92 protein-coding genes, 1 tRNA gene and 1 riboswitch (1 of these 94 cut by a window edge) are annotated in these 112,786 nt (G+C 60.3%); of the genes, 48 read left to right on the top strand and 45 right to left on the bottom strand.

Going from position 1 to position 112,786, the window contains the following annotated elements; genetic code table 11:
- Positions 1-515: 515 nt before the first annotated feature.
- From lepB to pyrE, 5 genes are read right to left on the bottom strand one after another with little or no spacing between them, the layout of a single operon-like run.
- The gene (gene lepB / locus QMG56_RS03685; RefSeq protein ID WP_281821216.1) at positions 516-1,442 is read right to left on the bottom strand and encodes a signal peptidase I; all 927 of its coding nucleotides are present in this window, start codon (positions 1,440-1,442) and stop codon (positions 516-518) included.
- Between the two features lie 45 nt (positions 1,443-1,487).
- Positions 1,488-1,889, bottom strand: coding sequence for a holo-ACP synthase (gene acpS, locus QMG56_RS03680; protein WP_281821215.1), 402 nt, complete (start codon positions 1,887-1,889; stop codon positions 1,488-1,490).
- On the bottom strand, positions 1,886-2,614 hold the full coding sequence (locus QMG56_RS03675) for a pyridoxine 5'-phosphate synthase (RefSeq protein WP_281821214.1): 729 nt from the start codon (positions 2,612-2,614) through the stop codon (positions 1,886-1,888). Before QMG56_RS03675 ends, acpS begins: the two co-directional genes overlap by 4 nt.
- Positions 2,615-2,616: 2 nt before the next feature.
- Positions 2,617-3,663: a serine hydrolase gene (locus QMG56_RS03670; RefSeq protein WP_281821213.1), complete on the bottom strand. Its 1,047-nt coding sequence runs from the start codon at positions 3,661-3,663 to the stop codon at positions 2,617-2,619.
- A 26-nt stretch (positions 3,664-3,689) separates the two neighbouring features.
- A complete protein-coding gene (gene pyrE / locus QMG56_RS03665; RefSeq protein ID WP_230187640.1) occupies positions 3,690-4,268 on the bottom strand; it encodes an orotate phosphoribosyltransferase in 579 nt (192 codons plus the stop codon).
- Between the two features lie 240 nt (positions 4,269-4,508).
- Between pyrE and coxB the strand changes: the two genes are divergently transcribed.
- The 10 genes from coxB to QMG56_RS03615 all read left to right on the top strand — a co-directional run bounded on the left by coxB (position 4,509) and on the right by QMG56_RS03615 (position 13,318).
- Complete coding sequence (gene coxB, locus QMG56_RS03660; RefSeq protein ID WP_281821246.1) at positions 4,509-5,576, top strand: cytochrome c oxidase subunit II; 1,068 nt, start codon at positions 4,509-4,511, stop codon at positions 5,574-5,576.
- 19 nt (positions 5,577-5,595) lie between these two features.
- A complete protein-coding gene (ctaD, locus tag QMG56_RS03655; protein ID WP_281821211.1) occupies positions 5,596-7,272 on the top strand; it encodes a cytochrome c oxidase subunit I in 1,677 nt (558 codons plus the stop codon).
- Between the two features lie 114 nt (positions 7,273-7,386).
- Positions 7,387-8,331, top strand: coding sequence for a protoheme IX farnesyltransferase (locus QMG56_RS03650; protein WP_375713631.1), 945 nt, complete (start codon positions 7,387-7,389; stop codon positions 8,329-8,331).
- On the top strand, positions 8,328-8,456 hold the full coding sequence (locus QMG56_RS03645) for a hypothetical protein (protein WP_281821210.1): 129 nt from the start codon (positions 8,328-8,330) through the stop codon (positions 8,454-8,456). Before QMG56_RS03650 ends, QMG56_RS03645 begins: the two co-directional genes overlap by 4 nt.
- A complete protein-coding gene (locus QMG56_RS03640) occupies positions 8,456-9,025 on the top strand; it encodes a cytochrome c oxidase assembly protein (protein WP_281821208.1) in 570 nt (189 codons plus the stop codon). Before QMG56_RS03645 ends, QMG56_RS03640 begins: the two co-directional genes overlap by 1 nt.
- A 57-nt stretch (positions 9,026-9,082) precedes the next feature.
- Positions 9,083-9,913: a cytochrome c oxidase subunit 3 gene (locus QMG56_RS03635; protein ID WP_281821207.1), complete on the top strand. Its 831-nt coding sequence runs from the start codon at positions 9,083-9,085 to the stop codon at positions 9,911-9,913.
- Between the two features lie 75 nt (positions 9,914-9,988).
- Positions 9,989-10,369 (top strand): DUF983 domain-containing protein, encoded by a 381-nt coding sequence (locus tag QMG56_RS03630; RefSeq protein WP_281821206.1) that lies wholly within the window; start codon positions 9,989-9,991, stop codon positions 10,367-10,369.
- Entirely contained in the window at positions 10,366-10,998 is a 633-nt protein-coding gene (locus QMG56_RS03625) for an SURF1 family protein (RefSeq protein ID WP_281821205.1), read from the top strand. Before QMG56_RS03630 ends, QMG56_RS03625 begins: the two co-directional genes overlap by 4 nt.
- Positions 10,999-11,051: 53 nt before the next feature.
- Positions 11,052-12,452 carry a threonine synthase gene (gene thrC / locus QMG56_RS03620; protein ID WP_281821204.1) on the top strand — a complete coding sequence of 467 codons (1,401 nt, stop codon included), beginning with the start codon at positions 11,052-11,054 and terminating at the stop codon, positions 12,450-12,452.
- Complete coding sequence (locus QMG56_RS03615) at positions 12,449-13,318, top strand: class I SAM-dependent methyltransferase (protein WP_281821203.1); 870 nt, start codon at positions 12,449-12,451, stop codon at positions 13,316-13,318. Before thrC ends, QMG56_RS03615 begins: the two co-directional genes overlap by 4 nt.
- Positions 13,319-13,325: 7 nt before the next feature.
- Here the strand turns inward: QMG56_RS03615 and QMG56_RS03610 are convergent, their stop codons facing one another.
- The 3 genes from QMG56_RS03610 to QMG56_RS03600 are packed head-to-tail and all read right to left on the bottom strand — an operon-like array spanning position 13,326 to position 14,979.
- The gene (locus QMG56_RS03610; protein WP_281821201.1) at positions 13,326-13,973 is read right to left on the bottom strand and encodes a heme exporter protein CcmB; all 648 of its coding nucleotides are present in this window, start codon (positions 13,971-13,973) and stop codon (positions 13,326-13,328) included.
- Positions 13,970-14,575, bottom strand: a complete 606-nt coding sequence (gene ccmA / locus QMG56_RS03605; RefSeq protein ID WP_281821200.1) for a heme ABC exporter ATP-binding protein CcmA — start codon at positions 14,573-14,575, stop codon at positions 13,970-13,972. The genes QMG56_RS03610 and ccmA overlap by 4 nt, the downstream gene beginning before the upstream one ends.
- Entirely contained in the window at positions 14,572-14,979 is a 408-nt protein-coding gene (locus QMG56_RS03600; protein WP_281821198.1) for a metallopeptidase family protein, read from the bottom strand. Before QMG56_RS03600 ends, ccmA begins: the two co-directional genes overlap by 4 nt.
- Before the next feature lie 87 nt (positions 14,980-15,066).
- Between QMG56_RS03600 and QMG56_RS03595 the strand changes: the two genes are divergently transcribed.
- The gene (locus QMG56_RS03595; RefSeq protein ID WP_281821197.1) at positions 15,067-15,357 is read left to right on the top strand and encodes a 4a-hydroxytetrahydrobiopterin dehydratase; all 291 of its coding nucleotides are present in this window, start codon (positions 15,067-15,069) and stop codon (positions 15,355-15,357) included.
- 1 nt (position 15,358) lies between these two features.
- Here the strand turns inward: QMG56_RS03595 and QMG56_RS03590 are convergent, their stop codons facing one another.
- Positions 15,359-15,601 carry a DUF2188 domain-containing protein gene (locus QMG56_RS03590; protein ID WP_309298536.1) on the bottom strand — a complete coding sequence of 81 codons (243 nt, stop codon included), beginning with the start codon at positions 15,599-15,601 and terminating at the stop codon, positions 15,359-15,361.
- 69 nt (positions 15,602-15,670) lie between these two features.
- The gene (locus QMG56_RS03585) at positions 15,671-16,297 is read right to left on the bottom strand and encodes a DNA-3-methyladenine glycosylase (protein WP_281821196.1); all 627 of its coding nucleotides are present in this window, start codon (positions 16,295-16,297) and stop codon (positions 15,671-15,673) included.
- A gap of 108 nt (positions 16,298-16,405) precedes the next feature.
- Between QMG56_RS03585 and QMG56_RS03580 the strand changes: the two genes are divergently transcribed.
- Positions 16,406-16,723 (top strand): 2Fe-2S iron-sulfur cluster-binding protein, encoded by a 318-nt coding sequence (locus QMG56_RS03580; protein ID WP_281821195.1) that lies wholly within the window; start codon positions 16,406-16,408, stop codon positions 16,721-16,723.
- Positions 16,724-16,833: 110 nt separating this feature from the next.
- On the opposite strand, the gene rpoZ is transcribed toward QMG56_RS03580, so the two are convergent.
- Positions 16,834-17,178 (bottom strand): DNA-directed RNA polymerase subunit omega, encoded by a 345-nt coding sequence (rpoZ, locus tag QMG56_RS03575; protein WP_230187652.1) that lies wholly within the window; start codon positions 17,176-17,178, stop codon positions 16,834-16,836.
- Between the two features lie 105 nt (positions 17,179-17,283).
- Here rpoZ and QMG56_RS03570 point away from each other — a divergent pair, with 105 nt between their 5' ends.
- Positions 17,284-18,519: a phosphatidylserine/phosphatidylglycerophosphate/cardiolipin synthase family protein gene (locus QMG56_RS03570; protein ID WP_375713630.1), complete on the top strand. Its 1,236-nt coding sequence runs from the start codon at positions 17,284-17,286 to the stop codon at positions 18,517-18,519.
- Positions 18,520-18,575: 56 nt separating this feature from the next.
- Here the strand turns inward: QMG56_RS03570 and gltB are convergent, their stop codons facing one another.
- The 5 genes from gltB to QMG56_RS03545 all read right to left on the bottom strand — a co-directional run bounded on the left by gltB (position 18,576) and on the right by QMG56_RS03545 (position 27,234).
- Positions 18,576-23,096 (bottom strand): glutamate synthase large subunit, encoded by a 4,521-nt coding sequence (gene gltB, locus QMG56_RS03565; RefSeq protein ID WP_281821242.1) that lies wholly within the window; start codon positions 23,094-23,096, stop codon positions 18,576-18,578.
- Entirely contained in the window at positions 23,096-23,641 is a 546-nt protein-coding gene (locus QMG56_RS03560; RefSeq protein ID WP_281821193.1) for a DUF2059 domain-containing protein, read from the bottom strand. Before QMG56_RS03560 ends, gltB begins: the two co-directional genes overlap by 1 nt.
- A 206-nt stretch (positions 23,642-23,847) precedes the next feature.
- Positions 23,848-25,299: an NAD(P)-dependent oxidoreductase gene (locus tag QMG56_RS03555; protein WP_281821192.1), complete on the bottom strand. Its 1,452-nt coding sequence runs from the start codon at positions 25,297-25,299 to the stop codon at positions 23,848-23,850.
- A gap of 171 nt (positions 25,300-25,470) precedes the next feature.
- Positions 25,471-26,280: an undecaprenyl-diphosphate phosphatase gene (locus QMG56_RS03550; protein WP_281821191.1), complete on the bottom strand. Its 810-nt coding sequence runs from the start codon at positions 26,278-26,280 to the stop codon at positions 25,471-25,473.
- Positions 26,281-26,307: 27 nt separating this feature from the next.
- Entirely contained in the window at positions 26,308-27,234 is a 927-nt protein-coding gene (locus QMG56_RS03545; RefSeq protein WP_281821241.1) for a complex I NDUFA9 subunit family protein, read from the bottom strand.
- Between the two features lie 160 nt (positions 27,235-27,394).
- Here QMG56_RS03545 and QMG56_RS03540 point away from each other — a divergent pair.
- From QMG56_RS03540 to QMG56_RS03530, 3 genes are all read left to right on the top strand, one after another.
- Positions 27,395-27,481 (top strand) — tRNA-Leu (locus tag QMG56_RS03540).
- A gap of 161 nt (positions 27,482-27,642) precedes the next feature.
- Positions 27,643-28,848, top strand: coding sequence for an integrase arm-type DNA-binding domain-containing protein (locus tag QMG56_RS03535; protein ID WP_281821189.1), 1,206 nt, complete (start codon positions 27,643-27,645; stop codon positions 28,846-28,848).
- Positions 28,849-29,483: 635 nt separating this feature from the next.
- Positions 29,484-29,948 carry a cache domain-containing protein gene (locus QMG56_RS03530; protein ID WP_281821188.1) on the top strand — a complete coding sequence of 155 codons (465 nt, stop codon included), beginning with the start codon at positions 29,484-29,486 and terminating at the stop codon, positions 29,946-29,948.
- Between the two features lie 1,262 nt (positions 29,949-31,210).
- Here QMG56_RS03530 and QMG56_RS03525 read toward each other — a convergent pair.
- The 5 genes from QMG56_RS03525 to QMG56_RS03505 all read right to left on the bottom strand — a co-directional run bounded on the left by QMG56_RS03525 (position 31,211) and on the right by QMG56_RS03505 (position 41,957).
- Entirely contained in the window at positions 31,211-31,924 is a 714-nt protein-coding gene (locus tag QMG56_RS03525) for a glutathione S-transferase family protein (RefSeq protein ID WP_281821187.1), read from the bottom strand.
- Between the two features lie 702 nt (positions 31,925-32,626).
- Complete coding sequence (locus tag QMG56_RS03520) at positions 32,627-33,154, bottom strand: zinc-binding dehydrogenase (RefSeq protein WP_281821185.1); 528 nt, start codon at positions 33,152-33,154, stop codon at positions 32,627-32,629.
- A gap of 970 nt (positions 33,155-34,124) precedes the next feature.
- On the bottom strand, positions 34,125-36,083 hold the full coding sequence (locus QMG56_RS03515) for a glycoside hydrolase family 127 protein (protein WP_281821184.1): 1,959 nt from the start codon (positions 36,081-36,083) through the stop codon (positions 34,125-34,127).
- A gap of 75 nt (positions 36,084-36,158) precedes the next feature.
- Positions 36,159-39,371 carry a glycoside hydrolase family 2 TIM barrel-domain containing protein gene (locus QMG56_RS03510; protein WP_281821183.1) on the bottom strand — a complete coding sequence of 1,071 codons (3,213 nt, stop codon included), beginning with the start codon at positions 39,369-39,371 and terminating at the stop codon, positions 36,159-36,161.
- Positions 39,372-41,957 (bottom strand): glycoside hydrolase family 3 C-terminal domain-containing protein, encoded by a 2,586-nt coding sequence (locus tag QMG56_RS03505; protein ID WP_281821240.1) that lies wholly within the window; start codon positions 41,955-41,957, stop codon positions 39,372-39,374.
- Between the two features lie 387 nt (positions 41,958-42,344).
- Here QMG56_RS03505 and QMG56_RS03500 point away from each other — a divergent pair, with 387 nt between their 5' ends.
- The 4 genes from QMG56_RS03500 to QMG56_RS03485 are packed head-to-tail and all read left to right on the top strand — an operon-like array spanning position 42,345 to position 46,550.
- Positions 42,345-43,478 carry a fumarylacetoacetate hydrolase family protein gene (locus QMG56_RS03500; RefSeq protein ID WP_281821182.1) on the top strand — a complete coding sequence of 378 codons (1,134 nt, stop codon included), beginning with the start codon at positions 42,345-42,347 and terminating at the stop codon, positions 43,476-43,478.
- A complete protein-coding gene (locus QMG56_RS03495) occupies positions 43,478-44,239 on the top strand; it encodes an SDR family NAD(P)-dependent oxidoreductase (protein WP_230188210.1) in 762 nt (253 codons plus the stop codon). The genes QMG56_RS03500 and QMG56_RS03495 overlap by 1 nt, the downstream gene beginning before the upstream one ends.
- 4 nt (positions 44,240-44,243) lie before the next feature.
- A complete protein-coding gene (locus QMG56_RS03490; protein WP_375713636.1) occupies positions 44,244-45,113 on the top strand; it encodes an SMP-30/gluconolactonase/LRE family protein in 870 nt (289 codons plus the stop codon).
- A 21-nt stretch (positions 45,114-45,134) separates the two neighbouring features.
- Entirely contained in the window at positions 45,135-46,550 is a 1,416-nt protein-coding gene (locus tag QMG56_RS03485; protein ID WP_281821237.1) for a sugar porter family MFS transporter, read from the top strand.
- 54 nt (positions 46,551-46,604) lie between these two features.
- Here QMG56_RS03485 and QMG56_RS03480 read toward each other — a convergent pair whose 3' ends face one another.
- Together QMG56_RS03480 and QMG56_RS03475 are read right to left on the bottom strand one after the other, a co-directional pair.
- Positions 46,605-47,672 carry a LacI family DNA-binding transcriptional regulator gene (locus QMG56_RS03480; protein WP_281821180.1) on the bottom strand — a complete coding sequence of 356 codons (1,068 nt, stop codon included), beginning with the start codon at positions 47,670-47,672 and terminating at the stop codon, positions 46,605-46,607.
- 171 nt (positions 47,673-47,843) lie between these two features.
- Entirely contained in the window at positions 47,844-48,935 is a 1,092-nt protein-coding gene (locus QMG56_RS03475; RefSeq protein WP_375713635.1) for a glycoside hydrolase family 43 protein, read from the bottom strand.
- Between the two features lie 138 nt (positions 48,936-49,073).
- Between QMG56_RS03475 and QMG56_RS03470 the strand changes: the two genes are divergently transcribed.
- Complete coding sequence (locus tag QMG56_RS03470) at positions 49,074-51,581, top strand: glycoside hydrolase family 9 protein (RefSeq protein WP_281821178.1); 2,508 nt, start codon at positions 49,074-49,076, stop codon at positions 51,579-51,581.
- Positions 51,582-51,604: 23 nt separating this feature from the next.
- Here the strand turns inward: QMG56_RS03470 and QMG56_RS03465 are convergent, their stop codons facing one another.
- Entirely contained in the window at positions 51,605-53,149 is a 1,545-nt protein-coding gene (locus QMG56_RS03465; protein ID WP_281821177.1) for a tryptophan halogenase family protein, read from the bottom strand.
- Positions 53,150-53,218: 69 nt separating this feature from the next.
- Positions 53,219-56,122, bottom strand: a complete 2,904-nt coding sequence (locus QMG56_RS03460) for a TonB-dependent receptor (protein WP_281821176.1) — start codon at positions 56,120-56,122, stop codon at positions 53,219-53,221.
- Positions 56,123-56,463: 341 nt separating this feature from the next.
- Between QMG56_RS03460 and QMG56_RS03455 the strand changes: the two genes are divergently transcribed.
- The 10 genes from QMG56_RS03455 (at position 56,464) to QMG56_RS03410 (ending at position 73,511) form a co-directional block, all read left to right on the top strand.
- Positions 56,464-57,147 carry a SapC family protein gene (locus tag QMG56_RS03455; RefSeq protein ID WP_281821175.1) on the top strand — a complete coding sequence of 228 codons (684 nt, stop codon included), beginning with the start codon at positions 56,464-56,466 and terminating at the stop codon, positions 57,145-57,147.
- Between the two features lie 5 nt (positions 57,148-57,152).
- Positions 57,153-58,175: a cupin-like domain-containing protein gene (locus tag QMG56_RS03450; RefSeq protein WP_375713629.1), complete on the top strand. Its 1,023-nt coding sequence runs from the start codon at positions 57,153-57,155 to the stop codon at positions 58,173-58,175.
- Between the two features lie 104 nt (positions 58,176-58,279).
- Complete coding sequence (locus QMG56_RS03445; RefSeq protein ID WP_281821174.1) at positions 58,280-59,353, top strand: alpha/beta hydrolase family protein; 1,074 nt, start codon at positions 58,280-58,282, stop codon at positions 59,351-59,353.
- Positions 59,350-61,695 carry a glycoside hydrolase family 95 protein gene (locus QMG56_RS03440; protein WP_281821173.1) on the top strand — a complete coding sequence of 782 codons (2,346 nt, stop codon included), beginning with the start codon at positions 59,350-59,352 and terminating at the stop codon, positions 61,693-61,695. The genes QMG56_RS03445 and QMG56_RS03440 overlap by 4 nt, the downstream gene beginning before the upstream one ends.
- Positions 61,696-61,711: 16 nt before the next feature.
- Positions 61,712-63,673 (top strand): sialate O-acetylesterase, encoded by a 1,962-nt coding sequence (locus QMG56_RS03435; protein WP_281821172.1) that lies wholly within the window; start codon positions 61,712-61,714, stop codon positions 63,671-63,673.
- A gap of 32 nt (positions 63,674-63,705) precedes the next feature.
- Complete coding sequence (locus QMG56_RS03430; RefSeq protein ID WP_281821171.1) at positions 63,706-64,917, top strand: cation:proton antiporter; 1,212 nt, start codon at positions 63,706-63,708, stop codon at positions 64,915-64,917.
- 94 nt (positions 64,918-65,011) lie between these two features.
- Positions 65,012-66,655, top strand: a complete 1,644-nt coding sequence (locus QMG56_RS03425; protein WP_375713628.1) for a glycoside hydrolase family 43 protein — start codon at positions 65,012-65,014, stop codon at positions 66,653-66,655.
- The gene (locus QMG56_RS03420) at positions 66,643-68,205 is read left to right on the top strand and encodes a glycoside hydrolase 43 family protein (RefSeq protein ID WP_281821169.1); all 1,563 of its coding nucleotides are present in this window, start codon (positions 66,643-66,645) and stop codon (positions 68,203-68,205) included. Before QMG56_RS03425 ends, QMG56_RS03420 begins: the two co-directional genes overlap by 13 nt.
- Before the next feature lie 62 nt (positions 68,206-68,267).
- A complete protein-coding gene (locus tag QMG56_RS03415; protein ID WP_281821233.1) occupies positions 68,268-70,154 on the top strand; it encodes an NPCBM/NEW2 domain-containing protein in 1,887 nt (628 codons plus the stop codon).
- 384 nt (positions 70,155-70,538) lie between these two features.
- Positions 70,539-73,511, top strand: coding sequence for a TonB-dependent siderophore receptor (locus QMG56_RS03410; protein WP_281821232.1), 2,973 nt, complete (start codon positions 70,539-70,541; stop codon positions 73,509-73,511).
- 67 nt (positions 73,512-73,578) lie between these two features.
- Here QMG56_RS03410 and QMG56_RS03405 read toward each other — a convergent pair whose 3' ends face one another.
- Positions 73,579-74,604 carry a LacI family DNA-binding transcriptional regulator gene (locus QMG56_RS03405; protein ID WP_309298535.1) on the bottom strand — a complete coding sequence of 342 codons (1,026 nt, stop codon included), beginning with the start codon at positions 74,602-74,604 and terminating at the stop codon, positions 73,579-73,581.
- Between the two features lie 170 nt (positions 74,605-74,774).
- Between QMG56_RS03405 and QMG56_RS03400 the strand changes: the two genes are divergently transcribed.
- Positions 74,775-76,016: an MFS transporter gene (locus QMG56_RS03400; protein WP_281821168.1), complete on the top strand. Its 1,242-nt coding sequence runs from the start codon at positions 74,775-74,777 to the stop codon at positions 76,014-76,016.
- On the top strand, positions 76,013-77,632 hold the full coding sequence (locus QMG56_RS03395; RefSeq protein ID WP_281821167.1) for a glycoside hydrolase family 43 protein: 1,620 nt from the start codon (positions 76,013-76,015) through the stop codon (positions 77,630-77,632). The genes QMG56_RS03400 and QMG56_RS03395 overlap by 4 nt, the downstream gene beginning before the upstream one ends.
- Before the next feature lie 12 nt (positions 77,633-77,644).
- Here the strand turns inward: QMG56_RS03395 and QMG56_RS03390 are convergent, their stop codons facing one another.
- Genes QMG56_RS03390 through QMG56_RS03380 form a run of 3 tightly spaced genes read right to left on the bottom strand, consistent with a single transcriptional unit; the run spans position 77,645 to position 81,853 of the window.
- Positions 77,645-78,934 (bottom strand): DUF3422 domain-containing protein, encoded by a 1,290-nt coding sequence (locus QMG56_RS03390; RefSeq protein ID WP_281821166.1) that lies wholly within the window; start codon positions 78,932-78,934, stop codon positions 77,645-77,647.
- Positions 78,935-78,956: 22 nt separating this feature from the next.
- Positions 78,957-80,765, bottom strand: coding sequence for an IlvD/Edd family dehydratase (locus QMG56_RS03385; protein ID WP_281821165.1), 1,809 nt, complete (start codon positions 80,763-80,765; stop codon positions 78,957-78,959).
- An 11-nt stretch (positions 80,766-80,776) separates the two neighbouring features.
- On the bottom strand, positions 80,777-81,853 hold the full coding sequence (locus QMG56_RS03380; protein ID WP_281821164.1) for an aldose epimerase family protein: 1,077 nt from the start codon (positions 81,851-81,853) through the stop codon (positions 80,777-80,779).
- 230 nt (positions 81,854-82,083) lie between these two features.
- On the opposite strand from QMG56_RS03380, the gene QMG56_RS03375 reads away from it, so the two are divergent.
- On the top strand, positions 82,084-83,391 hold the full coding sequence (locus QMG56_RS03375) for a sugar MFS transporter (protein WP_375713627.1): 1,308 nt from the start codon (positions 82,084-82,086) through the stop codon (positions 83,389-83,391).
- A 4-nt stretch (positions 83,392-83,395) separates the two neighbouring features.
- On the opposite strand, the gene QMG56_RS03370 is transcribed toward QMG56_RS03375, so the two are convergent.
- Positions 83,396-84,157, bottom strand: a complete 762-nt coding sequence (locus tag QMG56_RS03370; RefSeq protein WP_281821162.1) for a FadR/GntR family transcriptional regulator — start codon at positions 84,155-84,157, stop codon at positions 83,396-83,398.
- A 108-nt stretch (positions 84,158-84,265) separates the two neighbouring features.
- Between QMG56_RS03370 and QMG56_RS03365 the strand changes: the two genes are divergently transcribed.
- From QMG56_RS03365 to QMG56_RS03335, 7 genes are read left to right on the top strand one after another with little or no spacing between them, the layout of a single operon-like run.
- Positions 84,266-85,834, top strand: a complete 1,569-nt coding sequence (locus QMG56_RS03365) for an aldehyde dehydrogenase (NADP(+)) (protein ID WP_281821161.1) — start codon at positions 84,266-84,268, stop codon at positions 85,832-85,834.
- Between the two features lie 47 nt (positions 85,835-85,881).
- Positions 85,882-86,874 carry an AraD1 family protein gene (araD1, locus tag QMG56_RS03360; protein WP_281821160.1) on the top strand — a complete coding sequence of 331 codons (993 nt, stop codon included), beginning with the start codon at positions 85,882-85,884 and terminating at the stop codon, positions 86,872-86,874.
- Between the two features lie 3 nt (positions 86,875-86,877).
- Positions 86,878-87,804, top strand: a complete 927-nt coding sequence (locus QMG56_RS03355) for a Gfo/Idh/MocA family protein (protein WP_281821159.1) — start codon at positions 86,878-86,880, stop codon at positions 87,802-87,804.
- A 14-nt stretch (positions 87,805-87,818) separates the two neighbouring features.
- Complete coding sequence (locus QMG56_RS03350) at positions 87,819-89,378, top strand: alpha-N-arabinofuranosidase (RefSeq protein ID WP_281821230.1); 1,560 nt, start codon at positions 87,819-87,821, stop codon at positions 89,376-89,378.
- Complete coding sequence (locus QMG56_RS03345; protein WP_281821158.1) at positions 89,375-90,280, top strand: 2-dehydro-3-deoxygalactonokinase; 906 nt, start codon at positions 89,375-89,377, stop codon at positions 90,278-90,280. The genes QMG56_RS03350 and QMG56_RS03345 overlap by 4 nt, the downstream gene beginning before the upstream one ends.
- Positions 90,277-90,900, top strand: a complete 624-nt coding sequence (locus QMG56_RS03340; RefSeq protein ID WP_281821157.1) for a 2-dehydro-3-deoxy-6-phosphogalactonate aldolase — start codon at positions 90,277-90,279, stop codon at positions 90,898-90,900. The genes QMG56_RS03345 and QMG56_RS03340 overlap by 4 nt, the downstream gene beginning before the upstream one ends.
- 37 nt (positions 90,901-90,937) lie before the next feature.
- Positions 90,938-91,894, top strand: coding sequence for an alpha/beta hydrolase (locus tag QMG56_RS03335; RefSeq protein WP_281821229.1), 957 nt, complete (start codon positions 90,938-90,940; stop codon positions 91,892-91,894).
- A 169-nt stretch (positions 91,895-92,063) separates the two neighbouring features.
- On the opposite strand, the gene QMG56_RS03330 is transcribed toward QMG56_RS03335, so the two are convergent.
- From QMG56_RS03330 to QMG56_RS03295, 8 genes are read right to left on the bottom strand one after another with little or no spacing between them, the layout of a single operon-like run.
- The gene (locus tag QMG56_RS03330) at positions 92,064-92,168 is read right to left on the bottom strand and encodes a DUF2474 family protein (RefSeq protein ID WP_281821156.1); all 105 of its coding nucleotides are present in this window, start codon (positions 92,166-92,168) and stop codon (positions 92,064-92,066) included.
- Positions 92,168-93,166 (bottom strand): cytochrome d ubiquinol oxidase subunit II, encoded by a 999-nt coding sequence (gene cydB / locus QMG56_RS03325; RefSeq protein WP_281821155.1) that lies wholly within the window; start codon positions 93,164-93,166, stop codon positions 92,168-92,170. The genes QMG56_RS03330 and cydB overlap by 1 nt, the downstream gene beginning before the upstream one ends.
- A complete protein-coding gene (locus QMG56_RS03320; protein ID WP_281821153.1) occupies positions 93,163-94,566 on the bottom strand; it encodes a cytochrome ubiquinol oxidase subunit I in 1,404 nt (467 codons plus the stop codon). Before QMG56_RS03320 ends, cydB begins: the two co-directional genes overlap by 4 nt.
- A gap of 54 nt (positions 94,567-94,620) precedes the next feature.
- Entirely contained in the window at positions 94,621-95,418 is a 798-nt protein-coding gene (locus tag QMG56_RS03315; protein WP_281821228.1) for a sulfite exporter TauE/SafE family protein, read from the bottom strand.
- A 2-nt stretch (positions 95,419-95,420) separates the two neighbouring features.
- On the bottom strand, positions 95,421-96,992 hold the full coding sequence (locus QMG56_RS03310; protein WP_281821152.1) for a bifunctional protein tyrosine phosphatase family protein/NAD(P)/FAD-dependent oxidoreductase: 1,572 nt from the start codon (positions 96,990-96,992) through the stop codon (positions 95,421-95,423).
- Between the two features lie 30 nt (positions 96,993-97,022).
- Positions 97,023-97,433: a DUF6691 family protein gene (locus QMG56_RS03305; RefSeq protein ID WP_230188065.1), complete on the bottom strand. Its 411-nt coding sequence runs from the start codon at positions 97,431-97,433 to the stop codon at positions 97,023-97,025.
- On the bottom strand, positions 97,433-97,870 hold the full coding sequence (locus QMG56_RS03300) for a YeeE/YedE family protein (protein WP_230188066.1): 438 nt from the start codon (positions 97,868-97,870) through the stop codon (positions 97,433-97,435). Before QMG56_RS03300 ends, QMG56_RS03305 begins: the two co-directional genes overlap by 1 nt.
- Positions 97,867-98,784: an MBL fold metallo-hydrolase gene (locus tag QMG56_RS03295; RefSeq protein WP_281821151.1), complete on the bottom strand. Its 918-nt coding sequence runs from the start codon at positions 98,782-98,784 to the stop codon at positions 97,867-97,869. Before QMG56_RS03295 ends, QMG56_RS03300 begins: the two co-directional genes overlap by 4 nt.
- 101 nt (positions 98,785-98,885) lie before the next feature.
- Here QMG56_RS03295 and QMG56_RS03290 point away from each other — a divergent pair, with 101 nt between their 5' ends.
- The 3 genes from QMG56_RS03290 to QMG56_RS03280 all read left to right on the top strand — a co-directional run bounded on the left by QMG56_RS03290 (position 98,886) and on the right by QMG56_RS03280 (position 100,804).
- Positions 98,886-99,509: a peroxiredoxin gene (locus QMG56_RS03290; protein WP_281821149.1), complete on the top strand. Its 624-nt coding sequence runs from the start codon at positions 98,886-98,888 to the stop codon at positions 99,507-99,509.
- Positions 99,506-99,889 carry a metalloregulator ArsR/SmtB family transcription factor gene (locus QMG56_RS03285; RefSeq protein ID WP_230188069.1) on the top strand — a complete coding sequence of 128 codons (384 nt, stop codon included), beginning with the start codon at positions 99,506-99,508 and terminating at the stop codon, positions 99,887-99,889. Before QMG56_RS03290 ends, QMG56_RS03285 begins: the two co-directional genes overlap by 4 nt.
- A 234-nt stretch (positions 99,890-100,123) precedes the next feature.
- Complete coding sequence (locus tag QMG56_RS03280) at positions 100,124-100,804, top strand: DsbA family oxidoreductase (protein WP_281821147.1); 681 nt, start codon at positions 100,124-100,126, stop codon at positions 100,802-100,804.
- A gap of 189 nt (positions 100,805-100,993) precedes the next feature.
- Here QMG56_RS03280 and QMG56_RS03275 read toward each other — a convergent pair whose 3' ends face one another.
- Entirely contained in the window at positions 100,994-101,887 is an 894-nt protein-coding gene (locus QMG56_RS03275) for an SDR family oxidoreductase (protein ID WP_281821145.1), read from the bottom strand.
- 98 nt (positions 101,888-101,985) lie between these two features.
- Between QMG56_RS03275 and QMG56_RS03270 the strand changes: the two genes are divergently transcribed.
- The 3 genes from QMG56_RS03270 (at position 101,986) to QMG56_RS03260 (ending at position 104,745) form a co-directional block, all read left to right on the top strand.
- A complete protein-coding gene (locus QMG56_RS03270; protein WP_281821144.1) occupies positions 101,986-102,810 on the top strand; it encodes a helix-turn-helix transcriptional regulator in 825 nt (274 codons plus the stop codon).
- A gap of 505 nt (positions 102,811-103,315) precedes the next feature.
- The gene (locus QMG56_RS03265; RefSeq protein WP_281821142.1) at positions 103,316-103,546 is read left to right on the top strand and encodes a hypothetical protein; all 231 of its coding nucleotides are present in this window, start codon (positions 103,316-103,318) and stop codon (positions 103,544-103,546) included.
- 182 nt (positions 103,547-103,728) lie between these two features.
- Positions 103,729-104,745 carry an IS110 family transposase gene (locus QMG56_RS03260; RefSeq protein ID WP_281821141.1) on the top strand — a complete coding sequence of 339 codons (1,017 nt, stop codon included), beginning with the start codon at positions 103,729-103,731 and terminating at the stop codon, positions 104,743-104,745.
- A 421-nt stretch (positions 104,746-105,166) separates the two neighbouring features.
- Here QMG56_RS03260 and QMG56_RS03255 read toward each other — a convergent pair whose 3' ends face one another.
- From QMG56_RS03255 to QMG56_RS03230, 6 genes are all read right to left on the bottom strand, one after another.
- Positions 105,167-106,195, bottom strand: coding sequence for a methionine synthase (locus QMG56_RS03255; protein WP_281821140.1), 1,029 nt, complete (start codon positions 106,193-106,195; stop codon positions 105,167-105,169).
- A gap of 26 nt (positions 106,196-106,221) precedes the next feature.
- Entirely contained in the window at positions 106,222-107,211 is a 990-nt protein-coding gene (locus QMG56_RS03250; protein WP_281821139.1) for a DUF1852 domain-containing protein, read from the bottom strand.
- A gap of 124 nt (positions 107,212-107,335) precedes the next feature.
- Positions 107,336-107,559: riboswitch (cobalamin riboswitch) on the bottom strand.
- A 122-nt stretch (positions 107,560-107,681) separates the two neighbouring features.
- Positions 107,682-108,602, bottom strand: coding sequence for a methylisocitrate lyase (prpB, locus tag QMG56_RS03245; RefSeq protein ID WP_281821138.1), 921 nt, complete (start codon positions 108,600-108,602; stop codon positions 107,682-107,684).
- 11 nt (positions 108,603-108,613) lie between these two features.
- Complete coding sequence (gene prpC / locus QMG56_RS03240; RefSeq protein WP_309298537.1) at positions 108,614-109,771, bottom strand: 2-methylcitrate synthase; 1,158 nt, start codon at positions 109,769-109,771, stop codon at positions 108,614-108,616.
- A gap of 14 nt (positions 109,772-109,785) precedes the next feature.
- The gene (locus QMG56_RS03235; protein WP_281821135.1) at positions 109,786-111,285 is read right to left on the bottom strand and encodes an MmgE/PrpD family protein; all 1,500 of its coding nucleotides are present in this window, start codon (positions 111,283-111,285) and stop codon (positions 109,786-109,788) included.
- Positions 111,282-111,590: a hypothetical protein gene (locus QMG56_RS03230; RefSeq protein ID WP_281821134.1), complete on the bottom strand. Its 309-nt coding sequence runs from the start codon at positions 111,588-111,590 to the stop codon at positions 111,282-111,284. Before QMG56_RS03230 ends, QMG56_RS03235 begins: the two co-directional genes overlap by 4 nt.
- Positions 111,591-111,696: 106 nt before the next feature.
- On the opposite strand from QMG56_RS03230, the gene QMG56_RS03225 reads away from it, so the two are divergent.
- Positions 111,697-112,786, top strand: partial view of a short-chain fatty acyl-CoA regulator family protein gene (locus QMG56_RS03225; protein ID WP_281821133.1) — the 5' portion only. It continues 314 nt past the right edge of the window; the window shows 1,090 of its 1,404 coding nt (coding positions 1-1,090); the start codon lies at positions 111,697-111,699; its stop codon lies off the right edge, out of view.

The following is a 112,786-nucleotide window of genomic DNA, read 5'->3' as shown; positions in this document are numbered from 1 at the left end:
CATGGGTAGTAAGGCAATCCTCAAAGCCATCGCGACCTAAAGGCAAGGCTGCGCCCAACTCGCGGCAATGCGGTTTTGTGAAATGAACTCCCTTCTCAAAAACACCGTTCCAGCGTTTTCACACGGCCTGGGTCGCTTCTCGCCTCTCCTCATCACCATCCCCACCAATTTTCCCTGTCCTACACACGCCCGCTTCCGCTACACCCCACCCATACTCCAGGCCAACGCCCTGCAAGCACGTCCATGCCTTGAAACCCCTCGGCCCTTCGGGTCGACCAGCCGGGTGGCATAGGGCGGCATTGATGCTGAGGTTATTACGCAGCGGGTATGAGAGCGCGGGGATGGCAGCGCCCCAAAGCTGCACGCGACCACGGGGGACCGGCTGGCCCGTATGTTCTGGTTACTCTGCGCGCACTTTCCTCACCCCATTGCAGCATCCATCGACCGAGCCAAAGGATGCAACTGGGGGGCGACGTAGTGAGGCCTTTGAGGCTTTCCGCGAAAAACGCGGCGGCTTATTCGGGGGTCGCGGTCGCCGGACGCAGGCTGTTGCCGGCACGCCCGCTGCGCAGGGCGGTGATCCAGCTCAGGGGATTGAGACTGGCCGTGCCGTCCAGCGAGAAGGTGATGAACTCCGCGCGCCCGCCAATGGCTTCCCAAGGCACCGGACCGCCCAGACCCTTTTCCTCCAGAGTCGCACGGCTGTCCGCGCTGTTGTCGCGATTGTCGCCCATCAGGAACACATGGTCGGCGGGAATACGCACCGGCCCATACCAGTCGAGCGAACGCGATCCGACGTCGATGATCTTGTACGTCTTGCCATTGGGCAGTGTCTCTTGCTTCACCGGCAACTCGCACCAGCTTTTGCCGTCACGATCCTGCACCAGTGCGCCGGGGAATTGGTCGGGCGGGCAGGGGGCATTGGCATCGACGGGGATGCGCAACGGCGGGATCCATTTCTGCGGGACGGGCGTGCCGTTCAGGATGACGATGCCGTCGCGCACTTCAAGGATGTCGCCGGGCAAGCCGATGACGCGCTTGATATAGTCCTCTTTGCGCGCCTGCGGCGTGACGATCACGATGTCGCCGCGTTCGGGTAACCGACCGAAAATGCGACCCTTGATGAAAGGCAACGGATGAAAGCTGGGCGATACATAGGACCAGCCAAAGGGATATTTGCTCACCACCAGCCGGTCGCCGGTCAGCAGCACCGGCATCATCGACTCAGAAGGGATATAGAAAGGCTTGGCAACGAAACTGTGGAACGCCAGCACCGCGGCGATCAGCACGAAGATGCTCTTGAACTCCTGCCACCAGTCCACCCGATGGTGCGCTGGTGTGCCGTCTTCGGGGCCGGAACCCTGTCCTTCGTGGCTGGGTGCCGGATCGAAGTCCAGTGTCTGACCGGAGTCGTTCCCCGCATCCATATGCGCTGCCGTCATCTGCGTCCCTTGAGCTATGTGTCGCGCGGGTCTTGTCTGTTGCCCTTATTGGGGCAAGGCTTCGATAATTACAAACGCCTGCGCCCATGGATGATCGTCCGTGAGCGTCAGATGAATGACGGGCCGGTGGCCTTCGGGAATAAGCGAAAGGAGCCGCGTCTGCGCGCCGCCCGTCAGGTGGAGGGTAGGTGCGCCGGACGGTCCGTTGACCACCCCGATATCGCGCATGAACACGCCAGCCTTGAACCCGGTTCCAACGGCTTTGGAGAAGGCTTCCTTCGCCGCAAACCGCTTCGCCAGCGTGCCTGCCTTGGTGAACGGACGCCGCGCGGCCTTGGCCCGTTCTATGTCGGTGAAGACGCGCTGTTCGAACCGTTCACCGAACCGGTCGATAGACTGCTGTATCCGCTCGATATTGCAGAGATCGGAGCCGAGACCGATGATCATCTTGCGGCGTCCATATGCCGCCGCATTTCGCGGATGCTGGCGGCCAGCCCATCGAAGATCGCTTCGCCGATCAGGAAATGGCCGATGTTGAGTTCGGCGATCTGGGGGATGGCGGCTATCGGCCCGACATTGTCATATGTCAGGCCATGCCCCGCATGGGGTTCGATCCCGTTCTTCATCGCCAGCGCCGCCGCTTCGGCGATCCGGCGCAATTCGTCGGCGCGCTCCTGCTCCTCGACATGCGCGTACCGCCCGGTGTGGAACTCGACGACCGGCGCTTTCAACCGGATGGCGGCGTCGATCTGCGCAGCGTCCGCCTCAATAAACAGGCTGACGCGGATGCCTGCTGCGTTCAGCGCATTTATGACCGGCGCGAGCGTGTCGAATTGCCCCGCAGCGTCCAGCCCGCCTTCGGTGGTCCGTTCCTCGCGCTTTTCCGGCACGATGCAGGCAGCATGGGGTTTGTGGCGCAAGGCTATGTCGAGCATTTCCTGCGTCGCTGCCATTTCAAGATTGAGCGGCACGGTCAGCGCCGCCATTAGCGCGCTGATATCCTCATCGCGGATATGGCGCCGGTCTTCGCGCAGATGTGCGGTAATGCCGTCCGCGCCAGCCTCGACGGCCATCAATGCAGCCTTCACCGGATCGGGATGGGCGCCGCCGCGGGCATTCCGGATGGTCGCCACATGATCGATATTGACGCCCAGGCGCAGATAATCACTCATTTTCATGTCTCCGTGCAGGCGACCTGTTGCAGCAGGTCGTGCGAAAAGCCTTTGCCTGTCCATATCTCGCCGAAATCGAACGTCTCGCGATTCGTGAAGGCGATCACGAACAGTCCCAGATCCGGCAGAATCAGATTGCGCACCTGGAAGTCGCCGATCCCGCCGCGCCGCTCGACGATCCGCACCGGCGCCTTGCACCCTTTGACGGGAACGGAGAAGACCCATTGCCCCAGCGCCATATAGCCCAAGGCCGGATCGCCCGCCCACAGCGTATCGCGCGCCTTGGCAGGCAGGAGCTTGCCGTTCAGAAGCGCTCGGTCGAACGCCAGCATGTCGCGTGCCGTTCCCGCCAATGCACCGGCGCTGCCATAGCGGGGGAGGGCCGTGACATAAGCGGGCGCTGCCGGGACCATGTCCGCCACGGCCTTGCCCTCCAGCATGGCTGCGCTGCGCAGTTTTACAGGCCGCGCGATCTTTTGCCGGAAAAGCGTATCGAACGGCGTGCCCGCCACCTTTTCCAGCAAAGCGCCCAGCACGATGTAATCGCAATTATTATAGCGCCAATCGCCACCCGCCGCAGCGCGTCCGCCAAGGCACCAGTCCAGCCCCGTGGGCCCACCCCAGTAAAAGGACGGCGTCCCCCGCGCATCCTTCGGCGAGTCATCGGGATTGCGCAGCCCTGCGCGATGCTGGAGCAATTGTCGCACGGTCGGCGGCGCTATGGGGCCAGCGAGGGCGGGCAGATAGTCGGCAGCGTTCCGATCCAGGTCGATCCTGCCCTCAGCCACTTGCTGCATGACCATCGTGGCCACGACTTGCTTTGTGACGGACGCCCACGGCCATATCTGCGTGGCGGTAAAACGCTCATCCGGTGCGAGGGAGCCAATCGTCCCTGCGCCCTGTTCGCTCAGTATGCGGTTGCGATCCGCGACCAGCACCCAGCCATCGAATTGGGCGTCGGCAGCAATGCGGCTGATCGCTTTGTCGATCGGTACATCCGCTGACGCGGCTCTCGGAAGCGCGAGGCCTAAGCCAAGGGGCAGGAGCAAGAAACGCCCGCGCCGCACTTCTATCGCTACTTCCGACTGCCGGGCTTGGTGGTGGGGATTGCTGCCAGTTCGGGCGGCAGCGTGTCGGCATCATATACCGGGAAGTTGATGCTGACCAAGGGATAGAAGGGAACGCCCAGATCGGCTGCGCCCGCCGAACGGTCGACCAGTGCAGCTTCAGCGATCACGACTCCGCCATCGGCCGTCACGGCTTCCATCGCCTGACGCGAGGAAAGGCCAGTCGTCACGACATCCTCGACCATCAGCACCTTCTGCCCCGGTTTTAGTGCGAAACCGCGCCGGAATTCGAAAGTGCCAGTCGGGCGTTCAAGGAACATAGCATCCACCGCCAGCGCGCGACCGACTTCATGCCCGATGATCACGCCACCCATTGCAGGCGACACCACCACGTCGATCTCGTTGCGAAGCTCGCGGGGCAATGTCTGTACCAGCGCTCGCGCCAGCATGCCGGCGCGTTCCGGGTTCATCAGAACCCGTGCGCACTGAAGGTAATTGCCGCTGTGCTTGCCGGAGGACAAAACGAAATGCCCTTCCAGCAACGCTCCTGCCGCCCTGAATTCGGCCAGCACTTCTTCGTCGGTCATCTGCGCTTTGTCCCTTTGGCGCGGGCTATCGCTGCGACCTTTTCCGGTCTGCTGTGCCCCCTCAGTCTCGCGCTGGCAGATAGGGGGCGAAAGGCCGCGTTGCAACAGCGAAGAAAATCAGCTTATAGGTGCTTGAGGCGTGGAATAACCATGCCTATAAGCCGCCCCGAGCAAGACCTTCCCGGACCCTATGTCTGGAGGGTGGTCGGCTGTCAGGGGTTACAGGGTGTCGAGACGCTTATGAAGATGGTGAAATCGGTCGTACTTGCAGGATTGCTGGCGTTTGCGCCGGTTTTGGGGCATTCGGCATTGGCTCAGGATAATGCAGTTGCCGCGCCTGCAGCAACTGCTGCAGCGACGCCCGCTGATTCGGCGGCTGCCGGAAACTCAGCCGAAGCTGCGAACGCAACGGACGCTGCGCCTGCCGCAGCAACCGTTGCCGCTCCGCCGCGCATGAAGCCGACCTTGGGCATCGGTATGCCGAAGCCGGGCGAATACACGCTGCAAGAGCAGTTCACTTCGACAGGTCGTCAGGCGCGCTGGCTCCACGACATCATGCTGCTTCCGATCATCGTGATCATCTCGGTGTTCGTGTTGTTGCTGATGCTCTGGGTCATGTTCCGCTATCGCCAGTCGGCAAACCCCGTTCCTTCGAAAACGGCCCACAACACCACGATCGAAGTGCTGTGGACAGTCCTTCCGGTCGTCATCCTGCTGGCAATTGCGGTGCCCTCGATCGGCCTGCTTGCCGACCAGTATAAGCCAGCGCCCAAGGATGCGTTGACCGTGAAGGTGACGGGATATCAGTGGTATTGGGGTTACGAATATCCCGATGCCGGTATTCCTGAATTCGTTTCGAATATCCTGTCGCCTGAAAAGGCGCTGGCAAATGGTGAGCCCAATTTGCTTGCGGTAGATAATCGCCTCGTTCTCCCCGCCGGTCGCCCGATCAAGCTGATCATCACCGGTTCGGATGTGATCCACAGCTTCGCAGTTCCTTCGCTTTGGGTGAAGATGGATGCGGTGCCGGGTCGTTTGAATGAGAAGAGCTTCACCATCGATAAGCCAGGTGTTTACTACGGGCAGTGCTCGGAGCTTTGCGGTGCACGCCACGGTTTCATGCCGATCGCTATAGAAGCGCTGCCACCTGCAGAGTTCGACCAATGGGTTCTGTCGCAGGGCGGCAAACTGGCCGGTGCTACCGCCGCACCGGCAGGAGCGTCGGGTCCGCAGCAGGGCAGCGTTCTACCGGGGCCGCCGGAAGGTGCGCCTGCCGCTGCGCCCGCAGCCGCGCCTGCCAAGATTTGATGCAAGGGGTCCGCACGTCATGACAACCGTTACCGCAACCCCGGATGATTTTTCCGGATCTCACGCACACCACGACGATCATGCCGATCACAAGCCGGCATTTTTCGCGCGCTGGTTCATGTCTACCAACCACAAGGATATCGGTACCCTCTACCTGATCTTCGCGATTATCGCGGGGATCATCGGCGGTGCCATTTCAGGCCTGATGCGCGCAGAACTGGCGCAGCCGGGCGTTCAGTATCTTCAGGGCTGGGCATCGATGATGTCAGGTGATCAGACGACGCTGGATCAGGCCTACCATCTTTGGAACGTGCTGATCACAGCGCACGGCCTTATCATGGTGTTCTTCATGGTCATGCCTGCGATGATTGGTGGCTTCGGCAACTGGTTCGTCCCCATCATGATCGGCGCGCCCGACATGGCGTTCCCGCGCATGAACAACATTTCGTTCTGGCTGCTGGTGCCTGCATTCCTGCTGCTTCTGGGTTCGACCTTCGTTCCGGGTGGCACGGGTAATGGCGCTGGCACGGGCTGGACGGTTTATGCGCCGCTCTCCACGAGCGGTTCTGCTGGTCCGGCCGTCGATCTTGCGATCCTGTCGCTGCACATCGCTGGCGCCAGTTCGATCCTGGGTGCGATCAACTTCATCACAACCATCTTCAACATGCGCGCGCCGGGGATGACCCTGCACAAGATGCCGCTGTTCGTATGGTCGGTGCTGGTTACCGCATTCCTGTTACTTCTCGCACTTCCGGTTCTGGCTGCTGCAATCACCATGCTGCTGACCGATCGTAACTTCGGTACGACGTTCTACGACGCAGCCGGTGGTGGTGATCCGGAACTGTATCAGCATCTCTTCTGGTTCTTCGGCCATCCCGAAGTGTACATCATGATCTTGCCCGGCTTCGGCATCGTCAGCCAGATCGTCTCGACCTTCAGCCGTAAGCCAGTCTTCGGGTATCTCGGCATGGCTTATGCCATGGTCGCGATCGGTGCTGTCGGATTCGTTGTGTGGGCGCACCACATGTTCACGACCGGCATGTCGGTCAACGTCAAGATGTATTTCACGGCCGCAACGATGGTGATTGCGGTGCCGACCGGCATCAAGATCTTCTCGTGGATCGCGACGATGTGGGGTGGCTCGATGAGCTTCAAGACCCCGATGGTCTGGTCGCTCGGCTTCATCTTCATGTTCACCGTCGGCGGTGTGACCGGTGTGGTCCTTGCCAATGGCGGCGTCGATGACGTGATGCACGACACCTACTACGTCGTGGCCCACTTCCATTATGTGCTGTCGCTGGGCGCCGTGTTCGGCCTCTTCGCTGGCTTCTATTACTGGTTCCCGAAAATGTCGGGGAAGATGTACAACGAAGTCCTGGGTCAGCTTCACTTCTGGGTCTTCTTCATCGGCGTGAACGTCCTGTTCTTCCCGATGCACTTCCTGGGCCTGTCGGGTATGCCGCGTCGCTACCCCGATTATCCCGAAGCCTTTGCTTATTGGAACAAGATCGCCAGCCATGGCTATGAAATCATGGTCGTCGGCATGGGCTTCTTCTTCGTCAACCTGATCTGGTCGCTCGCTGCGGGCAAGAAGGCTGGGGACAATCCTTGGGGCGAAGGCGCAACGACGCTGGAATGGACTTTGTCCAGCCCGCCGCCCTTCCATCAGTTCGAAACCGTACCGACGATCGACTGACGGCTTTGATGATCGAATGAACGGTGTCCCGGCAAATGTTGGGGCACCGTCAGTCTGGGCAAATGCCTGGACTTTGGACCCCGGCCATGTGTCGGGGTGACGTATGAGGAACAGATGGCCAGTTCGCCGATAGACCTGACGGGTAGCAATGCAGTGCCGATGATCGGTTCGAGCGTTGCCGTGCCTGCGCACTGGCGCGATTTTCTGGCACTCACCAAGCCGCGCGTGATGACCTTGGTCGTATTCACTGCACTATGTGGTTTGCTGGCAGCGCCCGGCAATATTCATCCGGTTATCGCGTTCACGGCGATCCTGTGCATCGCCGTAGGAGCGGGGGCAGCAGGCGCGCTCAACCAGTGGTATGAAGCCGACATCGACGGCATGATGAAGCGCACCGCCAAGCGCCCGCTTCCGGCCGGACGCATGGACCGCCAATCGGCCTTGCATTTCGGCGTTGGCTTGTCGGTGTTCTCCGTCGTGCTGATGGGGCTTGCGATCAACTGGCTCGCTGCTGGCATTCTTGCCGGATCGATCCTGTTCTATGTCGTCGTCTACACCGCTTGGCTAAAGCCGCGCACCGTGCAGAATATTGTGATCGGTGGTGCCGCAGGTGCTTTCCCGCCGGTTATCGGCTGGGCCGCTGTGACGGGTGATGTTACCGCTTTGCCGATTGCGCTGTTTGCCCTCATCTTCTTCTGGACGCCGCCACATTTCTGGGCGCTCGCGCTGTTCGTAAAGATGGATTACCAGAATGCGGGAATCCCCATGCTGCCTGTGGTGGAAGGCGAAGTCTCAACGCGGCGGCAAATCTGGTTTTACACTGCGATCATGGCTGCGGCAGCGATGGCTCCCGTGCTGTTGCGCCTCACCGGACCGATCTACGGCACGGTCGCATTCCTTTGCACCGCGATTTTTGCCGTCATGGCGTTTCAGGTCGGGCATCGCCGCGAAAGCGATCCAGCCAAGATGCTGCCTGAAAAGCGGTTGTTCAAATTCTCGATCCTGTATCTGTTCCTCTTATTCGGCTCGCTGGTCGTCGATCGTTGGGTATTCGCATGACGCCTGAAGAACAGAAGGAAATACGCGCCCGACAGAAGTCGCGTGCTATCGTGACGGGCCTGATTTTGGGTGGGCTGGTCCTGCTGTTCTACGCGATTACCATCGTGAAACTGGGCGCGCAGTAATGGCGACGGCCCCGCATCACACTCTTGCCGATCGCAACCGTCGCACGATGATAGTGATGGCTATCATCGCAGCCGGAATGTTGACGCTGGGTTTCGCGTCCGTGCCTCTGTATCGGATGTTCTGCGAACGGACGGGCTTTGGCGGCACCACGCAGCGCGCGTCGGCTGACGTTGCGGTTACCAAGGCCGTGGGCCACACGATGTCGATTCGCTTCGATTCCAATGTTTCACCCAGTCTGCCGTGGAAATTCTATCCGGAGCAGAAGACCGACACGGTCACGGTCGGCGCACGCGACATGCAGATATTCATTGCGAAGAATCTGTCGGACAAGCCGATAACCGGCACAGCGACCTTCAACGTGACGCCGACGCAGGCGGGTGCGTATTTCACGAAAATTCAGTGCTTCTGTTTCACGCAGCAAACGCTGCAGCCGGGGCAGGAAGTCCGAATGCCGGTCCTCTATTATGTGGACCCGAAGATCCTGAACGATCCCGATAACAAGGACGTGCAGGAAATAACCTTAAGCTACACCTTCTACCCGGTTGAGAACGGGAAAAAGCCGAGCTAAGGGATTTTTAAGCAGCCCATCGCCGACATGGCCGCAAGCAACAGGGAAGATGATACGATGGCAGGCGCCAAGAACCACGATTACCATATTCTCCCGCCGGACATCGTGCCGTTCCTCGGGTCGATGTCGGCACTCGTCATGGCATTCGGTGCCGTGTCGTGGATGCACCCCGATTCGATGCCTGCACATGGTGGCTGGATTTTCCTGATGGGTTTGGCCGGTGTGCTGTACACGATGTATAGCTGGTGGTCGAAAGTGATCGCTGAGGCGCATGCTGGCGATCATACGCCGGTCGTTCAGCTTCATCTGCGTTACGGCATGATCCTGTTCATCGCCTCGGAAGTCATGTTCTTTGTGGGCTGGTTCTGGGCTTTCTTCGACTTTTCGCTGTTCCCCTCGGCTCTTGCGCCGATCGACGGACTGTTCCCGTCGAAGGGCATCGAAGTCATGAATGCCTTCGAATTGCCGCTACTCAACACGCTGATCCTGCTGTGCTCGGGTACGACCGTAACCTGGGCGCACCATTCGCTGATCCATGGTGATCGCGATGGCCTGAAAAAAGGTCTGTGGGCAACGATCATCCTGGGCCTGCTGTTTTCCAGCATCCAGGCTTATGAATATGCGCACGCGCCTTTTGCCTTCGGTGGGACGCCCTATAGCTCGGGCTTCTACATGGCGACCGGTTTCCACGGTTTCCACGTTCTGGTTGGCACGATCTTCCTGATCGTGTGCCAGATCCGCGCCTATAAGGGCGATTTCACGCCGCGTCAGCACTTCGGTTTTGAAGCGGCTGCATGGTACTGGCACTTCGTCGACGTCGTGTGGCTGTTCCTCTTCGTCGCCGTATATGTCTGGGGTGGCTGGGGCGCTCCCATCCACGCAGGATAAGCTGGCTTAACATGATACAGATGCTCTCCCGGTGATCGGGAGAGCCGGAAACCAGAGAAGCGGAGACACCGGGCCATGCCCAAATCGGACCCGCATCTGTTGATCCAATCGGCAAAGGGTCTGTGTCCGCAATGCGGGGCGCAGACCCTTTTTGCTGGCCCCATCCGCTTTGCACCGAATTGCCCAGCGTGCGGTCTGGATTACGCGCAATTCAACGTGGGCGACGGTCCGGCCGCCTTCCTGACCATGATTGTCGGCGGCGTCATCCTGGCGCTGGCGCTTGTGCTGGAGTTCAGGGTGCATCCGCCGCTCTGGTTGCACCTCGTCTTGTGGACACCCTTGATAATCGCATTGGTGATGGGATCGCTCCGCGTTGCGAAGGGCGCTCTGCTGATCCTCGAATATCGTAACAAGGCACGCGACGGTAAAATCGTCCCGGCGGAAACCAAGCCATGATCCGTCGCCTGCCTATGATCCCCACGATTATCGTGCTCCTTGCGGTTGTCACGATGATCGGCCTGGGTGTCTGGCAATTGCAACGCAGAGGAGAGAAGGAAGCGGCGATTGCGGTCCTTCGCGCCAACCCTGCAAAGCCTTCCGTCGCTTTTCCCAAGCTGCCGCCGGTCGATCCGGAACTGATGTTCCGCAAATCTTCGGTCCAGTGCCTGCGCGTTGTCGGCTGGCGTCGGGAAGCGGGGCGTGCGGCAGACGGCACTACCGGCTATCGCCTCATTGCAGAGTGCGCGACGGGTGCCGAAGGGCCGGGGGCTTTGATCAATGTCGGGGTGTCGCCGAAGATCGATGCCAAGCCGCAATGGTCGGGAGGGCGAGTCGAAGGCTGGATATCGCAAGAGCCTGACCATCGTTCGCTGCTTTCGCGCGCCTTTGGTCACTCGATGCCACTACGCCCGATGCTGATCGCACGAGCGCCGGCACCGGATCTTAAGCCAGCAGTGCCGCCGCATGTAGAGGATATTCCCAACAATCATCTTGCCTATGCGGTGCAATGGTTCCTGTTCGCGGGTGTCGCGCTGATCATCTATGGCATTGCAGTTCGTAAGCGATTGGCGCCTGCAACGCTCTGACGACGGCTAAAGCCTTGCCCTCAAGGGCTGTGGCCGCTACCGCGCCAACCACTATGCAATATGTCAGCACCAGGGGGCGCGCGAAAGCGCTGGGTTTTGAAGATGTGACGCTGGCGGGCCTTGCGTCCGATGGCGGTCTCTATGTGCCGGAGGTGTGGCCGCAATTCTCGCAAGCCGAAATCGCGGCGCTCGCGGGGCTGTCCTACGTTGAAACTGCGGTGAAGGTGATGGCGCCGTTCGTCGCGGGTTCGCTGACGGAAGACGAACTGCGTGACCTTTGTACAAAGGCATATGGTCGTTTCAGCCATCAGGCGATCACGCCGCTGGTACAACTGGATCATCGCCACTGGCTGCTGGAGCTGTTCCACGGCCCCACGCTGGCTTTCAAGGACGTGGCGCTACAATTGCTTGGGCAACTGTTCGAGCGTTTCCTGTCCCGTCGCGACGATCATTTGACCATCGTCGGCGCGACATCCGGCGATACCGGATCCGCGGCGATCGATGCCGTGGCAGGGCGTGATAAGATCGACATCTTCATGCTCCATCCCGAAGGCCGCGTGTCCGACGTGCAACGCCGCCAGATGACGACCGTGCGAGCACCCAACGTCCACAATATCGCCATTTCCGGCAGCTTCGACGATGCGCAGGCGCTGGTGAAGCGGATGTTCAACGACACGGAGTTTTCCACCCGCTTCAATTTGTCGGCGGTGAACAGCATCAACTGGGCACGGCTGATGGCGCAGATCGTGTATTATTTCTATTCCGCCGTTCGTCTGGGTGCGCCCGAGCGTCCGGTTGCCTTTGCGGTGCCTACTGGCAATTTCGGCGACGTGTTCGCAGGCTATGCCGCCGCGAAGATGGGCTTGCCCGTCGCGCGCCTCATCGTCGCCACCAATGTCAACGACATTCTCCATCGCGCTCTTGCCGATGGCGACTACAGCCAAGGCACCGTCGTACCCACCGCAACGCCGAGCATGGACATTCAGGTCAGTTCCAATTTCGAGCGGTTGCTGTTCGATGCAGGCGGCCGCAACGGCGTCGCGCTGGCCGAGCAAATGGCGGGTTTCGAAGCGAGTCGCGCCATGCGCCTCACCAATGCGCAGCGCGAAGGTGCATCGGCGTTGTTCCGGTCCGCACGTGTCGACGCCGAAGGCATGGGGCTAGCGATGCGCTGGGCCTATGAAGGGGCGGCGCAGATCATCGATCCGCACACGGCGGTCGGTCTGGCGGCTGCACGCGCTGACGATCTCGATCCGACGATCCCCGTCGTGACATTGGCGACCGCGCATCCGGCCAAGTTCAGCGATGCGGTCGAGCGTGCCACCGGAACACGTCCGCCGCTGCCTGCGCGTGTAGGCAGCCTGTTCGACCGGGAAGAAGCCTATAGCAAGCTGCCCGGAACGTTCGAGGCGATCACGGCCTATGTCGCGGACCACGCGACCCCACGGACATGACGCTCGATACGCTGATCGGTGAGCCATGGGCCGACTACGGCCTGCTGGACTCGGGTTATGGGCGTAAACTTGAGCGTTACGGTAGCTATCGCTTCATCCGTCCGGAGCCGCAGGCAATGTGGGCGCCCGCCACTGCGGATTGGACAGCCGATGGCGAATTCATCCCCGGCTCGGATGATGAAGGCGGCGGTCGCTGGTACTATGAAAAGCCGGTGCCGAAGGATGGCTGGCCGCTAAGCTGGGACGACGTGACGTTTCAGGCAAGCTGCACCCCGTTTCGGCATCTAGGCTTCTTCCCCGACATGGCGCCAGTCTGGACGTGGATGCGCGAACGGGTCGCCGACAAAGCGGAGCCACAGGTGATGAACCTGTTCGGCTATACCGGGGTAGGTACGCTCGCCATGGCCTCAGCCGGTGCGCAGATGGTGCATGTCGATGCCTCCAAGAAGTCCGTGTCGGCGGGTCGCGCCAATGCCGAATTGTCGGGCATGGCGGACAAGCCGATCCGCTGGATCGTGGACGACGCCGCCAAATTTACGGCGCGCGAAGTCCGTCGCGGGCGACGCTATGACGGTATCCTGCTCGATCCGCCCAAATATGGACGCGGCCCTGATGGCGAAGTCTGGCGTCTGGAAGAGGACTTGCCAAAGCTCATCGCCGATTGTCGTCAGTTGCTGGATGCCGACAGCCGTTTTCTGTTCCTGACGGTATATGCTGTTCGGATGTCCGCATTGGCGCTGAAGGAATTGCTCAATCAGGCGTTCTCGGATTTGCCGGGGAAGGTGGAGGCAGGAGAGCTGGCCGTTCGAGAAGAAGCGCGCGGACTGGCACTTCCTACGGCGATTTGGGCGCGCTGGTCGCTCTAGGCGGCCGTCACTCTCGCCCCGCGCGCATCGCGGCCCCGGCGGCAAAGGGTGTGATACCCACGAGCAGAAGTGAGCAGGCCGCGAGTAGCTTAAGCGCGCTGCTGCTTTGATCCCCTAACGATCCCGCGCCGAAGATAAGCAAGGGTACAGCGAGCGGCAGGGCCAGCAATCCGGCAAGGGCACCGCTCGATCGTAGACCCGACGTCAGTGCGCTTACTAGCAAGCCCAACGCGGCCAAGGCAGGTGTGCCGAGAAGTAATCCGACCTCCAGCGTCAGTATCGTCGCGCCATCCAGCTTGAGCAGAGCAGCGGCAGGAAGGACGGCGACCATGAGCGGGGGACCGAAGCCTATCCAGTGGGCAATGAGCTTTGCGATCGCGATGCTTTCATCCCCTATGCCGCGTAAGACGAATTGATCGAGAACGCCGCTATCACGATCCGGCGCGACGAGCCTGTCCACGGGAAGCAGGCTCGCCAAGAGGGCGGCTATCCACAACATGCCGCCGCCGGTTCTGGCCAGCACCGCCGCGTCCGGTCCTACGGCAAAGGGAAAGAGCGCAGCGACGAGCAGCAGAAACGCAACGGGCAACCATAGCCCGCCGGATTTCCACGCCAGCGCGGTATCGCGTGCAATCAGGCGGGGCAGGGCGCTCATGCCTCCGTCTCGATTGGCCGATAGGCGGCAATGTCGATGTCTTGCGCACTTGGCAAAGGCAGCGCCTGATGTGAGGCCGCCAGGATGATCCCGCCTGCAGCCAGATGTGCCGCCATCACTCCGCCCAACATTTCGACAGAGGCGGTGTCCAGCCCATTGGTCGGTTCGTCCAGCAGCCAAATGGGGGCGCCGCTGATCACGACGCGCGCGAGTACTGCCCGCTTGCGCTGGCCCGTGGAGAGCATACGCACTGGGACGTCGGTAAGCCGTGTCATGTCGAGCGCGGCCAGTGCGTCGTGTACCGCTCGCTCGTCTACGCCGTCTATCTTCGCCCAGAAGGCCAAGGCACGCGCCAAGGTTGCTTGCGTATCGAGCGAGAGCGATTCGTCGCTGAGCGCCATCGTTCCCTCATGGCTGATGGTACCCGAAAAAACGGGCAGCAAGCCCGCTACGGCGCGGATGAGGCTCGACTTGCCGGTGCCGTTGGGGCCACGCAACACGGCGCTGTCCCCCGGGCCGAGTGCCACAGTAACGCCGGTCAGCAGCATTCTCCCGCCGCGCAGGCAAGCAACGTTCGACAGGCTAAGTGCCGCGATGCTCATGCCGTGACCATCTCTTCCAGGCTGTGCATATCCTCGTCCGACAATCCGAAATGATGTCCGACTTCGTGCACAACGACGTGCGCAATGAGTGCTTCGAGCGACACGCCAGTCTCCACCCACTCATCGAGCAATGGGCGGCGATACAGGTGAATGGTCGGTGGAAGATCGCCGGTCTGTTCGGTGTCGCCGATCGGTCGGCCGGAATATAGACCGGTCAATGCGAAAGGATCGTCTATCTCCATTTCCATCAATATCTGTTCGTCAGCAAAATCTTCGACAAACAGAACAACGTTCGAGAGATGTTCGGTAAAGGGTGAGGGCAGGCGCGATAGGGCCGCAAGGGCAAGCGTCTCTATATGCGCAGCATCGGGCGCAAAGCTAGCCTGTTGACCTTGATCGTTCATCGCTGCGACATAGGACAGTATATCCCTTCGCGCCATATCCCTCGATACAGGGGGCGGGCGTGTTCCCGAAACAGGATACTTTACGATATGGTCGGAAAACTGGACGATACCCTGCGCGCCATTGCACTCAACGACTTGCCGGAATGGACCACAGTTGTGGAACCTGATGGCATATCGCGCAGCCTTTCCTTTGGCAGCTTTGTAGACGCCTTCGGTTTCATGACGCGAGTCGCGATCCTTGCCGAGAAAGCGGACCATCACCCAGAATGGTCGAATGTCTATAACCGGGTCGATATCTTGCTGACGACCCATGATGCGGGCGGGCTGTCCCAAAGAGATATCGATCTGGCCAAGCAGATCAACGCGCTACTGGCTTAAGCTAATCGGTCTTCTGCTCATCGGCTTTGGGGGCGCTGGCCCACAGCGGTTCGAACGACGCGCCCGCCATCAAAAGAGCAGAAGCAGGATAACCGGCGGCATCGGCTTTTTTGGCCGTCTCGATCGCCATCTCCACTGCGATCTCTTTCGTCCTGAACGGCCCATAATAGCGATTGTCGAGATTGATCTTCCATTCGCCGTCATGATTCATAACGATGTATCGGGCGGGGGGCAAAGTCATCATGGCACCTTTTGTTTCTAGCTTGTTCTTAAAGGTGGTGCGTCCCGCTGGAACGGCAAGGGGGGCGGTGTGTCAGCCCAGCACGTCCATTCTCGTGTTATAGTGGTGCCACGCCATGATGGCTGCCGCACCGCGATGCGGGCGCCAGCGCTCTGCAACCTCCCGAACCATTTTTTCGCTCGGGCGTTCGGGCCAGCCCAATATACGCCCGATCTCAATCTGTACGGCCAGGTCGCCTGCGGGCCAAATGTCGGGCCGCCCCTCTGCAAACAACAGGTAAATCTCGGCCGACCATCGCCCGATACCCTTCACCAAAATCAGGCGGGCAATGGCCTCCTCGTCATCCTCAGGCAATGCATTCAAGTCCAGCGTGCCGGATAGGACCAGTTCGGCCAAGCTGCGGGCATAGCTTTGCTTTTGGCGAGACATTCCGCAGGCGCGTAAGGCGTCATAGTCGCGCGACAACAATATTTCGGGTGCGCAGCCCACGCCCAGTTCCGACTCCAGCTTGTTCCAGACCGACGCGGCAGCCGCGACGCTTACCTGCTGGCCGACGATGGTCCGCAGCAAGGTTTCATAGCCCGGCTCGCGGCCCCGTGGCGGCGGATAGCCGACCCTGCCCAGAGCGGCGGCGAAGCCCGGTTCTATGGTTGCCAGCGCATCTATACTTTCGCGAATTTGCTCGGGGCTGGATACCACGGATTAACTTTCCCAATCTGCGCCCGGTGCGCATCAAAAATGCGTGTGAGCCTTGATTTCCTTGCTGCCAACCGCAATAGGCGCTGCAAGACTTTAGGGAGTGCGTATATGCCGAAGCTGATTGTGGTCAACCGTGCGGGCGAAGAGAAGTCCGTTGAAGGCGATACGGGCCTGTCCGTGATGGAAGTCATCCGCGACAACGGGTTTGACGAGCTGCTGGCGCTCTGCGGTGGATGCTGCTCCTGTGCGACATGCCATGTATATGTCGATCCGGCATTTGAGGCAGCGTTGCCTGCGCTGAGCGAAGACGAAGACGATCTGCTCGACAGTTCCGATCATCGTAACGAAACCAGTCGCTTGTCCTGCCAGCTTGTCCTGACAGATGCGCTGGAAGGCCTGAAGGTAACGATTGCGCCTGAAGATTGATTTTCGAAGTTTGTTGCTAAGCGAAGCGACAGATCAATAAAAAACCCGCCTGCGACACTATCGCAGGCGGGTTTTTTGCATCCTCTCCGATGCAGTTATACGCGACTGGTTCAGCCGTCGTAATCGCCGCCGATATTCTGGTTGCGCGGCGGTGCAGCGGCGGTGAGACGCAAGGCCTCAGCCGATTGCGACAGCGAACCGATTTCGTCTGGCGTATCGTCGTCGTCGATCTGAACCTTCTGCAGGCTGCCGATCAGCGAATCATGCAATTCATGCGGCAAGACGGTCTCGTCCGCGATTTCGCGCAAGGCTACGACCGGGTTCTTGTCTCGGTCGCGGTCGACGGTCAATTCGGCACCGCCGGAAATTTCCCGCGCGCGCTGAGCGGCGAGCAGGACGAGGTCGAAACGGTTGGTAACCTTGTCGACGCAATCTTCGACAGTAACGCGGGCCATCGGGCCTCCTGAATCTGTTGATCTTATTGGAAGGCGGAACCGCTAGCAGCGACCGGCAAACAAGTCAATGAAACTACGCTCTGGGGTCAAAAGTTCGGCAAGCCTATGGCAACGGCCCTGAAAACAGCGCATGAAATGCCGATGGACGCCACAAGCGCAAGGATCAATCCCCAAGCCGACCATCAGGCGGCATGTACGCTGGAAGGCAATCATGTTGCGGTTATAGAAGACGGGCCGGATTTGCAGGCGGCTCTGCTCGATTTGATCGAGAGCGCGCATACCAGCCTGAAGCTATGTTATTATATTTTTGAAAGCGATGCGAGCGGCCAACTGGTGCTTGGGCGGCTCATCGCGGCTCTGGAGCGCGGCGTGAAAGTGACGCTGATGGTCGATGCGTTTGGGGGAGCGAGTGCGCGACCCGGCTTCTTCGATGCGCTGGTAGCAGCAGGCGGACATTTCGGCTGGTTCGGTGCGCGCCGTTCCACCCGCTACCTCATCCGCAATCATCAAAAACTGGCCATAGCCGACGATACCCGTGTGCTTATCGGCGGGTTTAATGTCGGTGACGCCTATTTTTGTAGCGGGAAAGACTGCTGGCGCGATCTGGGATTGTCGCTGGAAGGCCCGCAGGTTGTACACATGGTGCGATGGTACAGTGAACTGTGGCGGTGGACCGCCAGCCGAAAGCAGAGTTTTCGTATGTTGCGGGCGCTTGTGCGGCGTCGGAGATTACGCGCCGGGGCATCGCCTGACGTGCCGTTCCAATGGCTGATCGGTGGCCCGACGCGGCGTTTGTCGCCATGGGCGCAAGTCGTGAAGCGCGATCTTGACCTTGGTCGTCGCCTTGACATGATCGAAGCCTATTTTTCGCCGGGGCAGGGTATGTTGCGGCGGATCAAACGGTTTGCGCGCCGCGATGGCGCACGGATCATTTTGCCCGCAAAGTCCGACAATGGCGCGACTATTGCAGCGTCTCGGCTTCTATACGGGCCGCTGCTCAAACGAGGCATCGGCATTTACGAATATCTGCCCTGCAAGCTTCATATGAAACTCGTTGTCATCGACAACACCGTCTATATCGGCTCCGCCAATTTCGACATGCGCAGCCTGTTCCTCAACCTGGAACTTATGCTGCGCATCGAAGACGCCGGTTTTGCAGCGCAGGTGCGCGATATGATTGACCGGCGGCAGGCGGAAAGCGAGCATATCACGCCGGAAGTGCATAGAGCGCGACGAGGGCCGCTGACATTGCTTAAAGGCTGGATCAGCTATCTGCTCGTCGGGGTGATGGATTATACCGTGACGCGCGGCCTCAATTTCCGCGATCCGAACGCGGACTAAGATTGCCCGGTAAGTCGTTCGCCCTGAGATACCTCAGAACGAACGACTTTCAGATTTCATTCTGCCGCTACGGCGGCTTCCGCATCGCTCAAAGGGTGCTGCAGGCGACTGAGCATTTCCTTCGGACACACCTGCCAGAAGTGTCCGCGCCAGCGATCCCAGTCATCGAGGATGGTATGCGACCAGCGACTGTCGGTGCGTACGGCATGTTCTGCGATGAGAGCCTTGAGCACCGCTTCCCAATGCGCACTGTCCAGCCGTTGCCAAACGATGCCTTCGGGATTGGCGCGCGCCGGGAAGCTGCCGTCTTCGTCGAGGATAAAGGCCATGCCGCCGGTCATGCCTGCACCGAAGTTGGCGCCCGTCGCCCCCAGGATTACGGCCGTTCCGCCTGTCATGTATTCACAGCCATTGGCGCCGCATCCTTCGACAACGACCTGCGCGCCGGAGTTGCGGACAGCAAAGCGCTCGCCAGCCTGCCCTGCGGCGAACAACTTGCCTGCTGTTGCGCCGTACAGCACCGTGTTGCCAAGGATCGTGTTATCCTTGGTCACCAGCGGAGAACTCACCATCGGGCGTACAGAGATGATGCCGCCTGACAGGCCCTTGCCGACATAATCGTTGGCGTCCCCGAAGACTTCCAGCGTTATGCCCTTGCACAAGAATGCGCCGAGCGACTGCCCCGCCGATCCGCGCAGGCGAACAGTCAGATGGCCGTCGTTCAATGCGGTCATGCCGAACTTGCTTGTGACTTCCGAAGACAGCCGCGTGCCGACCGCACGGTGCGTATTCCGTACGGTATAGGTGAGCTGCATCTTCTCGCCACGCTCGAACACGGCCTTAGCATCGTTGAGCATTTGCGCGTCGAGGCTGTCGGGGACGGCGTTGCGATAGGTCGATAGACTGAACCGGCGTTCCTCATCGCTGGCGTCGACCTTTGCAAGGATCGGGTTGAGATCGAGATCGTCGAGATGCTCTGCGCCGCGACTGACTTGCTTGAGCAATTCGGTGCGACCGATGACCTCGTCCAGACTGCGGAAGCCAAGCCGCGCGAGGATTTCGCGCACTTCCTCGGCGATGAAGGTCATCAGGTTGATGACCTTTTCCGGGGTGCCGGTAAACTTGTCGCGCAGGCGCTGATCCTGTACGCACACGCCCACGGGGCAGGTGTTGCTGTGGCACTGGCGCACCATGATGCAGCCCATTGCGACGAGGCTGAGCGTTCCGATTCCGAACTCTTCCGCGCCCAATATCGCCGCGATCACGATGTCGCGCCCGGTCTTGAGGCCGCCATCGGTACGCAGCCGCACCCGGTGGCGCAGGCCGTTGAGGGTCAGCACCTGATTGGCTTCCGACAGGCCCATTTCCCAAGGCGTTCCAGCATATTTGATGCTGGTCTGGGGGGATGCACCGGTGCCGCCGACATGGCCCGCGATTAGGATGACGTCGGCATGTGCTTTTGCCACGCCCGCCGCGACTGTGCCAATCCCGGCCTGGCTTACCAGCTTGACGCAGACGCGCGCGCGCGGGTTGATCTGCTTGAGGTCATAGATAAGCTGAGCCAAATCCTCGATCGAATAGATGTCGTGATGCGGCGGTGGGGAGATCAGCGTCACGCCGGGCGTCGAATGGCGCAGCTTGGCGATGAACTCGGTGACTTTGAAACCCGGCAACTGGCCGCCTTCGCCGGGCTTCGCACCTTGCGCGACCTTGATCTCCAGCTCTTCGGCTGCGCCCAGATATTCGGCATGAACGCCAAAGCGGCCCGACGCGATTTGTTTGATGACCGAGTTGGCGTTGTCGCCATTCTGATAGGGCTTGAAGCGGTTAGCGTCCTCGCCGCCTTCGCCGCTGACGGCTTTCGCGCCGATCCGGTTCATGGCTATGGCCAGTGTTTCATGCGCTTCGGGTGAAAGCGCCCCAAGCGACATGCCCGGCGTTACGAAACGCTTGCGGATTTCCGTGGTGGCTTCGACTTCGTCGATGGCCACCGCTTCGCGGGCGAAGTTGAATTCCAGCAAGTCGCGCAGATAGACGGGCGGCAAGTCGCGCACGCCGCGCGAGAATTGCAGGTAACTGGAATAGCTGTCGGTCGCGACGGCGGTTTGCAACAGATGCATGAGTTGCGCGGAGTAAGCATGGCTTTCGCCGCCGTTCCGCTGGCGGTAGAAGCCGCCGATGGGCAATTTCACGATCGCGGCATCATAGGCCGCTTCGTGGCGTAGGATCGCATTATAGTGAAGCGAGGCGTAGCCTTCGCCCGATATCTTGGTAGGCATGCCGGGGAACAGATCGTTGACCAGCGCGCGCGATAGGCCGACGGCTTCAAAATTATAGCCGCCCCGATAGGAGCTGATGACCGCAATGCCCATCTTGGACATGATTTTGAGCAGCCCTTCGCAGATCGCAGAGCGATAGCGTTCGATTGCGTCGTCCTGTGTGATCTCTCCAAACAGACCGCGCGCGTGGCGGTCTGCAATACAGGCTTCTGCCAGATAGGCGTTCACTGTCGTCGCGCCGACACCGATCAACACCGCGAAATAATGCGTATCCAAACATTCGGCTGAGCGGACGTTAATGGATGCGTAAGAGCGCAGCCCCTTGCGGACTAGATGCGTATGGACTGCGGCTGCTGCCAGCACCATCGCAATGCCCACCCGATCCGCACTGACGGACTCGTCGGTCAGGAACAGTTCGGTGTGCCCTTCGCGCACGGCCTGCTCGGCTTCTTCACGGATACGAGCGATGGCAGCGCGCAACTGCTCCTGTCCGCCGGCCGCAGGGAAAGTGCAGTCGATTTCGGCAACTGCGGCGCCGAAATGCGCCTTCAATTGCGTCCATGCCTTGCACGTCAAGACCGGCGCATCCAGTACCAGCACATGGCCCTGCTGCGCGTCGTCCTCCAGGATGTTGGCGAGGTTGGAGAAGCGTGTCTTCAGGCTCATCACATGCCGTTCGCGCAACGGATCGATGGGCGGATTGGTAACCTGACTGAAGTTCTGGCGGAAGAAATGGCTGATGGTACGCGGTTTGTCCGAAATGACGGCAAGCGGCGTATCGTCGCCCATCGATCCGATGGCTTCCTTCGCATCCTCGACCATGGGGGCCAGGATCAGTTCAAGATCTTCCAGCGTCATGTTCGCGGCGACTTGACGCCGGGTCAGTTCCGCCTTGTCCCATGACGGCAAGGCGTCAGGGGCAGGGGTGGGCAAGTCTTTCGCGAAAAGGAAATCCTTCACATAGTCGGCATAAGGCCGCTCGGAAGCGATCCGGTCCTTGATCTGACGGTCGTAATAGAGTTCACCTTCGGCCAGATCGATAGCGATCATTTCGCCCGGACCCATGCGGCCCTTGCGCAGCACCGTGGTTTCCGGAACCACGACCATTCCGGTTTCGGACCCCACGATCAGCAGATTGTCGGACGTAAGCGTATAGCGCAGCGGGCGCAGCGCGTTGCGGTCTACCCCGGCCACGACCCAGCGGCCATCGGTCATCGCCAGCGCAGCGGGGCCATCCCACGGTTCCATGACCGACGCGAGATAGTTGTACATGTTGAGATGCGATTCGGGCGTGTCGGCACCGCCTTGCCATGCTTCGGGAACGAGCATGATCTTGGCCGTGGGCGCGTCGCGGCCTGCGCGGCAGATTGCCTCGAACACGGCATCGAGCGCGGCTGTATCGGATGCACCCGCCGGGATGACCGGTTTGATGTCTTCGGACTGCTCGCCGAAGGCCAGCGAGGCCATCTTGATCTCGTGGCTCTTCATCCAGTTCTTATTGCCGCGGATCGTGTTGATCTCGCCATTGTGGGCAAGCGTGCGGAACGGCTGGGCCAACCACCATTGCGGGAAGGTGTTGGTCGAATAGCGCTGATGGAAGATCGCGACACGGCTTTCGAACCGCTCATCCTGCAAGTCGGGGTAGAAGACCGAAAGCGATTCCGCGAGGAACAATCCTTTGTAGATGATCGAGCGGCAGGACAGTGAGCAAACATAGAAATCGTTGATCTGCGCAGCAACGACCTTCTTCTCCACCCGGCGGCGGATAAGGTAGAGATCCTTTTCGAACTCGGCCATGTCGCGCTCTTCGGGCATCGGCCCGGCGATCATGATCTGCTCGATTTCCGGGCGCGTGCGTTGCGCCTTGTCGCCGATGACGGACACGTCAACCGGCACCTGGCGCCAGCCGTAGATCTTGTAGCCGGCGTCGATCAGTTCACTTTCGACGATAGTGCGGCAGGTTTCCTGCGCCGAGAGGTCCGTGCGCGGGAGGAAGACCATGCCGACCGCGAGGCGGTTGGGCAGGGGCTTATGCCCGCTGTCGGCAATCGCATCGTCGAAGAAGCGGACGGGCAGATCGACATGGATGCCCGCGCCATCGCCAGTCTTGCCATCGGCATCCACGGCACCGCGATGCCACACGGCCTTGAGCGCATCGATGGCGGATGCCACTACGCGACGCGAAGGCTTGCCATCGGTCGCAGCGACAAGGCCAACGCCACAAGCGTCGCCCTCAAAATCGGGGCGATACATGCCGGTTTCGGCAAGGCGGAGGCGTTCGGATTCCATGTGGTCCATCATTGCGTGACCTTCTTCGAGTCTAAGCCGATGAGCGCTTCCAAGCGCTGCCGTTCGGCTGGGGTGAGATCCTTGTAGGTCCGCGGCTTAGGCAACGTTCCCATTTCGGTTACGGACTTCTGCAAGATCTCGGGCATGGCTCGCATCATCTCGGGTATCATCGCCTGTACCTTGCCGAGGTAATGAGGGTCGGCGGCTAATTCCATGAAGCCGCTGCCGAACTTGGCGCCGGTGGACGTTTTCATGAAAGCACTAATCTCGCCCAGCTCTGCTGCATTGTAACGGCTGGCGAAGGCCTCAGCCATGCCTTCCCGCATGTCAGGCTCAAAGCGGCCCATGAACTGGCCGAGGGCAGGCATCATGGTATTGAGCATGACATCCATACGCTTGCGGAAATTCGGATCCAAGATCGCCATGATCTCCTCAATCGTAGCAGGATTGAGTGCATCAGCCTTGTCCGCTTCCATACCGCCCGCTTGGAGCAGGTCGCGGATGGGCATTTTTGTGAAGCTGTCCATCATCGGTGCCATGATCTTCTGCATCATCGGACCCATCATCCTTGCCATCGTCCCGTCAGGAAGGATGATCGAAGCGATAGGTCGTGCCTTTGCCAGCAGTGCGGGATCGACAGGGGGAAGGGTGGATGCTCCCAGACCCGATGTTTCTGCAGCCGGTGCGGACGGGGCCACCTGCGCCATTGCAGTGGCTGGCATCGTCGTCGCCAGTGCTAAAGCTATCCAAGTCATGCGCATCACGCTGCCACCCTTTCACCCGCCTCCGCGCGGGCCTTGGTCTTCAAGTATTTATGCATGTGATCGGTCACATCGCGGCCGTCGCGGATCGCCCATACGACCAGCGATGCACCGCGCACGATGTCGCCCGCCGCGAAGACGCCATCCATCGACGTCATCATCGTCTTGTGGTCGACCCGGAGCGTGCCCCAACGGGTGACCGAAAGGTCTTCCGCGCCGAACATTTTTGGCAGGTCTTCGGGGTCGAACCCCAGCGCCTTGATGACCAGATCGGCCTCTATGCTATATTCGCTGCCCGGATCGGGTTCCGGCGCGCGGCGGCCCGAAGCGTCGGGCTGGCCCAGGCGCATGCCGGTGACTTTTACGCCGGTGACATGCTCCGTCCCTTCAAATGCAATGGGGGCGGAGAGCCAGACAAACTCGACGCCTTCTTCCTCGGCATTGGCGACCTCTCGCTGCGATCCCGGCATATTCTCCCGGTCGCGACGATAGAGGCACTTTACCGATTTCGCGCCTTGCCGGATCGCGGTGCGGACGCAATCCATAGCCGTGTCGCCGCCGCCGATGACGACGACATTCTTGCCCTTGGCATAGAGCGTCCCGTCCTCATGCTCGGGCACCGCATCGCCGAAGCTGGCGCGGTTAGAGGCCGTCAGGAAATCGAGCGCTTTCACGACGCCCTGCGCACCGATGCCGGGCGCGCGGATGTCGCGAGCCTTATAGACGCCTGTCGCGATCAGGATCGCGTCGTGGCGCTGCCTTAACTCCTCCATCGTGGCGTCGCGACCGACTTCGAAGCCTTCGTGAAAGACGATGCCACCGTCCTTCAGGCGATTGACCCGACGCATGACAACGTCTTTTTCAAGCTTGAATCCCGGGATTCCGTAGGTCAGCAAGCCGCCCGCACGGTCGTGCCGGTCATAGACATGCACCTCATAACCCGATGCGCGCAAATACTCTGCGGTTGTCAAACCGGCCGGTCCTGCGCCGATGACGCCGACCGACTGGCCGCGCGCCGCGCCGGGTATCAGCGGCTCGACCCAGCCTTCTTTCCAGGCGGTGTCGGTAATGAACTTTTCCACACTGCCGATGGTGACGGCACCGTGACCGGAAAACTCGATAACGCAATTGCCTTCGCAAAGCCGATCCTGCGGACAGATGCGGCCGCAGATTTCAGGCATGGTCGATGTGGCGTTGGACAATTCATAGGCTTCGCGCAGACGCCCCTCGGCAGTCAGGCGCAACCAGTCGGGAATGTGGTTGTGCAGCGGACAATGCGTCGAACAATATGGGACACCGCATTGCGAACAGCGGGATGCTTGCTCCTCGGCATCGGGCATCGGAAAGCTGGTACTGATTTCGTTGAAATTCGTAGCGCGCGCATCGGGGGCGCGCTTTTCAGGGTAATGCTGCCCCTTGGTGACGAATTTCAGCATTGGCGTGTCGGCCATAGTCTCTGCTCCCCGCCCTAATGGCGCTGGACGCGGCCATATCGCCGGAAAGCCGCAGAGTCACGGACTTTTTGCGATATAGGTCAGCAACACTGACTTATATTTGAGGGAAAGGGACAGATAAGGACGCCACTCCGTAACAATATTTCAAATATAACGGCCGTTCCGGATCTACCTTATGAGAAGCCAGACGATTGCGGCGCTTCCGGCAATGATTCGATACCAAGCGAAGGGCGCAAACCCATGCTTCGATACGATTCCGACGAACCATTTGATGACCAGCACCGCGACGATAAATGCTACGATGAAGCCAACGCCAATCTCCACCCAGTCGATCCCGCCAGACATCAAGGCTTCGCGGTTCTTAAACAGCTCCAGCGTCGTGGCTCCTAGCATGGTGGGGATAGCAAGGAAGAAGCTGAATTCCGCGGCGGTCCGTCGCTCCACACCCAGCGCCAACGCACCCATGATCGTTGCACCGGACCGGCTGACGCCCGGTATCATCGATATGCACTGGATAAAGCCGATGCCGATCACCCGCACGATGGGTATTTCCGCGATCCCCACGATATGCGCCTCGCGAATCAGGCGCTCGATCACCAGGATGGCCACGCCCCCTACGACCAGTGCGACCGCCACCGTCATCGGCGAACCGAGCATCGCATCGATTTGCTTATGCAGTGCCAGCCCGATTACGGCAGCCGGGATGAAGGCGATCACCAGGTTGCGCAGGAAACGCCATGATACCGGGTTTTTCTGAAGCAGACCGACAGCGACGGCCCAGAATGTCCGCCAGTACAACACCACGACAGCCAGGATGGCGCCAAGTTGAATGACGACGTTGAACATCGACCATTGCTCGGCATCATAGCCCAGCAATTCGCTGGCGAGGATCAGATGGCCCGTCGAGGACACCGGCAGAAACTCGGTCAGCCCCTCGACAATGCCGAGCAGGGTGGCCGTCAGAAAGTCGGTTGTCACAGGGCTGACAGTCCTTCGGTTTGGAGGTTATGCTTCCGCGCGACCGGCAAAACGGCCATGTCTGCGATACTGCACCAGCCAAGTGTCGGCGACGGCGGCCATGGGGGTAGGGGCGATGCCGAGTGTCTGGAATCCCAACGCGCCGGGTGCGACTACATTATCGTGCGCCAGCATCTTGAGCTGATCGCGGGTGATTGGGCCGCCGGGTAGCATAGCGATCATCGAGGCGGCTGCCGCCGGGACGGGCACGAACAGCTTGTCACGGCCAATCGCGCGGGCGATCCAGCGGTTGATGGCTTCCATGCTCAGTACTTCGGGGCCGCCTAGCTCGTAGGTCTTGCCGCCATGTGTCATCGGATCCAGTGCTGCGATGGCAATCGCTTTCGCTACGTCGACCACATAGACGGGCTGGAATTTCGTGCCGCCGCTGATGAGGGGGACCACCGGTGCCATGCGGATCAATTGTGCAAAGCGGTTGAGGAACTGGTCCTCCCGCCCAAAGATGATGGACGGACGAACGATCGTGGCGGTTGGGAAGGCAGCCCGGACGGCGGCTTCGCCTTGTCCCTTGCTGCGCCCGTAAGCCGATGCGCTTTCCGGATTGGCACCGATGGCGGAAACCTGAACCATGGCTTGTACGCCAGCCTCTGTTGCGGCTTCCGCCACGGTCTGTGCGCCTTGACGTTGCACCGCGTCGAACGCACCGTTCAATATCCCGACCAGATTGATGACTACGTCCGCACCCACCACGGCACGTGCGACGCTCATCGACTTATTAATGTCGGCGGACATAAGCTGGATCTGGCCAAGCCCGCCCAAAGGCTTCAGCCGCACAGCATTGCCCGGATTGCGCTCGGTAATGCGCACGCGCACACCACGCGAAAGAAGTTCCTGCGCTACATAGCGACCAAGAAAGCCGCCACCGCCGAAAATCGTAACCAGCCTGTCCTGCATCATGGACCCCGTGACCAAAGCAAAAAGGGAATGTCTCGCGCTCCCTTGCCCCAGCACGCCGCGCGAAACAACCGGGGGAGGGGCATCGTGCCGTAAAAATATCGCATACAGGCGATTGACAGCATCCAGCCCGCCGACTATCCGCCGCTGCCTACCCCGTGCCCAGATGGCGGAATTGGTAGACGCACCAGCTTCAGGTGCTGGCGCTCGCAAGGGCGTGGAGGTTCGAGTCCTCTTCTGGGCACCATTTGTTCTTCCGGCTACGTCCGCACAGATCGAAAAAACCGCTGAATACAGCGGTTTTTTTGTGTCTGGCGTCCGCCGGTTTCCACTCGTGGATTTGGGTTTCCGAGGTACTTGAGGGTATATTCGCGGGTATCAGCCAACCTGGCTACAGGAGATACCCTCATGGCACTTTCATTCGTTGCGGTGACCAAGGCAAAGCCCCGCGAGAAACCGTATAAACTCGCTGATGGTCATGGTCTCTATCTGTTAGTGACCCCGCAGGGTGGCCGGTATTGGCGCATGAACTATCGCTTCGAAGGCAAGGCCAAGACGGTGGCGATGGGCGTTTTTCCGCTGATCACCCTGGCAGAGGCCCGTGAGAAACGAGAGGAAGCCCGCAAGCTCTTGGCAGCAGGATCAGATCCGAGCGCGACGCGGAAGGAGATGGAAGCTCAAGAGGCGTTGGAAGCCACCACCGGTTTTCGAACGGTCGCCGAGGAGTGGCTTGCAAAGCGAGAACGGGAAGGGCTGGGCGCTGTCACAATCGGCAAAGTAAAATGGTTGCTCGAGTTTGCCTATCCCGCTCTTGGTAGTCGCAAGATTGGCGAGATCACCAGCATGGAACTGCTGGCGGTCCTTCGGCAAGTAGAAGGTCGCGGCCGCCATGAAACTGCCAGACGACTAAGAAGTGTGTGCGGCAGGGTGTTCCGATACGCGATCGCTACTGGCCGGGCAGAGCACGACCTTTCGGCCAACCTTCGTGATGCGCTGACAACACCCAAAGTGAAACATCTCGCTGCAATAACCAACAGCCAGCAGGTCGGTCCGCTCATGCGGGCGATCGAAGACTTCGACGGTCATTCGGTGACCCGGGCAGCTCTGCGACTTGCCCCCCATGTTTTCGTTCGGCCGGGTGAGTTGCGTCATGCCGAATGGACCGAAATCGATTGGGACAAGGCGGTATGGTCTATCCCGGCAGAAAAGATGAAAATGCGACGGCCTCATCGCGTACCATTGTCACGGCAGTCACTGGCTATTCTGGCTTCTATTCGCGAGGTAACCGGGACAGGCAAGTTTGTCTTTCCCGGCTTCCAGTCCGTGAAACGCCCAATGTCGGAGAACGCTTTAAATGGAGCACTTCGTAGACTGGGCTATTCTGGCGACGAGATGACGAGTCACGGCTTTCGCGCAATGGCTAGCACCTTGCTCAACGAAATGGGGAAATGGCATCCGGATGCAATCGAGCGCCAGTTAGCGCATGCTGAAGCCGACGCGGTCCGGCGCGCTTATGCACGAGGTGAATATTGGGGCGTGCGCATAGCGATGATGCAGGCGTGGTCAGACTATCTCGACAATCTCACTGGCAGGAAGACATGTGCGGAAGTCTGATCCCGTTGCTTATGGGATGTCCAGTTGGCGGTGGATATCAATACCTACCCAAGTCGGCCACTCAATGGTCAATTTCCCCTCTGCAGTTGCGGTCAGCCTGCAATCCCGGCAGGTGCCGACCCTTCTCAGCTGTTTGAGCCGCTCGTTTTCCGCTCCTGATTGCCGACCGACAGCTTCTGGATCTTCGGCCTAGGCCGCTGCTGACGTCTCTCGCTTTAGCATATTGGTTACACAACTGATGCTGGGAGCGCCGGGGCCCTGGATCACCGTTTGCCGAAGGTTTGGCCAAAGCTTGGTTGGTTCAGCCGTTTGAGCACCAGCCGCTTAAACCGGTGTGCATGCGCGGCAATACAGGCGATGGTCCCAGCGTTGCATGATAAAGCTGCCTCGTCTGTTCCTGCTGCCAAAATAAGCGCTGCCTTCTACGCGATGGCCGTTGGAATGGGCCGCTGCGCCGCGACGCGAACCCTTAAGGCCTCTTCATCCTAAAGGTCGTTTTGATCTCCCTCAAAGAAACGGGAGGCAGCCGGGCGCAGTCGTCTCTTACCGGGAACAAGTGCCAACCACGATTGAACCAAAAATCCTTTTCGCTTGGACGGCTGCGTTAGGCGTACCGCCAATTTGGGAGTATGACAATGAAGATACTTGCTTACCTGCTGCTTATGAGTGCTTCGGCCGTTTCGTTGCAAACATCCCCTGCCATGGCGGCAGCCCACGCTTCCGCGGCCGATGCGCGCGCCATGCTCGAACGAGCGGTTACGCGACTTAATGATGTAGGTGCCGACAAAGCGCTGGCAGAGTTCAACCAAAGCGCAGGGCCGTTCAACACCGGAGAACTTTATGTTTTCGTGTTCAATCTCAAGGGTGTCTACGAAGCTTATGGTGCGCATCCGGGCCTCGTTGGCACTGATGTAAGCGACCTCAAAGACGCCGAAGGCAGACCCATTGTCCGGGATATGATCGAGATCGCGAAAACATCGGGCCATGGCCGGATCAACTATGTCTGGCTTAACCGCGCTGACAATCGCATCGAACATAAGATGTCGCTCATCGAACTGGTTGGCGATCATGTCGTTGGGGTTGGCTACTACCCCGGTTGAATTGGCGGTGGCTGACGGTCGGCCATGCCCAAATTAAGACATGCGACTTTCCAAGTACGTCTCCAGCAAGCGATTGGTCAGCACCGGCCAATTGTGGTCGGTCGCGATGGCGCTATCGTAGCTGAATAGGGGTTAATTTGTAGGGAGGCATCCAGTTGGCTTAAACAACGGCTATGTTGGTGGATCCGGCCGACCGGCCTAACGTAACCGGAGTGACTGCTCTTGTCAGATTGCGACATTCGCGCAGTCAGAAGCGAACGTCGCAATCCGGTCGCGAGCTGCCCGAATAGCGGAACGTCCGCTCCTGGGGAACGAAATTTGGCCGCTGAATGACCGGGATGGGTCGGTTGGGCCAAATCCGTCTTCCGCCTGAAACCGGACGGGCTGCTGTCGCGGCGTTCAACGCCCAAGCGCCATGCAGAATGACGATCGAGGGTGGATGGCAGACTGACAGCTCTTGTCGTGGCTGGATAGAAACCAGCCATTAAGGAAAGCCCACATATCGTCAGAGCCAACGGATGAGAATGTCAGGGAGAACGATGATGGGATACGCTCGGCTCACTGCCACTATCGGTTTTGTCCTCGCGCTGGCGAGCGTGCCGGTTGAGGCCTGTCGCGTTCGCTTGTCTGCCCAAGAGAAGTTGAATGGAGGTTACGCCAAAGGAATTTTCTCGTCGGTCGCTTTAGTTACGATTGCCGACGCGAAATATACGCGGGAAGCCTTTTCGGACACCCACCCTTGGTCCGCCACAGCGAACGTGGACCACCTACTGCTTGGCTCGTTTGAGCCAAAAACGGTGACATTCGAGCGAGGGTAGGGAAGTGCAGCATGCGATGATGGACATCCTCTTGCCAAAGTCGGCCAGCATTGGATCGTGTATCTCTGGAAGCATCCGCAGCGTGGCCAAATTGTATGGGCGACCTATCCTTTGCAGGTGGCGTCTGCGGCCGACCTGGTGGTGGAACGCTACTTGAAACTCAATATACGCAAGTAACTCACCGCCTTGGCCAAAGCCTAAATGTCCGTTTATGGGTAGCGCTGCTCAGGTGTGGAGCGTCCGATTCGGTCGACGTCCGACAGGCAGCTATTTCCGCTCCCGGTCGATCACCGACCCTAAAGGAGACTGGCAGCTATCGCCCAATGGCCAGCGGAAACCCGACATTCCGTTATCGGCCCAGTTTCAGTCACTTCACATAATGGCGGATCTCAGTCCCGTACTTTTAGTTCGATGAATCGGCCATCACATCGCGGTGAGCGCCGGTCAGGTCTGGGGTGTGGGAAAGCGCGCCGGATCAGCCATAAGGGCTTCGATTCTTGCCTGCGCGGCGCGGCTTTCCGGGCTGTCGCCATATTCGGTCTGGGGATAGGGGATGCACCGTCCCCGTTGGACCGCAGGCCGGGCGCCGACACGATCGAACCAGGCCGAAAGATGGGGATAGTCAGCCATGTCCTGCCCCTGCCACTGATGATATTCGATCCAGGGGAAAAAGGAGATGTCGGCGATGCTATAGTCCGCCCCGGCGAGGTAAGGGCGTGTCGCCAGTTCCTCGTCGAGCAGCGTGTAGATGCGGCGTGCCTCCTTGATGAAGCGATTGATCGAATAGGGCTCTGCCTCGGGCGATAGCAGCCGATACCAGTGGGCATTGCCGAGATAGGGCGCGTGCGTTGCCTGAAAGCTTGCCCATTTGAGGACATGATAGCGTTGCGCGCCCGATGCCGGCAGGAACAGGCCGGTCTTTTCGGCGAGATAGATCAGCATCGCCGCCGATTCCCACAGCAGCAGCGGGCCGTCCGGCGCATCGTGATCGATCATCGCGGGCAGGCGACCATTGGGACTTTTCGCCAGGAAGGCAGGCTGCTTATGCTCGCCGGCATAGGCGTTCACCCAGTGCCATTCATAGGGAAGGCCGACCTCTTCCAGCATGATCGAGACCTTGCGGGGGCTGGGCGCACCCATGGTGAAAAACTCAATCATCGCTCGCTCTTCCTTGCTGGCCATCTTTTCGTGCGGAGCAACTAAGGGACGATCGGGCCGCGCGGCAAGGGGTTTGAGTTGTAGCGGAACTGGAAAAAAGGGTTCAGCGGGAATTCCATCAGCGGTAGATGCTAAGGAAATACGAAGTTTTAGGGTTGTCGGAGGAACCGTAGAAATCATCGCCGGGCAGGTTTGCTGTAAGATCAACCAACGACTTGGAAGGGTCCCTACCCCTGCGGAAACTCATGCAAACCGAACATGAGTTGATCAACGCGACGCGAATTCGGGCGGCATCCAGGCAATCGCATTCGTGCCACCCCCCCCGTTCCTGACTGTGCAGCAGTCGCCAACCCTGGGACAGTTGTACTGCCGCCAATCCCGCATCTAGGTGTTGCCGATCATGTACTTGAGGGGGGATGTCAAAGCAAATGCACTCTTTAGAGATGCCAAGCTCGCTGCATCCTGTCCGGAGAATCCGGGAAACTGTTGGATATTGCAAAAATGGATCTGAGATGGCCGCCTGAGGGGTATTTGCATCTCTCAAGGTACGGTTCCTATGACAACACCGTTGCGAGTGCAGCGGTCATCTTTGGAGGTACTTTGACCGCTCGACGTAAAATGCCATCGGAACGCTTTGCAGATGATGCGCGGAACTCGATATAAGTAACACACGGTTGATTGTGTTATCCTGAATGCCGCCGTTCAGCGCATGGTGAGGACGATCTTGCCGCCGCCCCCAGCGGCCATTCGCGACTGCGCGGCGCCCGCTTCGCGGAGAGGGATGCGTTCGCTGACAGGGATCGCGAAACGACCGTCGCGGATGTCTTCGGCGAAGCTACGCAATGTGTCGGGGTCCGGTTGGGCGAAGACCCGGGTCACCGACGACACGCCCGAATGCCTTTCTGCCGCCCCGTCAGGTATCGCGGACGTATAGGCATATCGGCCGCCTGGCCGGATCATTGCCATTAAAGGCTCCGCCAAGGCGCGACCGATCGTGTCCGCAACCGCGTCGAACTTGCTGGAGCGAGCCAATGCCTCCTCGTCATCGATCGCGATAGTGCCCGCGACCTGGAGGCCCGCTGCCTCGCTCAACTGTCGGGCGCGCACGCCCGCGATGACGCGCGCACCAAGCTTGTTAGCCCCATGAACGGCTGCCCGACCCACGCTGCCGAGCGCGCCGGTCACGAGAACCGTCTGCGCTGCAGTGATCTGGGCGCTTATCCTGACCATTTGTTCGCCGGTAAGCACCGCAACCTGATTGCCTTTATAGCTGAATTTCTTTTCTTTAGCGCGCTGCTCGCTCTTTCGACTGTCCTATGTTTGATCCCATCGCAAGCCGGGCGGGGCGGCCAACAGAAGCGACCGTGTAAAAATGAGACGCTGCCGATAAAAGTCCGATGATTGACCAGCAGCTATCCAAGGGTCTGTGTCGCACCTTCAACGTCGGCGATGTTAGGGGCAGCTGACCAATCCATCGGCTCAACCAAATGTCAGATTTCCCAATTTTCAGCCCAAAACCGAACTGGCAGAAGTCGGCCAGATCGTGATTTCTAGGAGCGTGCTTGGGCAGGCAATTTGGCTGCTGGACATCAACCTTTGTTCTCGTGACAATGGCACCGCACCAAGGACTTTCGATGCCTGTGGGGATGTTTGTGGTATCGAATGTGGGATAGCTACGTATGGATGGAGCAAATTGCAGGAAATCCGGGCTCGATTGCCTCAGGTTATTAATCCCTGCCTCTCCGCCACATTCCCTGTCCTTCCACATCGGTTTAAGCATCGTAAGCGCGGACTTTTTTAGCGACTTTCAGTATGATTCGCGTTGGCGGCGATCCACGCTGATCGCTTCTGCGGAACCGCAGAGAAATTGGGTGGCGAAATAGGCAAGGCCGCACTAGGCCGACTGTGGTCCTCCACCACGCCAAGTGCTGTTCCATTGTGTCAGGCCTGACCGTGTGACGAAAATATCGGGCTCAGGATCAGATCCCGAACAAACGTCCACCGACGGAATGTGTGTTGCCGTAGATCTTCGACCGAGACGGATGGTTTGGCCAACCGGGGCCCGGCCCCCCAATACCCACTCGGTCTCCTCCGCGAACGGGTACGCGAGACCTGTTCTCTCAGGACTGCCCGATCGAGCCGGTCGATCCTCCGGGAGTCGATGGCATGACCAGAAGCCGCGCTGGGGGCAGCTATCGTCTTAAGTGATGGGCCAATAGGTCGCGTAGCGTTCATGCGCTATGCGATGATAGGGGATGAGGCGCACTGGACTACCGTCTTTTGAAACGATCGTGAATTCGAGCGGGCGGTCCTGACGGCGAAGAGCGTTGGCAAGCTCCTGGGGTTCCCCCGCCAGTGTCGGGGGCGTGAAGGGCGCATTGTTATAATCGCCATATTTGCGCTCATTTACGACAATGTCGGAACCGGGAGCCAGTCCCGCCTTCCCCAATGCGCCTGCCAGGAGCAATGGGCCGTAGGTGAATGCAACGATGCTGGGGGCGGCAGGAGCGCTTTCCGCCGTAACTTCCATGACCAGGCGGAGTTCGACGCGATCGCCGTTCTTCCATGTGCGCAAGAGTTCGACATAGCTGCCCGGATCGTCCGACTGCGCGGCCTGCTGGCCGTTGATCAGGACAGTGGCCGTGCGGCTCCAGCGGGGATGGCGCAGGCGCAAAGCAATCTCTGTCGGCTGCTGGAGCGTCCAGCGCAGCGTGGTGGCGGGCTCTTCGGGGAAGGCGGTGCTTTGGGTCAGGACCGCGCCCTTTGCCTTCCACGTCACGGATGAGGGGATGAAGAGGTTGACGTAAAGCGCCCGGTCATCGTGAAAATAGATGGAATCGCGATATTTGACATGGTTTTCCATGCCCGTGCCGGTGCAGCACCAGAAGGAATCTTCAGGCGTGTGATACAGCTTCATATAGCCGGGCCGGGCCCCCTGGAAATAAGTTGCCATGCCCGTGTCCGGATCCTGAGACGCAAGAATGCCATTATAGAGTGTGCGCTCATAATAATCGGCGTAGCTGGCGCGCGGATCGTGCAGGAACAACGCGCGGGTCAGCTTCAGCATATTATGCTGGCAGCAGGTTTCCGATCCCTTCGCCGAGAAAACATGGCTATCGAAGTCTGCCATGGCGAAGAAATGTTCGTTATCGCCATGGCCACCGCTGGCGAAGGAGCGGGTCAGGGCGACCGTCTTCCAGAAGAATGCCGCCGCGTCCCGATAAGTCTCATCGCCGGTGGCTTCGTAGACCCGTTGGAAGCCCACGATCTTGGGCACTTGCGTGTTCGCGTGCAGCCCGTCCAGTTCGTCGTGGCTTCGCGCCAGCGGCTCCATGATCGCCTTATGCGAGAAGCGCTTCGCCAAGGTGCGATAGTCTGGCTTGCCGGTCATGAAATACAAGTCGGCGTAGATTTCATTCATGCCGCCATGTTCGGTCGCCAGCATCGTTTCGAAATCGGCGTCGGACAGGCTCTGTGTCGCAGCTACGCCCCAGTCGGCCAGCTTTAACAGGACGTCGCGCGATACGCTGCTGTCGGTCAGGAGCGCTGCGTCCCTCAGTCCGGCATAGACCTTATGCAAGGTGTACCAGGGGACGCCGGTGATTTTGTCCCCGCGAATATGCGCAGCCATGAGCTGCGGTCCCTTGGGGAAGGCGCAGACAAGGCCAGATCCTGACGCCTGCTGACACGCAGCGAGTTCCCCCGCGATATAGTCGATCCGGTCTTTAAAGCGCTTGTCGCTGGTGGAGCGATAGGCGAGGGCGCATCCGGACAGATAATGGCCCAGCGTGTGGCCATGACAGTTGATATCGTCCCATGTCGCTTCGGATTCCCATCCACCATAGACGGCGGCCTTGGGCTTGAGGCCAGCATTTACCCGGAAATTATGAAGCATGCGGTCAGGCTGGAGTTTAAGGAGATAGGCTTCGGTCATCCGTTGGGCATGGAGGAAGGGGCCTTTGCTCAGCGTCACGTCGGCCATGTCGAACGGCTGAAGGGTCGTGGGCACGAGCGGGGGAGTGGATTGTTGCAACGGTTGGGCGGACACGCCGCGCGGCGCTATTGCCATCCAGCCCGCAAGCAGCGCTCCGGTGCCGACCGTCGCGAAAAACTGGCGGCGCGAACTTCTGCTTTTTGTGCGCACATCTTCCACAGTCATTGCCTCTCTTAATTGTCGGAGTAATGATAAACGATCGTGGTGGGTAAACCAACCCTGATCGCGAATATTCGATCGTCAAAAGGCAATGGGTGTACCGGATGCCGTGGCGGGTAACGCGCCCTTGCTCGCACCCGTTTCGGCCGCAACAGACAGGGTGAAGCCATAACGCTGGGGTGCGACCGGTATGCGATAGCGTTCCAGCGGACGACCCAGCGAACTCCAGCTATCGGTTCCGCCCAGACCGCTTTGGATTTTGTCGATCAGCAGGGTGATCGTGCCGTGCGGCCGGATATCGCTGCTCCGCCGCGTTCCGGGTGGTTGCTTTGCCAAGTCGTCATAAGGAAAGGCAAGGACATTGGTGGAAAGCGGCTGCTCCCCCGTAACCATGAATGAAGGCAGGTTCGCGCCGCTGATCTTCAGCCACCGCACGCCGACTTTGTTGCCGGTTTCCTGTGGCCGCATATAATCGTGGTTCTGGTCGGCGATTGCGCCCGTCCAGCGGCCCAGCGCTGCGCCGACCTGCCGGTCCCAATAGCTTTCATGCGGTCCTTTGCCATACCATTCTACTCTGTCGAAGGCGGTGGGCATGGTGAAGGCCAGGCCGATCCGCAGTGGGTCAGGGAGATTTGCAGCGGTCGGAGTGAATTGGGCGTCGACCGTAACGGTTCCATCGCCGCGCATGACATAGCGGTTTTCGAAACGTGCCGCATCGTCACCTACCGCGAAGCGTACGCGGATGCCGACACTCCCGTCCGCGCTGCGTTCTGCGATCGTCGCCTCTATCGTGCGGGTTTCGGAAGCTCTTTTCCATAGTGCGTGGGTGCGCTCCAGTTTCGTCCCGATATCGTTATCGGTCAGCGCCCGGGTGAAGTTGGGGGTTCCGCCCGCCAGAATCGCGCGGCCGTCCTTGCGATAGTCGATCAGTCCGGTCGCGCGGTCTATCGTCAGGTCTGTGCCCGCCGCCGATAGCGTGATCCGGTTATCCGCTTCGGTCAGCACGACCGGCCCCGTTACTGCAGGTGCGGGTGCAGTCGGTATGACCGGCAGCACGAACTGTTCCCACGCTATGAGATGACCTGCAGGCACCAGCGGCACGGCACCGCCTCGCGCCCGGGCAGTGAGCGTGACGACATATTCATGGCCGGGCTTGCGGATGTCAGGCAGTGCCAGCGCGACTGGCGCTTCGGTCCGCGCGGGGGCGGTCATCGTGTGCAGGTCGCCGCGCGCCACTTCGATCCCGTCTTCCAGTAACAACCAGCCAAGATCGAAATCCGACAGGGTGCGGAAGTCATGGCGGTTGATGACGGTGAACGTGCCGCGCGCCACATCTTCGGCGCGGAAGGCAATCGGCTGATAGACCTTGCGCATTTCGAACAGGTGCGGATTGGGGGTGCGGTCGGGCTGGATCAGGCCATCGCCAAATTCGATGTCGCCACCGGGATTGGGCCCATAGATCCCGCCGGTGCCCCAATAGGGTTCGCCACTCTCGTCCCGCGCATACATGGACTGATCGACCCAGTCCCAGATGAAGCCGCCCTGCAATTTGCGGTGGGCGTAGATCGCCTCCCAATAGTCGGCCATGTTACCGCCGCTGTTGCCCTGCATATGCGAATATTCGCACTGGATGAGCGGCTGGGTATAGCGGGGGTCGCGAGCATAGGCGATGGTCTGGTCGACGCTGTAATACATGGGCGCGAAGATGTCGGCATAGGCGTTCGGTTTGGGGTCGGTAAGCGTGCCCCAGCCAAGATAGCTGATGAGGCGTGTTGGATCGCGCCGACGCGCCTCGGTCGCCGCCTTTTCAAACACGGGGCCGATTCCAGCCTCATTGCCGAGCGACCAGAAGATGATGGAGGGATGGTTCTTGTCCCGCTCCACCATATTCGCGACGCGGGAGATATGGGCGGCATCCCATGCTTTGTCATAACCAAGCTGATAGAGCTTACGCTCCGCGTCGCCGGTCCAGCCCATCTCCATATAGGCGTGGGATTCTATGTTGGCCTCATCCATGACGTAGAGGCCATATTCGTCCGCCAGATCGTACCAGCGCGGATCGTTGGGATAGTGGGACGTGCGCACGGCGTTCACGTTGTTGCGCTTCATCATCTCAATGTCGCGGCGCATCGAATCCATCGAAATGACGTGAAAGGCCTCGGGATCATGTTCGTGCCGGTTGACGCCGCGAATGGTGATGGGGCGACCGTTTACCGCCAGTTGTCCGTTGCGGATCGCGACGTCGCGAAAGCCGATGCGTTGCGCGGTCGCCTGTATGACTGCGCCCTTGTCGTCCAATAGCTCCAGCAGCAGCGCGTAGAGATTGGGTGTTTCCGTTGACCAGGCGCGTATCCGGGGCACCCGGTCGGTCATGCGGATGGCCTGTTCGGTCTTGCCCGGTTGCACGGGCATGGTGCGTGCCGAGAGCGTCTGATCACCATCGAGCAGGGTGGCACGCAGGGACATTGGTTTTGCGCTGGGCGAGATTTTCGCGATGACGTCCAGCGTGCCGTCGCGCCAGTCATTGACCAACCCCGCCCGTATCGCAAAATCGCGTATCCGCGTCTTTGGCGCGGCCATAAGGAACACCTCCCGCTCGATCCCTGATACGCGCCAGAAATCCTGATCCTCAAGATAGGAGCCGTCCGACCAGCGATAGATGCGGATCGACACACTGTTCCGACCCGGCCGCAGATACCGGGTGACGTTGAATTCGGATGGAAGTTTGCTGTCCTCGCTGTAGCCGACCTGCACCCCGTTGACCCACACATAATAGGCCGATCCCGCTGCGCCGATGTGCAGCAGCACGTCCTGCCCGGCCCAATCGGCGGGAATGTCCACGTCGCGCCGGTACGATCCCACCGGGTTGCGATCATGCGGGATAAGCGGGCGATTGGCGGGGAAGGGGTAGGTAATATTGTTGTAGCGCGCCTGATCGTACCCTTCGGCTTGCCAGTCGGCGGGGACGCGAATGGTCTTCCACCCCGACACGTCGAACTCATCGCGGAAGAAATCCGCCGGTGCGCCATCGACGTTGGGCGAAAAGAAGAATCGCCATGAACCGTTGAGCGAAAGGAAGCGGCGCGATGCCGCGCGGTCTCCGGCCAAGGCACGCTGTCGATCCTCGAACGGGAAGCCAGTGGCGCGGGCAGGCTCCTTGCCGCGTTCGAACACAGCCGGGTTCTCCCAGTCGGGTCGGCTATTATCGACCTGCGGTGAGAGGGGGATTGCAGGCCGACCCTGCGCCATGACCATCGGGGCAAGCAGCAGCAGGGCGAGCGCTGGCGCACGCATTTATTTAGGAAGGTCTACAGTTTTGGCGATGGCATAGGTCGTGCCTTGCGTCGGAACGCCACTGTCTGGCTGGCCCGACCCGATGCTGAGACGGTAGCTGCCGGGGATCAACTGCCGCTCGCCCTCGTTCGTCACGAAGCTCATGTCGCGTGGGGAGAGCGTGAAGCGGATGGTGCGCCGTTCACCGGGCTGGAGCGAGACACGCTGGAACCCGCGTAGTGCCGTGCGTGGAGCGCCTTCGAACCCCGGGGGGGAAATATAGAGCTGCGATACTTCTTCGCCTTCTCGCGCGCCGGTATTGGTTATGTCCGTGACGACGGTCAGGCCGTTTTCCAATGCGCCGTTCACGGGTTCGACCCGCAGCGGCCCATAGGCAAAGCTGGTGTAGCTGAGGCCATAGCCGAACGGATAAACCGGCTTGCCCTTGAAATAGCGATAGGTGCGCCCGTCCATGCCATAGTCGGTGAAAGGCGGCAGATCGGCAACGCTGCGGTAGAAGGTAACCGGCAGGCGACCGGCGGGGTTGACCCTGCCCGACAGAATGTTGCCGGCGGCGAGGCCGCCTGACTGCCCCGGATACCATGCCTCCAATATTGCAGAGGCGTTGTCTTTTGCCCAGGACAGGTCGACCGCGCTGCCGTTCATGACGATCACCACCAGCGGCTTGCCCAGTGCCTTGGCCTTTTCAAGAAAGGCGCGCTGGTCGGCGGGCAGGTCGAGCGTTGTCTTGTCGCCGCCATCGAACCCTTCGACCTTGACCGGCATTTCCTCGCCCTCCAGATCGGAGGTTAGGCCGACAACCGCGACCACGACGTCTGCATCCTTCGTTCCTGCTGCCAGATCGCGTTCGGCGTTGTCGCTGATGCGTTTCCAGAAGATCGCGGGACTGGCCGAGACGCTGCTTTCGCCCTCAAGGCTGATGGCGTAGCGATCGCCCTTGCGCATCGGCACTTCGCTCAGTTTGAGCGGTTCGGCCCAGCGGGAATAGTCGGTGGCCGAAACCACCGGCTTCCCATTGAGCGATACGCTGCCTTTCACGCCCGTCAGCGCGAGGCGATAGAGGCCAGTTTCTGGAGCAATCAGATAGCCGCTCCAGACGATCTTGTGCTTGTTCGAAATCTGTTTGAATTCCGAGGCACGGGATAGGAGGCTGTCCTCCACGCGCGTCAACACGGGCTTTGCGGCATAATTCTTGTCGCCTACCGCGTTATAATATTGGGCGCGCAGTCCGGGCTTGCCATCGGGGGTCTGCAATGCGGATCCCGGGACAAGGTCGCCATCGGTTATCGAGGGGCTGAACGGGATCACGGTGATTGCAGAACCGGGCATCGCCTGCCGCAGACCGTCGGCGACGGAGATGGGTGGGGCCGACTTGGATGAGGAATAATTGCCGCGCAACACACGTGTGGCATCGGCCAGCGGGCCGACAACCGCGATTTTCACGCCGGGACTCAGCGGCAGGACACCGTCATTCTTGAGCAGGACCATGCTTTTTTCGGCGGTTGTCAGCGCCAGCGCCTGATGCTCCTGCGTGCCGATCGCGCTGACCGGTGTGGCATTGGGGCGGCGGGCCGTCAGTCCGGGCAGGTCGCCATTGCGATAGCGTGCGGAAAAGAGACGGACCAGTGCGGTATCTATGTCGCCCATGCCGATATAGCCGCGTTTGAGCGATTCCTTGTACCGGTCCCCAAGATCCGTCCGTCCTGCAACGGTGCCGTTATGGCATTCGCTGTCCACGCCGGATTTCAGTGACGTGGCGACGCCGGTAGAGACGTCGGGGGCATATTTATGATGTTCGTAGATATCGACCACGGCGTCGCAGTCAGACACGACATAGCCGGTAAAGCCCCATGCTCCGCGCAGATACTCTTTGAGCAGCATGTCGCTCGCGCAGGCTGGCTGACCGTCGACCCGGTTATAGGCGCACATGATCGACCCGGCCTTGCCCTCCACAATTGCGGCGCGGAATGCGGGCAAATAGGTGTCCTCAAGGTCGCGCTTGGTTGCGAAGATATTGTCGGTGTGGCGGGTGGGTTCCGGGCCGCTGTGGACGGCATAATGTTTGGGCGTGGCGACGACATCGGGCAGGTCCGGATTGTCACCTTGCATGCCCTGGATGAAGGCGACGCCGATCCTGGCGGTCAGGAAGGGGTCTTCCCCATAGGTTTCCTGTCCACGGCCCCAGCGCGGATCGCGGAAAATATTGATATTGGGCGACCATGTGTCGAGACCGGTGCCGATGCGGCCCAGATGCCCGGTTGCGCGGCCAAGGCTGTGGAGCGCGCGCACTTCCGTGCTGATCGTCGCGGCGACGTTCTTGATAAGGGGGGCGTCGAAAGTGGCGGCCAGACCGATCGGCTCCGGGAAATTGGTGGTCGGCACCGCGCCAATCGCGCCGTGCAGCGATTCGGTCCACCAGTTATAGGCGGGAATGCCCAGCCGCGGGATGGCGGGCGCGACATTGAGCAACTGAGGGACCTTTTCGTCGAGCGTCAGCGCATTGACGATTTGGCGGGCCTTCTCGTCAGCAGCGTCGCGCGCGGGCGAAGGCTGAGCAAGGGCTGTCGAAGTGGAGGCGAGCAGCATAAAAAGCGCGCTCGACGCGCGGAATGGGCGGGCCTTGCCCTTGGCTGTTTCGCGCAGAACTTTCGCAGGAACGCAACCCGGACGAGCCGTATTCAATATCGCTTCGCGGCGATTGACATGGTTGCGCATCATCGTTCCTCCCAGAGTTTTTAAGCGGCTTCATCCGGATATTGCAAATGGGTAGCGCTAACACTTCGCATGTCAAGCCTGCGAAATAGGTCGTCGGCTGAACAATGGGTGATGATCGACGAGTTCCAAAGGCGACATCTTCGGTAACAAAATGCGCGTAAAGATGGGCATGGACGACCTCCATGCACGAGACCTCTTGACACACATGCCAGTTCCGTGTCGGTAGCGCTACCAGTTTTACAAATTCGGGAGTTGAGGATGAGGGGCAATGGTTCCGTGGCGGATATTCTGCCGTCGGACTGGCGGGCGGGACGTTTCGTGGGGCGGGTGATGACTCCCGCCGGGCCGACGCCCATTCTGGTCGTAGATGGTATGGCCTATGACATGGCGCGGGTCGCTCCCACCATATCCTTGCTGATGGACCGTCTGCCGTTGTATCCGGCGCAGGGCGAGTCGTTGGGCGCTCTGGACGCGCTCGACCTTCCGTTGCTCAGTCCTGTCGACCTGCAATGCGTGAAGGCATGTGGGGTGACCTTCGCCTTGTCCGCAATCGAGCGAGTCATTGAGGAGCGCGCGCGCGGCGATTCCACAGCCGCCGCCGAGATACGTGGGCGGCTTGAAGAGCGGGTGGGCGGTTCCATCCGAGCAGTTAATCCCGGCTCGCCAGAGGCCGCCGCGTTAAAGGCGGCTCTGATCGAGGACGGACTATGGTCGCAATATCTGGAAGTCGCCATCGGCCCAGATGCGGAGGTGTTCACCAAGGCGCCAGTCCTGGCGACCGTAGGCGCAGGCGCGCAAATTGGTATCCGGTCGGATTCCACCTGGAACAATCCGGAACCCGAAATCGTGTTGATCGTCAACGCATCCGGCGAGGCCGTCGGCGCTACGCTGGGCAATGACGTCAACCTGCGCGATTTCGAGGGGCGGTCGGCGCTGCTGCTGGGCAAGGCAAAGGATAATAATGCGTCCTGCGCGCTGGGGCCGTTGATCCGCCTGTTCGACGCCGATTTTACGATTGACGACGTACGCAATGCCGAAGTCGCCCTGACGATAGATGGACCGGAAGGCTATCGGCTGGAGGGGACGAGCAGCATGAACCAGATTAGTCGCGACCCGCTCGAACTGGTCCGCCAGACATTGAGCGAGCATCAATATCCCGACGGGTTCGCGCTGTTCCTTGGGACATTGTTCGCGCCGGTGCAGGACCGTGACGATCCGGGCAGGGGCTTTACGCACAAGGTGGGCGACGTGGTAACTATCGCCACGTCGCGTCTGGGTCGGCTGACCAATGAAGTTGTGACATCCAAGGATGCGCCGCCGTGGACCGGGGGGCTGGCGGATTTCATGTTCAACCTCGCCAAGCGCGGCCTGTTGAAAAGCAACGTGGCATGATCGATCGTGCTCATTATCCCAGCCTGTCGGGCAAGCGCGTATTCATTAGCGGCGGCGCAAGCGGCATCGGCGAAGGGCTTGTGGAGGGTTTCGTCGCTCAGGGTGCCCGCGTGGCCTTTTGCGATATCGTGGCAGATGCAGGGCAGCATGTTGCCGATCGCCTGACGCCCGGCGCAGCCCATGCGCCGATCTTTCGTCAGTGCGACCTGCGCGATATTGCGGCGGTGCAGGCGATGCTGGCCGAGGTGGAAACGGCGCTGGGTGGCGTGGATATACTGATAAACAATGCGGCCAATGACGACCGGCACAGCATCCAGGAGGTCACGCCGGAATATTGGGAGGAGCGGATGGCCGTCAACCTGCGCCATCTGTTCTTCACGGCGCAGGCCGTGCTGCCCGCGTTCCGGCGAGCAGGCGGTGGCGTCATCCTGAATTTCGGGTCGATCAGTTGGCATCTGGGAATGGCGGACCTCATCCTTTATCAGACCGCCAAGGCCGCGATCGAGGGCATGACTCGCGCAATGGCGCGGGATCTGGGCCGAGAGAATGTTCGCGTAAATACGATTGTACCCGGTAATGTGAAGACGCCGCGACAGATGCAATGGTATACGCCCGAGGGAGAGGCGGAGATCGTCGCCGCACAATGTCTGGACGGCCGGATTTTGCCTGCAGATGTCGCAGCGCTGGTTTTGTTTCTGGCGTCGGACGATGCAAGGATGTGTACCGGTCATGACTATTTCGTCGATGCAGGCTGGCGCTGAAAAGATGGCAGGCGAAGTCCGGTCCGTCCTGAGCCTGGGCGCGACATTGGGCGAAGGCCCGATATGGGTCGCCCACGACGCGGCTTTGTGGTTCGTCGATATCAAGGCGCCATGCATCCATCGTTTCGATCCCGCGCTGGAGGCGGTGCGAAGCTGGACCGCTCCAGCGCAGATCGGCTGGATATTGCCGGACAGCAACGGTCGCTTTCTGGTGGGGCTTCAGACCGGCATCCATCGCTTCGATCCAGTCGATGGCGACTTTTCGCTCATCCATGCGCCGGAATTGCATCTGCCCGGTAACCGCTTGAACGACGCGACGGTTCACCCGGACGGTGCGCTCTGGTTCGGATCGATGGACGATTCCGAAACGGCGATCAGCGGTGTTTTCTATCGCATGGATCGGTCCGGCTGCGTCGCCAGCGGACTGGACGCCGTCAGCATCACCAATGGCCCCGCGGTCTCCCGCAATGGCGATATCCTTTACCATGTCGATACGATCGGCCGCACCATCTGGCGGAGCGTGATAGACGGCAGCGGCGTGCATGACGCTCGCGTGTTCGCCCAGATTGAGGAAGGCGCCGGATATCCCGATGGGCCGACCATCGACGCGGAAGGCTGCTTGTGGATCGGCCTGTTCGGCGGATGGGGGGTGCGGCGCTATGATCCGGCCGGAAAGCTGATGGCAAGCGTTGCCTTTCCCGTGGCGAATGTCACCAAAGTGGCCTTTGGTGGCGACGGGCTGGCGACGGCCTATGCCACCACGGCGGCCAAGGGATTGTCTCTGGCCGAGCGTCGAGCGCAACCACTGGCGGGCGATCTGTTCGCTTTCGATCCGGGGGTGTGCGGCGTACCTGGAATTCTCGCAAAACTATAAAATATAGGAAGGATAAGGATGATGGAGCAGGAGGGGAGCGCGGAGAAGGTCAATATGGCCTTTATCGCTGCAATCGTGGCGGTAGCTACCATTGGCGGCTTCATGTTTGGTTATGATTCCGGGGTCATCAACGGCACCCAGAAGGGGCTGGAATCGGCCTTCGATTTGGGCAAGCTGGGCATCGGCATCAACGTTGGTGCGATTCTGGTCGGATCGTCCATCGGCGCGTTCGGTGCCGGGCGCTTGGCGGACATCATCGGTCGACGCGGCGTGATGATGGTGTCAGCCATATTGTTTCTTGGTAGCGCTTTGCTCGCAGGGGCAGCCGGTTCCTCGGCGCTGTTCATCATTGCGCGGATTATCGGCGGTTTGGGCGTAGGTGCTGCCAGCGTTATTTCGCCGGTGTATATCTCGGAAGTCACCCCCGCCGCTGTGCGTGGTCGCTTGTCGAGTATCCAGCAGGTCATGATCATCACCGGCCTGACTGGCGCATTTGTAGCCAATTTCGCGCTGGCCCGCTATGCGGGCGGCTCCACGGCAACGCTATGGCTGGATTATCCGGCCTGGCGATGGATGTTCTGGCTGCAAGCGATTCCAGCGGCCATTTACTTGCTGGCGCTGCTGGCGATCCCGGAAAGCCCCCGCTATCTGGTGGCCCGGGGACGGGATGCCGATGCCGAAGTGGTACTGACGCGCCTGTTTGGCGCTCAGGAGGCGGCGCGGAAGGTCGTGGAAATCCGGGGTAGCCTGGCGGCGGATCATCATCGTCCGAAGCTGTCCGATCTGATCGACAAGGTCAGCGGCAAGGTGCGGCCTATCGTCTGGGCGGGCATCGGCCTGGCGATCTTCCAGCAGTTGGTGGGTATCAATGTCGTGTTTTATTATGGTGCGACCTTGTGGGAAGCTGTCGGCTTTTCAGAAGATAATGCGCTGCAGATCAACATCCTTTCGGGCGTGTTGTCGATCGGTGCGTGTCTCGCCACTATGACACTGGTGGATCGGGTGGGGCGCAAGCCGTTGCTGCTGACCGGTTCGGCAGGCATGGCCGCGACGCTGGGCGTTGTCGCTTGGGCCTTTTCCACGGCGATAACTGGAGCGGACGGTGGCGTGAGCTTGCCGGGCAGCAACGGTCTGATCGCGCTGATCGCAGCGAACCTTTACGTGATCTTTTTCAACCTCAGTTGGGGTCCGATCATGTGGGTCATGCTGGGCGAAATGTTCCCCAACCAGATCCGTGGATCGGGTCTGGCGGTCGCAGGATTTGCCCAATGGATTGCGAACGCGGCGATATCGGTCAGCTTCCCGGCGCTCGCAGCGTCGCCGGGTCTGGCGATTACCTATCTGGGCTACGCCGTCTTTGCATTCATCAGCTTCTTCTTCGTCCGCGCTATGGTTCATGAAACCAAGGGGCGGGAACTGGAAGACATGCAGGGCTGATAAACTATGCGCGCCGTTTCCGATCCGGAAGCGGCGCGCCTATGTCGCTGCTGATCAGGCCTTGGGCCGCATTCTGGGGGCGGCGTCGGACTGCCGCCGGACCAGACTATAATCCAGCATCACATGCGTTTCCGCCGTGTCGGCACCGGGTTTTGGGCGTCCGCGCATTTCGCGAACCAGCATCTCCACCGCCACCCGCGACATCTCTCCGATAGGCTGGTGGATCGTGGTCAGTTCGGGCCAGATGGTCGTCGCCAGCGGTGTATCGTCGAAGCCACAGACAGTCAGGTCGCTGGGCACGTCCATGCCTCGCCTATGCGCTACGGCAACCGTTGCAGCCGCCATATCGTCATTGCTTGCGAAGATGGCGCTGGGCCGGTTGGGCAGGTCCAGGATCGTTTCGGCAGCGTCCAGACCCGATCGATAGGTGAAATAGCCTTGCGCGCACAGGAACGGGTCATCGGCTATTCCCGCTTCGGTCAGGGCGGCGCGATAGCCTTCGAACCGGCGGTCGCTGGCGCTCAGATTGGGATTGCCCTTGATGAAACCGATCCGGCTGTGCCCCAATGTGATGAGGTGCTGTGTCATTTCATAGGCAGCCTGAAAATCGTCGATGCTCACAGCCAGCATGTCGCTTGGCGCGCGCCCAGTGGCAACCGCGACGGCCGGGATTGCTGCCTTGGCCAGCGCATCCAGCATTTCCTGGGAATCGCATAGCGGCGGCGGCAGGATAATGCCGCTGATCCGTCCGCTCTTCAACTGCTGCATAACGGCGGCGACTGACATGTCGTCACCGAATTTTTCCACCACGAGATGCACGCCGCTGCGCGCCGCCTGATCCAGGCTGCCCATCAGAAATTCGGAAAGATAGGAGGAGGAGGGGTTGGAATAGAGCAGGCCGATCCGCGTTTCTTCCCCACCGGCCAGGCTGCGCGCGGCAACGCTGGGCGAATAATTCAGCGCGGCGATCGACGCCTTAACCTTCTCCCGCGTTGTGGGGCGGACAGTCTGCTCGTCATTGATAACGCGCGATACGGTCATTGGCGACACGCCGGCATGCTTTGCAACGTCGTTGATCGTGGGCGCGTTATGTTGCCGTCGGGAAGTTCGCGAAGTTGTCATGGTTTCTCGCGCAGTTGGGAAGGAAAGCAATATCAGATTAGCATTGCCAATTTCCTATAGTAGCTGCGACGGGCAAGGCGAAACAATAATGACGTGACCGCTGTCGGTGCCATTTTGGTATTCTGTCTTGGCAAGCGGCCTCCCACGTGAACGCAGGAGGCCGCAAGGAGCTTACTTCAGCATCGGATCGATGGTGCGGATGGTGCCATCCGGATTATAGAACAATTCCGTGACCTTCACGTTGCGCAAGCGGGTCTGCCCCGAAAGCTGCGTGTCGGCATAAAAGAGCCACCAGCGACCGTTCCATTCGACGATGGAATGATGTGTCGTCCATCCGTCAACCGGCTCCAGGATGCGGCCTTTGTAGGTGAAGGGGCCGTAAGGGGAATCGCCAATGCCATAAGCGAGATAGTGGGTGTCGCCGGTGGAATAGCTGAAATAATATTTGCCCTTATACTTGTGCATCCACGACGCTTCGAAAAAGCGTCGGTCATGGTCGCCGCCCAACAGCGGCTTACCCTTGTCATCCACGATCTGAACGGAACGCGGCTTTTCGGCGAATTCGGTCATGTCGCCGGACAGTTTAGCGATCTGAGGCATCAGGGCGGGCTTGTCGTCCGCGCCCAAGTCGGTTTTCGATCCGTTGGGATCATATGTGCCGGTCACATTCCGCTGAAGCTGGCCGCCCCAGATGCCGCCGAAATACATATAGCTGCTGCCATCGTCGTCGGTGAAGACGGCGGGGTCGATCGAATAGCTACCCTTGATCGGCTGCGGTCTGGCTTTGAACGGACCCATCGGGTCTTTGGACGTGGCAACGCCGATACGGAACGCACCCTGCTTATCCTTGGCGGGGAAGTAGAGATAATAGGTGCCGTTCTTGAAGGCTGCGTCCGGTGCCCACATCTGCTTGTCGGCCCAGGGCACATCCTTCACATCCAGTGCGACGGGGCCAACGGTGACCGGGCCGCCGATCTTGTCCATCGACAGGATACGATAATCGCGCATTTCGAAATGCGCACCCAGATCGTCCTCGGGCGTCGGGCCATCGATATCGTGGCTGGGGTAGACATAGATCTTGCTGTTCCACACATGGGCGGATGGATCCGCAGTGTAGATGTCCTTCACCAGCGGCTGCGACAGATATTTTTTCGACGTGCCAGCCGCTGCATTATCGCCAGATACTGCACCGGGATCCTTCTGACAGGCTGAGGTCAGCGCCAGCAGCGCAAGCAAAAGGGGGCGTCCGCCGCCGATATTCATTTTCATAGGGTGTTCCTCTCCGGCTTATATCGAGCACGATAGCGATATCATTACAATCGCACAACTCCCACTGCTTTACCTTGCAAAATTGCCTATCACCGGTCAATGATAGCGCAACCATAAAAGGAGATGAGAGGCATGTTGCGACATTTGAGAGGCTGTGCGCTGGCTATCGGACTGCTGACGAGTGGATCAGCGCTCGCGCAATCCGCAGCGGCCGTCGATTTAAATGAAGCAGGCTATTTCGAGGGGGCAGGTGTCAATGTCCTCGTCTTTTCCAATACCTATGACGGACTGTTCGCCGATTCCAAGATCGGTGGCATAGAAATTATTCAGCAGGGACTTCGCAGCGCCACCAATGGCGACGTGCGCCTGTCCCCGACGCCGGGCCAATGGGATCCGGCTGCTGCCGTCGTTAGTCGCAAGGTGGATCGCCGGACGGGGGTGGTCGAAACGAGGCTGCGCTATGCGGAGTTGAAATGGGACTATGTCGTTCGGGCTGAGCGCAAGGGCGGGGCCGTGGTCATCAGCGTGGTGCTGGACAAGCCGCTGCCGAAAGCGCTGTCTGGCAAGGCCGGTTTCAACATGGAATTCCTGCCGTCCGCTTATTTTCATCACAGCTATGTGGCCGACGCCGCGACGGGCATATTCCCGCGCTATCCCGCCAGCGAAATGACCCTGACCGCAGAGCGCAACGCCGCGAGCGGGCGCAGCGAAGGGCCAGGGGCGGACCCTGTGCCGATCGCCAGCGCCTCGCGCTTCGTGCTGGCGCCCGAAGACCCGGCACGCCGCATTACCGTGAGCGGCAATGCGCCAATCATGCTGTATGACGGGCGCAATCAGGCACAAAATGGGTGGTTCGTGCTGCGGTCGCTGTTGCCTGAAGGGAAGAGCGGGACGGTGCTGCAATGGACCGTGGACGTCAATGCTGTGCCGGGATGGCTGCGCCCGCCGGTGATTGCGCACTCCCAACTGGGCTATGCCCCGGGTGGCGCCAAGGTGGCGACGGTGGAGCTGGATCGCAACGACAAACGTCGCCCGCCGCTTCGCCTGCTGCGGATCGGGGACAACGGCGCGCAGACGCCGGTTGCGACCGGGCCTGCGCGGGAATGGGGCGATTATCTGCGCTATCACTATCTGCAACTGGATTTCAGCGCTGTGAAGCAGTCGGGCCTCTACATGCTGGAATATGGGGATGTGCGCACTGCGCCGTTCCGGATCGCGCAGGATGTCTATGCCGATGCCTGGCATCCGACCAACGACGTCTATTTCCCGGTCGCGATGGACCATATGACGGTCAATGAAGCCTATCGCGTCTGGCATGGGGATTCCCATCGTGACGATGGCCGTCAGGCGCCGCTGAACCACGAACATATCGACCTCTATCGACAGGGACCGACGACCGACACGCCGTACAAGCCGGGAGAAACGATACCCGGCCTCAATGTCGGCGGCTGGTATGATGCGGGGGATTTCGATATCCGCACCCAGTCGCAATATGAGGTTATAAGATCGCTGGCGGAAAGCCGCGAACTGTATGGGCTGAACCGCGATACGGTCAGCGTCGATCCGGCACGGCGACATGTCGAGATCCACGTCCCCGACGGTAAGCCCGACATCGTGCAGCAGGTCGCACACGGCACCATCCAACTGCTGGCGCAGTTCGATGCAGTCGGCCATGCCATTCACGGCATCGTCGAGCCCGACGTGGCGCAATATACGCATCTGGGCGACGCGGTGAACAAGACCGACGGTCTTCCCTATGATGCTGGGCTCAAGCCCCAAGAAGTGCGCAATGGACGCAGCGGGACGCCGGACGATCGCTGGGTCTTCACCAGCAAATCCTCCGCGCTCAACTACGGTGCGATTGCTGGACTGGCGGCGGCGGCGCGGGTGTTGAAGGGGCAGGATGACAGTCTGGCGGATCGGGCCTTGGTGACTGCGGAAAAAGCCTGGGCGGGGGAGCAAACCCATGCGCCGGACCTGTTCAGCCATGGCAATACGACCGGCGGGCCGCTCGATGCGGAATCCTTCGCTGCTGCGGTTGAGCTGCTGCGCGCCACGCGCAAACCCGTTTATGCAGAGCGCGTGATGGCGTTGTGGCCCGATATCGCGAAGAATTTTCGCGGTAATGCAATGACGGCTGCCGCCGCCATTCCCTATATGCCCGCATCCTATCGTGCAGCGATGGAACCTGTTGTGCGGCAATGGGTGAAGGAAATTGAGGTAGCGGCGCGCGCCAATCCCTTTGGCGTGCCGATCACGACTGGCGGCTGGGCGGGGTCGGGTACGGTGATGGGTTATGCGCTTACCAGCGCGGCGCTGCACCGCGCGTTTCCCGACATCGTATCGAGCGAGGCAGTCTATCGCGGCATTGCCTTCATGACGGGGCATCATCCCGGGTCGGATATCTCCTTCGTTTCGGCGGTAGGGACGCGGTCAAAGGAAGTCGCCTATGGCAATAACCGGGCCGACTTTTCCTTTATCGCTGGTGGCGTAGTACCCGGCGTGTTGGTGGTGAAGCCGGACTTTCCGGAGAACCACGAGGACTGGCCGTTCTTTTGGGGCGAGAATGAATATGTCATTCCAGAAGGCGCGGCATGGATCGATCTGGCCAATGCGGCGGATAGGCTCAGTAAACCCTGATCGCTATGGCGGCCTGCAGCCCCTCAGACGGGTTGCAGGCCGTGCGCGACGATCTTGTCGATAAGGTCGCGGTGACGCGGCAGCCCGGCGCGCAGGCGCTCGGTCTGGCGGGCATTCTCCCGCATCGCCTGTTCCGCCAAGGCGTCGTCGCGGGCAAGCGCTTCAATCTCGACTTCGGTACGAAAGCCCATGCCGTACAGGACATATTGATAGCTGGCTGCGGGGAAGACTTCCTCGGCACGGTCGAACTCATCGTGAAACCAGGGCGAATGATAACGCCACAGCAGGAGCAGTTCCTGCAATCGATCCGGGATGCTGTCGGGCCGAACGTTGTCGCGCCAGAAGTCGCTGTCGGTGCGCTGGGTCAGGACATAGTGCAACTTCAGGAAATCGATAATGCGGCCCCAGCGATAAAGGGTCGTAGCGTTGAAGCGCGAGGCGACGACGTCCATCACCTCGCGGCAAGCGGGCATACGCTCGGCGATGATCTTGGCGGACAATTCGATCAGGACGATGGCCGAAGCTTCGAGCGGTTCCAAGAAGCCTGCTGCCAAGCCGACGGCGACGCAATTGCCCTTCCAGAATGTTTCACGATGGCCTGACCGGATGGGGATCTTGCGCGCGTTCAGGCCGTCTGCTGCAGGCCCGATATAGGCGCGTAGTTCCCTCTCTGCTTCGTCGTGCGAGATATGGCTGCTGGAATAGACATGGCCGGTGCCCCGCCGGGTCGGGACGCCGATGTCCCATATCCAGCCCGCGCTCTGGGCAGTCGAGATGGTGTGGGATGCAATCGGGCTGTCCGGGCTGTCATAGGGCACCTGCATGGCGATTGCGGTGTCGCAGAATAATATGTCGCTGCACTGTTTGAAGGGCACGCCCATCGCCTCGCCGATCAGCAGCGCCTTGAAACCGGTGCAGTCGATGAACAGGTCGCCTTCGATATCGCCAGCCTGCGTCGTAGTGACGCTGGCGATGTCGCCATTTTCGGCCATGTTGACACGCTCGACATCGGCCAGCACGTGACGGACGCCCAGCTTCGTGCAGCAATGCCGTTGCAGGAAGGGAGCGAATTTGCCTGCGTCCAGATGATAGGCATAGTTGGCGATCGCGTCATATTCCGCGGTAGCGATTGTCTTCGGCGCAAGGCCATCGTCGCAGATCGACCCCTGCGGCGTGACGGCATCACAGAAACTGCGGGCGCTTTCGCCTGCCATCCAGTGCGGGACCAGATTGACCTGGCCGAAACTCTGCGGAAGCATGAGGGGGTGATAATAGCCGTCGTTCGCCGCGCCCGTAGTCCAGCGGTTGAAGCGTGCGCCCTGTTTGAAGGCGGCGTCGCATTCTCGGAAGAAATCGGTTTCCGAAACGCCCATGCGCGATAGCGTAGTGCGCAGCGTGGGCCAGGTGCCTTCGCCAACGCCGATGATCGGAACATTGGGGGATTCGATCAGCGTAACGGAGAAGCCGCCGGGCATACGGCTTTGGTGATGCGCGGCGACGACACCGGCGGTGAGCCATCCGGCCGTTCCGCCGCCTACGATCACGATATGTTTGACGGGATTAATCATGCGACCAGCCACCATGAAAAGATGGGGGATGTCAACGCAAGGTCGACATCCCCCAGCAGGAGGGGTCCGTCAGAAGCGGTAGCGTGCGCCCAGCGTGAAGCGACGGCCATAAGCGTAAACGTCCAGCAACTGGTTCGAGAAGCGCCCGTGGGTGCTGATCGTTTCATTGGTGATGTTCAGCGTTTCGCCAAACACGCTGATGCGCTCGTTGATTTGATAGCTGCTGCTAAGATCGACCTGAAGGCTGGAGTTTACGAACGTCGGCTCCGCTCCGAAGGCCGAGTTGTTCTGCACCTGACCGAACTCACGCAGATATTTGTCGCGCCAGTTGACTGCAGTACGGAACTGGAAGCCGCTCTTGTCATAGAAAGCAACAAGGTTGGCAGAGTTGGCCAGGCCCGTGACAGCAAATCCGCTCTGGGAGAGATCGGTCTCGTCATAGGGCTTGTTCGTCTTGACGAAGGTGGCGTTGGCGTTGAAGCCGAAGCCGCTGTCACCAAAGACATGTTGCCACGCCAGTTCGACCCCCTTGATCGTGGCGGACGGACCGTTGACCCGTTGCGAGACGGTGAAGACCGCTGGAGCACCTGTCGTCGGATCGACTACGCCGTTGATCGTCTGGCGCTGAGTACCGGCGACAACGAAGTTCGACACATCCTTGATGAAGAAGTTGACGGATGCATAGGAGTTGCGCTGGTAATACCATTCCGCCGCGAGATCGAAATTGTCGGCGAGATAGGGCTGCAGGCTTGGATTGCCACCCGTCGCCGTGAGTGCGCCGACGCGCTGGCCGACACCCACGTTGAGAACCGGAGTCAGCGTGTTGAGGGCAGGGCGCGTCAACGTGCGCGACGCGTCGAACCGCAGATGCAGGCTGTCGGTCAGCTCCAGCTTCATGTCGATGCTCGGCAGGAAGTAGGAATAGCTGCTTTTCGTCGATAGCGGCTGGGTGGGACCGAAGCCGATTGTCAGCAACGTTGGATCAGCCGTGCTGCCTGTGATCGACGTTGGCAATCGTCCGACGCCTGCCGAAACCAGCTTGGTGATTTCTTCTCGCGCACCGGCATTGAAATGGAACGGCATACCGGCAACCTCGGCTTCGAAATTGACCCGGACATAGGCCGACCATGTTTTTTCACGCACGTCCTGAACACTACCCGGATCAAGGAGCAGATCAAACATGCCACGATAACCAAGCAGGCCATTGGTCGTGTCAGTCGGACCGGGATAGTTAAAGCCCGGCACGTTTTGCGCATATGGATTGCCCAAGCCTTCCAACAGACGCTGATATTCTTTCGCATCATAGCGCAACAGACCGGGGGGCAGAACGCCGGAAAAACCGGGGATGAAGTTATCGGTGCCAATCGTGCCCTTGACGAGACTTGCGGGGATCAGCACGCCGCTACCCTGTCCGGACGGCCCACCATAACCGGCATAGGCTTGCCAGAAATTATTGGTGAAGGTGCTGCTGTTCTGGAGCTTGAAGCGATCCTCCATATAGCGACCGCCGAACTTGATGGTCAGGTTATCCTGTTCCCAAGTCGCACCCAAACGGAATTGCTTGATCTCGTCGCTGTTAAGCTGCTGCTGACGCACGGTGACGTGCGATCCGATGATGCTTGGGTCGGTCCAGCGCGATGCGTCACCGTTGGGACCAAAGGCCGTCAGTTCCGGGAACGCCTTGCTGCTGCTACCGGAGACACGGATGCCGTTGGTGGTGCCGAGAAGGCCGCCATAGCCGATATCGCCATTTTCACTGGTGATCTCGCCGCCGGGATTTTGACGGCTCTTGGAGTAGCTGGCGTCCGCTTCGATCTTCAGATTGGCTGTCGCGTCCCACTTGACGTTGAAACCGACCTGGTTGGTTTCCAAAACGCGCGTGTCGGTGCCGGCAGTGAAGTCGGTCGGCGAACCTTGCTGGATGAAGTCGACAGTGGTGCCGTTTTCATCCTGTTCGACATTGCGCATCGACCCTTGGTTGAACCAGACGCCGAAGCCGGAGATGTCCGTGACGATCTTCTGCCGCGAATAATTGTCGTCCAACGTGAGGACTACGTCGTCGGAGGGTGCCCACTGCAGCGCGATGCGGCCATCGATACGCTCATCTTTGGTATAGCGCTGATCGGCACCATATTGCTGGCCGTACCAGCCAACAACGCTTTTCCTGTTAGACGGGGTCGATGTGACATCATCCGATGGTGCGCAGGTTGCCGCTGCACTGCCTGCCAGCTGGCACGGTGCGAACAGGCCGCCCTGCCAACCTGAGACGTAGACACGGTTCACTTGTGTGTCGCGGCGGGTGTAGATGCCGTCGACCAAAATGCCGAGCGTATCGTCTGCGAAGGTCTTGCTGAACAGCGCGCCGACGGTCGGCACGATTTTACCCGCATCGTCCTGGACCGATCCCGAGGCACTGAACGCGACGCGTGTGCCGGGGCTGTCGAAGGGCTTGGGATAGGAAATGTTGACAGTGGCGCCAATCGAACTGCTCGACAGCGATACGTCCGGTGTTTTCAATACGGCAAGCTGGCCGACGAAATCGGCACCGACCGAGGAGAAATCGACGGAGCGACCGCCCGTGGCGGTCGAGATACGGCGACCGTCAATCAGTGTTTCATTGAAGTCGCCGCCGAAGCCACGCACCGTGATACCGTCCGGCTCACCGCGAGAGCCTGAGCGGTTGATAGATACGCCGGGAAGGCGCTGCAGCGAGGCTGCGACGTTCGAGTCAGGGAATTTGCCGATGTCTTCCGACGAGATCACATCGACGACGCCGGCAGAAGACCGTTTGATGTCGAGATTGCGCTGGAGCGATCCACGGATGCCGGTAACGATGATATCGGTATCGCCGGCAGGCAGTTCCGCAGCGCTGGCTTGATCGGCAGCTTGATCAGCCGCCTGCTGTGCATGGGCGGACATCGTGACTGACAATGCTGCCAGACTGACGGCACCCGCCATCAGTCTTTTTCTCATGTTCACTGATGGTTTCACAGCCGACAGAGCGCGATTAGTATGCAAGTTATTCATTATCCTCCCCTTCATCCTCTACGGAATGCGTTCATACGGATCGTTTTCGCCCGGTATGACAGCTTATAACGGAGGATCGAAACACCTGCTGCTATGACAGCGATGGTATCCCGAACCTCCCAGCTTGCGATTATGGTAGCGCTATCTAATGTGTAGATCAACATCTATTGTAGGAGTATTCTTTCAACGCATTTTGAGGGCATAAGAAGCCAGAAATGCAGCGTTGCAGGCTGTCCTTGGGCAACCGGTAAGGCGTATGCAGATGGAATAATTGAGAGGAGGATGGCTTGGATTCGCTAGAAATTCTGAACCCGCAAATTCACGGCGAACTGCGGCTGCAGCGCGATTTTCCGTTATCGAATCACTTCGTGCGTATTGTCCCGAGCGAGTTTGCGGCAGCGGCGGTCGCCTGCCCGATCTTCTTTTCCAAGCATAGGGAAACGGGCGCGTTTTATCCGGGCGCTGCGCTTGGGCTGCGCCCCGGCGAACTGCTCGTCGACCGCCCCGATGGCAAGGCCGCATTCGAATCGCTCGAATCGGTTCGGGAAGGGTTTTTCGCCACGGATGACAACATATCGATCGACGCCGCGCATTCACGATTCGCTGCAGAGGATGGTCACCGCCTTTTCGAGCCTGACGGCGCACCTGCTCCGGCGCTCCGCCGTATCCAGTCCGCGCTTGGCGCGCTGGTGGTTGGCACGCAGGAGGCGGAACAATTCATCGCCGCCTTGCTGGCGCACCGGTTGATCGAGCCGCTCGACATATCGTTGAGCTTTGACGATGGCGAAAAGCTATCGTTGCAGGGCCTGTTCACGGTTAGTCTGGACAGGTTACGGCGTCTTGACGATGCATCCGTCCTGGCGCTGTTCCGGGCGGGCCATCTCCAACTTGCCTACACGATGATCGGATCATTGCAGCAAGTTGGGATTCTGGCTCGCCGTCGTAACGACCGACTGACAGGAACATTGTAGGCGCAATGGCGACACATGCCGACATCGTTGATACGTGGGACGCAGGAGATCTTCGCGATGTCCAATCCCTCGCTGCTATGGTCTCTGCTTGTCGGCCGGTCGTCATTCGTGGGCTGTGTGCGGATTGGCCAGCCGTGCATGCGGCAGCAGCGTCGGTAGAGCATGGCGCGGCTTATGTTGGGCAGTTCGATGCCGGAACCACGGCGGAGGCCTTTGTCGGAAGTGCCGATCTGGCGGGCCGCTTTCATTATGGCGACAAGGTGGACGGCTTCAACTTCGTTCGAGATTCGGCAGGAATAAGCGAACATATCCGGCAGATCGTCGTCAGCGCAACGGATCGTGAGGCCTCCACTCGTTATCTGGGATCATTGCCAATCGACATCCACCTGCCCGGATTTACGCGGCATAATATGGTTCCCGCTATGCCGCCTTCGGTCGCCCCGCGAATTTGGATCGGCAACGCCTCCGTCATCGCCTGTCATTACGACACATATGACAATCTGGCTTGCGTCGTGGCCGGACGCCGCCGGTTTACCCTGTATCCGCCTGATGCGATCGGCGATCTGTATGTTGGGCCAATCGACCATACTATGGCGGGGCAGCCCGTCAGCCTGGCCGCGAACGCGGGAGAGGCGGATGCCCGATATCCGCGTTTCGCCGCTGCGCGCGACCGAGCTTTAGTGGTCGACCTTGACGCCGGGGACGCGCTGTATCTGCCCAAATTGTGGTGGCACCAGGTCGAGGCGACGTCTCCCTTCAACATATTGGTGAACTACTGGTGGGACAATTTCAGCATTGGCCCGGACGCGCCGTACACTGCGATGCTGTTGTCGATGATCGCAATCGCCGAACGGCCGGAGGCGGAGAGGGCGGCGTGGCGCGCCTATTTCGACCATTATGTGTTTCGACCGGACGGACATCCTCTGGCCCATCTTCCGCCAGAAAAACACGGGGTGCTCGGCAGGATGGCGTCAGGAAATTACGGGCGGATACGCGCGCTGGTGATGCGACTGCTGCGGGACGTCTAGGCCGACAGCCACTTGACTGACGTTTTGGTTGCGCTACCAATGGCGCGGCGGGCGGCTGTCGACCCGTGGCAGCGATATGCTGACCTATAGGGAGGGCGAGGGCGATGAAGCGCTGTGTCAGTGTATGGAGCATGGCTGTGGCAACCATGCTGGCCTGCGTTCCGCCGGTCCTCGCGCAGGTGGCGACAAGCGCGCCCGCGGTCGTACCCGGCGCTCTGCCAGCCACGGTCACGCAAATCACGGTCCATGCCCCGTCAATCGCGGGCAATCTGGAGGGCGAAAGCGCTGAACGGGCTGTGCTGGTCATCCTTCCTCCCAGCTATGGCACTGATCTCAAGCGCCGCTATCCCGTGGTCTACGCGCTACACGGCTATTCGATTGGAGCGGAGCAATGGGCCAAGGAAATCCATGTACCCCAGACAGTGGAAGGTGCCTTTGCAAAGGGCGCCAGAGACATGATCGTGGTCATGCCCGATGCCAAAACCATCCATAACGGCTCCATGTATTCCAGTTCCGTCACGACGGGCGATTTCGAGCGGTTCATTGCGCATGATCTGATCCGGTACATCGACAGCCATTATCGTACGATTGCCGATCGGAAGAGCAGGGGTCTCGCCGGGCACAGCATGGGCGGATATGGGACGACCCGTATCGGCATGAAACATGCGGACATATTCGGCGCGCTCTATATGATGAGTCCCTGCTGTCTCTCGCCCCGGGCGGCAGCGCAACTCGATCCGGCTACGGCCACATTGCTGGATGCGGTCAAGACACCGGCTGACTCCGCATCCCTCCCTTTCCTGGCCCGTGCGCAACTTGCGACGGCTGCGGCTTGGTCACCCAATCCCAAAAAGCCGCCGCTTTATCTGGATCTGCCCGATGGAAGCAGCGAACATAGGGATGCGGTCTTGGCCAAATGGGCGGCCAATGCGCCCTTGGCCTTCGTAGACCAGTATATCGGCGATCTTCGGCGCTATAAGGCGATTGCCATCGATGTTGGCGACAAGGACGGCTTAAAGGACGACGCCCGCACGCTGCACGAGCGGCTGGACGAGTATGGCATTGCAAACAGCTTTGAAATCTATGACGGCGACCACACCAATCATGTCGCGTCGCGGTTTCAGGACCATGTCCTACCCTTCTTCAGCCAGCACCTGACCTTCCCCCCCGTCGGATGACGGGCAGAGGCATCATGGCCCTGACGCGCCGGGGCCTGTTGGCGCTATTGCCAGCGGGTTTGGCGGCTGGCGTCGCGCGTGCGCGCCCTGCGCAGCGCCCCAAGCAGCGTTTGTGGTACAGGGCGCCGGCCAGCGCATGGACTGAGGCGCTGCCCGTCGGCAACGGGCGGATTGGCGCGATGATCTTTGGCGGCATCGGCCAGGAGCGATTGCAACTGAATGAGGACAGCTTCTGGTCGGGAGCCCCTTACGATCCAGTCAACCCGCAGGCGCTGGGTGCCATGGCCGAGCTGCGCCGACGAATCTTTGCGGGCGATATCGCTGGTGCCGAGGCGCTGGCCGATGCGAAGGTAATGGCTCGGCCGTTGAGCCAAGCGGCCTATCAGACACTGGGCAGCCTTCTGATCGAGATGTCCGGCGCGAAGGGCGACCCCACAGGGTATGAACGATCGCTCGATCTCGACACGGGACTGGCCGAAACGCTGTTCACGATAGCAGGCGTCACCTATCGGCGGCGCGTGGTCGCCTGCCCCGTCAACCAAGTGATCGCGGTGCATCTAAGCGCCAGCCGGGGAGGAATGATTAACTGTCGCCTGTCCTGGGATCAGGTGGGCGCGGACTGGTCGGTGGATGCGACGGCGGGCGATACGCTGCGCCTGTCGGGCAGGAATGGCGATCATGGGCCGATCAAGGGTGCCCTGCGCTTCGACATGCGGTGCAAGGCAGTGTGTCCGAGCGGGCAGGTTGCGCGGGATGGGGAGGGGCTGGTCGTAAGCGGCGGCGATGAGATGACGCTGCTGATTGCGATGGCGACCAGCTATAAACGGTTTGACGACGTGTCGGGTGATCCCACCGCGGTTACGGCGGCGCAGATTACCGCCGCACAGACCCAGAGCTTCGCGCAGATCGCGGCGCAGGCGCGGGATGAGCACCGCCGGCTGTTCCGGCGTGTGTCGATTGATCTGGGTACAAGTGCAGCGGCGGAGCTGCCCACCGACGAGCGGGTGCGGAGATCGGGCGCGGGCGACGATCCGGCGCTGGCGGCGCTCTACTTCGATTATGGACGCTATTTGCTCATTGCTTCGTCACGGCCTGGAAGTCAGCCTGCCAATCTTCAGGGGATATGGAACAACAGCGCGTCGCCGCCCTGGGGCAGCAAATATACGATCAACATCAATACCCAGATGAATTACTGGCCGGCGGAAACCACGGCCCTGCCGGAATGCGTTGAGCCGCTGATCCAGATGGTGCGGGAGATGGCGGTGACGGGGGCGCGGACGGCGCGCACCATGTACGGCGCACGGGGATGGGTGGCGCATCACAATGTCGACCTGTGGCGCGCAACGGCTCCGATCGACGGGGCGCAGTTCGGCCTTTGGCCGATGGGTGGCGCGTGGTTGTGTCGGCATTTGTGGGATCATTATGAATATAGGCCAGACGCGGCCTATCTGGCGTCGATCTATCCGCTGCTGAAGGGCGCGGCGCTGTTTTTCCTCGATACGCTTCAGGTCGATCCTAGGACGGGGCATCTCGTCACTAATCCGTCCATGTCACCCGAAAACCCGCACGGCCATGGGGGAACGTTGGACTATGCCCCGACCATGGACATGCAGATATTGGCCGACCTGTTCGACGCGACTGTTGCGGCGGCGGGGCTGCTCGACGGCGACAAACCATTTGCAGACGAAGTTGTCGCGGCGCGCGCGCGGCTATTGCCGATGCAGGTTGGTCGGCAGGGGCAGTTGCAGGAATGGCCGCAGGATTGGGACGCCGATGCCCCTGACCAGCAGCACCGTCATGTTTCGCATCTCTACGGTCTCTACCCGTCCCGGCTGATCGACGTCGACCGGACGCCCGATCTGGCGAGGGCCGCGCGGCGGTCGCTGGAGATCCGGGGTGACAAGGCGACGGGCTGGGCCACGGCCTGGCGCATCAACCTTTGGGCGCGGCTGCGCGAGGGCAACCGGGCGCACGGCATATTGAACTTCCTGCTCGGGCCGGAGCGAACCTATCCGAACCTGTTCGACGCACATCCGCCTTTCCAGATCGACGGTAATTTCGGCGGCACCGCGGGCATCGTGGAGATGCTGCTGCAAAATTACGGCGACACTATCCATCTTTTGCCAGCCTTGCCGGACGCTTGGCCCAACGGGGCCGTCACAGGCCTTCGAACCCGGGGCGATTGCACGATCGATGTCGCCTGGCAGGATGGGGGCTTACAATCAGCGCGATTGCGGGCGCCGCCCAAAACGATGCGGACGGTGCGCTGGGGCGCGACGGTGCGACAGGTCGAGATTGGCGCAGAGGGTGCAATCACGCTGTCGCCCAGCAGCTTCCGATGACTCACGAGGAATGTGCATGAAACCTCAACTTTCCTGTCCACTGGCAGCCTTTTTCGGATTCGGCCTGTTAAGTTTCTCCGCAGTAGCTAGCGGCGCTCCGCCTCGACTGGACCCGGCCCTGAGTGACTATGCCGTGATCCAGCGTGACCGCCCCGTCGTGGTGAACGGCGATGCGGGGGCGGGGGATGCCGTGACCGTTACGCTCGGCCAGGAACGCAAGGCTGTGTCCGCTGACAGGCAGGGCCGTTTTTCCGCGCGGTTCTCTCCAATCGCTACGCCGGGGCCAGTCAGTCTTTCGGTGGAAAATGCGGATGGACGCACGGTGGCGCGCGATACGCTGGTGGGGGATGTGTTTCTGTGTTCGGGCCAGTCCAACATGGAGATGGAAGTCAAATTGGCCCAGAACAGCGGGGCGGCGGGCGTTCCGGCAGACGATCAGTTGCGCCTGATGACTATCGAAAAGCGGATAGCCGATGCGCCCCAGATTCGCTTTGCTACGTCGCCATCCTGGGCGGTGGCCAGTCGGGATGCGGTCCAGAATTTCTCGGCATCCTGCTATTACATGGCGCGCGAATGGCGGGCGTCGGCGAAGGTGCCGGTCGGGGCCATCGCCAGCAGTTGGGGTGGATCGCAGATCAGCCCGTGGATGGGCGAAAAGGCGCAGGCCACAGTGGGGCGTGCCGATCAATCGGCCCTACTTGCCCTACATGCCCGCAACGTGGCGGCCGGGGAACAGGCCGCGAGCGCTGCTTGGGAAAAGTGGTGGCGGGACGAAACCGGAGACAAGGCGGGGCGCGAACCCTGGCAGCAGGGCAGCACCGTGGCATGGGTGCCGGTCCCGCGTGTCGGTCCGTGGGAGAGCTGGGGGGTGCCGACATTAGCAGACTATAACGGCATGCTGTGGTTCCGGCGCGATATCGTACTGACGGCGCAGCAGGCAGCGCAGGGCGCAACCGTAAATCTGGGGACGCTGGACGATGTCGGGCGGCTGTGGATCAACGGTACAGGCGTAGGCATGAGCGCGCAGGCTTGGAAACCCAATAGCTTTGCCATCCCCGCCGGGGTGCTGCGCGCCGGGCGCAACAGCCTTACCCTCAATGTGTCGGACGGCTATCAAACCGGGGGGATGCTGGGGCCCGCGGATGCGATAAATATCGTCTTTGCCGATGGCGGATCTGTGCCGATGGCCGATGGCTGGACCTACGCCATGGCCGCTGCGACCCAATCGAGCGCGCCGCGCGTGCCGTGGAGCGACCTGGCAGGCGCCGGCACGATGTATAACGCCATGATCGCGCCGCTGGGTGAGATCGGATTGAAGGGTGTCGCCTGGTATCAGGGCGAGTCCGACACCGGCATTCCCGGCTATGCGGGGCGCATGACGGCGCTGATGGCCGATTGGCGGCGTCAGTTCGCGACGCCGGACCTCGCCTTCGTTGCCGTCCAGTTGGCGGGATATGACCGACCTGCGACCGTCCCGTCCGAAAGCGGCTGGGCTAATGTGCGGTACGACGCTTACCGCGCGTCCCTGGCGGATGGCCATGCAGGCTTGGCGACCGCCATAGATCTGGGCGATCCCTATGACATCCATCCGGGTGAAAAGCAGGAAGTGGGACGGCGACTGGCGCGGGCCATGCGCGGCGCTGTCGAGGGCGACAGGGGGGCGGCACTCGGCCCGCAGATAGTGTCGGCGACCAGCGATAGCGCGGGCGCCATATCGTTGCGCTTCACGGGCGTGACAGGCGGTCTGCATCTGCGCAGCAGCAATGTCGCCATCGGTTTCGAACTGTGCGGGACGCAGTCAGGTTCCTGCCGCTATGCCAGCGCCCGGCTGGACGGCGATAGACTTGTCCTGGCAGGCGACGGCGCGCCGACTACGCGGGTTCGCTATGCCTGGGCGGACTATCCGGTGGTAAACCTGTACGATGGTATGTCGCTTCCGATAGGCTCTTTCGAGATCGCGGTCACACCGCAGCATTGATCGGAGCCGAAACGGCTCAAGGGGTGGCAGGCATGACGACTACCGAGACATTCCTGCTAGCGCTCAGCTTGATTCTGGGGCTGCCCTGGCTGATCTGGCGGGTCGGTCGAACCGACACATATGTGCCGCTGGTCGTGATCCAGATCGGCTTGGGCGTGGTGATGGGGCCGGGCATATTCGGTGCCATCGCCCCGACGGTGCACGCTGCGCTTTTCCCGCAGCCAGTCATGGCCGCTCTCAATGGCATCGCCTGGTGGGCAGTGATGCTGTTCGTCTGGATCGCGGGCGTGGAACTGGACGTGGCGCAGGCGTGGCGATCGCGCCGGGATAGCTGGATTACCGCGGCGCTGGCGCTGATCGCGCCACTGATAATGGGAAGCTTTGCAGCCTGGTTCATCGTCCAACGCCCCGGCTGGATCGGCGGACATGGGGCACACTGGCAGGCAGCGCTGGGAATCGGCATGGCGTGTGCGGTCACGGCGCTCCCCATCCTCGTCCTGTTTATGGACCGACTGACAATCCTGCGTCAGCCACTGGGGCAGAGGGTGCTGCGCTACGCCAGTCTGGACGATATCGCCCTATGGAGCGTGCTGGCGATCATTCTGCTCGACTGGGGTCGACTGGAACGGCAGTTGGCGTTCGTCCTGATCTTTCCCTTGGCGGCGTGGGCGCTGCGTAGGATCATGACTAGGCTAGGCGGGCAGGACCGACTTTACGTCGCGATATTATGTGTCGCGCTGCTGGGTTTCGCGGCGGACTGGGCGGGTCTCCACTTCATGGTGGGTGCCTTTCTCGCAGGGGCGATAATGGACCGGGACTGGTTCGACCAGAAATCCTTCGATCTGCTGCGCGATCATCTTTTGATGACGATCATGCCGGTCTTTTTTCTCAGCACAGGCCTTCGTACGCAATGGACGCTCGGCGGGGCGGAGGTGTTTGCGGTCGCCGCGATCCTGCTGGTCGCGTCGGTCTGCGGCAAGATGGCGGGGGTTGCGGTGGCGGGGCGTTGGTTGGGCTGGAAGCGGGGAGAAGCGTCGCTAATCGGTTGGCTGTTGCAGACAAAGGCGCTGATCATGATCATCTTTGCCAATATCCTTCTGGACCGCGACATTATCAGCAGCGGCATGTTCACGGCTCTGTTGCTGATGGCGCTCGCGAGTACGGCCCTCACCATACCCATGGTGCGAAGCCGAATTGGAATGGCGGCATTAACTCCGACTATTGACCCTGAAAAATCTGAATGATAGCGTTCACAGTTCGGGGTCTGCGGACGTACGCAGCGCATTGTGCCCGCACTTGATGGCAGAGAATTGTCCATTGTTTCAACAAGGAAGATCAATGAACCGCATGTTTGCCGCAGGCCTGCTTCTTGTTTTCACATCTGGCAGCGCGTGGGCGGGTGAATTGCCGCGATTTAGCGATTTCCGGTATGAGGGAGGGTCTCAGGAAGTCGCCAAGCCGGGGGCTGGGCAATATCGCAACCCCATTCTGTCGGGCTATTATCCCGATCCGTCTGTGCTGCGGGTGGGCGACGATTATTACCTGGCACTGTCATCTTTTGTGAACTTCCCCGGCCTGCCGATCTTCCATTCGAAGGATCTGGTCAACTGGACGCAGATCGCCAATGCGCTGGACCGACCGACGCAGGTGGACTTCGGCGGGCTAAATCTCTCGCGCGGCATCTACGCGCCCGCGCTCTCTTACCATGACGGCCTATTCTATCTCATCACGACTTGCGTTGAGTGCCGGGGCAATTTCATCATCACAGCGAAAAACCCCGCCGGACCTTGGTCCGACCCGATCTGGTTGCCGTTCGAAGGGATCGACCCGTCGATCTATTGGGAAGGCGACAGGGCGTATATCATCAACAACCGCGCGCCCAATGAGCCGCCCCGCTATGATGGCCATCGCGCCATCTGGATCCAGGAATATGACTGGCGGGCGGGTAAAATGGTCGGCGATAGCACGCAACTGGTCAATGGCGGGGTCGACATAACCAAGAAGCCGGTATGGATCGAAGGGCCGCATATATTCCGCAAAGATGGCTATTATTATCTGACGGCGGCGGAGGGCGGCACCAGCGTCAATCATTCGCAGGTGGTGTTGCGGTCGCGCGATTTGAAAGGGCCGTATGTGCCTTACGTCGGCAATCCGATCCTGACCCAGCGCAATCTCTCCGCGAACCGGGCCAATGCCGTTACGTCCGCCGGGCATGCGCAACTTGTGCAGACGCAAAATGGCGACTGGTGGGCGACCTTTTTGGCGGTGCGGCCCTATGAAGGCGACTTCTACAATATCGGGCGGGAAACTTTTCTGTTGCCGGTGACGTGGAAGGATGGCTGGCCGATCATTCTGCCAAAGGGACAGGCTATTCCGTTTGTCGGCGATGCGCCTAAATTGCCGAGAGGCAAGCCGCCCGCCGTACCGATCAGCGGCGATTTTTCTTATGTCGACAGCTTTGATGACGATCGGCTGGCGATGAGCTGGATTGGCGTTCGCATTCCGAAACAGCCGCTTTATCGGCTGGACAAGGGGGAACTGATCCTGTCCAGCGGCGCGCGGTTGGGCGACCAGGCTGGCGTGCCTGGCTTCATCGGGCGACGGCAGCAGCATCATGTCGCAACGATGAGTACGACTGTGCGGTTCGTACCCGAAACGGAAGGCGACCGCGCCGGCCTAGCCGCCATCCAGAGCGATGAGAGCTATCTGTTCTTCGGGATTACGCGACTAGGCGGCAAGCCGGTGGTCGCTCTCTTCAACCGGGACAAGGGGACTGAAACGCTCTTGGCGTCCGCGCCGCTTGCGGCAAGAGGTCCTGTGACGTTGGCGATCCGGCAGGATGGCGGGACCATGGCGTTCGATTATACGGTCGGCGGGCGCAAGGTTAGTTTGAAGAGGGGCATCGATGCGCGCTTCCTCAGCACGAAGACTGCAGGCGGTTTCACCGGGACGATAGTCGGTCCATACGCATGGGTGCAGTGATGCGCAGGGCGGTGCTTGGGCTGGCAACGGCAGTCGTACTCGCCAGCAGTGCTGGCGCGCAGGTCTGGCGGTCGGACCAGGGGGATGGCAGCTATGTCAATCCGCCGCTCAATGCCGATTATCCCGATCCCGATATCATCCGGGTCGGAGAGAATTTCTACTTCGCCAGTACTACCTTCGCCAATGTGCCGGGGCTTACCCTGCTGACGTCAAAGGATCTGGTGAACTGGGACATCCTGTCGCATCTGGTGCCGAAGCTGGACGACCTGCCGCTCTACGATCTGGCGAAGGGCGGAGCGTATCGCAAGGGAATCTATGCGCCCAGCCTGCGCTACAGGGACGGTGTCTTCTACGTTGCGGTAACGCCGGTGGATCAGAATACGCGCATCTACAGCGCGCGCGATCCCAAAGGGCCGTGGACACATGTAGAGTTGAACAAGGAGGCCTTCGATCCCGCACTGTTCTTCGACGATGACGGGTCTGCTTATCTGGCGAGCGCGGTCGGCAGCGACGGCACGATCACGCTGCATATGCTCGACCGGGATGCGACCCGCATCGAAAGCTCGAAAGTCATTTACTTCAATAAGGGCGCGGAAGGGTCCAAAATCCTCAAGCGCAAAGGCTTCTACTATCTGTTCAATTCCATTCCCAACCGCCTGGGGCTGACGGTATCGCGCGCGCGCAGCCTGTTCGGTCCATGGGAGACACGTAACCAGATCGACGACACTACAGGCGGCCATCAGGGTGCCCTGGTGGATCTGCCCAATGGCGATTACTACGGCTTCGTCATGTTGGATGCAGGGTCCATCGGCCGCGTGACCAACATCAGCCCGATCTTCTGGCAGGACGACTGGCCGGTGTGGGGGACGCCGGAGGCACCGGGGCGCGTGCCTGCGCGCGCTGTGAAGCCGATCCAGGGTCAGCCCTTCGGAGAGCCGCCAAGTTACGATGATTTTTCCGGGGCGACGCTGGGGCGGCAATGGCAATGGAATCATAACCCGGTGGATCGCCGCTGGTCGCTCTCGGAACGCCCCGGCTACTTACGGTTACACGCAACGACCGCCTCTGATCTTTGGACGGCGCGGAACACGCTGGTGCAGAAGGCTCAAGGGCCGCGCGCTCGTGGGACGGCGAAGCTGGATTTGGCCGGGATCAGGCCGGGCGACGTCTGCGGTTTTGGCACCTTCGGCAAGTACAGCGCGCAACTGGCAGTGGTTGGAGGGAAAGACGGCCGCAATAGCCTGACCATGCGGCTGGTCGAATCGACGAACGAGGGGCCGAAGACGGATGTGCGTGCGGCGGCGGTGCCGATCCGGGCCAGAACGCTCTGGCTGCGCACGGATACCGATTTCGGCAAGGATATCGGCTCGGTCGGCTACAGTCTCGACGGCAAGGTCTGGCGCGATATCGGCGGCACCTTCCCCCTCGAATTCGCTTGGCAGACTGGCACCTTCCAGGGCGAGCAACTCGCACTGTCCTGTTACAATCCGACCATGGCCGGTGGCTACCTCGATATCGACAGCTTCACACTATCGCCGCTGGCGCCCTGAGTACCTGCAGCAGCCCTCAACCACGAAAAAAAAAGGAATGACGCCCCGTGAAAACCAGTCCGATGGCCATAGCGATCGCCCTGGCGGCGTGGAACTGCGTTCCGGCCCATGCTCAGTCCGTCGATCCTCTCGCTCCAACCGGGCAATGGTCGGCCTATACGTCCGGACGGGCGGATCTGCCACCGATGGGGTGGAGCAGCTGGAATGCGTTCGAGATCAATATCGACGAGGACAAGATCATGGGCGCAGCGCGGACGCTGGTGGACAGCGGCCTCGCGCGCAAAGGCTATCGCTATGTCAACATCGATGATGGATGGGCGCTGCGCCGCGACGCCAAAAGCGGACGGATGATCATTCGATCGGATCGATTTCCCTCGTCGTTGAGCGGAAAAGGATCGCCGTCCTTTCGCGGCTATACTAACCGGCTGCACGCCATGGGCCTGAAGGCAGGCATCTATTCCGATCTTGGTCGCAATACCTGTTCGCAGATGTATTCGCCTGATGAAACGAACCTGCCAAAAGGCACCGTGCTGGAGAGAGAGGTCGGCCTTTATGGCCACATCGATCAGGATATCGCGCTTTACTTCAAGGATTGGGGCTTCGACTATATCAAGGTCGATGGCTGTGGCGTTCGCGCCTATGGCGAGGAGAGCGAGAAGGTCAAGTCGGGCCAGTATCGTGCGCTTGCGCCCCTGTTGGACATGGACTCGGTCAGCCGGTCAGATATTCCTGCAGTTCAGTCTCTGTTTCGCGAGATAGACAAGGCGCTGGTGAAGTCCAATCCCGACGGCGATTTCCTGCTATCGCTGTGCATCTGGGGCACTGGCAACGTCCGGGCGTGGGGCAAGGATTTCGGCAATGTCTCGCGCACCAGTGATGATATCAATCCGACCTGGAGCCGGATGCTGACCAATTTCGACAGCGCAGCCAAGCGCGCCTTTTATGCACATCCCGGTGCCTGGAACGATCCTGACATGCTGTTCATCGGCAAGGGCGATTTCGGTGCGGACCATCTGGTCGAAGCGCGGTCGCATTTTTCGCTCTGGGCGATCATCAATGCGCCGCTGCTGATCGGCATGGATATGCGTCAGGCGCCGCAGTCGCTGCTGGACATATTGAGCAATACCGACGTGATCGCTGTCAATCAGGATCCGGCGGGGCATCAAGCGGTGGTCGCTTATGACAGCGATGACGTTCAGGCCCTCGTCAAGACGCTGAGCACCGGCGAGAAGGCCGTCGCGATCGTCAATCGAGGCATGGCGCCGCTGGAATTTTCACTAGCCGCCGCGCAGCTAAAATATCGCGACGATGCGGATGTGGAGATGGTCGATCTATGGACCAAAAAGACATCGTCTTTCCGCAAGGAGACCACGCTACGTCTGGCGGGGCATGAGACGCTCATTTTCCGGGTGCGTGGCGGCCGTATGCTGAGTGACGGCCTTTATCTTTCCGAACAGCCGGGGAATGTAAATCCGGCTGTCGACGGCGTGGTTTCGCCACAGCCCGATCCGACGCTGCACAAATCTGCGTTCGGCTGGGCGGGCACCCATGGACCGGGCGAGCGGCCTATCTACGCCGGGTGGGGCGGGGCGCAGGCCGATACCGCACCCTATGGTGCAACATTGCGAGTTGGCGGGCAGAAATTCACTTCAGGCATCGGTATATTGGCCAATTCCCGGTTGGAGGTGCGCAACAAAGGCTATCGGCGCTTTTCCGCCATGGTCGGCGTCGATGATTCTGCGGCGGACCCATCAGTCGACGTGACCTTCATGCTGTATGGGGACGGCAAGTTGCTGGCAACGAGCAAGCCGCTGAGCCGTGGTGACGGTGCAGCGCCCCTAAAAGTTGCGGTTGAGGGCGTAGCGTTGCTCGAACTGGTCACCCGATCGTCGGAAAGCGGTCGGGATTCCGTTCCGGTTTCTTGGGGTGAAGCGGCGCTGCTCCGCTAAACGATAACGATAACATAAATATCGCACTCTCTGTCATTCAGACGAGCCGTCCTATCCTGGTCGCCCTCTCTCGAACGCCTTAGCCTCCGTCGCAAGGACACTGTAGAGGTGGGCGTTGGGCAAGTATATTGGGAATTTACGGCGGAAATACAGGGTTCGTAGTTTGGTTCCTGCAATTTTCTGACGTAGATGTTGACAGGTTGCTACCATCCAAATATGTAAAGTTAACGTTACCATTTATGTCTGGGCAGTGAGAAAGGCTGTGTCCGTTCCGTTCATTTGACAGGTAACGTGGCAGGTAAGAGGCGAAAAACTCGAAAGAATGCAGTTCGACCGGCGTAGCCGGCGGTCCAAAACAAGCAGAATAACAGGGAGTTGGAGATGATGAAGGCGGTTCCTTATGCACGGTTGCAAATGCCCGGTCTTGCCGGAGCAGTAACGTCTGTATTGGCGCTCGCAACGGCGCTGACAGTGTCGGTTGCAGCGCAGGCTCAGGCGCTACCTGAGGCTGCCCGGCAGGATGTTGCCCTGCCGAATCCCGCGTCGGCTGACCCTGTGGATCAGGATATCGTCGTTACCGGATCGCGTATCACCTCGTCGGGCTTCAAGGCGCCCACGCCCACCACGATGATCGGTGAAGCGCAGATTGAGGCTAACGCTCAACCCAACATCTTCAACACCGTCGCGCAGCTCCCCTCCTTGCAGGGTTCGACTGGCTCGACCGTCAACACTTTCAGTACCTCCAGCGGCCAGCAGGGGCTCTCCTCCTTCTCGCTGCGTGGGCTTGGTGCCATCCGCACGCTGACGCTGCTGGACGGCCAGCGTGTGGTCGGCGCGAATGTGACGGGCGTCCCCGACGTCAGCCTGTTCCCACAATTGCTTATCAAGCGCGTCGATATCGTCAATGGCGGCGCCTCGTCATCGTACGGATCGGACGCCGTGGGCGGTGTGGTAAACTTCATCACCGATACCCGCTTTGAAGGGATCAAGGGCAATGTTCAGGGTGGTATCTCCACCTATGGCGACGATGAGCAATATCTGGTCCAGTTGGCGGCCGGCAAGAGCTTGCTCGACGACCGGCTGCATGTCGTTCTCAGTGCAGAATATGGCGACGAGGCGGGCGTCGGCGGCGGAGAATTTGGTATCGGACTTGCTGGTGGGCGCGACTGGTTCAAGCAGACGACGCTGATCAACCGCAACATATTGAACGACGGGTCGCCGCAATATCTGCTGCTCGATTATGCGCAGCCCTATAACTACACCAAATATGGACTGATCACCGCCGGTCCCTTGCAGGGCATTGCCTTCGATCAGGCGGGCAACCCGTTCCAATTCCAATATGGCTCGAACGGCACACCTTCTGGTAACGCAGCGGGCACGGTCAACGGATGCTATCCCGGTTTCTGTATTGGTGGCGACCTTTCAGGCAATGTCGATGCGGGCCGCTCGCTCCAGTCGAGTATCCAGCGGCTCAATACCTATGGCCGCGTCGGGTTCGACTTCGCCCCGGACAATGAAATCTACGTGACGGTCAACGTCGCTCAGGTGAAGACCAACAATCAACCGGTCGGCGGCATGAACCGGCCTAACCTGACGATACAGTGCAACAATCCCTATGTGCCTGCCTCAGTGCAACTGGCTTGCGCGACAGCGGGCATAACGAGTTTCGCCTTTGGTACGAGCAATGCTGCTCTAGGCAATACCCAGGTTTATACCGACCGCCGCCAGTATCGCTATGTCGCAGGCGCCCAGGGCAAGGTTCCGCTGTTCGGTACAGACTGGAACTATGACACTTATTACGAGCATGGCATCAATTACACCGATGTCGATGTGACCAACATCATGTTGTCGCGCCGCTTCAACCAGGCGATCCAGGCGACGACCTTGAACGGCGCCATAGTTTGCGCCGATCCGGTAGCGCGTGCCAATGGTTGTGTCCCGCTCAACATCATCGGCGGTGCGCCGCCGTCCGCAGCAGCCTTGTCCTACATCATGCCGAAATACGGCCCGTACCAGAAGACGCGGCAGACGCAGGATGTGGTCAGCGTGAATGTGTCGGGATCGCCCGTCGACCTGTGGGCCGGACCGCTCTCAATCGCGTTTGGCGCCGAGTATCGGCACGAATATTACAAGGTTCGCGCCGACCCCTATGGTGCAGGCATCTCCGACATCTCGCCTAGTGGCGGCAATTATCCGGCGGACCCCGCTTTGCTGGTCGACGGAAACAACTGGTATGCGGGTAATTACAAGAACGGCCAGGGCGCCTACAGCGTCAAGGAGGCCTATCTCGAAGTCGACCTGCCTCTGTTCAGCAGTGATGCCGTGGGCCGGGCCAATATCAATGCCGCGGCGCGCATTACCGATTATAGCACTTCGGGCACGGTGTGGACGTGGAAAGTCGGTGGAACCTGGGATCTGCCAATCGAAGGCCTGCGTGTGAGAGGCGTAACGTCGAAGGACGTGCGCGCGCCCAACCTTTCGGAACTGTTCGCGGCACCCGTTACCACGACGCTGCCGAACTTCTTCGATCCGTTCCGAAATGTAAACGTGCTGGCGATCCAGAACCAGATTGGCAACACGGCGCTCACGCCGGAGATCGCCCGCAATACGACTGTAGGTATCGCGCTTGCCAACGCGCCATGGCTCCCGGGCTTCGGCCTGTCGGTGGACTACTACAAGATCAAGGTTACAGACCTGATTTCCAGTCTGGGTGCCGCCGATATCGTCAACCTCTGCTTCCGCAATATATTGCCCGATGCCTGCAACGCCTTCAACCTCAACAACCAGAACGGCCCGAACTTCATCAATGTTCAGGCGTTCAACCTGGCGTCGATCGAAACCGAGGGCGTGGATATCGAGGCTAGTTATGTTTGGCAGCGCCCGTTGGGCCTTGAGGGAACGTTGACGCTGCGCGCGCTGGCCACGCACATCCGTAAGTTCGTAACCGACAACGGACTCTTCGGTTCTGTCCCTCTCGACTCCGCCGGATCGAACCTTGGCAATACGCCCGACTGGAAATGGCTTGCCGTCCAGACCTATGCGACCGACCAGTTCTCCCTCTACCTTCAGGAACGCTGGTTCTCTGACGGTGTGCTGGGTCACAATTATGTGCAGTGCGCCCCTGGAAGCTGCCCGGCATCGACCAATAACAACCCGACCATCGATAATAATTTCATGCCTGGCGCCTTCTATATGGACATCGGGGGCACCTATAACGTGACAAAGGATATCACCGCTTATGTGAAGGTCGATAATCTGTTCGACCGTGCACCGGCAAAGTCTCCTTATTTCGCCAACCCCAATCTCTATGATGTCGTCGGTCGCATGTTCCGTGCCGGCGTACGGTTCAAGTTCTGAAGATGCGGATCGGTCAGCGGGGGCGCTCCTCCCCTAGTCTCCGCTGACCGGGAATGGCCGCCATCGTCTATGAAACGATGGCGGCCGTGGACTGACGTTCGATCAACTGGTGGCCAAGCACGCATTTATGATGGCGGCCCTTGCGGGCACTGGTGATTTCCTGGGTCAGCAACCGCAATGCCTCCGCCGCCAACTTCCGAACCGGCTGGTGGATTGTGGTCAAGGGCGGCCACAGGGTGACAGCCGCAGTCGTGTCGTCGAAGCCGACCACGGTCAGATCGTCCGGCACGACGAGGTGGCGGCGGTGAGCGACCGAAACCACGGCGGCGGCCATATCGTCATTGCTGGCGAATATGGCGGTTGGCGGATGGTCGATGTTCAGAAGCTGCTGACCTGCGACCAACCCGGATGTGTAGGAAAAATCGCCTTGAACCAAGATGGTCTCGATATCCTGAGCTTCGCTGACGGCGGCGTCGAACCCGGCAAGCCGGTCATCGCTGGCGGACTGGCCCGGATTGCCGATGATGAAACCGATACGCCGATGGCCGAGTGCGATCAGATGCTGCGTCATGTCATAGGCTGCCGCCCGGTCGTCGATGCGTACGCAGATCGCATCGCGTGCGATCCCGCCTACGACTGCCATGGGCAATTGCGCCAAACGGATGGGATCGCGCACTACGCGCGATTCTCCAAGCGGGGGCGCGATGATGACGCCCCGAACACCCGACCCGATCATGCGGTGGATTGCTTCGGGCGGGGGCGGGCGACCGTCCTGCCCGCCGAGCAGGGTCAATTGCGCGCCCATGACCGACGCTTCTTCGAACACGCCGATGAGGAAATCATGCATGAACGCCGCGCTGGGGTTGGAATAGATGACACCGATGCGGATTTCGCGCGCAGTGACGAGCGCCCGGGCGGCGACATTGGGCGTATAGTCGAGTTCCTCGATCGCGGCAGCGACGGCAAGCCGGGTCTTTTCGCGGACATTGCCCGTGGCGTTGATCACGCGCGACACCGTCATGGCGGACACGCCTGCGCGCTTGGCCACATCGATGACGGTCGCACTGCGCTTATGCTGATGGGGAGGCTTCAAAATCTTCCTTTCGAACCGTTGCGGTCCATTTCCCGGCAAATAGCCGCCGACGTCAACCCAAAGCTGCGACACGCTCACCATGCCCCGTGCGGCCCATCGACAATTGCCCTTGCTTCACGTCGACTTGCCAGCCTAGAAGCCAATGATAGCGTTAACTTTAGGTTCGGTCATTGAGTAAATTTCGCCATATCCGCTGGACCATCATCGGCCTGTTCGCAATGGCGATGACGATAAATTATCTGACACGCAGCGTATTGGGCGTCGCAGCGCCGACGATGATGGCGGAGCAGGGGATCACCTCCGAACAATATTCCTGGATTACCGGCGCGTTCCAGATCGGCATCATGTTCCAACCGGTGGCGGGCTATCTACTCGACATCACCGGAATACGCTATGGCTTTAGCTTCCTCGTCGTCGCTTGGTCGCTCATTACTATGGCGCACGGGCTGGTGAGTGGATGGCTGGGCTTCATGGCGCTGCGCGGTGCGCTGGGCGTGGTTGAAGGCGGGGCGCAACCGGCGGGTATGAAACTGGTCTCGCAGTGGTTTCCCGCGCGCGAGCGAGGCACGGCGGGCGGGTTATACCAGATTGGTGCATCGCTGGGAGCGGTCGCCGCACCGCCGCTGGTGGCTTGGGCCGTACTCAACCACAGCTGGCGCGCGGCCTTTTTCGTCGCGGGCGGGTTGGGGTTGTTCTGGCTGCTGCTCTGGCTGTTCTGGTATCAATCGCCGACACGGCACCGGGCCATATCCGGGCAGGAGCGGGACATGATAGCCGATGGGCAGGAAACCCGGTTGACCCGCAGCTTCGGGCGCCCCAAGCTTCGTTCCATGCTCGGCCGCCGCGATATGTGGGGCATAGCGCTGCCGCGTTTTCTGGCGGACCCGGTTTGGGGGATGCTGTCGCTCTGGATGCCGCTCTATCTGGTGCAGGTACGCCATTTCGACATACAGCAGATTGCGCTGTTCGCCTGGCTGCCTTTTCTGGCGGCGGACCTGGGGTGTTTGGCAGGGCCTGCGGTCGTCGCATGGCTTCAGCGGCGCGGTGTCCACCTGATCGATGCGCGGCGTTGGGCGTTCACCCTAGGTGCGCTGCTGATGGGCAGCATGATGTTCGTCGGTATGGTGGAAAGCGCCATGGTCGCCATCGCGCTCCTATGCGTCGCCGGGTTCGCGCACCAGACGCTGTCGGTCACGATCATCACCATGGCGGCCGACCTGTTCCCGCAAAATGAAGTAGGCACGGCGACTGGGATCGCTGGCATGGCCGCTAATCTGGGCGTTCTCATCTTCACCCTTCTGCTGGGCAGCTTGGTCGATCAGGTCGGCTACGGGCCCTTTTTCATCCTGCTCGGTCTGCTCGACTTTGTCGGCGCGGCCATACTTTGGACCTTGGTGCGAAAGACTGCATGACCCCGATTCTCAATCCCATTTTGCGCGGTTTCAATCCTGACCCGTCGATAGTGCGCGTCGGCGCCGACTATTATGTCGCGACCTCGACATTCGAATGGTATCCGGGCGTGCAAATTCATCATTCGCGCGATCTGAAGAACTGGCGGCTGGTCACGCGCCCGCTGCGTCGTGCGTCGCAGCTCGACATGCGCGGCAATCCTGACTCCTGCGGCGTATGGGCGCCAGACATTAGCCATGCGGGCGGTCGGTTCCACCTGATCTATACCGACGTCAAACGCTATGGTCGCACGACCCAGCGGGACCGGTCCGAAGTGTCATTGCGGGACTTCCATAATTATTGGGTCTGGAGCGACACGATCGACGGGGACTGGTCCGACCCCGTCCATCTCAACAGCAGCGGGTTCGATCCAGCGCTGTTTCACGATGATGACGGGCGTAGCTGGCTGCTCAACATGCTGTGGGATCACCGCCCGGGGCATCGGCGCTTTGGCGGCATCGTTATCCAGGAAATGGACTTGCGCAGTGGCCGCCTCATCGGGGAGCGCCGCAAGATTTTCGATGGTAGCGACCTGGGCTTCACCGAAGGGCCGCATTTGTACAAGCGGGATGGCTGGTATCATATGCTGGTGGCTGAGGGCGGAACAGGGCGTGGCCATGCCGTGGTGATGGCTCGGTCACGGTCGCTGTTCGGTCCCTATGATCTGCACCCCGACGGACCGGTACTCACCGCGCGCGATAGCCCGACTTCGGCCCTGACGCGCGCGGGTCATGGCGACGTGGTGGAAACGCCGGAGGGCGACCCGTGGATGGTCTATCTATGTGGGCGCCCGCTGCCTATGGCTGACTGCTGTATATTGGGGCGGGAGACAGCCATCCAGCCGATGCGCTGGTGCGATGACGGCTGGCTGCGTACGCTGGACGGCAGCGGCGCGCCGGTGGAAGCCATCGGCGACCAAGCGAAAGATGTTAAGTCGTGCGCGCTTGTCGATGATCGGGAAGATTTCGACGCAGACGTGTTGCCGCCCGCTTTCCAATGGCTACGAACGCCCTTTCCGGAGCAAATTTTTTCGTTGGCCCAGCGGCCGGGACATCTGCGCCTGTTCGGGCGCGAATCCGTTGGGAGCCAGTTCACCCAGTCGCTTGTGGCCCGAAGGCAAGGCGAATGGCGGTTCACCGCTGAAACCGTTATGGATTTTAAGCCGCACAGCTTTCAGCAATCGGCGGGGCTCATCCATTATTACAACAGCACCAAGTTTCACTATCTGCATGTAACCACCGACGATCACGGTAGCCTGATTCTGCAAGTCCTGTCTGTTTTGCCGGACGAAAGCCGCGCCAGTGCTTGTACCGCTCCCATTGCTATCGGGGTTGGCCCCATCCACCTGCGACTGGAAGTCGATCACGCGGCGATGCACTTTTTCTATCGCATGGCGACGGACGATGCGTGGACGGCGGTGCCCGGCGATTTTGACGCGAGTATCCTGTCGGATGAAGCGACGCTGCCCTATCTTCCCAACTTTACCGGCGCGTTCGTCGGTGTCGCCTCCCAGGATATGGCGGGGCAGGGGATCGTCGCTGACTTCGATTATTTCCACTATGCCGAGCGGGTTGGTTGAGCGAAGCTGTCGTTAGCGCCGCTTCACTTTTCGGATAGCACGAATAGCCAGCCACACGATCAGGATCGTCACCGGTATTACGGCAATGTCGATCGAGGCGGGTATATGCGCACCTTGATGATCCAGAGCATCTTTCAGGTAATGCCACAGGCCGACGGCATAGTAGCTGACTGCGACAACGGACAGCCCCTCCACCGTATGCTGCAGGCGTAGCTGCAGCCCCGTCCGGCGATCCATCGACGCCAGCAAATCGCGATTGCGCCGTGCAAGCGCCGTGTCGACCAATGTGCGTAGCAACGCGCTAGTCCATGCCACGCGCTGCGACAGGTCATTGAGCCGACGGGTGAAGGCATCGCAAGTGCGCATGGCCGGTAGCAGCCTGCGCTCGGTAAAATCGTCCAGCGACCTGTAACCGCGCACCGGCACCACCGACAGGCGCCGGATCCGATCGAGGCACAATTCGGCATAGGCCTGCGTTGCGCTCATTCGATAGCGCGTTTCGGCAATGATCTGCGCCAGCGTCGCGCTTAGCGAGGATAGATCCTCCAGTGCCGTGTCGGCATCGGCGTCCTTCTCCGCCAGGCGGGCGGTAAGCACAGTAAGCCGCTGTTCGAGAGCGGTCAGGGTTGGTGTGGCGGCCTGCGCCGTCGGCAGGCCCAGAAGCGCCATTTTTCGATAATTGCCAAGTTCCAGCAACCGCTGGACGAGTTGGGAGGTTTCCGCGCCCTCCAGCCCCTTGTCCTGAATAAGCAGCCGTCCAAAGCCGTCTTGATGCAACCTGAAATCGCTCCAGATCCTGGCGCGTCCATGAGCGACATCGGATATGATCAGGTCGTCCATAGCGAAATTGTCTTCGATGGCATCGTCCGTCGGACTTTCAGCGATCAGGCTGATGTGGCTTGACCGGATTATGCGCCCCGGAAGGGCGTCTATCCAGTTGGCTACAGCCTCGAAGAGTCCCAGGTCGAACAGGGGGCCGTCGGATATTTCCGAAATAAAGCTGTACGTCACAAACTCGGTATGCCGCTCCCACGACAGACTGAGCGCCCCCAACCGGCAGGTCATGAACCGGTCGGACTCTGCAAATGCAATATCATGGGCCGCCAGCAAGCGGGCCAGACTTTCAGCAGCATCCCGTGCTTCTTCCTGATCGACCAGGAATACGAACTGCAACGCCTGCGTGGGTGCAGAAAGGGGAGTCATTTTACGCGCATGCATCTCGCGCGAGAGCGAGGCGCGTAACGGATGGCTTCGGCGCACCCATGCCGAAAACTGGGGGGCCGCCTGTTCGTGCGTGCTCATGGCCAGGCGGTCCCCCGTCACCCTAGTGATTGTCGCGCGGAAGCCCCATCGTCTGGGCGATGCGCTGGAATTTCTCCGCGCCTTCCAGAATGGCACCGGTGTTCATCTGGCCTACCACCTCACGCTGCATCTTTTGCCATGGGGTCTGGGAGGCGGGATAAGGATAGCCCCCGGCATCCACCAGCGCCTGCCGCCTTGCGGCCAGTTGTGCGTCGTCGATCAGAACGTTGACCGTGCAGGTGTTAAGGTCGATGCGGACCCGATCCCCAGTCCTGAGCAGCGCAAGTCCTCCCATCGCTGCAGCTTCCGGTGATGCGTTGAGAATCGATGGCGAACCCGAGGTGCCCGACTGGCGCCCGTCGCCGATGCAGGGCAGGGCATGCACACCTTCGCGGATCAGATAGGCGGGCGGGCGCATATTCACCACTTCTGCGGCACCCGGATAGCCCACCGGCCCCGCGCCCCGCATGAACATCAGCGTTTCCGTCGTTATGTTCATCGCCGGATCGTCGATCTTGTGATGATAATCTTCGGGTCCGTCGAACACTATCGCCGGCCCTTCGAACGCATTAGGATCGTTAGGATTGTCGAGATAGCGAGCGCGGAATTCGTTCGAAATGACGCTGGTCTTCATGATCGCGGCATCGAAGAGGTTTCCCGACAGCACAATGAAACCGGCGTCGGTCACGAGCGGTTGGTCGAACGGGCGGATGACTCGTTCGTCCTCTATTTCGACGCCCCGGCAATTATCGCCCATCGTGCGGCCATTGACGGTCATAGCGCCTTCCTGAATCAAGCCCTGGCGCATCAACTGGCTGACCACGGCGGGAACGCCACCGGCGTGATAATAATCCTCACCCAGATATTCGCCCGCGGGTTGCAGGTTCACAAGCAGCGGAACCTTGTGCCCGTGTGTCTGCCAGTCCTGCAACGCCAGATCGGTCCCCATATGGCGGGCGATAGCAGCCAAGTGGATCGGCGCGTTGGTCGACCCGCCGATTGCCGAATTGACGGCGATGGCGTTCAAAAAGGCGTCGCGCGTCATGATGTCGGAGGGTTTGAGATCCTCATGCACCATTTCGACGATCCGCTTGCGAGTGCGCCAAGCGGCTTCAGCGCGGTCGCGATAGGGGGCTGGGATAACCGCCGAACCGGGGAGCATCATGCCCAGCGCTTCGGCGAGCGAGTTCATCGTCGAGGCCGTACCCATGGTGTTGCAATAGCCGGTAGAGGGGGCCGAAGAGGCCACAAGCTTGATAAAGCCGGCGTCGTCAATTTCACCGGCGGCCAGCATTTCGCGCGCCTTCCACACGATGGTGCCGGACCCAGTACGTTCGCCCTTGAACCAACCGTTCAGCATGGGGCCGACCGAGAGTGCGATGGCCGGGATGTTCACCGTCGCGGCTGCCATCAACATGGCAGGCGTCGTCTTGTCGCAACCCGTGGTTAACACCACGCCATCCAGCGGATAGCCATAAAGCAGTTCCACCAGGCCCAGATAGGACAGGTTGCGATCAAGGCCCGCGGTGGGGCGCTTGCCGGTTTCCTGGATCGGATGAACCGGGAACTCGAGCGCTATGCCGCCCATATCGCGAATGCCCTCGCGCACGCGCTCTGCCAGTACCAGATGATGCCGGTTGCACGGCGACAGGTCAGAACCCGACTGGGCGATGCCAATGATCGGCTTGCCCGATTGTAATTCCTCAAGGCTAAGGCCGAAGTTGAGATAACGCTCCAGATAAAGCGCCGTCATGTCGATATTGTCCGGATTGTCGAACCAGGCGCGCGAGCGGAGTTTGCGATCCGAAGCGGGTGAAGATGTGTCGGTCATGAGAGGTCCCGTCAGGGGTGAGTGGACAGGCGATAGACCATGACATGCCGGTAAGGCTTGCCGGGATCGACGCGGGCGGAAATGAAAGCGGGCTTGTTCGGGGCGTCAGGGAATTTCTGCGGCTCCAATGCGATGCCATCGCCCATGCGATAGAGGTGACCGTGCTTGCCGATATACGACCCGTCCAGGAAATTGCCGGTGTAGAACTGAACCCCCGGTTCGGTCGTGAGCACTTCCAGAACGCGGCCAGAAACCGGGTCTTCCAGCTTCGCAGCAAGCTCAGGAGCCTTGGTGAGACCCTTGTCGAGCGCGAAATTATGATCGTAACCTTGCCCGAAGCGGATCTGTTCGTCCCGGCCGTCGCGGATGCCGTCGGCCACGCGGCGGGGACTGCGGAAATCGAAAACCGTGCCTTCTACGGGGCGCAGTTCGCCGGTCGGGATCAGGTTGGCGTTGACGGGCGTGTAGGTCTTTGCCGGGATCGTCAGCAGATGGCCGGTCGCGCCGTCCGACGATCCTTCACCGGCGAGATTGAAGATGGCGTGATTCGTCATGTTGACGACCGTCGACTTGCTCGCCTTCGCGTCGAATGCGATCGTCAGCGAACCGGCTTCATCCAGCGAATAGGTGACCGTGGTGTCCAGCTTGCCGGGATAGCCCGAATCGCCGTCCGGGCTGCTATAGGACAGGATGACGCTGGCGGTGGGACCGCTCTTGATCGACGTCACAGTCCACGCGACCTTGTCGAAGCCCTTTGCGCCGCCATGGAGCGAATTGGTCTTGTCGTTGAGCGGCAATTGATAGCTCTTGCCGTCGAGCGTGAAGCGACCGCCGGCGATGCGATTGGCATAGCGGCCAACGGTGACGCCGAAATAATTGGGGCGATCTACGTAGGACGAGAGGTCGTCATAACCTAGCGTCACATCGGCAAGCTTGCCGTTTTTGTCCGGCGCGATGAGCGCTTGCAGCGTTGCGCCATAGGTGAGGATTTTCGCGGAAACGCCATGACCGTTCGAAAGCGTGATCGTTTCGATGTTCGTGCCATCCTTGAGCGTTCCTGCCGGCGTGCGTGTTGCCTCAGTAGCCATGGCTGGACAGCCTACTGCTATTGCCAATATGAAACAGACCGAGCCTAAACAATTGACCGCTCCATGTGTCCGATGTCCCTTTTGCATTCCTCGCCTTTCTCATTTTCGCTACCTGCAGACGCTATCTACTTGCATATATAGTCCGACTAATTAAAAAAGCGCAACCCGTGTCGGGACGGCCGATCTACGAAGCTGAGCCACGACCGGTGAAACCTCTGGAGAAGGGTGACATGGCTACACCGATTTCGTCTTCCGTTACCTCGGCCGTTGCGCCCAGCCAGGGGCGGGCTAGCTACGGGCCTGCGCTAACGTTGCTTGCCAGCCTGTTCTTCATGTGGGGGTTCATCACCGTCATAAATAACACGCTGCTGCCGCACCTGCGCAGCGTGTTCGACCTCAACTACACGCAGACCACGCTGATCGAATCGGTTTGGTTCATCGCCTATTTCGTGGCTTCAATTCCTGCGGCCAAACTGATCGAGCGGATCGGATATCAAATGTCGCTGGTCGTGGGCCTGCTCATCATGGCGGCGGGCGCTTTGGGCATGGTATTAGCGGCGAGCCTGCCGTCCTATGGCGTGACGCTTGTCATGCTGTTCGTGATCGCCAGCGGAATCACGCTGCTGCAGGTGGCCGCCAACCCTTATGTCGCAGTGATCGGTTCGCCGGAAACTGCGTCGTCACGGCTTAATCTGGTACAGGCACTCAATTCCGCCGGTACGATGCTGGCGCCGCTATTCGGCGCGTATCTGATCCTTGGCAGGTCTAAGGGTGGCACGTCGGAAGCGGGCACGGTACTGACGCAGGCGGAGCGCCTGGCGGACGCGCAGTCGGTCATCCTACCCTATGTACTGGTGGCGATCGTGCTCGTGATACTGGCTGCAGTCATCGCCCGCTTCCCACTGCCTGCCATGGGAGCTGCGACCAAGCGCATGGCCAAGCAGGAGCGCAAGCAGCATTCGCTGTGGAAGCATCGCAATCTGGTGTTCGGCGTACCGGCCATCTTCATCTACCTGATTGCCGAGATCGGTGTCGCCAACCTGTTCGTGAATTTCGTGAGCCAGCCGGAAATCGCCAATCTGACTGCCGAACAGGCCGGGCGATATCTGACCTTCCTGTGGGGGGGCATGATGATTGGCCGTTTTGCGGGTTCCGCAATCATGCAGAAAATTGCAGCCGAAACCGTGTTAGCGGTCTTCTCGATCGGCGCGTTCATCGTCATGCTCGTGACGGTGTTCACTACGGGCCCGGTTGCGATGTGGTCGCTGATAGTGGTTGGCCTGTTCCATTCGATCATGTTCCCGACCATCTTCACGCTTGGCATCAAGGGTCTTGGGCCGCTGACCGAGGAAGGGTCGGGCTTGCTGATCATGGCGATTGCCGGTGGTGCGCTGGTCGTGGTGCAGGGCAAGCTCGCCGACATGTTCGGTTTGCAATGGTCGTTCCTGCTGACGGCGGCGTGCGAGCTTTATGTGCTGTTCTATGCGCTGTGGGGTTCACGCATTACACAGGCGCTGCCGGAGCAGCATCCCGAGTAATTGCCTAGCCTTTCATGGCGCTGCGGGTATCTTCAAGCGCCAGGTGGACCAGCTCGCTCATCGCCTCGCTCGCCGCTGTGCCATCGCTGGCGGCGATAGCATCATAGACGCGGACATGGTCGGGAATTGGGTTGCGGGGCAGGGCGCGCGAACGTTGCTTGAATTGAGTGGTCCAGTTGACCGCGGCGCCAATGCTGGCGTTCAAAACAAGCAGGGCCTCGTTGCGGGTCGCCTGCAGGATTGCGTTGTGGAAATCGCGGTCGGCGGCGCGGCCGGCTTCGGTCGCGAGCGTATGGCGGCGCATGGCAGCGAGCGCGTCCTTCATGATTTTCAGGTCGTTGCGATCGCGACGTTCGGCGGCGAGCCGCGCAGCGGCAGGCTCAACGATCGCGCGCAACTCGAACAGGCTACGGACGAATTCGATATCGGGTTCACCTGCGAATGCCCATGCAAGAACGTCGGGATCGAGCAGGTTCCAACGATTGCGCGGCAAGATGCGGGTGCCAGCCTTGGGACGGCTTTCGACCAAGCCCTTTGCGGTCAGTACCTGAACGGCCTCGCGATAGGCGCTGCGCGATACTTCCAGTTCTTCTGCAAAAGCGACTTCGCCCGACAGAATGTCGCCGGGGGCATATTGGCCCGACAGGATCGCCAGACCCAGCTTATGGACAAGGGAACCATGTAAGCGGCGGCCTGGACCGCGTGGCGCGCTCTTGGCTTTCGCCTCGCCGTCGGTCTTTACTTCAATTGCCTTGGCATTCGTCATGAACGTCAACCTCCATCCTGACTCCTAACAGGCGTGACCAAATCACGAAACGACAAACATTGCCTTCCGCGTCGTGTCGCATTATGTCGGAGTAATAAGGAGTAACCCATGACCGACCAAGCCCTTTCGATGAGCCGCACAAACGAAGGTGGGTTCCGATCCATCGCAGCAGAAACTGGCGAGCCGGTGGGCGAGGCCTTTGCAGTGCATGGCCTTGCCGACGTCGATATTGCATGCGCTGCCGCAGCCGCTGCGTTCGACACCTGTCGCAGCACGGATCGCGAGACGCGCGCGCTGTTTCTGGAGCGAATCGGCGAAGAAATCATGGCCATCGGTGATGACCTGATCGTCGCGGCCATGCGTGAAAGCGGCTTGCCGCGGGCGCGTCTGGAAGGCGAGCGTGGACGTACCGTCGGGCAACTAAAGTTGTTCGCCGGGGTAGTGCGGGCAGGTGGCTGGCTGGGCCTGCGAATCGACCCGGCGCTGCCCGATCGCTCGCCATTGCCGCGTCCCGATCTGCGGCTGCGTATGGTGCCGCTGGGTCCCGTCGCGGTGTTCGGCGCGTCCAATTTCCCGCTCGCCTTCTCCACGGCGGGCGGCGATACTGCCTCTGCACTGGCCGCAGGTTGCCCGGTGGTTGTAAAGGGACATCCCGCGCATCCGCAGACCGGCGCGCTGGTCGCCGAGGCGATCCACCGCGCAGTAGCGGCGAGTGCCTTGCCCGAAGGCGTGTTCTCGCATCTGGTCGGGCCGGGTAATGATCTGGGTAGCGCGTTGGTGCAGGATCCCCGTATCGCCGCGGTAGGGTTTACCGGATCGCGGGGCGGCGGGCTTGCGCTGCTCAAGCTGGCGCAGGCGCGCCCGGTTCCGATTCCCGTCTATGCCGAGATGTCGAGCATCAATCCTGTGCTGTTGATGCCTGCCGCATTGAAGGCGCGCGGTACGGCCCTGGGTACGGCTTTCGTGGGATCGCTGACGATGGGCGCCGGGCAGTTCTGTACCAACCCCGGCCTGCTGCTGGCAATCGAGGGTGAAGGGTTGGATGCGTTTGTCGCCGCCGCCACTGGCGCGGTGGCTGAGGCGGATTCGGGCACGATGCTGACGACCGGTATCCACGCGGCCTACGAGAAGGGCACCAAGGCGCTTGCAGATCATCAGCATGTCGAGACGCTGGCGGCCGGTAAGGAAGGCAATGGGCTGACGCGCGGGCAGGCGATTATTTTCTCGACCACGGCGCAAGCGTTCATTGCCGACAAAGCGCTGGGACACGAAGTGTTCGGCGCATCGGCCATATTGGTGCGCTGCAAGGATGAAGCGGAGCTGCGCGACATTCTGGAAGCGGCCGAGGGGCAATTGACAGCGACGTTGCATATGGACGCCGAGGACGAAGGCATGGCCGCCAAGCTGCTGCCCGTGCTGGAGCGCAAGGTGGGGCGCATTCTCGCAAACGGTTGGCCGACGGGCGTCGAGGTCACGCACGCAATGGTGCATGGCGGACCTTACCCTGCGACGTCGGACGCGCGCACGACTTCGGTTGGCAGCTTGGCAATCGATCGTTTCCTGCGACCAGTGTCGTACCAGAACCTTGCGCAGGGGGTGTTGCCGCCCGAACTTCGCGATGATGCAAGCAACGACGGTGCACCGCGGCTGATTGACGGTAAGCTCACCGTAAACTGACATTTACGGCCGCAACGGCGGCGTTCGATTTTCCAGGGAGAGGTTACATGGCATTACGCCTGCTGCAGCATCGTGCAGCCGATGGAACGCGGTCGGTCATCGCGGCGACGGATGACGGCGCTGCGTTTCTGGTCGGGTTTGACAGTATTCGCGCACTGGCGGCGCGGGCGATTACAGGCGGGGTTAGCCTGACTGAAGCGGTTGCTGCCTGCGGCAAAGGCGCAGATGTCGACCTGGCGGCTGAATTGGCTGCGGGACGCTTGATTGCGCCGATCGACCATGCCGATCAGGCGCATCTGGTGCTGGCGGGTACGGGGCTGACGCATCTGGGTTCGGCCGAAGGGCGCGACAAGATGCATCGCGATGCGGCTGCCGCACAGACCAAGACCGATTCGATGCGGATGTTCCTGGAAGGCGTCGAGGGCGGAAAGCCCGCACCGGGCCAGACCGGGCAGCAGCCCGAATGGTTCTACAAAGGTGATGGTTCGCAACTGGTTGGGCCGGGTGAAGCGCTCACCATGCCGCATTTCGCCAAGGATGGCGGCGAGGAACCCGAGCTGGCAGGCATCTACCTGATCGGTCCGGATGGGACGCCGTTCCGCCTTGGCCTGTGCCTCGCCAATGAGTTCAGCGATCATGTGACCGAGCGGCACAATTATCTGTGGCTGGCACATTCCAAGCTGCGGCAGGCGGCACTCGGTCCCGAGCTGTTGGTCGGAACGCCACCCGACCATGTCGAAGGCGTCAGCCGCATCCTGCGCGATGGCGAGACGTTGTGGGAAAAGCCGTTCCTCTCCGGCGAGGCCAACATGTCGCATACGCTGGCCAATCTGGAAGAGCATCACTTCAAATATGGACTGTTTCGGCGGCCGGGTGACATCCATGTGCATTTTTTTGGTACTGCGACCTTGTCCTTCACGGATGGCATCCAGACGCAGGTCGATGATGTGTTCCAAATAGAGGCGGCGCCCTTTACTCTGCCGCTGCGCAATCCCCTCGCTCGCGCCGTCGATCAGGCCGTCGTCGTCAGGGCGCTGTAGAGCATGGACCCCATTCGTATTGCGGTCATTGGCATGGGCAAGATTGCCCGCGACCAGCATTTGCCCGCCATTGCCGGAAACGCCGCTTTCAGTCTGGCGGCGACGGTCAGCCCACATGATCCCGGCGTGGCAGGCATAGCCCATCACAAGAGTCTGGAGGTGCTTCTGGCCGAGGGGCCTGCAGTCGATGCCGTGGCCCTCTGCACGCCGCCGCAGGTGCGATACGATCTGGCGGTGCAGGCGCTCAATCGTGGTATCCACGTTTTGCTGGAAAAGCCGCCCGGCGCAACACTGGCGGAAGTGGCGGCACTGAGCGCGCGCGCTGACAAGGTCGGATCGACGCTTTTTGCGGCCTGGCATTCACGCTTCGCTGTCGGCGTAGCGCCTGCACGGGCATGGCTGGCCGAGCGTCGCATCGACAGGGTGGCGATCACATGGCGCGAGGATGTGCGTGTATGGCATCCAGGCCAGGCCTGGATTTGGGAACCGGGCGGGCTGGGCGTTTTCGATCCCGGCATAAACGCGCTCTCGATCGTGAGCCATATCCTGCCGCGACCGTTCTTTCTAAAGGCTGCGACATTGACTCTGCCGTCCAATCGCGCTGCGCCGATAGCTGCGGACATGGAGTTTCGCGACACGACGGGCGCACCGATAACGATGGATCTCGACTGGCGTCAGACTGGCCCGCAGACTTGGGACATAGTCGTCGAGACCGATGCAGGCACCCTCAAACTGTCCAGTGGTGGAGCGGTGTTGTCACTGCCGAGTGGCACCCAGCATGGCGAGAATCATGAATATGCCGAACTCTACGGGCGATTTGCTGCGCTGATCCGCGGCGGACGGAGCGATGTCGACACCGATCCACTCCGGTTGGTGGCGGATGCATTTTTACGCGGACGCCGTGAAATAACCGAAGCATTCAACGATTAAATCAGGAGAGAATGATGCTGAAATCCTTACGCCGGGGGGCTTTGGCGCTACTGCTTTCCACTGCGGCGGCAACCGGTGCGACTGCGCAGGTGCCTGCACCCACGGCAACCGCGACGGTTCACGCGGACACGCCAGGTCCGGTCTACGACCGTCGCATCTTCACGCAGTTCGCCGAACATCTGGGCAATGGCATATATGGCGGCCTGTGGGTGGGCAACGACCGCAGTATTCCCAACACCAATGGCTTTCGTAACGATGTGATCGGCGCGCTGCGCAACCTGAGCGTGCCCGTCGTGCGCTGGCCCGGCGGCTGCTTTGCCGACGAATATCATTGGCGCGAAGGCGTAGGTGCACGGGCCAAGCGGCCTGTTAAGATTAACACCCATTGGGGCGGCGTCACTGAACCAAACACCGTCGGCACGCATGAGTTTTTCGAACTTACCCGTCAGCTTGGCGCGGAAGCCTATGTTGCTGGTAACGTCGGCAACGGCACGCCGCAGGAAATGGCGGAGTGGATCGAATATATGACCTCGCCTGCCGGAAGTCTGGCCGACGAGCGCGCAAAGAACGGCCACAAAGAGCCGTGGAAGGTGCCTTATTTCGGTGTCGGCAATGAGTTATGGGGTTGCGGCGGTAATATGCGGCCCGAATATGCCGCCGACCTGACGCGCCGCTACGCGACCTTCATCAAGGCGCCGAAGGATACCAAAATCCTGAAGATCGCTGCGGGCGCTAACGTTGCGGACTATAAATGGACCGAGACGATGATGCAGCAGGTGACCGAACAGGTCGATGCGCTATCGCTGCATTACTACACCGTTCCAGGGGGGTGGCCGCCACGCGCTTCCGCAACGGTTTTCGACGAGGCGGGTTGGGCTGAGACACTGTCCGAAGCGTTACGCATAGATGAACTGATCACCAAGCACAGTGCCATCATGGATAAATATGATCCGGCCAAGAAAGTCTGGCTGGCGGTCGATGAATGGGGCACCTGGTATGCGGGCGACCCCGGCACCAATCCCGGCTTCCTTCGTCAGCAGAATACGCTGCGCGACGCGCTGGTCGCCTCGATCCATCTCGACATTTTCGCACGACATGCCGATCGGGTGAAGATGTCCGCGATCGCGCAGATGGTGAACGTGCTGCAGGCGATGATCCTGACAGACGGCAAGAAGATGGTGCTGACGCCGACCTATCATGTGTTCGAGATGTACAAGCCGTATATGGACGCGACGGTTCTACCTATCGAGGTGAAGTCGCCTTGGTACAACAAGGACAAGTGGGCGATGCCGTCGGTCAGCGCATCGGCGGTCCGTGACAAAGCCGGGAAGGTGCATGTCGGACTTTCCAATCTTGATCCCAACAAGGCGGTCACTGTTACGACGACGCTGGCGGGCATAACGGCGAGCGGTGTGTCGGGACGTATACTGACGGCCCCTGAGATGAACGCCCTCAACAGCTTCGACGCGCCGAATGCCGTTGCACCGGTCGCTTTCACGGGCGCGCAAGTGGCCGGCGGGACGCTGACGGTAACCTTGCCGCCTAAATCTGTCGTCATGCTCGAACTGCAATGAGCGTCGAGGCCGTGACGCGTCCGACGATCTTGGGAGATTGGGGCACGTCACGGCTGCGGCTATTCCGTTTTTCGGACGGTAAGGAAAACGGACGGGCCGATGGGCCGGGGATCGGAGCGCTCGAAGCGCCAGCAACCAAGGTACTGACGCAGGCGCTCGAGCCGTGGCGTAACGATGGGCCGATTGGAAGCGTGACGCTGTGCGGCATGGCGGGCGCCCGCGGAGGACTTGTGGAGGCGGGCTATCTGGCATGTCCCGTCAGCCTCGCCCAATGGCAGCAGCATTCGACTTCGCTGATGCTCGACGGCCTTGCCGTTCGTGTGTTGCCGGGCTTGCGGTGTCGCAATGGCGAAGGGGTGCCCGACGTTATGCGGGGCGAGGAAACACAGATTTTCGGTGCGATTGCGTTGGATGAGACGCTTGCCGAGGGCGCATGGACATTCGTGCTGCCGGGAACGCATTGCAAATGGGTGTTAGTGGTGGACGGGGTCGTCTTGGGCTTTCGTACCTATCCGACCGGCGAACTTTATACTTTGCTGACCGCGCATTCCACCTTGGTTGCGGCTGGCAAGTCCTGCGAAGGCGATGACGCGCAAGGTTTTGCGCGCGGGCTGGCGCGAGTTGGCGAACGGACACTCGCTGCACTGTTCGAGGCACGGGCGGCGCAACTGGTCGATGGCCGTTCACCCGATTGGGCAAAGGGTTTTCTTTCAGGGCTGTTGATCGGTGGCGAAGTGGAAGCCGAAGCGACCAAGGATGCGCGGATCGTGCTGATCGGCGATCCTACGCTGTGTGAGCGCTATGTGACCGCTTTGATTAACGCTGGGTGTTCGGCGCGACAGGTGGACGGCGACGCCGCCGTGCTCGCCGGGCTTGAGCTGGCGAAAGGAGAGGCGGCATGACGATCGATGAGGCGCTGGATGCAGGTGCGCCGCCAATCATGGCGATCCTGCGCGGCATCCGCCCCGACGAAGCGGTCGTGATTGGCCGCGCGCTGGTCGAAGCTGGCATCCGCCTGATCGAAGTGCCGTTCAATTCGCCGGAAGCGGGCGTCAGCATTGCGGCGATGGCCGATGCGCTTGGGACAGAGGCAGCCATCGGCGGCGGGACGATCCTGACGGTCGAAATGGTCGACCGCTTGGCTGCTGCAGGTGGTCGTTTCATGGTGTCGCCCAACAGCGATCCTGTCGTCATCGCGCATGCCATCGCGTGCGCGATCGAAGCTGTGCCGGGGTTTCTGACGCCAACCGAAGCGTTCACGGCAATCGGTGCTGGTGCGCACCGATTGAAGCTGTTCCCCGGATCGGTCTTCAAGCCTGACTATCTATCGGCGCTCCGTGATGTTGTGCCGGGTGATGTCGGCCTTTGGGTCGTCGGTGGAGTAGGCGCTGCTAATCTTGCCGAATGGCGCGCACGCGGGGCAGCGGGGGTGGGCGTAGGCGGATCGCTTTACAAGCCGGGTGACGACGATGCGACCGTCGGCGCGCGGGCGCGGAATCTTGTCGCGGCATGGAAAAGCTGACGAGAAGTCAGCAGAGGAGATTGATGACATGAAGCGTATGACAACAATAAACGGTGGTGAACGTTGTTCCGCCGTGGCGCGGTTCGTCGCGATTGGGCTGGCCGCCGTCACCTTGTCCGCGTCAGTGCAAAGCTGGGCACAAGACGACAAGATGACTCCGATCGCCATCCCCGCCCTGCCGGACGCAATCGAACTTGGCACTGGGCCACTACCAGCCGCAAAGGCGACGGAATCCTGGCATAGTCAGTATGGCAGCCGCTTTGCCCGCAATGTCACGGTCGCGACCCTTACCCCGTTCCTTCCAGATCCGGCCAAAGCGTCAGGCGCAGCGGTTGTCGTTGCGCCAGGCGGCGGATTCCGGACCTTGTCGATGGATAATGAAGGGTTCGATGTGGCGCGCGCACTCGCTGCAAGGGGCGTCGCGGCTTTCGTACTGAAATACCGCCTGCGTCAGACCCCCGCAGACATGGCTGGCTTTGAAAAGTCGATGCAGGAAATGGTCGCGGGCGTCACGCGCGCTCCGCAGCCTGCACCCGGTAACGCAGCCGCGGACCTTGCGCCGCAGCTTGCGGATTCCACTGCAGCCTTTCGGCTGATCCGGGCTCGGGCGGCGCAATGGCATGTCGATCCCGACCGGATCGGCATGATCGGCTTTTCGGCGGGCGCGATGCTGACTATGGCGACGACCCTGTCCAGCGACGCCAAGCCCGCCTTCATCGGCAACGTCTACGGCCCACTGGGTGCCATGACCGTGCCGCAGGATGCGCCACCGATGTTCGCGGTCATCGCGGCGGACGATCCGCTGTTCGGCAATCGTGATTTCAAGCTGATCGACGCTTGGCGTACGGCCCGTCGCCCGGTGGAGTTCCACCTGTATGAACGCGGCGGTCATGGCTTTGGCATGTATCAGAAGACGACCACCAGCACGGGATGGTTCGACGCTTTCGCGCGGTGGCTAGACATGCACGGTCTGATGAAGCGCAAGGCAGGATAAACGGCGTTCCATCGCCTACGCGCGCTATTCTATGTCCGCTTCCGGGGAACGGAAAAGCAACCGGAGGGCGGCATAGGGTCGATCTATTCAATCGCACCGTTGGATTTATGCGCGCGCGGTGAAGAGAATAGCGCGAACGGTGATAGCTGAAGACGGCGCGGAACAGCTATCATACCAGCCAATAGCGTAGTCCCATCGACACCAGCAACAGGGCGCCTACACTCGCGGTCCATATCCCCACGAACCAGCCTAGTCGGCGCATGCGCCGACGCATCAGTGATATCCCTCGCTGCCCACCTTGCCTCTGAACACCCAATAGGCCCAAGCGGTATAAGCGAGGATCACCGGCACGAGAACGCCACCGCCGATCAGCATGAACAGTTGGCTGCGATAGGGGGCAGCAGCTTCCCAGATGGTAACCCGCGCCGGGATGACATAGGGCCAGATCGATATGCCCAGCCCCAGCAGGCATAGCCCGAACAGCGCAAGCGCCCACAGGAAGGGCTGCGCATCCTTGCGTTGCGAAAGGCTGCGATAGAAAAGCGCTGTGACGATAACAGTGGCCAGCGGTACCTGCGCCGTGGCAAGCACGCCGGGCCATGCGAGCCAGCGGCTCGCGTAGCTGGCCTCCAGCGTTAGGGTGGAGAGGCTGACCGCACCTATCAGGATCAGCAGGGCAATACCCAGCCTGCCAGCATAGGTCACCACCTGACGCTGCAAGCCGCCTTCGGTTTTCCAATTGAGCCAGCAGGCCCCCAGCAACGCATAACCGACCATCAGCCCCACGCCAGTCAGCAGCGAAAAGGGCGAGAGCCATTCCCACCAGCCGCCGGAATAGGCGCGTCCTTCCACGCTGATACCCTGAAGCAAGGCCCCCAGCGCGACCCCTTGCGCAAAGCTCGCCACTGCCGATCCACCTGTAAACGCACGGTCCCACCAAGCGCGATGGGCCGGGTCGCGCCAACGGAACTCAAACGCTACACCGCGCAGGACCAGGCCCAGGAGCATCGCGATCAAAGGCGCATACAGCGCGGGCAGGATGATGGCATAGGCCAGCGGAAAGGCCGCGAGCAGCCCTCCGCCTCCCAGCACAAGCCAGGTTTCGTTGCCGTCCCACACCGGCGCGATGCTGTTCATCGCTGTGTCCCGATCCTTGCCCACCTTGAATAGCGGGAAAAGGATACCGATGCCTAGATCAAACCCGTCCATGACGACATACGCAACGATGGCAAAGCCGATGATCCCGGCCCAGATGACTGTCAGGTCGATCATCCTTCGCTTCCTTCGATGGCGGGGGCAGGGGTAATACCGGCGGTGCGGATCGGCGCGCCGTCCAGCGTGCTTTCGTGCGCTTGCGGTGGCTTTTTCATTAAGTGCAAAAGATACCAGATGCCCATGCCGAACACGCTGAAATAGACTAGGACGAATGCCAGCAGCGATGCGGCCACCGCGGGTGCATCTAAGGGCGACGCACTGTTTGCGGTGCGCAGCAGTCCGTAGATGGTGAAAGGCTGCCGTCCGACCTCGGTCACGATCCAGCCCGCCAGCACGGCGATGAAGCCAGCCGGTCCCAGCAACACCGCAGCGCGGTGCAGCCATGACCACTCATGCAGCTTGCCGCGCCAGCGCGCGATCAGACTCCACAGGCCAAGCCCCAGCATCGCAAAGCCGATGCCGACCATGATGCGAAACGCCCAGAACACGACGCCGACCGGCGGCTTGTCGGCATCGGGCACGCTATCGAGCCCCTTCATCGGCGCATTCAGATCATGTTTGAGGATCAGCGAGGATGCTTTGGGGATGGAGATGGCATAATCGACCCGCTTGTTGCCGCTGTCGGGGATACCGAAGAGAATCAGCGGCGCGCCGTTGGGATGGCTATCATAATGGCCTTCCATCGCCATCACCTTGACCGGCTGATGCTCCAGCGTGTTGAGGCCGTGCATGTCGCCTGCAAAAATCTGGATCGGAGCGACGATGGCCGCCATCCACATCGCCATGGAGAACATCGTGCGAGCGCCCGGATTTGTCCGGTCTCTAAGCAGATGCCATGCTCCGACGCCGCCGACCGCAAAGGCTGTCGTCAGATAGGCGGCCAGCACGGTATGGACCAGCCGATAGGGAAAGCTGGGGTTGAAGATGATCGCCATCCAGCTTGGGCCGGGGAGGAACTGGCCATTAGCGCCGATCTCATAACCGGTCGGAGTCTGCATCCAGCTATTGACCGAGAGAATCCAGAAGGCCGAAATGAAGGTGCCGATAGCCACCGCGCAGGTCGCAGTGAAGTGCAGCTTCCGCCCCACCTTGTTAATGCCGAACAGCATGACGCCCAGAAAGCCAGCCTCCAGGAAGAACGCAGTCAGCACTTCATAGGCCATGAGTGGGCCGATGACCGGCCCGGCCTTGTCGGAAAATACCGACCAGTTGGTGCCGAACTGGTAGGACATAACGATACCGGACACCACGCCCATAGCAAACACGACCGCGAAGATCTTCAGCCAGTAGCGGAAGAGATTGGCATAGACGCCTTTACCGGTCGCAAGCCACAACCCCTCCAGCACCATCAGGTAGCTGGCAAGGCCGATGGAAAAGGCCGGGAACAGGAAGTGGAAGCTGACGGTAAAGGCAAATTGCGCGCGGGCGAGAAGCAAGGCGTCAATCGAGTCGAACATATAAAATGTCCTTTCGCCCACTATGTAGCAGGTAGGCAGAGGGATGGGGATGGGTCAGATTGTCATACCCGGCAGGAAGGCAGCGGCGCTGCGCCAGAGCATGTAGCAAGCGACGACGAAGATAAGTCCGGCAAAGACCGTGGTCAGCCGCCCGGTATGTCCGCCCAGCGTTTGAGCCATCCGCGTGCCGCCTATACTCCCGGCAACACCGCCTACCACGAAAACGGCAGCTAGTGGCCAGTCGATCAGCCCGGAGAAGGCGTAATTGGCCGCCGTCGTCAAGCCGAAGGCCGTTACCGCAACAAGAGATGTGCCCACCGCCATCAGCATCGGCATGCCCGTCGATGCCACCAACCCCGGTACAATCAGAAAGCCACCGCCGATGCCGAAAAAGCCCGAAAATAATCCCGACCCCAGCCCATAGGCGACGACCTTGGGGGCTTTTTCCCGATTGCATTCTGCCCCGGGATTGCCGGGATTGCCGCGCCCCTTCAGCATCAATGCGCCGACCAACACCATTACCAGTGCAAAAAAGAACAACAGCTTGTCGCCATCGACCATCTTGCCGAAGGTCGAACCTGCGAGCGCACCGATGATTCCAGCCGCAGCATAAATGCCGCCGCAACGCCATTTGACATGATGCGCGCGGGCATGACTGGCGAGGCCCGCCGCTGCATTGGCCGCGACCGCGAGTGCACTTGTTCCAATCGCGACATGGGCGTTGGGCACGCCGACCAGATAGACCATCAAGGGCACCGCGAGAATCGAACCGCCCCCGCCGACCAGCCCCAGCACGAAGCCGACCAATCCGCCGGATAGTCCACCCAACAGATATTGCGCGGTGGTCATCATTGTCATGCGCCAATCATGTGGGGCTTGACCATCCACTCGCGCCCCTTGAGCATACCATGCCAGTAGACAGGCGGAAGGATCGTGTCCTTTAGCAGCCAGGAGAGGCGTGAGGGTCGGGTGCCATCGATGAGCCAATTCGGGAAGCTGGGCATCAGCGTGCCGCCATAGCCGAATTCGGCCAAGACGATCTTGCCCGCCTCCACCGTGAGCGGGCAACTGCCATAGCCGTCATAGGTCGCGACCGGCGGCTTGCCGTCCAGTGCCGCCAGCACATTGACTGCGACCACCGGGGCCTGTTTGCGCGCCGCCGCCATCGTCTTGGCGTTGGATGCCGAACAGGCGTCGCCCAGCGCGAAAATGTCGGGATAGCGCGGGTGGCGCAACGTGGCTTCGTCCACTTCGACAAAGCCCGACGCAGCCGCCAGGGGACTGGTGCGGACGAAGTCCGGCGCGACCTGCGGCGGTACCACATGGATCATGTCGTACCGCTCGGCCACGCGCTTCACTCCATCGCCATCCGCTTGCTCGAAGATTGCGGTCTTGGAAGCGCTGTCTATTTCGACTAGCTTCGAGCCGAAGTTAAGGTTGATGTCATAGCGATCGACATAGTCCATTAGCGCGGGGACATAGGCGGGGACGCCGAACAGGACGGCGCCCGCCGTATGGAACTGCACGTCGCTGCTGCCCAGCACACCCGACTTTTCCCAACGATAGCAGGACAGATACATTGCCTTTTGCGGCGCGCCCGCACATTTGATCGGCATTGGCGGCTGGGTGAACAGTGCGCGCCCGCCCTTAAACTGCTTGACCAGCCGGTTGGTGTAGGGAGCAAGATCGTAGCGATAGTTCGACGTCACGCCGTCATGCCCGAGCGCATCCGAAAGGCCGGGGATGGCGTTCCAGTCCAGCACGATGCCGGGGCATACGACCAGCACACTGTAGCTGACCCGCCGACCGTCGTTCAGCACCACTTGCTTCTCGTCAGGCAGGAAAGTGCTTGCGGACGCCTTGATCCATTCGACGCCGCGCGGGATCAGTCCGGCTTCGTCGCGCCGCGTAAAGCCACTTTCGAATACGCCCGCGCCCACCATCGTCCAGCCGGGCTGGTAATAATGGGCGTTACTGGGCTCGACGATGGCGAGGTGAATCCCGCGCCGCCGTTTGAGGATGCTCGCAGCCGTAGCAATTCCCGCACTGCCGCCGCCCACGATCAGCACGTCATAGTGGCCTGCATTCCGAACGCACACCATGTCCGCCATCTCCGCCAGCTTTTCCGCTCGCGCGCCCGATCGGCAATAGGCCAGCACCGGACCCGGCAGGCTGTTTAGCGCCCGGCGCATTGCTGCAGCATCCGCGTCCGTCAGCGCGCCCGCCACCGCCGGAACATAGGCAAAGCCAAGCCCGGCCGCTCGCGCTGCAGCCTCGATCTGTGCCGCCATAGGCTGGTCTGCGCCTTCGCCATCGGGGCGGTTACACAGGATCGAGCGGAAACCCATGGCGCTTAGATCCTCCACATCGGCAGGCATGATTTGCGGAGCGACGCTGAGCGTCGGAGTCAGTTGCTTGATAGCCATGGTAAACCTCCTCGTTCCGACAGGTGCCGGTTATGATCTTATTATGATGCGATGAATTGCCATGCCGCCCAGCATGGCCAGCACGAACGGGGCGACGTCCCCCGGCGCAAGTGACAGGCTGGCAATCGCTGGGCCGGGGCACAAGCCACCAATACCCCAGCCTATGCCGAACAAGATTGCGCCGAGTGCCAGCTTACCGTCGATCCCGCGGGTATCAGGCAGCGTGAAGGCCGTGTCGGCGAGCGGGCGTTCTATCCGTCTCTGTATCGCCCAAGCCAGCGCCATCGGGATCATCGCCCCGCCCATGACGAACGCAAGCGTTGGGTCCCATACGCCGAACAGATCGAGGAACGCGCGTACGCGCATCGGATCGGCCATGCCCGAAAAGGCCAACCCCGCACCGAACAGCGCGCCTGAGAGCAATGCCAAAATGATCCGCATCACAAAGCGCCTGCCAGACGCATCAGCGCCACGGTGACAAAGCCGCTGCTAATGAACAAAGTCGTCGCTACGATCGAGCGACGCGACAGGCGAGACACGCCACATACACCGTGTCCGCTTGTGCAACCGGATCCTAGTCGTGTGCCAAACCCTACGATCAAGCCGCCGACGATCAGAAATCCTGGTGCGGGAAATCGCGCGGGAACATCGTTCGACAGGAACGCCACGACCAGCGCGCCCAAGGGCAGTCCGACGATGAAGGCCACCGCCACCGCGCGCGGTGCGCCGCTGGTCGCCAGGCCCGTGGCCCGCGCCGCCAACCCGCTAACCCCGGCGATCCGCCCCAACCCCAGCAGCATGATAGCTGCCGCCAGGCCGATCATCAGCCCGCCGATCAGACCGGCAACCGGCTGCGCCTCGGGGAAACCGGGGATCATAGCTGGTTAATGGGAATCTTGAGGTAGGAGACGCCATTGTCATCGGGCGGTGGCATATGGCCTGCGCGCATATTGACCTGCACCGACGGCAGGATCAGGCGGGGCATTGCGAGTGTGGCATCTCGCGCCTCGCGCATTGCGACAAATTCATCCTCGCTCACGCCGTCATGCGCATGGATGTTGGTCCGGCGCTGATCGCCAACCGTCGTTTCCCACATATAACGGTCGCGACCTGCTGGCAGATAATCGTGGCACAGGAACAGGCGGGTTTCGGGCGGCAGCTCCAGCAGGCGGCGCAGGGACCGGAACAGGGTGCGCGCATCACCCCCGGGAAAGTCTGCGCGGGCAGTGCCGTAGTCGGGCATGAACATGGTGTCGCCCACGAAGACGGCATCGCCGATCACATAGGCGACGCAGGCGGGTGTGTGGCCTGGGACGTGCAGCACCGTCACGGCCAGATTCCCGATCATGAACTGATCGCCATCAGACCAGAGATGGTCGAAGTCGGATCCGTCACGCCTAAAATCTGCGCCTGCATTGAACAGCGAACCGAATGTCTGCTGCACTTCACAAATATGTGCGCCGATCGCAATCTGACCGCCCAGCTTTTGCTGAAGATAGGGCGCGGCCGACAAATGATCGGCATGGGCATGGGTTTCCAGATGCCAGTCCACGCTCAAACCCTGCTCGTCGATATAGGCGATGACCGGGTCGACCGCCTCGTGTCCGGTGCGTCCGGCGGCGGGATCAAAGGTCAGTACGCTGTCGATCACTGCCGCACGGAGGGTTTCCGCATCATGCACGACATAGGTCACGGTGAAGGTCGGCGCGTCGAAGAAGGCGCGCACTACCGGCACGCCGCTTCTGGCGACAGTGACTTGGGCATAGGCTTTTTCAAGTGCGGCGTCGGCCATGCGACTCTCCTTTAATTTCATATTTACATGATATATGTATGTGTATAATTCGTGATCGTCAAGGACTTGCCACGGCGCCTTGACGACTGCAGGAAAGACAGATGAATGACGCGATGACGATCCCCTTGACGCCCCTACGCATCGGTTCCTTGGCCCCGGATTTCCGGGCCCGATCCACCATGGGCGATTTCCAATTGTCGACGCTACGTGGGCACTGGGTGATCTTTTTTTCTCACCCCGCTGACTTCACGCCGGTCTGCAGCACGGAATTTGTCGCACTGGCGCGGCACCAGGCTGATTTCGACGCGCTCGACTGTCGGCTGGTTGGCCTATCAGTGGACAGTCTCTACGCGCACATCGCTTGGGTCCGGGCGCTGCGCGACCTGTTCGACGTGCAGATCGGCTTTCCGATCATAGAGGATCCCAGCATGGCGGTCGGCCGCGCCTATGGCATGATTGACGATGAGGCGGCGGACAGCATGACGATGCGCTCCACTTTCTTCATTGACCCGAAAGGCATCATCCGCGCGACGACGGCCTATCCCCATAATGTCGGTCGATCGGTCGACGAAATGCTGCGCCTGTTGTGCGCGCTGCAACGAGTAGATGATGGGGGAGGGCTGACGCCGGAGGGCTGGTCACCCGGACAGCCCACATTGCTGCCCGCAGCCGAAAGCCCTGACGCTGCACCTGACTGGTTCTGCCGACTAGAGGCTCAGCCATGAGCGCGCTCTACGAGGATCGCGACGCTGCGGCGGTCGCCGCCGAAAAGATCAAGATTTTCGGCCAGCCCCAGCGGTTGATGATCCTGTCCTGTCTGTTGCGTGGCGAACGCAATGTCGGCGAGATCGCCGATGTGACCGGGATCGGTCAGCCTGCGCTCAGCCAGCAGCTTGCCGAACTGCGCCGAGCCGACCTGGTTCAGACGCGCAAGGAAGCCAAGCAGGTTTGGTATATGCTGGCAGACGATAATGTAGCGCTCTGCGTCCGCAATATAGAAGCGATGTTCGCTGGCGTTGGCAGCGCTTTAGTGCCGCCAACGGCCAAGCCAGCTTTCCAGTTGACGCCAGCCGACGGCGTGGCAGCTTTTGCCCGCGTTTTGTAAGCGCGCGCAATTCGGTCTCAATTTGGCGCAAAAGATATATAACGGTTATTGCCATTGCTCGGGATGCCTATTTGAGCTGCGGAGGGGCGTTCAGCACACAATATATTCATTTTCGCGAATACGCTTGAAAGCCGGGGCGGGTTTAGCCGGTAATCGTCCAAAGCCTTGTACAACTGCGGCTGCGCCCCGATCTGGAACGTACCCTATCGCCGCTCGACTACGGAAACCCATGCTGTGACCCAGAAACTGAAGATCGATTTCGTCTCCGACGTTGCCTGCCCCTGGTGTGCTATCGGTCTGTTGGGTCTGGAAAAGGCGCTCGACAATGTGGCGGGCGAAATCGACGCCGACATCGCCTTTCATCCGTTTGAGCTCAATCCTGACCTGCCGGCTGGAGGCAAGAACGGGCTCGAGCACATCGCCGGAAAATACGGCATGTCCTTTGACCGTGTCCGGGAGAACCGCGCAACGATCTGCGATCGTGCGGCTGAGGTTGGCTTCACGATCAACACGTCGGACGCAAGCCGCATTTACAACACTTTCGATGCACATCGTCTGATCGCTTGGGCCGGTGAGAAGGGCCGCCAGCTCGCGATGAAGCAGCAAGTGTTCGCGCTGTATTTCACACAACAAGAGGATCCTGGCGACCCCGATGCGCTGGCCAACGCTGCCCACGCCGCAGGCCTGAATGCCACCGAAGCGCGAGAGGTTCTCGCTTCTGATCGCTATGCCGAACAGGTTCGTTCGGAGGAGGCTCTTTGGCGCGAACGCGGCATCAATAGCGTGCCTGCCGTAGTCATCGAAGGCCGCTACCTGATTTCCGGAGGCCAGCCTCCGGAGGAATTCGAGCGCCAGTTGCGGGGAATTGCAGCCAGACTGCGCGAGGAGCAAGCCTCAGCGACTGCCGCAACCTGATCTCTTTCTTTACATCGGTCCCACTAAAAATCGAGGCATCTCTGTTCCCTGATCGTACTAGCATGGCCGAGGTTCAGGGCATCGAGAGGGCTGGGTGAAAGCTGCCGTAGGTCCATGCGCCTTAGCGCCATCCTGCCATTTACCTCGGTCAGATTTCGTTAGAGAACCCGATAGCATTTTCCGAGGGGGCTAGTCTTCCTGTGAATAGTCCATCCGCTCAAGGTCAGCGATCAGGCTCGGACCCTCCGGCGTCCATCCCAGATGCACCCGTGTCCACGCGCTGGATGCCGACATATCAACGGCCGCGAACATCGCGAACCAGCCGAAATGGAGAGGCGCTTGTTCAGGAGACAGCGAGATGAGCGGAAGGTCGAGACCTGCAGCCACAGTCGCGGCAATCTCGCGGAAGGCGACACCACGCTCGGCGACCGCGTGGTAGCGCGCGCCCTGTTCGGCTCGTTCCACCGCTAGGCGATAGAGTCGCGCCACGTCGAGAACATGCGCGGCCGACCAGCGGTTTTTGCCTTCGCCGACATAAGCAGCCACGCCTTTCTCCCGCGCCAGCGCCACATAAGGGGTGATCAGGCCCTGCTTAACGGTGTCGTGGACTTGCGGAAGGCGCACGACCGACAGGTTCACACCCTTTTCCAGCAGTGCCTCGCCAGCCAGTTCGGAACTGGACCGGGGGTGGTGGCGGACGGTGAACAGTTGCTCGACGGCGGGGCCACCATCGTCCGGTGCGCCCATAATCGCAGCCGAAGTGATGAGCAGTGGCCGATCAGAGCCCGCCAGCACGACACCAAGCGCTTCGATTACGTGGCGATCCTGTGCGCAGCTTGCGGCATATTTCGAGAAGTCATGGTCGAATGCGGTGTGGATGACGGCATCGGCGCATTCCGCGCCTGCGCGGAGGCTGGCAAGATCCTCCAGGTTGCCAACATGGGGCTGCGCGCCTGCGTCGGTCAGCGCGCGCGCTCCAGCTATCGAGCGCGTGAGGCCGATCACCTCATGGCCCGCGCCCAGAAGTTCGCGAAGGATTTGCGAACCGACGAAACCGGTGGCGCCAGTGAGAAAGACACGCATGGGGAACTACTCCAGATTGACGTGCCACCCCATTCGGTGAGAAAGCGATCCTGTGAAAGTAGTGACTTTATCATAGTATAATCATCGACAGGATACTGATGCTCCCGCCTTGTGAGAATCAGCTCGGCACCTTCCTGCGCGACCGGCGCATGCGCCTTGACCCGGCGACCTTCGGTTTTCAGCCAGGGCGCCGTCGCACCCCCGGTCTGCGCCGGGAGGAAGTTGCCCAGCGCGCAAACATCAGCGCCACCTGGTACACCTGGCTGGAGCAGGGCCGCGGCGGAGCGCCATCAGCCGATGTGTTGGACCGGATCGCGACTGGCATAATGCTCACCGAGTTGGAGCGCGATCATCTCCATATTCTCGCGTTCGGCCATCCTCCGGAAGCGCGCTATCGCCACCCGGAAGGCATCACGCCGCGCCTGCAGCGCGTGCTGGACGCCCTGCCATACAGTCCCGCCATCATCAGAACAGCGACCTGGGATGTCGTCGCCTGGAACAAGGCGGCGACCCTGATCCTGGCCAACTATGCGGAGCTACCGCGCGAGCGGCGCAACATTCTGCGGCTGATCTTCGATGACGAACGTGTCCGCGGCGCGCAGGACGATTGGCGCAGCGTTGCACGCTATGTCGTGGGCACCTTCCGCGCCGATGCCGCCCGCGCCGGGGCCAGCCTGGAAATCCGGCAACTCGTCGATGAGCTGTCGGCCTCCAGCGCAGAATTCAGGACGCTGTGGAATGACAATGAAGTCATGGGTCACGGCGAAGGCATCAAGCGCCTTCACCACCGTTCACTCGGGCCCGTGGACCTGGAATTCTCGACGTTTGCGGTCGAAGGACGGTCGGATCTCATCATGATGGTCTACAATCCGACAATGCCGCCCATGATAGAGCGCCTTCGTGCCCTGTTTGCGGAAGCGTGAAATGGAGGTTCCGATCCGGCAGCCATCACCGATATGGCAGCAACGATCCCCGTTAGTGCTACATTCGCCGACAAGGGTGATAGTTGGACGTGTGATACAAGTGCTGGTGTGCCTGTGAGCGCGTGGCACACGCCGATTGCACAAGCCAAGGTCAAACTGGGGCCCCGACCTGCACATGACGACGCACGCGCGGACCGCGGCTAAAATAATCGACCGCTATGCTAGCAAAGGTCTATCTGGATTTGTAGCGGATTTGCGTGTTTTGTACGGTTTGGGAGGGCTTGGAGCGGTGAAGGGAATCGCAAGGCATCGCTAACAAATTGTAATTACATCAATTGCTGCACTGCAGCAAAAAATAGACCCCATGGAGTGGCCCCATTCCCTTCCCGTAAATCGGGTTCGAAGCGTAAATAGGGTTCGCTTGGGGGCTACGCATTTGCAGAGCCTTAATACCTCGTCGAGCTAGCTCTAGCAATTTCCAACCCACAGCAGCTAAGCGGGGGAAATGACCGCCTCTGACCTACAACTTCTGCTTATTGCCCGTCTGATCCGCGAGAGCGGCGGCACATCGCAGACATGGCGGCGGGCGCTGGGCAAGGTCATTGTGCGAGACATCGCAACGCATGCCCATTGCAATTGGGAGGTTAGGCCAAACGGTACCGATGCCCAGCGCGCCGCGATCGAGCGACTTCTAGACGATGTGCGACTTGAATATTCGATCGTGTCGGCAGATTGAGCTTACTGCTGCTGTGAACAAAGTGGTCGTTCTTAACACTCGAAATCCCGTCGAAAGCCATCCTACATTCTCCGAACGCTCGGCGCGTTGCAAGGCCCAAGTTGGGACACCGCGTAATTGATTTAGCCACCCTCGTGCATGGTACGAAGTCGCCTTGGCGCTTCAATGCAGGAGGATGACCGATGTCGATTTATGCAGGGTTGGATGTAAGTGACAAGACGACGCATATCTGCGTGGTCGATGTCGACGGTAAGGTTTTGCGGCGCGATGTTGTCGCGAGCGATCCCGCTGTTCTGGCCAAATGGCTTAACAAACATTGTACCGATCTGGCGCGTGTGGTGCTGGAGACGGGAACGTTATCGACGTTCCTGTATCATGGGCTGGTCGAGCGCGGTGTTGCGATAGAGTGCATCTGCTCGCGGCACGCGAAGGGCGTCCTTTCTGCCCGCGTGAACAAAAGCGATGTCCACGACGCTGAAGGGCTTGCCCAGCTGGCGCGCACCGGATGGTACAAACGCGTCCACATGAAAGCGTCAGCCACGCATATCGATAGGGCAGCCCTCCGTATCCGCGCCCAGCTCATCACTGCGCGGACATCCATGGCCAATCAGCTGCGTGGGCTCCTGAAGCTGTTCTGCCTGCGCATGGGCACTGCCAGAACGCCGGGCCGACGTGCCGAACGCCTGACGGGCTTCTACGCCCAGCGCCCGGATTTGAAGGCTCTGTTTTCTCCGCTCATTGCATCCATGGAGGCTATTGAAGAGCAGCTACGCGCGTACAATCGCCTGCTCAATGATCGGGCAAAGGCGGATGAGGTCTGCGCCAGGTTGATGAGCGTTCCTGGGGTTGGACCAATCACCGCGCTCACCTACACATCAACCATCGAAGATCCGCGCCGTTTTGCCAGAAGCAACGATGTCGGCGCCTATGCAGGGCTCGTGCCTCGACGCAGTCAATCGGGAGAACGCGATGTCAGCGGGCATATCTCCAAGGCGGGAGATCCCATGTTGCGCAAGGCGCTTTACGAAGCGGCCAACGTCGCGCTGACCCAGGTCAAGCGGCCATTTGCCCTTCAGGAGTGGGGCAGGAAAATGGCCGAAGCCAAAGGTGCAAGGCGTGCCAGAACGGCCGTTGCGCGGAAGCTCGCCGCTTTACTGCATTCGCTTTGGCTGAACGAGACTGAGTTTCGCTGGGTCTGATCCCCGCGTTCCTCATCCCGATCAGCCATGCCCCGGACGATCTCGTCAGCTTTGTAGAGGGTCAAACCTCGTTTGGGACTCAGAGACGTCCACCTATTTCCGCTCGGCCGCGATCATGAAGGCTCGGACAAAAGCTACCTCAGCGGTCCGATGACCTCGAAGACAACCATTGGCAAACGGGAAAAAGGAAGCGCAATGCAGGAATCAATTAGACAACAAAGCCGCCGTTCGAGATCTTGGCCATTCAACGGCATTCAACATAAAAAATGGTTCACCGGCTATGTTCGCTCCGAGCAATCCGGGTCTGCGCGTAATGAGCCACCCTGTCTTGTTGCATAGGAGGATGGACACTCCCCTTCGATATCAACCGGATCGGCGTTCGGTGTTTGCCACCGGACGCGCTTTATCCTCCACCGCCCCGTCAGGCCGAAAGCTCTCTCCGAATGATTGCGGCGCCGGCGCCCAAAGCAGCAAGCTTGCCTTTCGCTACGCGGCGAGACAGCGGCGCCATGCCACAGTTGGTCGACGGATAGAGTTTGTCGACATCCAAAAACTGCAGCGCTTTTCGCAGCGTATCGGCGACTTGCTCGGGCGTTTCGATGATGTCGCTCGCCACGTCGATGGCGCCTACCATCACCTTCTTGCCCCGAATGAGTTCGATCAGGTCCATCGGAACCCGGGAATTCTGGCATTCCAACGAGATAATGTCGATGCTAGAGCCTTTCAGCTTGGGAAAGGCTCTCTCATATTGCCGCCACTCTGATCCGAGCGTCTTCTTCCAATCGGTGTTGGCCTTGATGCCATAGCCATAGCAGATGTGAACGGCAGTCTCGCACTTTAGCCCTTCAGCTGCCTTTTCCAAGGTCGCGATGCCCCATTCATTCACTTCGTCGAAGAACACGTTGAACGCCGGTTCGTCGAACTGGATTATGTCGACGCCGGCGGCCTCGAGTTCCCTGGCTTCCTGATTGAGGATCTTGGCGAATTCCCAGGCGAGCTTCTCGCGGCTTTTATAATGGGCATCATAGAGCGTATCGATCATCGTCATTGGCCCGGGCAGGGCCCATTTGATCGGCTGATTGGTTTGCTGACGCAGGAACTTGGCGTCTTCGACAAAAACCGGCTTCCGGCGTTCAACCGCGCCTACGACCGTGGGCACGCTCGCGTCGTAGCGATCGCGGATTCTGACGGTCTTGCGCGTCTCGAAATCAACTCCGCTGAGATGCTCGATAAATGTCGTAACGAAATGCTGGCGCGTCTGCTCGCCATCGCTGACGATATCGATCCCCGCCTGCCGCTGATCGTCCAGAGACAGGCGCAAAGCATCTTGCTTGCCCTCGACCAGTTCTTCTCCCTCTAACTTCCATGGCGACCAAAGCGTCTCAGATTGTGCAAGCCAGGAGGGCTGGGGCAAGCTCCCGGCGGTCGAAGTAGGCAATAATATGTTCATGAGAAACGGCCTTATTTTCTGATGGATCAGCGCGCGTGACTGGCAGACCATTGCTCCAGCACGGCCCGATATGGCTTGATGAAACGCTCTTCAGCAAACTTGCCCTGTTCGACAGCCAGCCGGCTGCGCTCTTCGCGGTCGTAGACAATGCGAGTGAGCGAATAGTCCTGATATTTGAGGCTTGGCTGATACAGCTCCGCTGCCGCCGAATTGGCGTTGTATATTTCGGGTCGATAGATTTTCTGAAAAGTCTCCATCACGCTGATGGTGCTGACCAGTTCAAGGCTCGTATAATCGCCGAGCAAGTCGCCAAGATGGTAAAAGGCAAATGGAGCGACGCTATTGGGCGGCATGAAATAGCGGACCTTCATGCCCATTTTGGCAAAATACTCGTCGGTCGCCGAAACGTCGTCATTGTGATATTCGAAACCCAGGACCGGGTGCTCATTCGTAGTCCGCCGGTAGGTTTTGCTGCTCGATACGCTCAGGCAGATGACGGGCGGTTTGCTGAAGTTGTCCCTATAGGCACCCGAATTCAAAAAGTGCTTGAACAGGTTGCCATGCAGGTCACCAAAGCCTTCCGGAGCGCCGGAATTCGGATTTTTCTTCATATGCTCCGACAGCAGAACGCTGAAGTCATAGTCGCGAACATAAGACGAGAAATTATTGCCGACGATACCGTCAATGCGTTGGTCGGTCTTTCTGTCGAAGATAGCCGTCTTAAGGATTTCAATCAGCGGGAACACGTCGTTATTCCCTGCGGCATCGATACGCATCTCGACTGAAATTATTTTGAGTTCGACAGTGTACCGATGCCCCTTGGGATTATCCCAACGCGCGAGAGCGTTGAAGCGATTGTCGATCATCCGCAGGGTGTTGCGCAAATTCTCACGGCGACTATCGCCCCGTGCCAGATTGGCGAAGTTCGTCGTGATGCGGGTATTGTCCGCGGGCCGATAATTCTCATCGAAATCAATGTGATTGATGGAGAACTCAAAGGAGGAATGCGTAGCCATCGACCGATCACCTAGGTTTGCCGGGCGAGAGGACCGAAGGAAACGCACAAGACGGACAAGCCCGAAGGCACTCAAGCCCCGGCCTAGCATCAGGCGCGATCCACCGGAGGAACCCCCGTCCGAGGAACATTATCGCGTCGGAGGCAGGTCTCCTGGCTCACGGGTCAATGCGTCGGTCCCGGCCTTCCCGAGCCTCTTGCGAAGGCTCAGTGACACAAAATGGAACCGCCGCTCACCGCTTACAGTTGCGGGGGCAGCGCCGGATTCCGTTCAACGAGAACGTCACCGGCTTCCCGTCTTAGCTCCACATCATGCCTGCTGTGGAGAACCTCGACAGCCTGTTTAAACAAGAGTTTTCCACGAGCGTCAAGAGGTATATAAAGATTTCTTTATATACCCTGCAAGGCGATGAGGCATCGCAATTCCCCAATCGCCATGCCCCGCATTTTGGCCTGAGGGCCGGAAATCCATCAGCTCTCGACGGTCACAACCGGCAGGACCGTCTGCACGATAGAGGCGTCCAATGACTCATAATCGTGCAGACCGATGGTGTCGTAAAGTTCGGCGCGGGTCTGCATCTCCTCCACCATATTGTGGGTGCCACCGTCCTCTTTGATGGCGGCATACAGCTTGGCCTGCGCCTTGTTGGCGACGCGGAGCGAAGATACCGGCCAGATCACCATTCGGTATCCCATCGCCTCGAACTCCTGGGCGGTGAAGAAGGGCGTCTTGCCGAACTCGGTCATGTTGGCGAGCAGCTTTACCCCCGGCATGGCCTGAGCGAAGGCAGTGAACATTCCGCGGGTAACCAGTGCCTCTGGGAAGATGGCGTCCGCGCCGGCTTCGACATAGAGTTTCGCACGGGACACTGCGGCGTCGAACCCTTCCACACCAGCGGCATCGGTCCGCGCGATGATGACGATATCGCGGCTTGCCTTCTTCGCGGCGGCAACCTTGTTTGCCATGTCGTGGGCGTCGGCCAGCTTCTTGCCGTTCAGATGTCCGCATTTCTTGGGCAATATCTGATCTTCCAGATGGACGGCGCCAGCGCCCGCCTCCTCGAAGGTGCGGACCATATGCATGACGTTAAGCGCCTCGCCATATCCTGTATCGCCATCGACCAGCAGCGGAAGGCCAGCCGCATGAGCGATCTGACGGACGAAGAAGGCGACTTCATCTACGGTGATGATACCCAGGTCAGGCAATCCCATGCTGGCGGTCATCGCTGCGCCGGAGAGATAAAGTCCGTTGAACCCGGCTGCCTTGGCCTGCAGCGCGGCATGGCCATTATGCGCGCCGGGAAGTTGGAGTATGTTCGGTCGGTCGAGCAGTGCCCTGAAACGGGCGCCTGCGCTTTGAACAGGCAATTCGTCTGCGACAAGATAGGGCAATATGTGTCTCCTTAAACAGCCGCTGCTTCAGTGCGCTGCGCCAGCGGCACGAAGGCGAGATTTTCGGGGCCAGTATAATGGGCCGACGGGCGAATAATCTTGTTGTCCTGCCGCTGCTCGATGACATGCGCCGCCCACCCGGAGGTGCGGGCAATGACGAACAATGGGGTGAACATCGCCGTCGGCACGCCCATCAGGTTGTAGGACACGGCGCTAAACCAATCGAGATTGGGAAACATGGCTTTCGCGTCCCACATCACCTGCTCAATGCGCTCGGCGACGGCATATTGCCGTTGCGCGCCTGCCCCGTCCGCCAGCGCCTTGGCCACACGCTTGATGACGACGTTGCGGGGATCGGATACCGTATAAACGGGATGCCCGAAGCCGATGACCACTTCCTTGGCGTCGACACGGCGCCGAATATCGGCTTCGGCATCGGCGGGAGTAGCGTAACGTTTTTGTATCTCGAACGCGACTTCATTGGCGCCGCCGTGCTTCGGGCCACGCAGCGCGCCAATGGCGCCAGCAATGCTCGAATACATGTCAGACCCGGTGCCGGCGATCACTCGCGCGGTGAAAGTCGAGGCGTTGAACTCATGCTCGGCATAGAGAATGAGCGATGTGTGCATGGCCCGCACAAAGCTTGGCGACGGCATTTTACCGTGCAGGAGATGCAGGAAATGCCCGCCTATGCTGTCATCATCGGTCTCGACTTCGATCCGACGACCGTGATGGGCGAAGTGATACCAGTAAAGCAGGATCGAACCTAGAGATGCCATCAGCCGATCGGCAATGTCCCGCGCATCTGGTAGGTTGTGATCATGGGTCTCAGGCAGTACGCAGCCGAGCGCCGAAACGCCCGAGCGCATCACGTCCATGGGATGCGCCGCAGCCGGAATAGCCTCCAGCGTTTCCTTCACCGACTGTGGCAGGCCGCGCAGGCCCTTGAGTTTCTCCTTATAGGACGCAAGCTGGGCCTGGGAGGGCAGTTCCCCGTGAACGAGCAGGTGGGCGATCTCCTCGAACTCGCTGGTCTCAGCGAGATCGAGAATGTCATAGCCCCGATAATGCAGATCATTGCCGGTTTTGCCGACTGTGCAGAGCGCGGTATTGCCAGCGGTGACGCCTGAGAGAGCCACCGATTTCTTGGGCTTGAAGGGAATGTCCATGACTTGCCTTTCCATCAGAAGATGCCTGCGGGCGCGTCGGGTCCGAGTTGAGCGGAGGACACGATGAAATTGAGCTGGGTGACTTCCGCGCCGGTCAGGGTCGGCAGCCGATCAATCAGAGCGAGGAAGCGATCCTGCTCAGTCGTCGCGACGATGCCATCGGCCAGTGTGCGGAACTTCTCGACATAATTGGGCCGTGCGAACGGTCGTGCGCCGTTTGGATGGGCATCTGCAACGCCCAGTTCATCGATGATCGACTTGCCATTCTTCAGCGTGATGATGACCTTTCCACCGAAGGCCTTGTCTGAGCCCATGGCGTGGTAACGCGCGGTCCAGCCGGGATCTTCCTCGGTCGTGATCTTGTGCCAAAGGTCTACCGTGCCAGGACGCTGGGCACGTTCTGGCGCATAGCTCTTTTCATGGTGCCAACCGCCATCCTCCAGCGCGACGGCAAAGATATACATGATCGAGTGATCGAGGGTTTCACGGCTTGCCTTGGGATCCATCTTCTGCGGATCGTTGGCGCCGGTGCCGATCACATAATGCGTGTGGTGGCTGGTCTTGATAAGGATGCTTTCGATCTGCGACAGGTCGCCGACCTTCGGGCTCATCCGCTTGGCTAGGTCTATCAGCGCCTGGCTTTGATATTCCGCCGAATATTCCTTGGTATAGGTGTCGAGGATCGCACGCTTCGGCTCGCCCGGCGCAGGCAGCGGCACCTGATAGATGTGGTTCGGACCAGAGAGCAGCCAGGCGATGAAGCCATCTTCCCCTTCATATGCGGGGGACGGCGCACCTTCGCCGCGCATCGCGCGATCGACTGCCTCGATCGCCATCTTGCCAGCAAAGGCTGGAGCATAGGCCTTCCAGGTCGAAATCTCGCCCTTGCGCGACTGGCGGGTGGTGGTGGTGGTGTGCAGCGCCTGCTGGATCGCCTGAAAGGTAATGTCGGTCGACAGGCCGAGCAGCGCGCCCATGCCGCCGGCGGCACTTGGACCCAGATGGGCGATATGGTCGATCTTGTGTTCGTGCAGGCAGATGCCCTTCACCAGATCGACCTGGATCTCATAGCCGGCGGCAAGTCCGCGCACCAGCGCCGCGCCATCAAGGCCCTTGGCCTGTGCGACAGCGAGAATTGGCGGAATATTATCGCCCGGATGGCTATACTCCGCCGAGAGGAAGGTGTCGTGGAAATCAAGCTCTCGCACTGCTACGCCATTGGCCCAGGCCGCCCATTCCGGGCTGACCTTCACGTCCGGTGCAAGACCAAATAGCGGTGCGCCCTTATCGGAACGGTGTCCAAGCGCCTGTGCGCGTGCCGAGCGGATCGGTCCGCGCGCGATCGAAGCTGCGGCGACCGAGGCGTTGTCAATGATCCGGTTGCCGAGCATATCGATCACATCGGCATCGACGGGCACCAGGTCGGTAGCCACCGCCGCCAGTTTCCATGCCAGTTGATCTTCCCGCGCCAGCGGTTCGGCAGACTTGTAGGTGCGAACGTCGTGAAGTTTCATGGGCATAAATCTCTTTGCGATGGTGGGAGGATCGTGAATGTGAAGCGGCCATGCGCCGCCATGCGCTGTCCAAGCACAGCATGATCCAGGATCAGGAAGGCGATGACTTCCGTCTGCCCAGAGACGGTCCGGCCGAACCAGGTCTCGACCTGTCCCTCGCACCCGGGGTCGACCGCCCGAATTTCCAAGATTTCGCAGCGGCTCAGGGTGAGATCGCGCCCCAATAGATCGCCAGCTTTAATCGCCGCCGCATTGGCGAGGCGCTCGAAGATGGCCCGACCAGGATCATGAGTGTTTGAAAACATGCCCGCAATATCCGCAAATGATCAGCAGAAGAAAATGACTGAAAATGCTGAGTTTTGCGAAGGTCGTCCTGCAAGCTTGCAAATTTTGCGAAGAAAGAGATGTGGTATGCGAAAGGCCTATATGGGGATGCGGCTTCGCCGCCTGCGCGAGGAGCGGAGCCTCAAGCAAGTCGAACTCGCCAACGCACTCGGCATCTCGCCCAGCTATCTCAACCAGCTCGAACAGAATCAGCGCCCGCTTACCGTTCCGGTACTGCTTAAGCTCAACGCCGCATTTGGTGTAGATGTTCAGCTGTTTTCCGAGGACGAAGAAGGGCGACTGATTACGGAACTGCGCGAACTCTTCTCGGAAGAGGGACAGGAGACAGTGTCGCTGGCTGAAATTCGCGAAATTGCCACAGGCATGCCCGCCGTCGGGCGAACTTTGGTGTCGCTCCACCGGCGATATCGCGACTCGCTGGAAAGCAATCAGGCGATGGCCGCGCAATTGGGTGACGACTGGATCGCAGGTGGTCCGCCGCGCATGCCCTTCGAGCAAGTGCGCGATTTCTTCTACACTCAGCATAATCATGTCGCCCTGCTCGATGAAGCGGCCGAGCAACTGTATCACAGCGCAATCCTGACCCCGCGCACGGTGCATGCCGGTCTTGCCGCCTGGCTGCGGCAGCAGCATGGCATTTCTGTCGCCTTTGACGAGGATCATCGGGTCCAACGACGCTTCGATGCACAGAGCTGCATTCTCCATATATCAGCGAGCCTCAGACAAGGGCAGCAGGCGTTCCAGATGGCAACCCAGCTGGCCTTTCTCGAACTGGAGCCGGAGATCGATCATCTGGTTGATGACCGGGCCCTGTCAGGAGAAGAGGCACGTAAGCTGGCACGGGTCGGCCTCGCCAATTATTTCGCGGGTGCGCTAATCCTTCCCTACCGTCCATTTCTCGCGGCGGCCGAAGCGGAAGCCTATGATATTGAACGGCTCAGCCGTCGATTTGGCGTGGGTTTCGAGACGATCTGTCATCGCCTTTCGACGTTACAGCGCCCCGAAGCGCGGGGCGTGCCCTTCTTCTTCATTCGGGTCGATCGGGCAGGCAATATTTCCAAGCGGCAGTCGGCGACCGATTTCCACTTTTCGCGCGTGGGCGGCTCTTGCCCGTTGTGGAATGTCTACGAAGCATTCGCCCAGCCCGGACGGGTGC

Origin of the sequence: Sphingobium sp. BS19, assembly GCF_027925545.1 — a bacterium.
GTDB lineage: Bacteria > Pseudomonadota > Alphaproteobacteria > Sphingomonadales > Sphingomonadaceae > Sphingobium.
This window is presented reverse-complemented; position numbering and strand designations above follow the sequence as displayed.

What these genes read in the sequence shown, in the direction of transcription:
- coxB (WP_281821246.1), top strand. Translation starts at nt 4,509, where the DNA reads ATGAAGATGGTGAAATCGGTCGTACTTGCAGGATTGCTGGCGTTTGCG.
- QMG56_RS03555 (WP_281821192.1), bottom strand. Translation starts at nt 25,299, where the DNA reads ATGGCCGACACGCCAATGCTGAAATTCGTCACCAAGGGGCAGCATTAC.
- ccmA (WP_281821200.1), bottom strand. Translation starts at nt 14,575, where the DNA reads ATGAGCATCGCGGCACTTAGCCTGTCGAACGTTGCTTGCCTGCGCGGC.
- QMG56_RS03475 (WP_375713635.1), bottom strand. Translation starts at nt 48,935, where the DNA reads ATGAATATCGGCGGCGGACGCCCCCTTTTGCTTGCGCTGCTGGCGCTG.
- QMG56_RS03425 (WP_375713628.1), top strand. Translation starts at nt 65,012, where the DNA reads ATGAACCGCATGTTTGCCGCAGGCCTGCTTCTTGTTTTCACATCTGGC.
- QMG56_RS03505 (WP_281821240.1), bottom strand. Translation starts at nt 41,957, where the DNA reads ATGCTGCTCGCCTCCACTTCGACAGCCCTTGCTCAGCCTTCGCCCGCG.
- QMG56_RS03580 (WP_281821195.1), top strand. Translation starts at nt 16,406, where the DNA reads ATGCCGAAGCTGATTGTGGTCAACCGTGCGGGCGAAGAGAAGTCCGTT.
- QMG56_RS03320 (WP_281821153.1), bottom strand. Translation starts at nt 94,566, where the DNA reads ATGTTCGACTCGATTGACGCCTTGCTTCTCGCCCGCGCGCAATTTGCC.
- QMG56_RS03595 (WP_281821197.1), top strand. Translation starts at nt 15,067, where the DNA reads ATGGTCGGAAAACTGGACGATACCCTGCGCGCCATTGCACTCAACGAC.
- QMG56_RS03640 (WP_281821208.1), top strand. Translation starts at nt 8,456, where the DNA reads ATGGCGACGGCCCCGCATCACACTCTTGCCGATCGCAACCGTCGCACG.
- QMG56_RS03610 (WP_281821201.1), bottom strand. Translation starts at nt 13,973, where the DNA reads ATGAGCGCCCTGCCCCGCCTGATTGCACGCGATACCGCGCTGGCGTGG.
- QMG56_RS03490 (WP_375713636.1), top strand. Translation starts at nt 44,244, where the DNA reads ATGGCAGGCGAAGTCCGGTCCGTCCTGAGCCTGGGCGCGACATTGGGC.
- QMG56_RS03635 (WP_281821207.1), top strand. Translation starts at nt 9,083, where the DNA reads ATGGCAGGCGCCAAGAACCACGATTACCATATTCTCCCGCCGGACATC.
- QMG56_RS03440 (WP_281821173.1), top strand. Translation starts at nt 59,350, where the DNA reads ATGACGGGCAGAGGCATCATGGCCCTGACGCGCCGGGGCCTGTTGGCG.
- QMG56_RS03315 (WP_281821228.1), bottom strand. Translation starts at nt 95,418, where the DNA reads ATGATGACCACCGCGCAATATCTGTTGGGTGGACTATCCGGCGGATTG.
- thrC (WP_281821204.1), top strand. Translation starts at nt 11,052, where the DNA reads ATGCAATATGTCAGCACCAGGGGGCGCGCGAAAGCGCTGGGTTTTGAA.
- QMG56_RS03500 (WP_281821182.1), top strand. Translation starts at nt 42,345, where the DNA reads ATGAGGGGCAATGGTTCCGTGGCGGATATTCTGCCGTCGGACTGGCGG.
- QMG56_RS03535 (WP_281821189.1), top strand. Translation starts at nt 27,643, where the DNA reads ATGGCACTTTCATTCGTTGCGGTGACCAAGGCAAAGCCCCGCGAGAAA.
- gltB (WP_281821242.1), bottom strand. Translation starts at nt 23,096, where the DNA reads ATGGACCACATGGAATCCGAACGCCTCCGCCTTGCCGAAACCGGCATG.
- QMG56_RS03520 (WP_281821185.1), bottom strand. Translation starts at nt 33,154, where the DNA reads ATGGTCAGGATAAGCGCCCAGATCACTGCAGCGCAGACGGTTCTCGTG.
- QMG56_RS03415 (WP_281821233.1), top strand. Translation starts at nt 68,268, where the DNA reads ATGGCCATAGCGATCGCCCTGGCGGCGTGGAACTGCGTTCCGGCCCAT.
- QMG56_RS03395 (WP_281821167.1), top strand. Translation starts at nt 76,013, where the DNA reads ATGACCCCGATTCTCAATCCCATTTTGCGCGGTTTCAATCCTGACCCG.
- QMG56_RS03525 (WP_281821187.1), bottom strand. Translation starts at nt 31,924, where the DNA reads ATGATTGAGTTTTTCACCATGGGTGCGCCCAGCCCCCGCAAGGTCTCG.
- QMG56_RS03510 (WP_281821183.1), bottom strand. Translation starts at nt 39,371, where the DNA reads ATGCGTGCGCCAGCGCTCGCCCTGCTGCTGCTTGCCCCGATGGTCATG.
- QMG56_RS03615 (WP_281821203.1), top strand. Translation starts at nt 12,449, where the DNA reads ATGACGCTCGATACGCTGATCGGTGAGCCATGGGCCGACTACGGCCTG.
- araD1 (WP_281821160.1), top strand. Translation starts at nt 85,882, where the DNA reads ATGGCATTACGCCTGCTGCAGCATCGTGCAGCCGATGGAACGCGGTCG.
- QMG56_RS03570 (WP_375713630.1), top strand. Translation starts at nt 17,284, where the DNA reads ATGGCAACGGCCCTGAAAACAGCGCATGAAATGCCGATGGACGCCACA.
- QMG56_RS03650 (WP_375713631.1), top strand. Translation starts at nt 7,387, where the DNA reads ATGGCCAGTTCGCCGATAGACCTGACGGGTAGCAATGCAGTGCCGATG.
- QMG56_RS03480 (WP_281821180.1), bottom strand. Translation starts at nt 47,672, where the DNA reads ATGACAACTTCGCGAACTTCCCGACGGCAACATAACGCGCCCACGATC.
- QMG56_RS03375 (WP_375713627.1), top strand. Translation starts at nt 82,084, where the DNA reads ATGGCTACACCGATTTCGTCTTCCGTTACCTCGGCCGTTGCGCCCAGC.
- QMG56_RS03295 (WP_281821151.1), bottom strand. Translation starts at nt 98,784, where the DNA reads ATGGCCGACGCCGCACTTGAAAAAGCCTATGCCCAAGTCACTGTCGCC.
- QMG56_RS03485 (WP_281821237.1), top strand. Translation starts at nt 45,135, where the DNA reads ATGGAGCAGGAGGGGAGCGCGGAGAAGGTCAATATGGCCTTTATCGCT.
- QMG56_RS03625 (WP_281821205.1), top strand. Translation starts at nt 10,366, where the DNA reads ATGATCCGTCGCCTGCCTATGATCCCCACGATTATCGTGCTCCTTGCG.
- QMG56_RS03530 (WP_281821188.1), top strand. Translation starts at nt 29,484, where the DNA reads ATGAAGATACTTGCTTACCTGCTGCTTATGAGTGCTTCGGCCGTTTCG.
- QMG56_RS03310 (WP_281821152.1), bottom strand. Translation starts at nt 96,992, where the DNA reads ATGGCTATCAAGCAACTGACTCCGACGCTCAGCGTCGCTCCGCAAATC.
- QMG56_RS03470 (WP_281821178.1), top strand. Translation starts at nt 49,074, where the DNA reads ATGTTGCGACATTTGAGAGGCTGTGCGCTGGCTATCGGACTGCTGACG.
- QMG56_RS03345 (WP_281821158.1), top strand. Translation starts at nt 89,375, where the DNA reads ATGAGCGTCGAGGCCGTGACGCGTCCGACGATCTTGGGAGATTGGGGC.
- QMG56_RS03675 (WP_281821214.1), bottom strand. Translation starts at nt 2,614, where the DNA reads ATGAGTGATTATCTGCGCCTGGGCGTCAATATCGATCATGTGGCGACC.
- QMG56_RS03435 (WP_281821172.1), top strand. Translation starts at nt 61,712, where the DNA reads ATGAAACCTCAACTTTCCTGTCCACTGGCAGCCTTTTTCGGATTCGGC.
- QMG56_RS03465 (WP_281821177.1), bottom strand. Translation starts at nt 53,149, where the DNA reads ATGATTAATCCCGTCAAACATATCGTGATCGTAGGCGGCGGAACGGCC.
- QMG56_RS03380 (WP_281821164.1), bottom strand. Translation starts at nt 81,853, where the DNA reads ATGGCTACTGAGGCAACACGCACGCCGGCAGGAACGCTCAAGGATGGC.
- QMG56_RS03590 (WP_309298536.1), bottom strand. Translation starts at nt 15,601, where the DNA reads ATGATGACTTTGCCCCCCGCCCGATACATCGTTATGAATCATGACGGC.
- QMG56_RS03460 (WP_281821176.1), bottom strand. Translation starts at nt 56,122, where the DNA reads ATGAGAAAAAGACTGATGGCGGGTGCCGTCAGTCTGGCAGCATTGTCA.
- cydB (WP_281821155.1), bottom strand. Translation starts at nt 93,166, where the DNA reads ATGATCGACCTGACAGTCATCTGGGCCGGGATCATCGGCTTTGCCATC.
- QMG56_RS03630 (WP_281821206.1), top strand. Translation starts at nt 9,989, where the DNA reads ATGCCCAAATCGGACCCGCATCTGTTGATCCAATCGGCAAAGGGTCTG.
- QMG56_RS03265 (WP_281821142.1), top strand. Translation starts at nt 103,316, where the DNA reads ATGACCGCCTCTGACCTACAACTTCTGCTTATTGCCCGTCTGATCCGC.
- QMG56_RS03340 (WP_281821157.1), top strand. Translation starts at nt 90,277, where the DNA reads ATGACGATCGATGAGGCGCTGGATGCAGGTGCGCCGCCAATCATGGCG.
- QMG56_RS03600 (WP_281821198.1), bottom strand. Translation starts at nt 14,979, where the DNA reads ATGAACGATCAAGGTCAACAGGCTAGCTTTGCGCCCGATGCTGCGCAT.
- QMG56_RS03270 (WP_281821144.1), top strand. Translation starts at nt 101,986, where the DNA reads ATGCTCCCGCCTTGTGAGAATCAGCTCGGCACCTTCCTGCGCGACCGG.
- QMG56_RS03560 (WP_281821193.1), bottom strand. Translation starts at nt 23,641, where the DNA reads ATGATGCAGAAGATCATGGCACCGATGATGGACAGCTTCACAAAAATG.
- prpC (WP_309298537.1), bottom strand. Translation starts at nt 109,771, where the DNA reads ATGGACATTCCCTTCAAGCCCAAGAAATCGGTGGCTCTCTCAGGCGTC.
- QMG56_RS03420 (WP_281821169.1), top strand. Translation starts at nt 66,643, where the DNA reads ATGGGTGCAGTGATGCGCAGGGCGGTGCTTGGGCTGGCAACGGCAGTC.
- QMG56_RS03370 (WP_281821162.1), bottom strand. Translation starts at nt 84,157, where the DNA reads ATGACGAATGCCAAGGCAATTGAAGTAAAGACCGACGGCGAGGCGAAA.
- QMG56_RS03260 (WP_281821141.1), top strand. Translation starts at nt 103,729, where the DNA reads ATGTCGATTTATGCAGGGTTGGATGTAAGTGACAAGACGACGCATATC.
- QMG56_RS03335 (WP_281821229.1), top strand. Translation starts at nt 90,938, where the DNA reads ATGACAACAATAAACGGTGGTGAACGTTGTTCCGCCGTGGCGCGGTTC.
- QMG56_RS03445 (WP_281821174.1), top strand. Translation starts at nt 58,280, where the DNA reads ATGAAGCGCTGTGTCAGTGTATGGAGCATGGCTGTGGCAACCATGCTG.
- QMG56_RS03350 (WP_281821230.1), top strand. Translation starts at nt 87,819, where the DNA reads ATGCTGAAATCCTTACGCCGGGGGGCTTTGGCGCTACTGCTTTCCACT.
- QMG56_RS03250 (WP_281821139.1), bottom strand. Translation starts at nt 107,211, where the DNA reads ATGGCTACGCATTCCTCCTTTGAGTTCTCCATCAATCACATTGATTTC.
- QMG56_RS03450 (WP_375713629.1), top strand. Translation starts at nt 57,153, where the DNA reads ATGGCGACACATGCCGACATCGTTGATACGTGGGACGCAGGAGATCTT.
- QMG56_RS03255 (WP_281821140.1), bottom strand. Translation starts at nt 106,195, where the DNA reads ATGAACATATTATTGCCTACTTCGACCGCCGGGAGCTTGCCCCAGCCC.
- QMG56_RS03275 (WP_281821145.1), bottom strand. Translation starts at nt 101,887, where the DNA reads ATGCGTGTCTTTCTCACTGGCGCCACCGGTTTCGTCGGTTCGCAAATC.
- QMG56_RS03410 (WP_281821232.1), top strand. Translation starts at nt 70,539, where the DNA reads ATGAAGGCGGTTCCTTATGCACGGTTGCAAATGCCCGGTCTTGCCGGA.
- acpS (WP_281821215.1), bottom strand. Translation starts at nt 1,889, where the DNA reads ATGATCATCGGTCTCGGCTCCGATCTCTGCAATATCGAGCGGATACAG.
- rpoZ (WP_230187652.1), bottom strand. Translation starts at nt 17,178, where the DNA reads ATGGCCCGCGTTACTGTCGAAGATTGCGTCGACAAGGTTACCAACCGT.
- QMG56_RS03545 (WP_281821241.1), bottom strand. Translation starts at nt 27,234, where the DNA reads ATGCAGGACAGGCTGGTTACGATTTTCGGCGGTGGCGGCTTTCTTGGT.
- QMG56_RS03390 (WP_281821166.1), bottom strand. Translation starts at nt 78,934, where the DNA reads ATGAGCACGCACGAACAGGCGGCCCCCCAGTTTTCGGCATGGGTGCGC.
- QMG56_RS03385 (WP_281821165.1), bottom strand. Translation starts at nt 80,765, where the DNA reads ATGACCGACACATCTTCACCCGCTTCGGATCGCAAACTCCGCTCGCGC.
- QMG56_RS03235 (WP_281821135.1), bottom strand. Translation starts at nt 111,285, where the DNA reads ATGAAACTTCACGACGTTCGCACCTACAAGTCTGCCGAACCGCTGGCG.
- QMG56_RS03285 (WP_230188069.1), top strand. Translation starts at nt 99,506, where the DNA reads ATGAGCGCGCTCTACGAGGATCGCGACGCTGCGGCGGTCGCCGCCGAA.
- QMG56_RS03230 (WP_281821134.1), bottom strand. Translation starts at nt 111,590, where the DNA reads ATGTTTTCAAACACTCATGATCCTGGTCGGGCCATCTTCGAGCGCCTC.
- lepB (WP_281821216.1), bottom strand. Translation starts at nt 1,442, where the DNA reads ATGACGGCAGCGCATATGGATGCGGGGAACGACTCCGGTCAGACACTG.
- QMG56_RS03305 (WP_230188065.1), bottom strand. Translation starts at nt 97,433, where the DNA reads ATGCGGATCATTTTGGCATTGCTCTCAGGCGCGCTGTTCGGTGCGGGG.
- QMG56_RS03515 (WP_281821184.1), bottom strand. Translation starts at nt 36,083, where the DNA reads ATGACTGTGGAAGATGTGCGCACAAAAAGCAGAAGTTCGCGCCGCCAG.
- QMG56_RS03645 (WP_281821210.1), top strand. Translation starts at nt 8,328, where the DNA reads ATGACGCCTGAAGAACAGAAGGAAATACGCGCCCGACAGAAGTCGCGT.
- QMG56_RS03355 (WP_281821159.1), top strand. Translation starts at nt 86,878, where the DNA reads ATGGACCCCATTCGTATTGCGGTCATTGGCATGGGCAAGATTGCCCGC.
- pyrE (WP_230187640.1), bottom strand. Translation starts at nt 4,268, where the DNA reads ATGACCGACGAAGAAGTGCTGGCCGAATTCAGGGCGGCAGGAGCGTTG.
- ctaD (WP_281821211.1), top strand. Translation starts at nt 5,596, where the DNA reads ATGACAACCGTTACCGCAACCCCGGATGATTTTTCCGGATCTCACGCA.
- QMG56_RS03365 (WP_281821161.1), top strand. Translation starts at nt 84,266, where the DNA reads ATGACCGACCAAGCCCTTTCGATGAGCCGCACAAACGAAGGTGGGTTC.
- QMG56_RS03290 (WP_281821149.1), top strand. Translation starts at nt 98,886, where the DNA reads ATGAATGACGCGATGACGATCCCCTTGACGCCCCTACGCATCGGTTCC.
- QMG56_RS03300 (WP_230188066.1), bottom strand. Translation starts at nt 97,870, where the DNA reads ATGATCCCCGGTTTCCCCGAGGCGCAGCCGGTTGCCGGTCTGATCGGC.
- QMG56_RS03430 (WP_281821171.1), top strand. Translation starts at nt 63,706, where the DNA reads ATGACGACTACCGAGACATTCCTGCTAGCGCTCAGCTTGATTCTGGGG.
- QMG56_RS03330 (WP_281821156.1), bottom strand. Translation starts at nt 92,168, where the DNA reads ATGCGTCGGCGCATGCGCCGACTAGGCTGGTTCGTGGGGATATGGACC.